The organism is Pelorhabdus sp. sgz311002 (assembly GCF_056134285.1).
Genome location: NZ_JBWBCL010000005.1, coordinates 1 through 113,822 on the forward strand (window position 1 = coordinate 1; position 113,822 = coordinate 113,822).

The 113,822-nt window shown below is 44.0% G+C and carries 126 protein-coding genes, 1 tRNA gene, 1 rRNA gene and 1 other RNA gene (1 of these 129 running past the window's edge); 125 read left to right on the top strand and 4 right to left on the bottom strand.

What is annotated here, in order from left to right; genetic code table 11:
• The first annotated feature begins 7 nt into the window (after positions 1-7).
• From rrf to AC0NJP_RS09425, 36 genes are all read left to right on the top strand, one after another.
• Positions 8-124: ribosomal RNA gene (rrf, locus tag AC0NJP_RS09250) — 5S ribosomal RNA — on the top strand.
• Between the two features lie 3 nt (positions 125-127).
• Positions 128-203: transfer RNA gene (locus AC0NJP_RS09255), tRNA-Asn, on the top strand.
• A 195-nt stretch (positions 204-398) separates the two neighbouring features.
• Positions 399-647 carry a (2Fe-2S) ferredoxin domain-containing protein gene (locus AC0NJP_RS09260; RefSeq protein ID WP_474040453.1) on the top strand — a complete coding sequence of 83 codons (249 nt, stop codon included), beginning with the start codon at positions 399-401 and terminating at the stop codon, positions 645-647.
• A complete protein-coding gene (locus AC0NJP_RS09265; RefSeq protein WP_474699628.1) occupies positions 644-2,341 on the top strand; it encodes a [Fe-Fe] hydrogenase large subunit C-terminal domain-containing protein in 1,698 nt (565 codons plus the stop codon). The genes AC0NJP_RS09260 and AC0NJP_RS09265 overlap by 4 nt, the downstream gene beginning before the upstream one ends.
• On the top strand, positions 2,341-3,504 hold the full coding sequence (locus tag AC0NJP_RS09270) for a SpoIIE family protein phosphatase (RefSeq protein ID WP_474699629.1): 1,164 nt from the start codon (positions 2,341-2,343) through the stop codon (positions 3,502-3,504). The genes AC0NJP_RS09265 and AC0NJP_RS09270 overlap by 1 nt, the downstream gene beginning before the upstream one ends.
• Before the next feature lie 30 nt (positions 3,505-3,534).
• Positions 3,535-3,792 carry an NADH-quinone oxidoreductase subunit NuoE family protein gene (locus AC0NJP_RS09275; protein ID WP_474699630.1) on the top strand — a complete coding sequence of 86 codons (258 nt, stop codon included), beginning with the start codon at positions 3,535-3,537 and terminating at the stop codon, positions 3,790-3,792.
• A 13-nt stretch (positions 3,793-3,805) separates the two neighbouring features.
• Positions 3,806-5,302: a 4Fe-4S dicluster domain-containing protein gene (locus tag AC0NJP_RS09280; RefSeq protein WP_474699631.1), complete on the top strand. Its 1,497-nt coding sequence runs from the start codon at positions 3,806-3,808 to the stop codon at positions 5,300-5,302.
• Between the two features lie 219 nt (positions 5,303-5,521).
• Complete coding sequence (locus AC0NJP_RS09285; protein ID WP_474699632.1) at positions 5,522-6,262, top strand: YebC/PmpR family DNA-binding transcriptional regulator; 741 nt, start codon at positions 5,522-5,524, stop codon at positions 6,260-6,262.
• A gap of 87 nt (positions 6,263-6,349) precedes the next feature.
• Entirely contained in the window at positions 6,350-6,922 is a 573-nt protein-coding gene (locus AC0NJP_RS09290) for a BofC C-terminal domain-containing protein (protein ID WP_474040447.1), read from the top strand.
• 106 nt (positions 6,923-7,028) lie between these two features.
• Positions 7,029-7,526 (top strand): crossover junction endodeoxyribonuclease RuvC, encoded by a 498-nt coding sequence (ruvC, locus tag AC0NJP_RS09295; RefSeq protein WP_474040446.1) that lies wholly within the window; start codon positions 7,029-7,031, stop codon positions 7,524-7,526.
• The gene (gene ruvA, locus AC0NJP_RS09300; protein ID WP_474699633.1) at positions 7,523-8,119 is read left to right on the top strand and encodes a Holliday junction branch migration protein RuvA; all 597 of its coding nucleotides are present in this window, start codon (positions 7,523-7,525) and stop codon (positions 8,117-8,119) included. Before ruvC ends, ruvA begins: the two co-directional genes overlap by 4 nt.
• A 2-nt stretch (positions 8,120-8,121) precedes the next feature.
• Positions 8,122-9,144, top strand: a complete 1,023-nt coding sequence (ruvB, locus tag AC0NJP_RS09305; RefSeq protein WP_474699634.1) for a Holliday junction branch migration DNA helicase RuvB — start codon at positions 8,122-8,124, stop codon at positions 9,142-9,144.
• 13 nt (positions 9,145-9,157) lie between these two features.
• Positions 9,158-9,721 (top strand): epoxyqueuosine reductase QueH, encoded by a 564-nt coding sequence (locus AC0NJP_RS09310; protein ID WP_474699635.1) that lies wholly within the window; start codon positions 9,158-9,160, stop codon positions 9,719-9,721.
• Positions 9,718-9,948 (top strand): DUF2905 domain-containing protein, encoded by a 231-nt coding sequence (locus AC0NJP_RS09315; protein ID WP_474699636.1) that lies wholly within the window; start codon positions 9,718-9,720, stop codon positions 9,946-9,948. Before AC0NJP_RS09310 ends, AC0NJP_RS09315 begins: the two co-directional genes overlap by 4 nt.
• A 10-nt stretch (positions 9,949-9,958) precedes the next feature.
• The gene (locus tag AC0NJP_RS09320; RefSeq protein ID WP_474699637.1) at positions 9,959-11,323 is read left to right on the top strand and encodes a SpoIID/LytB domain-containing protein; all 1,365 of its coding nucleotides are present in this window, start codon (positions 9,959-9,961) and stop codon (positions 11,321-11,323) included.
• Positions 11,324-11,337: 14 nt separating this feature from the next.
• Entirely contained in the window at positions 11,338-12,357 is a 1,020-nt protein-coding gene (gene queA / locus AC0NJP_RS09325; RefSeq protein ID WP_474040440.1) for a tRNA preQ1(34) S-adenosylmethionine ribosyltransferase-isomerase QueA, read from the top strand.
• Between the two features lie 18 nt (positions 12,358-12,375).
• Positions 12,376-13,488, top strand: a complete 1,113-nt coding sequence (tgt, locus tag AC0NJP_RS09330; protein WP_474040439.1) for a tRNA guanosine(34) transglycosylase Tgt — start codon at positions 12,376-12,378, stop codon at positions 13,486-13,488.
• A 62-nt stretch (positions 13,489-13,550) separates the two neighbouring features.
• Positions 13,551-13,844: a preprotein translocase subunit YajC gene (gene yajC / locus AC0NJP_RS09335; RefSeq protein ID WP_474040438.1), complete on the top strand. Its 294-nt coding sequence runs from the start codon at positions 13,551-13,553 to the stop codon at positions 13,842-13,844.
• On the top strand, positions 13,841-14,410 hold the full coding sequence (locus AC0NJP_RS09340; RefSeq protein ID WP_474699638.1) for a 5-formyltetrahydrofolate cyclo-ligase: 570 nt from the start codon (positions 13,841-13,843) through the stop codon (positions 14,408-14,410). Before yajC ends, AC0NJP_RS09340 begins: the two co-directional genes overlap by 4 nt.
• 97 nt (positions 14,411-14,507) lie before the next feature.
• Entirely contained in the window at positions 14,508-15,212 is a 705-nt protein-coding gene (locus tag AC0NJP_RS09345; protein WP_474699639.1) for a PP2C family protein-serine/threonine phosphatase, read from the top strand.
• A 22-nt stretch (positions 15,213-15,234) separates the two neighbouring features.
• Positions 15,235-15,585, top strand: coding sequence for a hypothetical protein (locus tag AC0NJP_RS09350; protein WP_474699640.1), 351 nt, complete (start codon positions 15,235-15,237; stop codon positions 15,583-15,585).
• A gap of 101 nt (positions 15,586-15,686) precedes the next feature.
• Positions 15,687-16,874 (top strand): protein translocase subunit SecD, encoded by a 1,188-nt coding sequence (secD, locus tag AC0NJP_RS09355; protein WP_474040434.1) that lies wholly within the window; start codon positions 15,687-15,689, stop codon positions 16,872-16,874.
• Positions 16,875-16,885: 11 nt separating this feature from the next.
• Positions 16,886-17,791: a protein translocase subunit SecF gene (gene secF / locus AC0NJP_RS09360; protein WP_474699641.1), complete on the top strand. Its 906-nt coding sequence runs from the start codon at positions 16,886-16,888 to the stop codon at positions 17,789-17,791.
• A 173-nt stretch (positions 17,792-17,964) separates the two neighbouring features.
• Positions 17,965-20,148: a bifunctional diguanylate cyclase/phosphodiesterase gene (locus tag AC0NJP_RS09365; protein WP_474699642.1), complete on the top strand. Its 2,184-nt coding sequence runs from the start codon at positions 17,965-17,967 to the stop codon at positions 20,146-20,148.
• A 150-nt stretch (positions 20,149-20,298) separates the two neighbouring features.
• On the top strand, positions 20,299-23,901 hold the full coding sequence (gene recJ / locus AC0NJP_RS09370; protein WP_474699643.1) for a single-stranded-DNA-specific exonuclease RecJ: 3,603 nt from the start codon (positions 20,299-20,301) through the stop codon (positions 23,899-23,901).
• A complete protein-coding gene (locus AC0NJP_RS09375) occupies positions 23,891-24,403 on the top strand; it encodes an adenine phosphoribosyltransferase (protein ID WP_474040430.1) in 513 nt (170 codons plus the stop codon). The genes recJ and AC0NJP_RS09375 overlap by 11 nt, the downstream gene beginning before the upstream one ends.
• A 23-nt stretch (positions 24,404-24,426) precedes the next feature.
• Positions 24,427-26,634, top strand: coding sequence for a RelA/SpoT family protein (locus AC0NJP_RS09380; RefSeq protein ID WP_474040429.1), 2,208 nt, complete (start codon positions 24,427-24,429; stop codon positions 26,632-26,634).
• Positions 26,631-27,080, top strand: coding sequence for a D-aminoacyl-tRNA deacylase (gene dtd, locus AC0NJP_RS09385; RefSeq protein WP_474699644.1), 450 nt, complete (start codon positions 26,631-26,633; stop codon positions 27,078-27,080). The genes AC0NJP_RS09380 and dtd overlap by 4 nt, the downstream gene beginning before the upstream one ends.
• Positions 27,081-27,085: 5 nt before the next feature.
• Positions 27,086-27,715, top strand: a complete 630-nt coding sequence (locus tag AC0NJP_RS09390; RefSeq protein WP_474040427.1) for an MBL fold metallo-hydrolase — start codon at positions 27,086-27,088, stop codon at positions 27,713-27,715.
• A 12-nt stretch (positions 27,716-27,727) separates the two neighbouring features.
• Positions 27,728-28,759, top strand: coding sequence for an AI-2E family transporter (locus AC0NJP_RS09395; RefSeq protein WP_474699645.1), 1,032 nt, complete (start codon positions 27,728-27,730; stop codon positions 28,757-28,759).
• A 4-nt stretch (positions 28,760-28,763) separates the two neighbouring features.
• Positions 28,764-29,204, top strand: a complete 441-nt coding sequence (locus tag AC0NJP_RS09400; RefSeq protein WP_474040425.1) for a Fur family transcriptional regulator — start codon at positions 28,764-28,766, stop codon at positions 29,202-29,204.
• Positions 29,201-30,715, top strand: a complete 1,515-nt coding sequence (hemZ, locus tag AC0NJP_RS09405; protein ID WP_474699646.1) for a coproporphyrinogen dehydrogenase HemZ — start codon at positions 29,201-29,203, stop codon at positions 30,713-30,715. Before AC0NJP_RS09400 ends, hemZ begins: the two co-directional genes overlap by 4 nt.
• Positions 30,709-31,974, top strand: coding sequence for a histidine--tRNA ligase (gene hisS, locus AC0NJP_RS09410; RefSeq protein ID WP_474699647.1), 1,266 nt, complete (start codon positions 30,709-30,711; stop codon positions 31,972-31,974). Before hemZ ends, hisS begins: the two co-directional genes overlap by 7 nt.
• Positions 31,975-31,976: 2 nt before the next feature.
• Positions 31,977-33,779 carry an aspartate--tRNA ligase gene (gene aspS, locus AC0NJP_RS09415; RefSeq protein ID WP_474699648.1) on the top strand — a complete coding sequence of 601 codons (1,803 nt, stop codon included), beginning with the start codon at positions 31,977-31,979 and terminating at the stop codon, positions 33,777-33,779.
• A 66-nt stretch (positions 33,780-33,845) separates the two neighbouring features.
• A non-coding RNA gene (gene ssrS, locus AC0NJP_RS09420) (6S RNA) lies at positions 33,846-34,022 on the top strand.
• A 156-nt stretch (positions 34,023-34,178) separates the two neighbouring features.
• Positions 34,179-36,161, top strand: a complete 1,983-nt coding sequence (locus AC0NJP_RS09425) for a methyl-accepting chemotaxis protein (protein WP_474699649.1) — start codon at positions 34,179-34,181, stop codon at positions 36,159-36,161.
• 114 nt (positions 36,162-36,275) lie between these two features.
• Here the strand turns inward: AC0NJP_RS09425 and AC0NJP_RS09430 are convergent, their stop codons facing one another.
• Positions 36,276-37,100 carry a nitroreductase family protein gene (locus AC0NJP_RS09430; RefSeq protein ID WP_474699650.1) on the bottom strand — a complete coding sequence of 275 codons (825 nt, stop codon included), beginning with the start codon at positions 37,098-37,100 and terminating at the stop codon, positions 36,276-36,278.
• Positions 37,101-37,308: 208 nt separating this feature from the next.
• Here AC0NJP_RS09430 and AC0NJP_RS09435 point away from each other — a divergent pair, with 208 nt between their 5' ends.
• From AC0NJP_RS09435 to AC0NJP_RS09770, 68 genes are all read left to right on the top strand, one after another.
• Positions 37,309-38,088 (top strand): ABC transporter permease, encoded by a 780-nt coding sequence (locus AC0NJP_RS09435; RefSeq protein ID WP_474040417.1) that lies wholly within the window; start codon positions 37,309-37,311, stop codon positions 38,086-38,088.
• The gene (locus AC0NJP_RS09440) at positions 38,075-38,809 is read left to right on the top strand and encodes an ABC transporter ATP-binding protein (RefSeq protein WP_474699651.1); all 735 of its coding nucleotides are present in this window, start codon (positions 38,075-38,077) and stop codon (positions 38,807-38,809) included. The genes AC0NJP_RS09435 and AC0NJP_RS09440 overlap by 14 nt, the downstream gene beginning before the upstream one ends.
• 40 nt (positions 38,810-38,849) lie before the next feature.
• A complete protein-coding gene (locus AC0NJP_RS09445) occupies positions 38,850-39,815 on the top strand; it encodes an NrtA/SsuA/CpmA family ABC transporter substrate-binding protein (protein WP_474699652.1) in 966 nt (321 codons plus the stop codon).
• 34 nt (positions 39,816-39,849) lie between these two features.
• Entirely contained in the window at positions 39,850-41,169 is a 1,320-nt protein-coding gene (locus AC0NJP_RS09450; protein WP_474699653.1) for a replication-associated recombination protein A, read from the top strand.
• Between the two features lie 95 nt (positions 41,170-41,264).
• Positions 41,265-41,711 carry an RrF2 family transcriptional regulator gene (locus tag AC0NJP_RS09455; RefSeq protein WP_474040412.1) on the top strand — a complete coding sequence of 149 codons (447 nt, stop codon included), beginning with the start codon at positions 41,265-41,267 and terminating at the stop codon, positions 41,709-41,711.
• Positions 41,708-42,913 (top strand): cysteine desulfurase NifS, encoded by a 1,206-nt coding sequence (nifS, locus tag AC0NJP_RS09460; RefSeq protein WP_474699654.1) that lies wholly within the window; start codon positions 41,708-41,710, stop codon positions 42,911-42,913. Before AC0NJP_RS09455 ends, nifS begins: the two co-directional genes overlap by 4 nt.
• A gap of 18 nt (positions 42,914-42,931) precedes the next feature.
• Entirely contained in the window at positions 42,932-43,303 is a 372-nt protein-coding gene (gene nifU, locus AC0NJP_RS09465; protein WP_474040410.1) for a Fe-S cluster assembly scaffold protein NifU, read from the top strand.
• Positions 43,304-43,311: 8 nt separating this feature from the next.
• Complete coding sequence (gene mnmA / locus AC0NJP_RS09470) at positions 43,312-44,409, top strand: tRNA 2-thiouridine(34) synthase MnmA (protein ID WP_474699655.1); 1,098 nt, start codon at positions 43,312-43,314, stop codon at positions 44,407-44,409.
• A 90-nt stretch (positions 44,410-44,499) separates the two neighbouring features.
• Positions 44,500-44,664, top strand: a complete 165-nt coding sequence (locus tag AC0NJP_RS09475; protein WP_474040408.1) for a hypothetical protein — start codon at positions 44,500-44,502, stop codon at positions 44,662-44,664.
• 11 nt (positions 44,665-44,675) lie between these two features.
• Positions 44,676-44,867, top strand: coding sequence for a hypothetical protein (locus AC0NJP_RS09480; RefSeq protein WP_474040407.1), 192 nt, complete (start codon positions 44,676-44,678; stop codon positions 44,865-44,867).
• Between the two features lie 63 nt (positions 44,868-44,930).
• Positions 44,931-45,905 (top strand): AI-2E family transporter, encoded by a 975-nt coding sequence (locus AC0NJP_RS09485; RefSeq protein WP_474040406.1) that lies wholly within the window; start codon positions 44,931-44,933, stop codon positions 45,903-45,905.
• 100 nt (positions 45,906-46,005) lie between these two features.
• Positions 46,006-48,624: an alanine--tRNA ligase gene (gene alaS / locus AC0NJP_RS09490; RefSeq protein WP_474699656.1), complete on the top strand. Its 2,619-nt coding sequence runs from the start codon at positions 46,006-46,008 to the stop codon at positions 48,622-48,624.
• A gap of 138 nt (positions 48,625-48,762) precedes the next feature.
• On the top strand, positions 48,763-49,020 hold the full coding sequence (locus tag AC0NJP_RS09495) for an IreB family regulatory phosphoprotein (protein ID WP_474040404.1): 258 nt from the start codon (positions 48,763-48,765) through the stop codon (positions 49,018-49,020).
• Positions 49,021-49,046: 26 nt separating this feature from the next.
• Positions 49,047-49,463, top strand: a complete 417-nt coding sequence (ruvX, locus tag AC0NJP_RS09500) for a Holliday junction resolvase RuvX (protein WP_474040403.1) — start codon at positions 49,047-49,049, stop codon at positions 49,461-49,463.
• A 69-nt stretch (positions 49,464-49,532) separates the two neighbouring features.
• Positions 49,533-49,865 carry a DUF1292 domain-containing protein gene (locus tag AC0NJP_RS09505; protein ID WP_474040402.1) on the top strand — a complete coding sequence of 111 codons (333 nt, stop codon included), beginning with the start codon at positions 49,533-49,535 and terminating at the stop codon, positions 49,863-49,865.
• A gap of 111 nt (positions 49,866-49,976) precedes the next feature.
• Entirely contained in the window at positions 49,977-51,065 is a 1,089-nt protein-coding gene (gene mltG / locus AC0NJP_RS09510; RefSeq protein ID WP_474699657.1) for an endolytic transglycosylase MltG, read from the top strand.
• The gene (locus tag AC0NJP_RS09515) at positions 51,062-51,706 is read left to right on the top strand and encodes an O-methyltransferase (protein ID WP_474699658.1); all 645 of its coding nucleotides are present in this window, start codon (positions 51,062-51,064) and stop codon (positions 51,704-51,706) included. Before mltG ends, AC0NJP_RS09515 begins: the two co-directional genes overlap by 4 nt.
• Complete coding sequence (locus AC0NJP_RS09520) at positions 51,699-52,928, top strand: peptidase U32 family protein (protein WP_474699659.1); 1,230 nt, start codon at positions 51,699-51,701, stop codon at positions 52,926-52,928. Before AC0NJP_RS09515 ends, AC0NJP_RS09520 begins: the two co-directional genes overlap by 8 nt.
• Positions 52,921-53,121 (top strand): DUF4911 domain-containing protein, encoded by a 201-nt coding sequence (locus tag AC0NJP_RS09525; RefSeq protein WP_474699660.1) that lies wholly within the window; start codon positions 52,921-52,923, stop codon positions 53,119-53,121. Before AC0NJP_RS09520 ends, AC0NJP_RS09525 begins: the two co-directional genes overlap by 8 nt.
• Positions 53,122-53,162: 41 nt before the next feature.
• On the top strand, positions 53,163-54,788 hold the full coding sequence (locus AC0NJP_RS09530; protein ID WP_474699661.1) for a peptidoglycan D,D-transpeptidase FtsI family protein: 1,626 nt from the start codon (positions 53,163-53,165) through the stop codon (positions 54,786-54,788).
• A gap of 96 nt (positions 54,789-54,884) precedes the next feature.
• Complete coding sequence (locus tag AC0NJP_RS09535; protein WP_474699662.1) at positions 54,885-55,955, top strand: M24 family metallopeptidase; 1,071 nt, start codon at positions 54,885-54,887, stop codon at positions 55,953-55,955.
• Between the two features lie 10 nt (positions 55,956-55,965).
• Positions 55,966-56,520, top strand: coding sequence for an elongation factor P (gene efp / locus AC0NJP_RS09540; RefSeq protein ID WP_474040395.1), 555 nt, complete (start codon positions 55,966-55,968; stop codon positions 56,518-56,520).
• A gap of 93 nt (positions 56,521-56,613) precedes the next feature.
• Positions 56,614-56,916: a CD1247 N-terminal domain-containing protein gene (locus AC0NJP_RS09545; protein WP_474040394.1), complete on the top strand. Its 303-nt coding sequence runs from the start codon at positions 56,614-56,616 to the stop codon at positions 56,914-56,916.
• Between the two features lie 164 nt (positions 56,917-57,080).
• Positions 57,081-58,064: a stage III sporulation protein AA gene (gene spoIIIAA / locus AC0NJP_RS09550; RefSeq protein ID WP_474699663.1), complete on the top strand. Its 984-nt coding sequence runs from the start codon at positions 57,081-57,083 to the stop codon at positions 58,062-58,064.
• A 12-nt stretch (positions 58,065-58,076) separates the two neighbouring features.
• Positions 58,077-58,598: a hypothetical protein gene (locus AC0NJP_RS09555; protein ID WP_474699664.1), complete on the top strand. Its 522-nt coding sequence runs from the start codon at positions 58,077-58,079 to the stop codon at positions 58,596-58,598.
• 12 nt (positions 58,599-58,610) lie between these two features.
• Positions 58,611-58,808, top strand: coding sequence for a stage III sporulation protein AC (gene spoIIIAC / locus AC0NJP_RS09560; protein ID WP_474040391.1), 198 nt, complete (start codon positions 58,611-58,613; stop codon positions 58,806-58,808).
• An 11-nt stretch (positions 58,809-58,819) separates the two neighbouring features.
• Positions 58,820-59,206, top strand: coding sequence for a stage III sporulation protein AD (gene spoIIIAD, locus AC0NJP_RS09565; protein WP_474699665.1), 387 nt, complete (start codon positions 58,820-58,822; stop codon positions 59,204-59,206).
• A 6-nt stretch (positions 59,207-59,212) separates the two neighbouring features.
• Positions 59,213-60,385, top strand: coding sequence for a stage III sporulation protein AE (gene spoIIIAE, locus AC0NJP_RS09570; protein ID WP_474699666.1), 1,173 nt, complete (start codon positions 59,213-59,215; stop codon positions 60,383-60,385).
• Positions 60,386-60,397: 12 nt separating this feature from the next.
• The gene (gene spoIIIAF, locus AC0NJP_RS09575; RefSeq protein WP_474699667.1) at positions 60,398-60,952 is read left to right on the top strand and encodes a stage III sporulation protein AF; all 555 of its coding nucleotides are present in this window, start codon (positions 60,398-60,400) and stop codon (positions 60,950-60,952) included.
• Positions 60,953-60,976: 24 nt separating this feature from the next.
• Positions 60,977-61,567 (top strand): hypothetical protein, encoded by a 591-nt coding sequence (locus AC0NJP_RS09580; RefSeq protein WP_474699668.1) that lies wholly within the window; start codon positions 60,977-60,979, stop codon positions 61,565-61,567.
• 9 nt (positions 61,568-61,576) lie between these two features.
• Positions 61,577-62,101: a SpoIIIAH-like family protein gene (locus AC0NJP_RS09585; protein WP_474699669.1), complete on the top strand. Its 525-nt coding sequence runs from the start codon at positions 61,577-61,579 to the stop codon at positions 62,099-62,101.
• A 174-nt stretch (positions 62,102-62,275) separates the two neighbouring features.
• Positions 62,276-62,674 carry an Asp23/Gls24 family envelope stress response protein gene (locus AC0NJP_RS09590; RefSeq protein WP_474040385.1) on the top strand — a complete coding sequence of 133 codons (399 nt, stop codon included), beginning with the start codon at positions 62,276-62,278 and terminating at the stop codon, positions 62,672-62,674.
• A gap of 15 nt (positions 62,675-62,689) precedes the next feature.
• The gene (gene amaP / locus AC0NJP_RS09595; RefSeq protein WP_474040384.1) at positions 62,690-63,232 is read left to right on the top strand and encodes an alkaline shock response membrane anchor protein AmaP; all 543 of its coding nucleotides are present in this window, start codon (positions 62,690-62,692) and stop codon (positions 63,230-63,232) included.
• 11 nt (positions 63,233-63,243) lie between these two features.
• The gene (locus AC0NJP_RS09600) at positions 63,244-63,471 is read left to right on the top strand and encodes a DUF2273 domain-containing protein (protein ID WP_474040383.1); all 228 of its coding nucleotides are present in this window, start codon (positions 63,244-63,246) and stop codon (positions 63,469-63,471) included.
• A gap of 15 nt (positions 63,472-63,486) precedes the next feature.
• Positions 63,487-63,897 (top strand): transcription antitermination factor NusB, encoded by a 411-nt coding sequence (gene nusB, locus AC0NJP_RS09605; protein WP_474699670.1) that lies wholly within the window; start codon positions 63,487-63,489, stop codon positions 63,895-63,897.
• Complete coding sequence (locus tag AC0NJP_RS09610) at positions 63,894-64,856, top strand: Kae1-like domain-containing protein (protein ID WP_474040381.1); 963 nt, start codon at positions 63,894-63,896, stop codon at positions 64,854-64,856. The genes nusB and AC0NJP_RS09610 overlap by 4 nt, the downstream gene beginning before the upstream one ends.
• 43 nt (positions 64,857-64,899) lie before the next feature.
• Positions 64,900-65,031 (top strand): hypothetical protein, encoded by a 132-nt coding sequence (locus AC0NJP_RS09615; RefSeq protein ID WP_474040380.1) that lies wholly within the window; start codon positions 64,900-64,902, stop codon positions 65,029-65,031.
• 152 nt (positions 65,032-65,183) lie between these two features.
• Positions 65,184-66,401, top strand: a complete 1,218-nt coding sequence (gene xseA, locus AC0NJP_RS09620) for an exodeoxyribonuclease VII large subunit (protein ID WP_474699671.1) — start codon at positions 65,184-65,186, stop codon at positions 66,399-66,401.
• Entirely contained in the window at positions 66,388-66,651 is a 264-nt protein-coding gene (xseB, locus tag AC0NJP_RS09625; protein ID WP_474040378.1) for an exodeoxyribonuclease VII small subunit, read from the top strand. The genes xseA and xseB overlap by 14 nt, the downstream gene beginning before the upstream one ends.
• The gene (locus AC0NJP_RS09630; protein ID WP_474699762.1) at positions 66,651-67,529 is read left to right on the top strand and encodes a polyprenyl synthetase family protein; all 879 of its coding nucleotides are present in this window, start codon (positions 66,651-66,653) and stop codon (positions 67,527-67,529) included. Before xseB ends, AC0NJP_RS09630 begins: the two co-directional genes overlap by 1 nt.
• A gap of 13 nt (positions 67,530-67,542) precedes the next feature.
• Positions 67,543-68,001 (top strand): divergent PAP2 family protein, encoded by a 459-nt coding sequence (locus tag AC0NJP_RS09635; RefSeq protein ID WP_474040377.1) that lies wholly within the window; start codon positions 67,543-67,545, stop codon positions 67,999-68,001.
• Between the two features lie 41 nt (positions 68,002-68,042).
• The gene (gene dxs / locus AC0NJP_RS09640) at positions 68,043-69,929 is read left to right on the top strand and encodes a 1-deoxy-D-xylulose-5-phosphate synthase (RefSeq protein ID WP_474699672.1); all 1,887 of its coding nucleotides are present in this window, start codon (positions 68,043-68,045) and stop codon (positions 69,927-69,929) included.
• Positions 69,929-70,768, top strand: coding sequence for a TlyA family RNA methyltransferase (locus tag AC0NJP_RS09645; protein WP_474699673.1), 840 nt, complete (start codon positions 69,929-69,931; stop codon positions 70,766-70,768). Before dxs ends, AC0NJP_RS09645 begins: the two co-directional genes overlap by 1 nt.
• Complete coding sequence (locus AC0NJP_RS09650; RefSeq protein WP_474040374.1) at positions 70,762-71,622, top strand: NAD(+)/NADH kinase; 861 nt, start codon at positions 70,762-70,764, stop codon at positions 71,620-71,622. The genes AC0NJP_RS09645 and AC0NJP_RS09650 overlap by 7 nt, the downstream gene beginning before the upstream one ends.
• The gene (gene mnmM, locus AC0NJP_RS09655; protein ID WP_474699674.1) at positions 71,612-72,205 is read left to right on the top strand and encodes a tRNA 5-(aminomethyl)-2-thiouridylate-methyltransferase MnmM; all 594 of its coding nucleotides are present in this window, start codon (positions 71,612-71,614) and stop codon (positions 72,203-72,205) included. The genes AC0NJP_RS09650 and mnmM overlap by 11 nt, the downstream gene beginning before the upstream one ends.
• Positions 72,177-72,632: an arginine repressor gene (gene argR / locus AC0NJP_RS09660; protein WP_474040372.1), complete on the top strand. Its 456-nt coding sequence runs from the start codon at positions 72,177-72,179 to the stop codon at positions 72,630-72,632. The genes mnmM and argR overlap by 29 nt, the downstream gene beginning before the upstream one ends.
• 37 nt (positions 72,633-72,669) lie before the next feature.
• Entirely contained in the window at positions 72,670-74,385 is a 1,716-nt protein-coding gene (gene recN / locus AC0NJP_RS09665; RefSeq protein WP_474699675.1) for a DNA repair protein RecN, read from the top strand.
• Positions 74,386-74,490: 105 nt separating this feature from the next.
• On the top strand, positions 74,491-75,987 hold the full coding sequence (spoIVB, locus tag AC0NJP_RS09670; protein ID WP_474699676.1) for a SpoIVB peptidase: 1,497 nt from the start codon (positions 74,491-74,493) through the stop codon (positions 75,985-75,987).
• 19 nt (positions 75,988-76,006) lie between these two features.
• Complete coding sequence (gene spo0A / locus AC0NJP_RS09675) at positions 76,007-76,777, top strand: sporulation transcription factor Spo0A (protein ID WP_474040369.1); 771 nt, start codon at positions 76,007-76,009, stop codon at positions 76,775-76,777.
• An 87-nt stretch (positions 76,778-76,864) separates the two neighbouring features.
• Positions 76,865-77,398 carry an NUDIX domain-containing protein gene (locus AC0NJP_RS09680; protein WP_474699677.1) on the top strand — a complete coding sequence of 178 codons (534 nt, stop codon included), beginning with the start codon at positions 76,865-76,867 and terminating at the stop codon, positions 77,396-77,398.
• Entirely contained in the window at positions 77,395-78,597 is a 1,203-nt protein-coding gene (locus AC0NJP_RS09685) for an endonuclease Q family protein (protein WP_474699678.1), read from the top strand. The genes AC0NJP_RS09680 and AC0NJP_RS09685 overlap by 4 nt, the downstream gene beginning before the upstream one ends.
• Positions 78,598-78,667: 70 nt before the next feature.
• Entirely contained in the window at positions 78,668-79,312 is a 645-nt protein-coding gene (spoIIM, locus tag AC0NJP_RS09690) for a stage II sporulation protein M (RefSeq protein ID WP_474040366.1), read from the top strand.
• A gap of 111 nt (positions 79,313-79,423) precedes the next feature.
• Complete coding sequence (locus AC0NJP_RS09695) at positions 79,424-79,621, top strand: hypothetical protein (protein WP_474040365.1); 198 nt, start codon at positions 79,424-79,426, stop codon at positions 79,619-79,621.
• Positions 79,622-79,741: 120 nt separating this feature from the next.
• Positions 79,742-80,632 carry a site-specific tyrosine recombinase XerD gene (gene xerD, locus AC0NJP_RS09700; protein WP_474040364.1) on the top strand — a complete coding sequence of 297 codons (891 nt, stop codon included), beginning with the start codon at positions 79,742-79,744 and terminating at the stop codon, positions 80,630-80,632.
• An 18-nt stretch (positions 80,633-80,650) separates the two neighbouring features.
• Positions 80,651-81,838 (top strand): phosphopentomutase, encoded by a 1,188-nt coding sequence (locus tag AC0NJP_RS09705; protein ID WP_474699679.1) that lies wholly within the window; start codon positions 80,651-80,653, stop codon positions 81,836-81,838.
• Complete coding sequence (locus AC0NJP_RS09710; protein ID WP_474699680.1) at positions 81,835-83,166, top strand: thymidine phosphorylase; 1,332 nt, start codon at positions 81,835-81,837, stop codon at positions 83,164-83,166. Before AC0NJP_RS09705 ends, AC0NJP_RS09710 begins: the two co-directional genes overlap by 4 nt.
• Positions 83,167-83,267: 101 nt before the next feature.
• On the top strand, positions 83,268-84,431 hold the full coding sequence (locus tag AC0NJP_RS09715) for a D-alanyl-D-alanine carboxypeptidase family protein (RefSeq protein WP_474040361.1): 1,164 nt from the start codon (positions 83,268-83,270) through the stop codon (positions 84,429-84,431).
• 109 nt (positions 84,432-84,540) lie between these two features.
• Positions 84,541-84,876, top strand: coding sequence for an STAS domain-containing protein (locus AC0NJP_RS09720; RefSeq protein ID WP_474040360.1), 336 nt, complete (start codon positions 84,541-84,543; stop codon positions 84,874-84,876).
• A gap of 18 nt (positions 84,877-84,894) precedes the next feature.
• On the top strand, positions 84,895-85,326 hold the full coding sequence (spoIIAB, locus tag AC0NJP_RS09725; RefSeq protein ID WP_474040359.1) for an anti-sigma F factor: 432 nt from the start codon (positions 84,895-84,897) through the stop codon (positions 85,324-85,326).
• Positions 85,327-85,337: 11 nt separating this feature from the next.
• Positions 85,338-86,066 (top strand): SigB/SigF/SigG family RNA polymerase sigma factor, encoded by a 729-nt coding sequence (locus AC0NJP_RS09730; RefSeq protein WP_474040358.1) that lies wholly within the window; start codon positions 85,338-85,340, stop codon positions 86,064-86,066.
• Between the two features lie 55 nt (positions 86,067-86,121).
• Positions 86,122-86,511, top strand: a complete 390-nt coding sequence (locus tag AC0NJP_RS09735) for a dodecin family protein (protein WP_474040357.1) — start codon at positions 86,122-86,124, stop codon at positions 86,509-86,511.
• A 120-nt stretch (positions 86,512-86,631) separates the two neighbouring features.
• Complete coding sequence (spoVAC, locus tag AC0NJP_RS09740; protein WP_474699681.1) at positions 86,632-87,081, top strand: stage V sporulation protein AC; 450 nt, start codon at positions 86,632-86,634, stop codon at positions 87,079-87,081.
• 4 nt (positions 87,082-87,085) lie between these two features.
• The gene (gene spoVAD, locus AC0NJP_RS09745) at positions 87,086-88,099 is read left to right on the top strand and encodes a stage V sporulation protein AD (protein ID WP_474699682.1); all 1,014 of its coding nucleotides are present in this window, start codon (positions 87,086-87,088) and stop codon (positions 88,097-88,099) included.
• 11 nt (positions 88,100-88,110) lie between these two features.
• Positions 88,111-88,464 carry a stage V sporulation protein AE gene (gene spoVAE, locus AC0NJP_RS09750; protein ID WP_474040354.1) on the top strand — a complete coding sequence of 118 codons (354 nt, stop codon included), beginning with the start codon at positions 88,111-88,113 and terminating at the stop codon, positions 88,462-88,464.
• Positions 88,465-88,469: 5 nt separating this feature from the next.
• Positions 88,470-88,862: a hypothetical protein gene (locus tag AC0NJP_RS09755; protein ID WP_474040353.1), complete on the top strand. Its 393-nt coding sequence runs from the start codon at positions 88,470-88,472 to the stop codon at positions 88,860-88,862.
• 24 nt (positions 88,863-88,886) lie between these two features.
• Complete coding sequence (locus AC0NJP_RS09760) at positions 88,887-89,297, top strand: hypothetical protein (RefSeq protein WP_474699683.1); 411 nt, start codon at positions 88,887-88,889, stop codon at positions 89,295-89,297.
• Positions 89,298-89,882 (top strand): stage V sporulation protein AE, encoded by a 585-nt coding sequence (locus AC0NJP_RS09765; protein ID WP_474040351.1) that lies wholly within the window; start codon positions 89,298-89,300, stop codon positions 89,880-89,882. It begins immediately after the preceding gene.
• Positions 89,863-91,404, top strand: coding sequence for a spore germination protein (locus AC0NJP_RS09770; RefSeq protein ID WP_474040350.1), 1,542 nt, complete (start codon positions 89,863-89,865; stop codon positions 91,402-91,404). The genes AC0NJP_RS09765 and AC0NJP_RS09770 overlap by 20 nt, the downstream gene beginning before the upstream one ends.
• Positions 91,405-91,464: 60 nt before the next feature.
• On the opposite strand, the gene AC0NJP_RS09775 is transcribed toward AC0NJP_RS09770, so the two are convergent.
• A complete protein-coding gene (locus AC0NJP_RS09775; protein WP_474699684.1) occupies positions 91,465-92,208 on the bottom strand; it encodes a hypothetical protein in 744 nt (247 codons plus the stop codon).
• 76 nt (positions 92,209-92,284) lie between these two features.
• Positions 92,285-92,974 carry a zinc dependent phospholipase C family protein gene (locus AC0NJP_RS09780; protein ID WP_474699685.1) on the bottom strand — a complete coding sequence of 230 codons (690 nt, stop codon included), beginning with the start codon at positions 92,972-92,974 and terminating at the stop codon, positions 92,285-92,287.
• Positions 92,975-93,171: 197 nt separating this feature from the next.
• On the opposite strand from AC0NJP_RS09780, the gene AC0NJP_RS09785 reads away from it, so the two are divergent.
• The 6 genes from AC0NJP_RS09785 to ytfJ all read left to right on the top strand — a co-directional run bounded on the left by AC0NJP_RS09785 (position 93,172) and on the right by ytfJ (position 97,233).
• Entirely contained in the window at positions 93,172-93,789 is a 618-nt protein-coding gene (locus AC0NJP_RS09785) for a site-2 protease family protein (protein ID WP_474040347.1), read from the top strand.
• Between the two features lie 15 nt (positions 93,790-93,804).
• A complete protein-coding gene (gene trpS / locus AC0NJP_RS09790; RefSeq protein WP_474699686.1) occupies positions 93,805-94,794 on the top strand; it encodes a tryptophan--tRNA ligase in 990 nt (329 codons plus the stop codon).
• A 4-nt stretch (positions 94,795-94,798) separates the two neighbouring features.
• On the top strand, positions 94,799-95,503 hold the full coding sequence (locus AC0NJP_RS09795; RefSeq protein WP_474040345.1) for a segregation and condensation protein A: 705 nt from the start codon (positions 94,799-94,801) through the stop codon (positions 95,501-95,503).
• Between the two features lie 10 nt (positions 95,504-95,513).
• On the top strand, positions 95,514-96,038 hold the full coding sequence (gene scpB, locus AC0NJP_RS09800; RefSeq protein ID WP_474699687.1) for an SMC-Scp complex subunit ScpB: 525 nt from the start codon (positions 95,514-95,516) through the stop codon (positions 96,036-96,038).
• Between the two features lie 121 nt (positions 96,039-96,159).
• Positions 96,160-96,786, top strand: a complete 627-nt coding sequence (locus AC0NJP_RS09805) for a DUF2953 domain-containing protein (RefSeq protein WP_474699688.1) — start codon at positions 96,160-96,162, stop codon at positions 96,784-96,786.
• Positions 96,787-97,233, top strand: a complete 447-nt coding sequence (gene ytfJ, locus AC0NJP_RS09810) for a GerW family sporulation protein (protein ID WP_474040342.1) — start codon at positions 96,787-96,789, stop codon at positions 97,231-97,233.
• A 39-nt stretch (positions 97,234-97,272) separates the two neighbouring features.
• On the opposite strand, the gene AC0NJP_RS09815 is transcribed toward ytfJ, so the two are convergent.
• Positions 97,273-97,464, bottom strand: a complete 192-nt coding sequence (locus tag AC0NJP_RS09815; RefSeq protein WP_474040341.1) for a rubrerythrin family protein — start codon at positions 97,462-97,464, stop codon at positions 97,273-97,275.
• 137 nt (positions 97,465-97,601) lie between these two features.
• Between AC0NJP_RS09815 and AC0NJP_RS09820 the strand changes: the two genes are divergently transcribed.
• The 15 genes from AC0NJP_RS09820 to spoIIP all read left to right on the top strand — a co-directional run.
• Complete coding sequence (locus AC0NJP_RS09820; RefSeq protein WP_474040340.1) at positions 97,602-98,747, top strand: D-alanyl-D-alanine carboxypeptidase family protein; 1,146 nt, start codon at positions 97,602-97,604, stop codon at positions 98,745-98,747.
• 72 nt (positions 98,748-98,819) lie between these two features.
• Positions 98,820-99,419, top strand: coding sequence for a nucleoside recognition domain-containing protein (locus AC0NJP_RS09825; RefSeq protein WP_474040339.1), 600 nt, complete (start codon positions 98,820-98,822; stop codon positions 99,417-99,419).
• Positions 99,412-99,945 carry a spore maturation protein gene (locus tag AC0NJP_RS09830; RefSeq protein WP_474699689.1) on the top strand — a complete coding sequence of 178 codons (534 nt, stop codon included), beginning with the start codon at positions 99,412-99,414 and terminating at the stop codon, positions 99,943-99,945. The genes AC0NJP_RS09825 and AC0NJP_RS09830 overlap by 8 nt, the downstream gene beginning before the upstream one ends.
• A gap of 116 nt (positions 99,946-100,061) precedes the next feature.
• The gene (locus AC0NJP_RS09835; RefSeq protein ID WP_474699690.1) at positions 100,062-101,342 is read left to right on the top strand and encodes an FAD-dependent oxidoreductase; all 1,281 of its coding nucleotides are present in this window, start codon (positions 100,062-100,064) and stop codon (positions 101,340-101,342) included.
• An 11-nt stretch (positions 101,343-101,353) separates the two neighbouring features.
• The gene (locus AC0NJP_RS09840) at positions 101,354-102,331 is read left to right on the top strand and encodes a hypothetical protein (RefSeq protein WP_474699691.1); all 978 of its coding nucleotides are present in this window, start codon (positions 101,354-101,356) and stop codon (positions 102,329-102,331) included.
• Positions 102,332-102,339: 8 nt separating this feature from the next.
• A complete protein-coding gene (locus AC0NJP_RS09845) occupies positions 102,340-103,068 on the top strand; it encodes a pseudouridine synthase (protein ID WP_474699692.1) in 729 nt (242 codons plus the stop codon).
• Between the two features lie 46 nt (positions 103,069-103,114).
• Positions 103,115-104,365 (top strand): BaiN/RdsA family NAD(P)/FAD-dependent oxidoreductase, encoded by a 1,251-nt coding sequence (locus tag AC0NJP_RS09850; protein ID WP_474699693.1) that lies wholly within the window; start codon positions 103,115-103,117, stop codon positions 104,363-104,365.
• Between the two features lie 366 nt (positions 104,366-104,731).
• A complete protein-coding gene (gene aroA, locus AC0NJP_RS09855; RefSeq protein WP_474699694.1) occupies positions 104,732-106,027 on the top strand; it encodes a 3-phosphoshikimate 1-carboxyvinyltransferase in 1,296 nt (431 codons plus the stop codon).
• Positions 106,028-106,066: 39 nt separating this feature from the next.
• Entirely contained in the window at positions 106,067-106,750 is a 684-nt protein-coding gene (gene cmk / locus AC0NJP_RS09860) for a (d)CMP kinase (protein WP_474699695.1), read from the top strand.
• Positions 106,751-106,752: 2 nt separating this feature from the next.
• Entirely contained in the window at positions 106,753-107,358 is a 606-nt protein-coding gene (locus tag AC0NJP_RS09865) for a lysophospholipid acyltransferase family protein (RefSeq protein ID WP_474699696.1), read from the top strand.
• A gap of 187 nt (positions 107,359-107,545) precedes the next feature.
• The gene (locus tag AC0NJP_RS09870) at positions 107,546-109,387 is read left to right on the top strand and encodes a carbon starvation CstA family protein (protein WP_474699697.1); all 1,842 of its coding nucleotides are present in this window, start codon (positions 107,546-107,548) and stop codon (positions 109,385-109,387) included.
• A gap of 119 nt (positions 109,388-109,506) precedes the next feature.
• Positions 109,507-111,492, top strand: a complete 1,986-nt coding sequence (locus AC0NJP_RS09875) for a bifunctional 4-hydroxy-3-methylbut-2-enyl diphosphate reductase/30S ribosomal protein S1 (RefSeq protein ID WP_474699698.1) — start codon at positions 109,507-109,509, stop codon at positions 111,490-111,492.
• Positions 111,493-112,554: a type 2 isopentenyl-diphosphate Delta-isomerase gene (fni, locus tag AC0NJP_RS09880; protein WP_474699699.1), complete on the top strand. Its 1,062-nt coding sequence runs from the start codon at positions 111,493-111,495 to the stop codon at positions 112,552-112,554. It abuts the gene before it with no gap.
• A 93-nt stretch (positions 112,555-112,647) separates the two neighbouring features.
• Positions 112,648-113,382, top strand: coding sequence for a DUF1614 domain-containing protein (locus AC0NJP_RS09885; RefSeq protein WP_474040327.1), 735 nt, complete (start codon positions 112,648-112,650; stop codon positions 113,380-113,382).
• A protein-coding gene (gene spoIIP, locus AC0NJP_RS09890) for a stage II sporulation protein P (RefSeq protein WP_474699700.1) crosses the window boundary here: on the top strand, positions 113,375-113,822 show its start. It continues 689 nt past the right edge of the window; 448 of the gene's 1,137 nt are visible here — the first part of the coding sequence; it begins with the start codon at positions 113,375-113,377; its stop codon lies beyond the right edge, outside the window. The genes AC0NJP_RS09885 and spoIIP overlap by 8 nt, the downstream gene beginning before the upstream one ends.

Genomic DNA, 113,822 nt, shown 5'->3' on the forward strand with positions numbered 1-113,822 from the left:
GACAAAATTCAGTGACGATAGCTATGGGGTTCCACCTGTTCCCATCCCGAACACAGAAGTTAAGCCCATATACGTCGAAAGTACTTGGCTGGCGACGGCCTGGGAGGATAGATAGTTGCTGATTTATTCCTTGATAGCTCAGTTGGTAGAGCAATCGGCTGTTAACCGATCGGTCGTAGGTTCGAGTCCTACTCAAGGAGCCAAATTTCCAAGATCAACTGTGATACGCAGTTGATCTTTTTTTGTAAAATAAGTCTTACTTTTGTCCTTAAATACAAGACCTAAAATGCTAGGCTGACTTCTTAGAAATACTTGTTGCTTAAATTTTTCTTTTTATGTACAATAGGTATGAAAAGAAGCAAAGAGTGAAATTATTCACGTTTGCTGGAGGGAGTATTATGGTTCGAGTCGAGATTTGTATTGGCAGTGCCTGCCATTTAAGGGGAGCCAATAAAGTGCTGCAAGCCTTAAAGAACTTGATGGAGAAACATGGTATTGCACATGAAGTAGATGTGAGAGGACACTTTTGCGAAGGACGTTGTACGGAAGGCGTTATACTAAAGATTAACGGAGAATTAATTACTAATGTGAGACCTGATAAGGTACAGCAATTGTTTCATGAGAAGATTCTCGGAGGTGCAAAATGACTCTGATAACAACAGAGCAGGTCAATTGTCAGGATTGCCATCGGTGTGTTCGTTCTTGCCCGGTTAAAGCGATTGGAATTGAAAAGAGTCATGCAAAAGTTTGGGATGAACGATGTATTTCCTGTGGACGCTGTGTTGTAGAATGTCCACAACAAGCTAAACAGGTAGAAAATCAGGTTGATGCTATAAAAAAAGCGTTGCACAACGGTGAGTATATGGTTCTCTCCTTAGCACCTTCTTTTGTGGCTGCATTTCCTGAATACTCATTGGAACAGTTGCTCTTGCGCCTTCATGCTCTAGGGTTTAGTGTGATTGAGGAAGCTTCTATTGGGGCCGAAATTGTATCAAACCACTATAGTAAACTATTAGAAAAGGCTACAAAACCGGTTATTTCAGCTTGTTGTCCGGTGATTGTGAATATGATTACCCATTATCATCCTTCACTAGTAGACTGTCTGGCTCCAGTTGTTTCCCCTATGGTTGCCCATGGGCTGCTTTTACAACAAAAATATGGACCTAAGGCACAGATTGTCTTTGCAGGTCCCTGTATTGCTAAATTGGAGGAACAAAAGGAGAGTAAGGCCATTCACTATGCTCTTACGTTTGTGCAACTGAAAGAATGGCTTTCAGAAGTAAAAGCAGGTGCTTTATTTTCTGATAAACCAGTCGAGTTGAATGGGCTTGCTTACGAAAAGGCGCGTTATTTTCCTTTATCAGGCGGTATTTTAAAATCTTTCCTTACTCACGATGAAATGGATTTAGAAATCCTCTCGATAGATGGAGTGCAGCAGTGTAGTGAAGCTTTTAAAGCGATGGAGGCAGGCGAAATTGCGCCGCGCTTTGTCGAAGCTCTTGCCTGTCGCGGCGGTTGTATTAATGGTCCTGCCAGTGGTACTACTCTTAGTCTTGCTGCGCGAAAAGCAAGGGTAGTTGAATATGCGAAAAAAGGATCTAGGCAGCATATTATTTATGAAGAACAGCTCTATGATTTTACAAGAAAGCATAAAGCAAGGCCGATTATCCAGAAAATGCCCGATTCTTATGAGATCAAGAAAATTTTGCAGCAAACAGGTAAATATTCGCGACGTGATGAAAAAAACTGTGGCGCTTGTGGCTATAATTCCTGTCGTGATAAAGCGATTGCTGTGTATCAAGGAATGGCTGAAGTGGAAATGTGCGTGCCCTATATGCGAGCTAAGGCCGAGTCTTTCGCCAATATTATTGTAGACAATTCACTTCATGGCATTTTAGTCATGAATGAGAACTGTGTTTTACAACAATGGAATCCTGCGGCGGAAGAATTATTTGGCACCTTGATCCCCCTAGCCGTTGGGTTGAACCTTGCCACTGTGATGGATTGTAGTGCTTTCCAGGAAGCTTGGCATACGGCAAATAAGATCATGGCAAGACGGATTGAGTACGCTCATTTGGCTCTTGTAACGGAACAGATGATTCTACCTGTACCCAAACATGGTCTAATTATTGCTATCATCAGCGATGTTTCCGTAGCGGAACGAAAACAGCAAGAATTGGCTGATTTACGAGAAGATACAGTACAAAAAGCAAGTGAGATTATTAAAAAACAGATGCATGTCGCCCAAGAAATTGCCGGACTGTTGGGCGAAACCACAGCAGAAACCAAGGGAGCTTTACTGGAGTTGATCGATGTGTTAAAAGCGAAGGGGGAAAGGTAATGCAGTCCCTTTATGCTGAAGTCGCTGTTCATCAGTTAGCGAAAGAAGGCGAAGAACTTTGCGGCGACCGCGTGGAGATTGTACGGACGCCAGACTCGACGATTATCGTTTTATCGGATGGATTGGGAAGTGGGGTCAAGGCTAATATTTTGGCAACGATGACCACAAAAATTGCTGCTTCCTTGTTAAAGCGGGGCATTGCGTTAGATGAAGTTGTCGATACCATAACGGAAACTTTACCTGTTTGTAAAGTCCGAAAAATTGCTTATTCTACGCTGCATATTATTGAGATTCACGCCAGCGGTGAGACGACGGTTATTGAATTTGACTCGCCACCGACTTTTTTGGTTCGCGGGCGCCATGTCTTACCTTTTCCTACTAAAGAAAGAAGCGTCGGGAATAAAACGATTAAGATAGGCCAGATGCTTTTGACGGAGACTGATGCACTTTTAGTCGTTAGCGATGGTGTTATCCATGCTGGTATTGGGGGACTATTAAGTCTTGGCTGGGGCTGGCAGGGCGTTTGCGACTATGTAAAAGAGCGATTGCAGGAAGATACAGTAGGCGAAGCGGAGCAGTTAACGGCAGAAAGAATCAGTCAATTTGTTATTGATGCCTGCGATGGTTACTATTTAGGTAAACCTGGCGATGATACGACTGTAGTTACAGCTAAATTGCGCTTTCCTAGAGAGCTTGTTTTATTCACAGGACCGCCTGCCAGAGAAAAGGATGATGAAAAGACGGTGCAACGTTTTTTACGCCTGCCTGGCAAAAAAGTGATTTCTGGCGGGACAACGGCAAATATTTTTAGCCGCATTACTTGTCGTCCACTTTCTGTTGATCTTAATTACTATGATTCGGAAGTGCCACCAATTTGTTATATTTCAGATATTGATCTTGTGACAGAAGGTGTGTTAACCTTAAACAGGGTTGTAGAAAAGTTGGCAACAGGTCGTCGTCAGCGGGGAAAAGACGGAGCGACTTTACTTGCCAACCTGCTTTGGGAAGCTGATACAATTACGATTTTAGCAGGAAAAGCAGTAAATCCAGCCCACCAGAACCCGAACTTTCCCGGACATATTCATATCAAGAGTCAAGTTGTAGAAAAGTTAATTGAACAATTAAAAGCAATGGGAAAGCATGTGGTTGTGGAATGGTTGTAAAAGTATTTAATAAGGTAGGAGATGACAAGTATGGCCGATAATAATAAAGTATTGATAGAGATTTGTCTCGGGACTTCTTGCCACCTGTTAGGTGCCGAAGATGTATTAGATGCAGTAAAACGATTGCCCCCAGAAAAACAGGAAAAGATTCAATTGGAAGCTGTAACCTGCTTAAAGAATTGTGGCAAAGGGCCAAATGTAAAAGTCAATGGAATGCTTTTATCTGATGTTACGCCAGAAAAACTTCTTGGTGTAATTGAAGAACATATAAATAAATTAGGGGTCTAAGAGGAGGAGCAGAATGGCTCAAGTAACTGAAGTTGGAAAGATTAGAAGAAAGGTTTTTGCAGAAATTGCAAAATTGACCTATGAAGGAACTCTTTCCGAAAAGGTAGATGAAATTGTTCAAACTGTAGTAACCGAAGATGGTCCGCGCTATCGTTGCTGTGTTCATAAAGAACGGGCTGTGTTGGCTGATCGTATAAAAATAGCTTTAAGTCAGCCTCAAAATGTGGATTTACATGAAGCGGCAAAGCACGCTTTGGCCGGTGAAATGGCTGATCTGCCGATTGTGAATGTTATGCCAGAAGCTTGTGATGGCTGCCCCATAGATAAATTTATTGTTACTGACGCTTGTCGCAATTGCGTAGCTCATAACTGCATTAACAGCTGTCCTAAAAATGCGATTATGGTTGTGCAAAATAGAGCATACATTGACAAAACGAAGTGTGTTGAATGTGGTATGTGCAAACGCTCTTGCCAATATGGTGCGATTATTGAAATCAGTCGTCCTTGTGAACGCGCTTGCGATATTAAGGCGATTAAAGCAGGACACGATCGGAAAGCGGTGATTGATTCCGAAAAATGTGTTAGTTGTGGCGCTTGTAAAATAGCTTGTCCTTTTGGCGCTATTTCGGATCGTTCGATGATTGTTCAAGTCATTGAAAAAATGAAAACGCATAAGGTTGTAGCTATGCTTGCACCCGCTTTTATCGGCCAATTTGGTCCGAAAGTGCGGACTGGGCAAGTCATTGAAGCAATGAAGCAACTCGGCTTTGCTGAAGTTTATGAAGCATCCTTCGGCGCGGATATTGTAGCAATTGAAGAAACGAAAGAGTTTCTTGCTGTGAAAGATGAACAACCATTCCTAACGACATCCTGCTGCCCCGCTTTTGCTGGAATGGTCAAAAAACATATGCCTGATATTGCGAGCAATGTTTCGACAACAGTATCGCCAATGGTTGCGACTGGTCGGGTGATTAAACATGCTGAACCTGATACCATGGTCGTCTTTGTGGGCCCTTGTATTGCGAAAAAGGGCGAGGGACTTGCAAACAGCGAATATATTGATTTTGTTCTGACCTTTGAAGAAGCTGCGGCTATGATGGTTGGTAAAGGCATTAATGTAGCGGAAATGACTGATAGCGAGTACGTGTCGATGGCGTCGCGCGATGGCAATGTTTTTGCTCGGGCTGGCGGAGTTATGCAGGCTGTATTAGGAACTGTCGGTGAACTCGCGCCGGAAACGGAAGTAAAAGGACAGCGCAGTGAAGGTTTAGGCGAGTGCAAAATGACGCTCTTAAAAATGAAAACTGGCAAGCTAGAAGCGAATTTCTTTGAAGGAATGGCTTGTTTAGGCGGTTGCGTCGGCGGACCAGGAACTTTAGCAGATCTTCGCGTAACGACGAAGTTAGTTGATAATTATGCGGCTACATCACCTTTAAAGGTTTCACCGGAAAATCAAAAAGCCGTTGATGAAATTGAAAAATCAATCAGTTTCCACCATCACCACGAGTAACTGCTCATTCTAGTAACTTTGCGGGGAGATTTGTCTATCAGGCAAGTCTCCCTTTTCTTTTAAGGGTAAATTGACAAAGCGGCGGGAAAACCTGTATACTATTTCTTAGACGTTCGAAAATGTGAACCGAGATAAATAAAGTGTAAGTAAATGATCAGGCGGCTTTAGATAGCACGTTTAAAGTTGCCTGCTTAACCATGTCTGAGAGGAGATTTATGCATGTCAGGACATTCTAAATGGGCTAATATTAAACACAAAAAGGGAAGAATGGATGCTCTTCGCGGCAAAATCACGACGAAGATTAGTCGGGAGATTACCGTAGCAGTACGTATGGGTGGAGCTGATCCTACCGGAAATATGCGTTTAAAACTTGTACTGCAAAAGGCGAAAGCAAATAATATTCCGAAAGAAAATATTCAAAGAGCCATCCAAAAAGGGCAAGGCGGTTTAGATGGCGCCAATTATGAAGAAATCGTATATGAAGGCTATGGCCCTGGCGGCGTAGCTGTTATGATTGAGATTGTAACTGATAATCGGAACCGTACAGCGGCTGATATTCGTCACATTTTTTCCAAGAATGGCGGGAATCTAGGCGAAGGCGGCTGTGTCGCCTGGATGTTTAAGCAAAAAGGACTATTTGTAATTGATGCAGCTGGAAAAAGTGAAGAAGATTTAATGATGCTGGTACTTGACGCTGGTGCGGAAGATATAAAAACAGAAGACGAATCATTTGAAATTATTACAACACCAGAAGATTTTGAAGCCGTTCAAAAGGTTTTGGAAGAGAATCAAATTGAATGTGAAGCAGCGGAAATCGCTATGATTCCAGAAACGACAGTGGATTTGCCGGAAGACGACGCAACGAAAATGATGCGGTTGCTTGAAGTTCTGGAAGAACATGATGATGTGCAAAATGTATATTCAAACTTTAATATGCCTGATGATGAGGATGAAGAATAAAGTTTTGCCAGATTTTTTCAGTCTATGTATAAAACAGTAAAAATATGGTTATGACTAAGGCAACGCAAAACAGAAGGAGTGTTTTTGATGTTGCCTTTTTTTCAGTCTCCTAAGCGAAGGTTCTATTTAGGCTTGAGTCTGCTTATTTTTAGTTTTATACTGGCTTTTTCTTTATATATATTTCCCTTATGGCAAAGAGAACAGCAAGATCTTTTCTTTTTGCAGACTGTAAAGCAAGACGGTAAGATCAAGGTTACGGAGAATACGGAGATTACTCAGACCATTCATTATACAAAATGCGGCGATGAGGAAGTATTTCGTACAACGCCGACAGAAAATCTATTGGGAATGAATTATGAGCAAATTGCGAAGATGTATCCGAATTGGACTATTGAGCAATTTGACAGTGATAAAATTATGCTGAGCCTAACGGTAGATAGTTACTGCCGAGAACATGCCAACAATATGTTTATTGGCTTAAATGGGGAGTATGTCGCTGTTTTTTATGGAAAACCCGGCGATAAAGCGATTGTAAAAGAAACGACAAAGATTGCTGCAAGCTCTCTTATGCCGCAAGATGTTGCAGAACTGCAGCAAGGCATTGTTGTACAGACGCGGGAAGAATTGATGCGAACATTAGAAGGGCTTCAATCGCGCTGAGTCAATCGGCAGAAACGGGTTATGGCAACCCGTTTTTTTCTTTTTGGAGGAGCTGTTAGCGGCTTTGTCGAATATATTTTCGCAGGAAAGGGGCGAATGGTAAGAAATGATTACACTTGGCATTGACCCCGGGACCGCTATTTGCGGCTATGGGATTATCGAAATGGTTGGAAATCGCTATAAGGCGATTGCTTATGGCGCAATCCAGACAAGCCCCAAACTAGAACAAGCAGAGCGATTGAAGATTATTTATCATGATTTACAGGAAATTATCCAGACCTACCAGCCTGAGTGTATGGGCGTGGAAATGCTCTTTTTTAATAAAAACGTGACAACGGCCATTACCGTAGGTCAGGCACGGGGCGTTGTTTTGTTAAGTGCGGCACAGCAGAATCTTTCTATTTGCGAATATACGCCGTTGCAAGTAAAACAATCTGTAGTAGGTTATGGCAAAGCGACGAAAGAACAAGTTATTTATATGACGCAAAAATTATTGAATCTGCCGAAAAAGCCACATCCTGATGATGTGGCCGATGCTTTGGCTATTGCGATTTGCACGGCTAATTGTCAAAGCAGCCGCGGCGTATGGGAGAAGCTGTTATGATCGGGTATTTGAAGGGACAGATTTCACATTTATTTACGGACTATTGTTTTATCGATGTGCAAGGGGTAGGGTATCGAGTTTTTATTCCCTTATCAACAAGGCAGAAGCTGTCGGTAGGACTTACTGCTACGCTTTTCACTTCGTTGCAAGTCAGGGAAGATGCTATGTTGCTCTACGGCTTTTTTACACAACCTGAGTATGATTTGTTTCTTCACTTGACGTCTGTTTCTGGTATTGGTCCCAAAGTGGCGCTTAGTGTTTTATCGGTGATGAAACCAGAGGAAGTTCAAGCTGCCATTAGCCAGAAAAATATAGCTTTGCTTACTAAAATTCCCGGAATCGGTAAAAAGACGGCAGAGCGGCTGATCCTAGAATTGAAAGATAAATTAGGCGCTTTAGAAACGGATGAAGAATTATTAGCTGCTGGCGATGAATTGACCGATCGTGATGCCTACAGCGAAGCGTTGGCAGCGTTGGCCGTTCTTGGTTATAGTCATAGTGAAAGTATGGCTGCCTTGAAAAAAATCGCGCCGAAAGGCCTTCCTGTAGGGGAAATGATTAAAGAAGCATTGAAGGAACTTTCCAGGAGGTAACTATGGAAGAACGTATGCTAGGCGGCGGTGAGCAGGAAACTGATAAATGGCAATACAGTTTACGACCGCGTCGCTTGCAGGAATATATTGGACAAGAACAAGTAAAGCAGAATTTAGAAATCTTCATACAGGCAGCGAAAACACGGCAGGAAGCGCTTGACCATGTATTGCTTTACGGTCCGCCGGGGCTTGGTAAAACGACACTGGCCAATATTATAGCTAATGAAATGGACGTCAGCGTGAGAGTAACTTCTGGACCAGCTATTGAACGGCCTGGCGATCTTGCGGCGATTCTAACAAATCTCAGTGAAAACGACGTGTTATTCATTGATGAGATTCATCGTCTTTCCCACTCGGTCGAAGAAATACTCTATTCTGCTATGGAAGATTTTGCCCTTGATATTATTATTGGTAAAGGTCCTAGCGCTCGGTCCATTCGTTTGGATTTACCGCCCTTTACCCTGGTAGGAGCTACGACAAGAGCGGGTGCTCTAGCTTCACCGCTTCGTGACCGTTTCGGCGTAGTGTGCCGCCTTGAATACTATAAGGAAGCAGAACTGACTTATATTGTGGAAAGAGCTTCAGAGGTCCTGGGAATTGGTATAGACAAACAAGGCGCCGTAGAAATTGCCCGACGTTCGCGCGGCACGCCGCGTGTTGCCAATCGACTGTTAAAGCGGGTAAGAGATTTTGCTCAAGTCACTGCTGATGGTGTGATTACCGTGGAAGTTGCTGACTTGGCGTTGCAGCGCTTGGAAGTCGATTCATTAGGTCTTGACAAAACGGACCGGAAAATGCTGCTCACGATTATTGAAAAATTTGGCGGCGGACCTGTAGGCCTTGACACGTTAGCTGCCTCGATTAGTGAAGAGACCGAAACGATCGAAGATGTTTACGAACCTTATTTGATGCAAATCGGGTTTTTAAATCGTACGCCGCGCGGGCGAATTGTGACAGGCGCTGCTTATGAGCATCTGAAGATAGCGAGACCCGCGGAAGCTGCTAAGAAGATTAATTTATGGTAAGAGGTGACTGAGTTTGAAAGTTCTGCTTCATATTTGCTGCGGTCCTTGCTCGATTTATCCGATACATTTTTTACGAGAGCTTGATGAGTTTATTACCGATCAGGCCGATGTAACAGGCTATTTTTATAATCCCAACATACATCCCTATAAAGAATTCAAACGGCGGCTTACCACAGCTCGCGAATATTTGCAGAAAATTAAGCTGAATTTTATCGTTGACGATACCTATGATTTGCCCTTGTTTTTGACAGGGGCTCTTACGGCTGAGCCGAGTCGCTGCCATTTCTGCTATGAAATGCGTCTTAGAAAAGCAGCACAAGTCGCCAAGGAAAAAGGGTTTGACGCCTTTACGACCTCGCTTTTAGTGAGCCCATTTCAAAAGCACGAGTTAATTAAAGAAATCGGTGAAAGAATTGCCGAAGAAGAAGGCCTTTTATTTCACTATATTGATTTTCGGCCCGGGTGGGATCAAGGTGTTGCTGAGAGTCTGGAGCTAGACCTTTATCGTCAGCCTTACTGCGGCTGCATTTTTAGTGAACAGGAGCGTTATCAGAAAAAGAAGAAGGTGAAAGCATGAGCGGCGCCGATTTTTCTTCCATTGGCAAGATGCTGATGGTGGCGGGGGTTATCATGCTGGTAGTTGGCGCTATTCTTACTTTTGGCGGAAAATTTCTGCCGCTGGGGCGTCTGCCTGGCGATATACTGATTCAAAAGGAAAATTCGAGTTTCTTTTTTCCCATTACTACATCAATTGTGCTAAGTATAGTATTGACGGTAATTTTAAATTTGCTGTCAAAAAGGTGAGGATGGTTCGATGAAGCAATATATTTTCTGTCTCGTCACGTTTGTTTTGCTTTTAGGCTGGATCTGTCCTCAGCAGGCTGTTGCAGCAAAAGGTACGGAAGAAAGTGAAATACCTGCAATTCGCGTGGGAATTTGGTCAAATCAACCTAACTTATTAGTCAATACAGATACGGATTTTAACATTATTGATGCCGATACGGCCCAGCGATTAGGACGTTACGGCTCTGGAGACCGAGTTGCTATTGGGATCAAGGACGGGGTAATTACTCTAAATGGAGTCAAGGTCAAGGCAACTAGTTTGGCAATTACTGTCGATGAAGACGCCACGAAACATCCGATCGAAGTGAATCGTAAAAAATATCGCGGAACAATGGAGTTTCATCGAACCCATAATAAATCTGGTTTGACGGCAGTGAATACCTTGTCAGTGGAAGAATATCTTTACGGTGTTGTTCCCAAAGAAATTTCACCGGAATGGAATCGCGAGGTTTTAAAAGCCCAAGCTGTTGCCGCAAGAACGTATGCCATGGCTAATATGCATAAGTTTGCCAGTGATGGCTATGATGTTTGTCCGACAACAGAATGTCAAGTCTATGCCGGTTTAAACAGTGAAGCCGTTCAGACGAATCAAGCCGTTGATGAAACAGCCGGTCTTGTTCTTACGTATCAAGGAAACCCAATTTCGGCTGTTTTTCATTCGAGTTCCGGCGGACGTACGGAAGATAGTGAAGCCGTGTGGGGAACTGTTACGCCTTACTTAAAGAGTGTCATCGATTATGATCAGAAATCGCCGAATTATTCTTGGGAAAAGCGGTTTACGGCAGCACAAGTCGATACAGCCTTGAAACGGGGCGGTTGTCAAATTGGTCATATTCAAGCTTTTGAGTTGTCAATTTTGAAAGAGAAAGCGAAGAGTCCAGTTGGAGAAACCGCTGTTGATAGAGGTATATCAGGACGGTTGAAAGATTTACGATTGATCGGTTCAGCTGGTTCATTAGAGCTTAGCGGCAATAAGTTTCGTTCGCTGTTAAATTTGCCAAGCACGCTGTTTGATATTCAGATCATGGTAGCGAGTCCTGAAAAACTGGAATTTGATATTTCCGGCGATTATGGTTCGGCAACGAAAGAAGTTCCGGCGAAATTACCGATGTTTCCGCAACGAAAAAATCCTGGCGATGGCGAGAATATTCGTCGGCTGTTGAATGATCCGAAAGAAGTGATTGTAATTCGCGGCTACGGCTATGGTCATGGCCTTGGCTTATCACAATGGGGGGCTAAAGCTATGGCCGATAAAGCCCCTGTAAGCGATTCTTTTTATTTTCGTCAAATCCTCAAGCATTACTATCAAGGGGTAGAGATTACTAAGTTTTATTAAAAGGAGACTTTTTCGTGCAGTTATCAGATTTTGATTATGATTTGCCGCTTGAATTGATTGCGCAGCATCCTGTGGAGCCGCGTGATGCATCGCGGCTTTTGGTATTAGACCGAGCGAAGCGCTCGTTAGAGCATAGTCAGTTTGCTGCTTTGCCGCAATATTTTAAATCAGGCGATGTTTTAGTATTTAATGATACGAAAGTTATGCCGGCAAGACTTATGGGGACTAAAGAAGCTACTGGCGCGCATATTGAAGTATTGCTGTTAAAGCGGTGTAGCGGTGATGAATGGGAAGTTCTAGTGAAACCTGGCAAAAAGGCAAAGCCTGGCACGAAGATTGTTTTTAGCGATGAGCTTTGCTGCGAAGTGCTTGAAACCACCGATTTTGGCGGACGTATCGTTCGGTTTGAATATCAAGGAATTTTTGAAGAAATTCTTGATCGCTTAGGGGAAATGCCTCTTCCTCCTTATATTACGGAACGGCTGTCTGATAAAAACAGATATCAAACCGTGTATGCCAAGCAGGAAGGTTCGGCTGCGGCGCCGACAGCGGGGCTTCATTTTACGCCCGCTTTGCTCCAACAGCTCCAACAGCAGGGCGTGGAATGTCTTTTTGTGACCCTCCATGTAGGGTTAGGGACATTTCGACCTGTTAATGTAACCGAAGTAACAGAACATAAAATGCATAGTGAATATTACTCAATTACTGAAGAGACTGCTGCTAAGCTGAACCAAGCGAAAGCAGCAGGACGGCGCGTGTTTGCTGTAGGTACAACAGCTGTTCGCACCTTAGAAACAGCAGCTAAAGATAAAAGGATTACAGCAGGATCTGGCTGGACTGATATTTTTATTTATCCTGGTTATGAATATCAAATGATTGACGGTCTGATTACGAATTTTCATTTGCCAAAATCCACGTTGCTGATGCTTGTGAGTGCCTTAGCAGACCGGGATTTTATTATCGCAGCTTACAAGGAAGCTGTAAAAGAGCGGTATCGTTTTTTTAGCTTTGGCGATGCTATGCTGATTCTTTAAAAAGAGAGGAACAATGAAATGCCAGCAGTAACTTATGAGTTAATTAAAGAGTGCTCGAAGACCGGCGCTAGAGCGGGGAAAATTCATACGCCCCACGGAACTTTTGATACACCAATTTTTATGCCTGTCGGTACGCAGGCTACGGTAAAAAGCATGTCGCCGGAAGAACTGAAGGATATGGGCGCAGGGATTATTTTAAGCAACACCTATCATTTGTTTTTGCGTCCTGGTCACGACCTTGTTGCTGAGGCCGGCGGACTGCATAAGTTCATGAATTGGGATCGCGGTATTTTAACTGACAGTGGCGGTTTCCAGGTATTTAGTTTAGGCGCTTTACGTAAAATTACGGAAGAGGGCGTTCAATTTCGTTCGCATATAGATGGTTCCAAGCGTTTTTTGTCGCCAGAGGTAGCGACCGAAGTTCAGCAAGCCTTAGGTTCTGATATTATTATGGCTTTTGATGAATGTGTGCCTTATCCGGCGGATTTTGCTTATGCAAAAGCTTCCACTGAACGAACAACTCGCTGGGCGAAACGCTGTAAAGAAGCGCTCCACCGCGAGGATCAGTCTTTGTTTGGTATTGTTCAAGGCGGTATGTATAAGGAGCTACGTAAACAAAGCGCCGAAGAATTAGTTGAACTTGATTTTCCCGGCTACGCTCTCGGTGGTCTCAGTGTAGGCGAACCAAAAAGTATGATGTATGAATTGCTTGAATATACAACGCCCTTTTTACCGAAGCATAAACCTCGCTATCTTATGGGCGTGGGAACGCCGGATTGTTTAGTAGAAGGCGTTATGTACGGAATTGATATGTTTGATTGCGTATTTCCAACTCGCGTCGCGCGAAATGGTACGGCTATGACTTGGACAGGGCGACTTGTTGTAAAAAATGCGGAATATGCCCGCGACTTCCGCCCAATTGATGAACATTGCGGCTGTTATGCCTGCCGTAACTTCTCTCGTGCGTATATTCGCCATTTGTTAAAGACTGATGAGATTTTTGGGCTTCGCCTTACTACGACGCATAATCTTTATTTTTTAATTGACTTTATGCGGCAAATGCGTCAGGCAATTATTGAAGACCGTTTTGTTGCCTTTCGCGATCACTTTTGGCAGATTTATCAAGCCTAATAGAGGAGATTTTAAGACTTTGTGGAACCTTATTAAAGGACTTGATACGAAGAATAGGGGAGGTGGAACTTTTGTCAGAAGAAATTCAACAGATGGTGCTGCAATTTTGGCCCATTGTGCTGATGGTTGTTATTTTTTATTTTCTACTCTATCGTCCACAGCAGAAAGAACAAAAGAAGCGTGCTGAAATGCTTGATTCGTTGAAAAAAGGCGATCGCATTATTACCAGTGGCGGTTTATATGGCACGATTACCGGTTTTACTGATAAGAAAATTACAATTAAGATTGCTGAAAGAGTAGAAGTAGATATTACCCGTGCTGCCGTTGCTGGTATGCAAACAGACGAGAAAAAATGATGCTGGATAAATGTACGCTTCGTAAAAATTTATTGCAAATACGCAGAAATATTTCACCAGAGCAACGCATTTCTGTCAGTCAATCGATTCAACAGACTCTTTTGGAGTGGCCTGTTTTTCAGCAAGCTTCCGTTATTATGGCTTATATGGCCATGAAAGACGAGGTTTTGCTGAAAGGTGTGATTGACGCCGCATGGCAGCAAGGCAAATGTGTAGCTGTTCCGAAAATGACGGCAGAACCTGGTGTAATGGAAGCAATTTCTATCCAGATGGATACAAAGTGGCAAAGCGCCGCTTTTCATATAGCCGAACCAGTGTCCGGCCGTTTGCTTGATCCGAAAGCAATTGATTTAATTTTGCTCTCTGGTGTAGCTTTTGACCGTAAGGGAAATAGACTGGGAATGGGCGGCGGTTATTATGACCGGTTTTTAAAACGCGCTGTCAAAGCGGTGACTGTAGCTGTAACTTTCGACAGTCAGCTCGTTGCGACAATTCCGGTAGAATCATACGACCATTCCGTCGACTATATTGCAACTGAGACAGGACTTTTTTCTTGTAAACTTTAATGGACGGTGAAAGGCAAAATGTAGTATATACTATATTTTGCCTTTGTCTATCTGCGCAAAGTGAAACAGGAAATGAGCCGATGAGGAGAGATTAGGCGTGGAAGTAAGGATTGGCGTTGCCAGAACCAATAAATATGCCAATAGCGAATGTGGCGACAGTGTCGAGACAGTAGAGCGGCCCCGCGGCGGCATTAGTGTGATTTTGGCTGATGGACAAGGAAGTGGCAAACCAGCTAAGATTACAAGTAGTTTAGTCGTGAATAAGGCGTCGTCACTCATAGCTGATGGTGCGCGCGATGGTGCTGTGGCCCGGTCTGTTCATGATTTTCTTTATGCAGTAAAAGATGGCAAGGTTTCGTCTACTTTAACGATTCTGTCAGCTGACTTAGAGAGTCAAACGGTTGTTTTTTGCCGCAACTCTAACTGTCCTGTTTTAGTTAAGGCCGACTATGGTATTGACGTGTATGATCAAGATATTCCTTCGATCGGCGTCCATAAACGGATGAAGCCGTTAGTGCATGAAATGCCCTTGTCTGTGGGAATGATTTTACTATCTTATAGTGACGGAATTCAGGCAGCTGGACGCAAGCGGGGAAAAACTTTTGATATTGGCTATATTTTGCGTTTGTTAGAGGATTGTGGCGCGCAAGATGTGGATTTTATTGCGCAAAATATTTTAGAGTATGCCTTGGATCTAGATGATTACCGACCTGGTGATGACATGACTGTAGCAGTTCTTGGCTTGTCAGATGAGGAATCAGGTCATTTGATTCGAAGAATGAATATTGTCTACCCTTATTAACAACTATAGAGGAGTGAAAGCTATGCGAATTGCCGTGACAGGTGTGTGTGCTTCCGGTAAAACCACGCTAGTAAATTCCCTGAGAAATCATGCGGTAGAAGCTTATAATATTGCCCAGGAACATTCTAATATACAAACTTTGTGGCAAAAGAAAAATCCCGATATTTTGGTTATGCTTGATGCTACGCTTCCTTCTATTCGCCGTCGCCGCAAAGTTGCTTGGGGACAGGAACGACTCATTGTACAAAAGCAGCGTTTGGCCCACGCACGACAGCATGTTGATTTATTTATCCAGACCGATGCGTTAACGAAAGAAGGTGTGGCCAAGTTAGTGCTTATTTTCTTACAACACTTTAAACGAATGAAGGCCTAAAAATTTCCAATGGTTGACAGGTACAGGACGGGAAAGATATAATTAATTTTATGCGATAACAGAATAGATTGGGGGAAACTTACTTGCGGTGGGGTCATTTTATGAAATTTTCAATTGCGTCTCTCGCTATTGTACTTGTGTTTGCCTTCTTTATTAAGCCTTTGGCTTTTTCGATTAAACAAGGCCTTGATTTACAGGGCGGGACGCATGTAGTTCTGGAGGCAGAGGACACACCAGAGGCGCAGGTTAATGAAGATGCCATGCAGCGTGTGGTAAAAATCATTGAGCGTCGTATTAATGAATTAGGTCTTACCGAACCGATTATTCAACGACAGGGAGAACGGCGCGTCATAGTAGAACTTCCTGGCGTTAAAGATCCGGAAAAAGCCATTGAACTTTTAGGCAAGACGGCTTTGATGGAGTTTCAAGATGAAAGCGGTACGACTGTGTTGACAGGAAAAGATTTAAAAGACGCTAAGGCTGAAATTGATCAGCAAAAGCGAAATCTTGTCGCTATTGAGTTTACTGATGAAGGAACAAAAGCCTTTGGTGACTTGACGGCAAAAAATGTGGGTAAGCATATTTCTATTTTATTAGATAAACAAGTGCTAACAAGCCCTGTTGTCAATGAACCGATTCCTGGCGGCAAGGCAATTATTACTGGTAACAGATCCATTGAAGAAGCGCAAAACCTGGCAATTTTGCTTCGTTCTGGTTCATTGCCTGTAAAAATGGATATTATGGAAGTACGGACAGTCGGTCCGACTTTAGGGCAGGATTCCAAAGATAAAAGTATTATTGCATTTGGGATTGGTATCGCTGCTATCGTTTTATTTATGATTCTTTTCTATCGTTTATCAGGTGTTGTAGCCAACATTGCCTTAATGATGTATGTCATTTTGCTGCTGTTTGGTCTGAAAATGCTCAATGCAACATTGACTTTGCCAGGTATTGCTGGTGTTATTCTGTCAATCGGCATGGCTGTTGATGCCAATGTATTGATTTTTGAACGTTTTAAAGAAGAAATCCGCGAAGGAAAAACACTAAGAACGGCCATGGATCTTGGGTTTCATCACGCCTTTGCGACGATTCTGGATTCTCACATGACGACACTTGTCTCCGCGATTGTGCTCTTTTTCTTTGGCACAGGAACTGTTAAAGGTTTTGCTGTTACCTTAGGGCTTGGCATTATTTTAAGCCTCTTTACAGCCGTTACGGCTTCACAGTTCTTACTGCGCTGGCTCATGAATGCCAATTTGATTAAAAATAGCAAAGTCTTTGGGGCGTAAGGGGTGAGAAGATGAAATTCAACATCATTGCAAAACGGTATTGGTGGTTTGCCTTATCGGCAATCATTATGATTCCAGGTATTATTTCCATGGCTTTGCAGGGCTTTAACCTAGGAATTGATTTTACTGGCGGAACTTTAATTGATGTGCGTTTTGCCAAAGCGGTGACCGTACAGGAAGTGCGCGATGCTTTGCAGGACTATCAACTGCAGCATAGTACGATTCAGCTTTCCTCTTCCGAGCAGGTAGAAGCGGCGCCGAATGTAATGATTCGTACGCATGTGCTTACTGATGAAGAGCGGCGCGATGTGCTCGCTGGCCTAGGCGAAAAAATCGGGCCCTATGAACTATTGCGTAGTGAAAAAGTAGGGGCAACGATTGGAGCGGAACTGATTCAACAGGCAATTTTAGCTTTGGTGATTGCTTCTGTGCTCATTATTGCCTATATTGCCTATCGGTTTGAATTTAAGTTTGCTGTATCAGCCGTTGCGGCCATGCTTCACGATATTTTGATTGTTTTAGGTGTTTTTTCTTTACTGCATAAAGAAGTCGATGCGTCTTTTGTCGCAGCGATTCTTACGATAGTTGGTTATTCGATTAATGATACGATTGTTATTTTTGACCGGATTCGGGAAAATTTGAAGACGCATCGTAAAAGTGAAAGTTTTCAAGATCTCGTCAATCGCAGTATCTGGCAATGTATGACTCGGTCTATTTACACTGTCGTAACAGTTCTTTTTGCTACTGCAGCTCTGTTTCTCTTCGGTGGCGAAAGTACCAAGAATTTTTCGTTGGCTCTGTTGATCGGCTTCTTAAGCGGTGCCTATTCATCGATCTTTAATGCTAGTCCGATCTGGGTTACCTGGAAAGAATATGCTGATAAAAAACGTTTAGCGGCCCGACAGGCTAAATCATAAATTTACAACGATTTTGCCTAAAACACTCTCTGACAATACAGCAGAGAGTGTTTTTTAATCCATTTGTCCTATTTTTGCCGAAAAAAATAAATTCTTTATTTTGTGGCAGGATTTAGAAAGTTTTTCGACAATATGTATTAGGAGGCAATTGCAGTAGAGGTGACAGAATAAAAATGGATAGGATGTTTTGTATAAAGCAGGCAGAGTGTTGTAGTCAGCCGCCTAGTATTTCGAATGAATTGAAGGCAAAGGCGTTGTTATATGCAAATCCTGATTTAATTATTCGTATAGATATAAAAGGCGTACTTTTAGAAATTATCGAGCCGAAAGGCTGGATCCCTTTTGATATAAAAAAATTAAGACAAAGTCGATCGATTCAAGAGTTTATGCCGCAGGAAACGGCTGAGGAAATTCTCACAGCAGCTCACAAGGCGATTTACAGTAACCAAATTGAGACTTTTGAATATGATATTTTAGTCGGGGATGCCCAAAGAAGTCGTGAGTGTCGTGTGGTACGGCTAAACGATGCAGAAGTTATGATTATTATCCGCGATATTACTGAACGGAAAAATATGGAGTCCATTTTACGGCATATTGTTGAGGGTGTTTCGCATGCCACAGGCATGGAGTTTTTTACTTCTTTAGCGAAATATATTGCAAGTTATTTTCATGTACAGGCTGTACTCGTAGGAGAATATGAAGTAGCAACAAAAAATCTACGAGTTTTGGCGCAAGTGCAAGAAGATGAGTTATTTTCTGAAAATTGCTGCTTTAGTATAATGGACTGTGTTCTTGGCGATGTTGTCAAAGGGCGCGATATACTTATAAAAGAGATTAACTCTGAGGAATATCCTTTAGATCCCTATTTGCGGCAGTTATCTGGCGGTTGTTTTGTCGGTATACCGCTCTGTGATTCTTGCCAGCAGGTCATTGGCATGATTGCTATTTTTGATTATAAACCGCTGGAGCATCCAGATTTTGTGGCTAATTTGATTAAAATATTTGCGCTTAGGGCAGCTTCTGAATTGGAACGTCTTAAGACGGAGAAAAGTAATCAGGCGAAGTGGTTGCTTGATGAGTTAACTCAGCTTCCAAATAAGCGAGCGTTATTAACGGATATGGCGGGTTTACTCGTATCACCTAGTGCTCAAGATGGCATTACGTCTTGCTTATTTATAAATCTGGATCGATTTCGCCTGATTAACGATGTGCTCGGCCATGAAAAGGGTGATGCGTTAATTCAAGTTCTAGCTTGTCGCTTATCCCATTTAACAGATCGTCACGGCGGCTTGATAGCACGTTTTGGCAGTGATGAATTTGTCTTTATTTTAACTGGGAAATCTAGTCGGGCGGAGATTGAAGATTATGCGGTGCGGTTATTGCAAGTTATTCGTGAGCCTATTCTAATGGATGGGGAAGAATATAGCGTAAGCGGTAGCGTCGGAATCAGTATTTACCCGCAAGATGGTGAAACAAGTCAGCAACTCTTGCAAAATGCCGATGTAGCTATGCATTTAGCGAAAAACAGCGGTCGCAATACTTATCAATTTTATCATGATACGCTCCATCAGGTTGTTTCGCATAAGCTTGGTTTAGAAAATCGGCTACGTCAGGCTTTACAGGAAAATCAGTTTATGCTTCAATATCAGCCGCAGTTCTCGATTGATACAGGAAAGATTGTCGGTATGGAAGCTTTGGTGCGTTGGCAAAGTCCTGATTATGGTCTAATTTCACCAGCGGAGTTTATTCCCTTAGCGGAAGAAACGGGCTTGATTGTACCTTTAGGCAAATGGATTCTCTATGAAGCCTGCCGCCAGAATCGAATATGGCAAGATGCCGGTTATGATAAACTGCCTGTAGCTGTGAATATTTCACCAATTCAATTTCGTGATCCCAATTTTATTAACACAGTAAGAGATACTTTATTTCTTACGGGGCTTGAAGGCCGCTGGTTGGAAATTGAATTTACGGAAGGCCTGACAATGGATAAAAGTGAGCTCGTCTTATCTCATATGAATGCGCTTCATAACATGGGCGTGGCCATGTCGATTGATGATTTTGGCACAGGCTACTCTTCGCTAAGCTATCTAAAATCTTTCCCAATTCAATCCTTAAAGATTGACCGGAGTTTTGTGGAAGGTATGACGTTAGATCAAAGTGACGCAGCCATTATTAACGCAATTATTGCTATGGGAAAAAGCTTAAATCTGTCGCTAGTTGCAGAAGGGATTGAGACAGAAGAACAGCTTGATCTGCTTAGAGGACAGCAGTGTCAAAAGGCGCAGGGTTTTTTATTTAGCAAACCCTTATCACCGCGAGACTTTGAAAAATTTATTTTGCAAGGACTTTCCCAATAAGCAAAACTTTACTTGTTAGACGCCGGAGTTTTTCTCCGGCGTCTTTTTTAAAAGATTTTTTTTGTTAAAAGGATTCTATCGGTCTATTCGAGAATTATATTCATTTAGGCAAATTTTCATTTGAATATAGGAATAAGTGAAGGTTGTTTTATGGTAAAAGGGAAAAAAGTTTGGTGCTTAACTAGGGCTGACGACGCTCTTTGCGATCGTTTAGCGAACGAATTTAATATTACAAAAACAGTCAGCCGCCTGCTTGTCAGCCGCGGTTATCAGAGTGCTGATGAGATCAGGCGGTTTTTATTTGATAATGAGGCGCAGCTCTTTGATCCTTATCTGTTAAATGATATGGAAAAAGTCGTGATGCGTCTTTCTCATGCAAAGCAAATGAATGAGCCTGTTTGTATTTATGGTGACTACGATGTTGACGGAATTACGGCTGCATCGTTGCTGGTAAAAGTGCTGCGTCAAAGCGGCCTAACGGCAGAAGTCTATATTCCTGACAGAAAAAGCGAAGGCTATGGTTTGCATAGTGAGGCCTTGCAACGAATTTATGAACAAGGCTATCGTCTGCTCATTACGGTTGATTGCGGCATTAGCGCACACCAGGAAGTGGCTGCTACTCCTGCTGATTTTGATATTGTGATTACAGATCACCATGAGCCTAGTGAAACATTGCCACCTGCGTTTGCGATACTAAATCCCAAACGACGTGATTCAACGTATCCAGAGAAGATTCTTTCGGGCGTTGGTGTGGTTTTTAAGCTTTGTCAGGCTTTGTGGCCGCGTCTGCTGCCGGAGAGAGAACCTAGTGAACTGTTTCGATATTGCGACTTAGTAGCTCTAGGAACGGTGGCTGACATTGTACCGCTCACTGGCGAGAATCGGATTTTAGTAAAACGGGGACTGCAGCAGATTCGTGAAGCGCCTTCTTTAGGGATACAGGCTCTTTTGGCAGTTAGCCAAACAAAAGGTGATATTGATGCAGGAACGATCGGATTCCGTCTAGCACCTCGCTTGAATGCTGGCGGACGAATGGCTCATGCCGCCCAAGGCGTTGTTTTGCTGACAAGTGAAATCGAAGCTGAGACGACGAAAATTGCCGCCGAGTTAGATGCGGAAAATCGTTATCGACAAGCAGTGGAAAAGGAAATTTTGATTGAGGCTGAAGCAATTATTGCGCAATGGGATATAGAACAGGAAAAAGTTCTTGTTGTTGCTGGTGAAGGCTGGCACCCTGGCGTGATTGGCATCGTAGCTTCTCGCCTCGTAGAGCGCTACTGGCGCCCTGTTATTGTGGTTTCTTTGCAGGACGGCATTGGTAAAGGATCTTGCCGTAGTATTCCGTCCTTCAATATGTATGAGGCACTCCAGTCTCTGTCATCAGGGACCTTGATTCAGTTTGGCGGCCATCATCAAGCGGCTGGTCTTACTGTTTTGGCTGAACAAATTTCGACGTTACGAACAGAACTGCAAGACTATGCCAGTAAAACCTTAACACCGAAAGACTATGAGCCAATTTTGACACTGGATGTTGCCGTGGAACTAGCTCATATAGATGAAGCCTTTTTAGGACAATTAGCCTTACTAGCGCCTTATGGCGAAGGGAATAGACAGCCGCGCTTTCTTTGCAGGAATGTTAAAATAGAAGAGATTCGCGCAATGGGGAAAGCAAAAGACCATCTTCGTTTGGTTATTTCCCAGGAAAAAGTTTTTAAAACAGTCATCGCTTTTGGTTGTGGCGAGTGGGCCTCGATGCTTTCTTTAGGAGAAACGGTTGATTTAGCTTTTTACCCTGAATATAATGAGTTTAATGGCAAAATTTCGATTCAATTGAAAGCTTATGATATAAAAAGTGCGCCTAAGGATGAATTAGCGGCGTTATACTGCTGTGATCAAGGGGCGGACAAAGGCTGGTCTGGTTGTATCGATGCTGATTTTTTCTATACCAAAATAGTTGGCGTTACCTTTGAAAACCGGCAAGAGCGAATTCACTCGCTGCAGGAAGGCGAGGCGCTTGTTCTACTCAGAGAACCGACGAATCCGTATGATGCGAATGCCATTCAAGTACAAACGGAGCAAAAAGAGGTTCTAGGCTATTTGAATGCCGCTTTGGCCGCTGTTCTCGCTCCGTTCATGTCAGCCATTTCGTATGAGGCACAGGTAGCTTCCATAAGTGGCAAAGATCAAAAAAATTGGGGAGTAAATATAGCGGTTTGGTCGAAACGATCAGGACAGTCGCTTCCAGCTTTAACGAAGCTTAAGCCCCAAGACATCGATGAAAGTATTAGGCAGTTGCTGTTAGGTGAACGTCACTATCGTCCTAGTCAGCAGCAAACACTTGATTTATTAAAGCAGGGACGTAGTTGTTTGACTATTATGGGGACAGGCCGAGGAAAATCGGCTATTTTTCAATCTTTTGCCGCTCAAATAGCGATGCGCCATAATCAGATGACAATTGTCTTGTATCCCTTGCGAGCATTAGTGAATGATCAGTTTCTTTTAACACAGGCCAAATTCAGTCAACTCGGGCTTACTGTATGTCGCGGAACTGGCGCTCTAGCCGCTCAAGAAAAAGCCGAACTGCTTAAGGCTTTGGACGATGGTCTCGTAGATGTTTTGTTAGCAACACCGGAGTTTGTGGCGGCTCATTTGACCTTATTGCAAAAACAAAAAGATAGAATTGCTTTTTTGGTTATTGATGAATGTCATCATATGGTGCTAAGCGGGAAAAAAATGCGTCCTGTTTATCAACGCATTGCCGAGTTACGCAATCGCTTAGGTAAGCCGCTAACGCTTGCAGTTACAGCTACGGCTGACGATACTGTCGCTAAAACAGTTTCGCAAGAGCTAGAACTTGAGGCTCAGGTGATTGATCCGGCGGTGCGGGAAAATTTACATCTTTTAGATAGAAGAAGTTTCAGTGATAAACTATCCTATAGCAAAGCCATTGTGGGGACTGGTGAAAAAACTTTAATTTATGTGAATAGCCGCAGTCAAGCGCTTAATTTAGCGAATGATCTTAGACGCGCTTTTCCTTTACTCGAAGATCAAATTGGCTATTATCATGGCGGTATATCGCTCTTGTGGCGCAATAAAGTGGAAGAATGGTTTCGTGGCGAGAAACTGACTACTGTTGTTGCGACAAGCGCTTTCGGCGAAGGAATTGATATTCCCGATATTCGTCATGTTATTTTATACCATGCGCCGTTTCATCTTACTGCATTTAATCAACAATGCGGCCGAGGCGGTCGCGACGGTAAGCTAGCTGAAATTCATTTGCTGTTTGGTGATAAAGATATTTCTTTGAATCGCCTATTATTGGAAGCTGAGGCGCCAAGCCGCAATATGGTTGCTTGGGTATATCAGGCATTGCGCCGTTTAGCCGATGAGAAAGGCGCTTTAAGTTCTTTAAATCAGGAAATTGCCGAGTATATCGAACATTTCTTTGGTCATAAAATAAACGATAATGCTGTCGGCGGCTCGATTAGGATTCTTGAGGAGCTTAGCTTACTGCAGCGTGAAAAAAAAGGCCGGACGCGGCTTCTTACTTTGGCGCCGACGCCTGCTAACAAGCTTGATATTGGCCAATCGCCTTATTATAGTGAAGGGTTACGGGAAAAAGAACTCTTTGAACAATTTGCTGCCTATATTATGACTGAGCCGATCGAAACACTGTTAGGACGCATCAATCAGCCAATTTATCCAACTGATTATAAAAATGATAATAAAGGGGTTTTCGTGAATGAATTTTAAAGAAACAATCCGTGTAATTGAAAATTTTCCCGAGCCAGGAATTAGTTTTAAAGATATTACAACACTACTGCAAAAAGGGCCGGCTTTTCATGACGCCATTGCGACAATTGCCGAGCATTTTGCTAGTGAACAGATTGATCTTGTCGTTGGTCCGGAAGCCAGAGGCTTTGTGATTGGAGCGCCTGTAGCTTATGCCTTGAAGGCTGGATTTATACCAGTTCGTAAACCAGGTAAGCTGCCAGCACCGACTTTGAAATTTTCTTATGATCTTGAATATGGCAAAGATTGCTTGGAAATTCATCAAGATGCTGTACAAAAAGGTCAGAGAGTGATTATTATAGACGATCTTTTGGCGACAGGCGGTACAACCTTAGCTACAATTGATTTGATTGAGAAACTAGGTGGCATTGTCGTTGGAATTGGTTACTTAATTGAACTGCAAGAGCTTAAAGGACGAGAAAAATTAGGTAATTATCCAATATTTACTTTGATTCAATACTAATAAGCGAAGGGGGGCGCTGAGCCATGGGTGGAGATAAGAACACTCAAATTGACGAACTGTTAAAACAAATTTTAGCGAATCAGCCGGACTCACAAAAGCCCCTGATTGAAAAAGCCTTTCATGTGGCAGTGACAGCTCATACGGGGCAGAAGCGGGCTTCTGGCGAAGAATATATTATTCACCCCCTTGGCGTTGCTAAAATACTAGCGGAATTGCAAATTGATGCGGTTACAATCAGTGCCTCTTTGCTGCATGACGTAGTAGAAGATACAGCCATCACCTTAGCGGAAATTGAAAAGGATTTTGGCCGTGAAGTGGCTTTTCTTGTTGATGGTGTTACGAAGCTAAGCCGGATGGAGTATAAATCAAAAGAAGAGCAGCAACTTGAAAACTATCGCAAGATGTTTTTAGCCATGGCAAAAGATATACGGGTCGTGCTGATTAAGCTGGCTGACCGGCTTCATAATATGAGAACATTGAAACATGTGCCGCCAGAAAAACAGCAGCGAATTGCCAGTGAGACTATGGAGATTTTTGCTCCCTTGGCTCATCGACTAGGCATGTCGAATGTGAAATGGGAATTGGAAGATTTAGCTTTTCGTTATTTGGAAGAAGAAAAGTATTATGAGCTTGTCGAGAAAGTTAAGCAAAAACGGCAGGAACGGGAAGCTTTTATCAACGAAGCCGTTGAAATTTTAAAACAACGTCTTGACTCAGTGGGAATAAAAGGCGAGATTCAAGGAAGGCCAAAACATTTTTACAGTATCTATAAAAAAATGCAAAAAAGTCATAAAGATTTAAGCGAAATCTATGATTTGTCGGCTATCCGTATTCTCGTTGATACAGTAAAAGATTGTTATGGTGCACTGGGGATGGTGCACACGCTTTGGAAGCCGCTGCCTAATCGCTTTAAAGATTATATTGCTATGCCGAAAAGCAATATGTATCAGTCGCTTCATACAACCGTTATTGGCGTTAAAGGACAGCCGCTGGAAATTCAAATTCGTACCGCCGAAATGCATCGCACCTCGGAATATGGTATTGCGGCTCATTGGCGTTATAAAGAAGGCGGTAAAAATGGCAGCAAGGATTTCGATCAGAAACTGTCCTGGTTGCGTCAGCTTTTAGAGTGGCAGCAAGAAATTCGCGATCCCCGTGAATTTGTGGAAACCTTGAAACTAGATGTTTTTGCTGATGAGGTTTTTGTCTTTACGCCTAAAGGTGATGTGGTTGATTTGCCAGCTGGATCTGTTCCGATTGATTTTGCTTATCGAATTCACACGGATGTAGGACATCGCTGTACTGGAGCGCGCGTAAATGGCAAAATTGTTCCGCTGGAATATACGTTAAGCAATGGGGATATCGTAGAGATCATTACGACGAAGCAGGGAAATGGTCCTAGCCGCGATTGGCTCAATATTGTCGGCGCTTCGGAAACGCGTAATAAAATTCGTCAGTGGTTTAAAAAAGAAAAACGCGAAGAGAATGTTGCTAAAGGTCGCGAGTTATTAGAAAAAGAAATTAAAAAATTAGGTTATGATGTGAAGGTTCTTGGCAAGAATGAACGAATTTTTGAAGTTGCCAAGAAAATGAATCTGGGAAGTGAAGATGAACTCTTAGCATCCTTGGGATATGGCGGTCATACGGTTCATGCGATTATGACCAAGCTTGTAGAAATTTATAAAAAAGAGCAAAAACAGTCCAGTCCGCCTGATATGAAACAAATGCTTGCTGAGCTCAAGCCAAAACGGCCGAAGAACAAAAGCAGTCATGGTGTGCTGGTTAAAGGCGAGTCTGGTCTTTTAGTAAGATTGGCTCGTTGCTGCAACCCTGTGCCTGGTGATGCAATAGTTGGTTTTATTACTCGCGGTCGCGGTGTTTCGGTTCATCGCGCCGACTGTATCAATATTTTGCATAATCGGGAAGAATATGAAAGAGTTATTGAAGTAGACTGGGATGTAAGCGGCGACCAAGTATATCCTGTGACGGTTGAGGTGACCGGATCGGATCGTCCCGGGTTGTTATCAGATATTATTATTCTATCAGCCGAAAATAAACTAAATATTAGTACCGTCAATGCCAGAGTACAAAATAATAAAGTGGCTGTAATTACTTTATCCTTTAATTTGAAAAATGTAAGTCAACTAGAATTAATTATGACAAAAATTCGTCGGGTGAAAGATGTTTATTCGGTGCATCGGCCTACCCAGGGGGCGGGAGGAAGCGCATGAGAGCGGTTGTACAACTTGTTGATCAAGCAAAAGTGGATGTAGCAGGCGAAACGGTTGGCCAAATTGCGCAAGGGTTGCTATTGTTTTTGGGCGTTACGGCTGACGATACGCCGGAAGATGCGCTTTATTTAACAGAAAAAGTATTGAATCTGCGTATTTTTCCTGACGAAGCAGGCAAGATGAATTTATCACTCCTGGATATAAGCGGTGAGCTCCTAGTCGTATCGCAGTTTACGCTTTACGGTGACTGTCGTAAAGGACGACGTCCTAGTTTTGATAAGGCGGCGCCGCCGCTCTTGGCGAATGAACTTTATGAGCATTTTATTTCTCTGTGCCGTGAACGAGGCGTAGTTGTTGCTACTGGCGTGTTTCAAGCTGAAATGCAGGTGAGTTTGCTCAATCATGGACCAGTTACGCTACTTCTGGATAGTAAAAAAACATTTTAAGAGAGGTGCTGGCGTTGAAAATTGTTAAATTAGAAGTAGGAAATCTTGGAACGAATTGTTTTATTGTCTATGATGAAACATCGCGGTTAGCGGCAGTCGTTGATCCCGGCGGTAGCGCTGATGAAATCTTACGGTTCATTGCACGTGAATCACTGCAGGTAGAAAAGATTCTTTTGACTCATGGTCATGCCGATCATATTATGGCTGTCGACAAAGTGAAAGCAGCTACAGGTGCGAAGCTTTATGTTCATGAAGCCGATGCTCCCATGCTTGCTAGTGCTTCGTTGAATTTATCTGGCTTTATGGGGCAAGGTTTCACTGTGAGTGAACCTGATTTTTTCTTGCGAGATGGTGAAACGGTTTCGGTTGGATCTATTGTATTTCAGGTACTGCATACTCCTGGTCATACGCCAGGCGGTGTTTGTTTTGTGGCTGAGGAAATTGCCATTTGCGGTGATACGCTGTTTGCGGAATCAATTGGCCGAACTGATTTTCCTGGCGGTTCCTATAAGCAGTTGATTGAAAGCATTAAAACGAAACTACTTTGTTTGCCGGATCAGTATAAAGTATTGCCTGGCCATGGGCCTGATACGACAATTGGCTGGGAGCGAGAAAGAAATCCATTTATTCAATAGGGAGGCCTTCGCATGTCTGTATCAAGGCTAGACCTAGTCCGCAGTTTATTTTTATTCGTTTTGCTTTATGTGTTTTATGAAGCGTCAGACGTACTGTGGCCGCTGTTGCTTGCCTTTGTATTTTCGTTTATTTTGAATCCCTTAGTAAATTTTCTTTGCCATAAAGTCTTCTTCGAGCGGTTTCTCTTGCCGCGGGCGGTGGCGGTAGTTATCGTTATGATTGCTGCTTTTACGCTGGTAGGCGGCATCATGTCTGTCATTTTCCTACCGTTCATTGATGAATTCAATAAGTTTATGGTGAATTTACCGACTATTGTTGATAAATTTCATATTCTATCGCTGGCGATTGGCGAAAAGGCTAACACGATTGAACTTCCTAGCAATATTCGTTCCATTTTGGATCAAGGTATGTCTAGTGTAACATCCTTTTCCATTGATTTTGTAAAACGGATGGCTATGGCCTTTTTTAGCGTGGCATCACGGGCAATTGCTCTCGTTGTAACACCTGTTCTCATTTATTATTTTTTAAAAGATGGTCAGAAAATGAAAGAGGATTTCATTCAATTTTTTTCTTTGAGCCATCAAGTGAAGACGCGAGCAATTTTAGAAGAAATGGCTCTCACTATGAGCGCTTATTTACGGGGGCAGCTGTTGATTAGTCTCATTATGGGGTTGATGGTTTTTTGTGGGCTTTTTTTTCTAAAAGTTGATTATCCCATGGTGATTGCTTTGCTGGCTTTTCTTACGGAGACGGTTCCCATTATCGGACCGATTCTCGGAGCGATACCAGCTTTAGCGCTTGCTTATCTAACAGCGCCAGAACTAGCCGCCAAAGTTTTAGTGTTTTATATTATCGTCCATCAAATTGATAACCATATTATTGTGCCAAATATTATGGGTCATACGATTGCGCTGCATCCGGTAATTGTGATTATGAGCGTGATTATTGGCGGGCAAATGTTTGGAATTGTAGGAATGATGCTGGCTGTTCCTGTGGCCGCATTGCTTCGCGTATTTATTAAGCATTTACATATTGTGGGGTGAGGCCATGACAATGACAATGGCAGAAATCAAACAAAAATTATATGACAATCACAGCAAGTTAACACCGCAGCGCAAGATTATTCTACAGGCTTTTCTTGACCATCCTGAAGAACATTTAAGCGCCGAAGATGTGCATCAAATTGTGAAGCCTCAGGCAGCTGAACTGGGGGTTGCCACAGTTTATCGTACTTTAGAACTTCTTAGTGAGATTAAGGTATTAAAGAAAATGGAGTTTGGCGATGGGCGCAATCGTTATGAAATTCAAAAAGATGATGAGCCCCATCATCATCATCATTTGATCTGTCTTTCTTGCGGTAAAGTAAAAGAATTTGAAGATGATCTGCTGGAATCACTGGAAACAGCGATTGCGAGAAAAAGCAATTTTACGATTGTGGATCATCAATTGAAATTTTACGGCTATTGTCAGGAGTGTACTAAAAAGTGACAACTTATTTTCTGTCCGATTCTTCGCCGGGTGCTCAGGCAACGCAAGAGGTTATGGCGCTTTTCGGCTTCTACCCGGTTGAAGAAAGTGCAGCTGATCTAATCATTTCGCATCAAATCAAAGACGGAGTGATACCGGAAATTACTACAGTTCTTATTGGCTATAAAAACGGCGAGCGGCGGCAAGAATCTTGTCAGGAATCCGGCGAGATCGTAGGAAGCCGTAAGGGAGTAGAGCGAGCGATTCGTCTTTGTGTGTATCGTCTGCTTACCAACTGGACAGGGCAAGATCCTTCTCCTTGGGGAATCTTGCGTGGCGTTCGGCCGACTAAAATTGTTCGTTTGCTTGCTAGTGCCGGTCATAATTTTGCTGAAATTCAAGCTATATTAGAACAACGTTTTCACGTACACAGCAGCGAAGCTGCTCTAGTTACAGAAATTGCTTTTCGGCAGCAGCCAATTCTTCAGGAAAATAATTCTCGTAAAATAAGCCTATACCTAGGAATTCCGTTCTGCCCGTCGCGTTGTTTTTATTGTTCTTTTCCTGGCAGCGTTCTGCCAGAATCGGCAAAAGTGAAAACTTTCCTGCAAGCGCTTCAGGCCGATATGGATGATGCAGCAGAAGTGATTGAGCGGTATCAATTAGAAGTAGATACGATTTACCTCGGCGGCGGTACGCCGACGAGCCTTGCTGCAAGTGATTTAGGCGCTTTGCTTACGAGAATTTCTGATCGCTTCATGCAAAAAGACACGCGAGAATTTACGGTAGAAGCAGGACGTCCTGATTCACTTGATGCAGCGAAAATTGCCGCCATCGCTTGTACTAAGGTCACTCGTGTCAGTGTGAATCCGCAGACTATGCAGGAAAAAACTTTAAAACGGATTGGACGAAATCATACAGTTCAGGCTATAATAGACATATTCATGAAATTTCGTCAGACAAGCTGTCTGATCAATATGGATCTGATTGCCGGCTTGCCAGGTGAATCGGTTGCTGATATGGAAAATACGCTGGAACAGATCATGGCGCTTGCTCCGGATAATCTCACTGTACACACGTTAGCAGTGAAGAAGGGCGCATTGCTCAAAGAGCGCCTAGACGCAGATGAGCAGGCGGTGCGGTCAGCTTTGCCTGATGACACTGTAGTAAAAGCGCAAGTGGCAAAAGCCGCACAAACCGCGGCAAAGCTGGGCATGGTTCCTTATTATCTATATAGGCAGAAATATATGGCGGCGCAGCTTCATAACGTGGGCTATGCGAAAGAAAACGCCTTTTGTCGTTATAATATACAAATGATGGAGCAGCAGCAAACCATTATTGGAATTGGACCAGGCGCGGCGACGAAGGCGGTGGAAAGGGAAACTTTTCGCCTGAATAGTTTTTATCATCCCAAAGATGTGAGAACTTATGAGCAGTCTTTGCCTATGTATTTGACAAAGCGGCGGCAGCTGTTAGACGATTTATATGAGGGCAGGCTATTCGCTGGATCAAAGGGGGAACCATCATGTTGACAACAAGGCCGCGAGGCACCAATGACATTTTGCCAGGCACCAGTGCCAATTGGCAGTATGTAGAAGAAATAGCTAGAGCGATCTGTCATAGTTTTGGCTATAAGGAGCTGCGTACGCCGATTTTTGAACATACGGAGCTCTTTTTGCGGGGCATAGGTGAGACCACGGATGTTGTTTCGAAAGAAATGTATACTTTTATTGACAGAGGCGATAGAAGCATTACGCTGCGACCGGAAAATACGGCGGCGGCTGTGCGTTCTTATTTAGAAAACAAACTTTATGCGGAAACCGTACCAAGTAAACTTTTTTATATTGGTCCCATGTTTCGTTATGATCGACCGCAGGCCGGACGACTGCGGCAGTTTCATCAGTTTGGTATTGAGGCAATTGGCGCGGCAGGTCCGCTCGTTGATGCTGAAATTATTGCCTTGGCGGTACAATTTTTCCGTAGGCTAGGACTTGACGATCTGTCTTTGTATATTAATTCTGTAGGTTGCCCTGAGTGTCGTCCGCGTTACAAAGAAAAGCTGCAGGAATTTTTACGGGATAAAGTAGCTGATTTGTGTGAAGATTGCCAAAGTCGATTCGAACGCAATCCCTTGCGAATTTTAGATTGCAAAAACGCCAAATGCGTTGCGCTGTCGCAGGGAGCGCCAGAAGTGGCTGACTGTCTTTGCGACAGCTGCCATGATCACTTTGAGGGTTTAAAAGCGTTCTTAGATAGTGCTGGTATTGCTTATACTTTAAATCCGCGTTTAGTGCGGGGGCTTGATTATTATACGAAGACGGCGTTTGAAATTCAGTATGCTCCGCTTGGCGCACAGAGCGCAGTTTGCGGCGGCGGTCGTTATGACGGTCTCGTGGCAGAATGCGGCGGCGAATCGACGCCGAGTATTGGCTTAGCAATCGGTTTGGAACGTGTGCTGTTAGCTTTAGAAAAGCAGCAGCTTTTGCCAGGACAAACTGAAAAAGTGGATGTCTATGTCGTTGCTTTAGGGACGGCGGCACAGCAAAGCGCTTTTAAATTGGCCTTAGAATTGCGTGCTGCCGGTCTTTCTGTAGAAATTGATACGATGAATCGCAGTATGAAGGCGCAAATGAAGCAGGCTAATAAATTTGCTGCTTCCTATGTTGTAATTCTTGGTGAGGATGAATTAAAATCAGGCCAAGCTGTGCTTCGTAATATGCAGTCAAGCGAGCAAAAGCAAATTGCAATAAATGAAGCTTGTCAATTGATTCAAGCTGAGATGGAGGAATAAAAATGGATACATTACAGGGTTTAAAACGCAGTCATGCCTGTACGCAGGTCACGAAAGCCGATGAAGGCAAAGAAGTCGTATTATGCGGCTGGGTGTCGCGTCGTCGCGACCATGGCGGCTTGATTTTTGTAGATTTACGTGATCGTTCCGGCATTGTTCAGGTCGTTTTTTCGCCGGATCATAACCAAGAAGCTTTTACGAAAGCAGAAACGGTTCGTAATGAATATGTTCTTGCTGTGCGTGGCGTAGTTCGTTTGCGTGACGATGCTACAGTCAATACAAATTTGGCGACAGGTGCAGTCGAAGTGTATGGCGAGGAACTGCGTATTTTGAATGCTGCAGCTACACCGCCTTTTTATATTCAAGATCAAATCGATGTCGATGAAAATCTTCGTCTCAAATATCGCTATCTTGATTTGCGTCGTCCGGAAATGCAAAAAAATCTCATGCTCCGTCACCGTGTGACGAAAAGCATGCGCGATTTTTTTGATGCGAAAGATTTTGTGGAAATTGAAACTCCGATGCTGGCTAAAAGTACGCCTGAAGGCGCTCGTGATTATCTTGTGCCAAGTCGTGTTAATCCAGGAAAATTCTATGCGTTGCCACAGTCCCCTCAGACTTTCAAGCAACTTTTAATGGTTGCTGGTATGGAACGGTATTTTCAGATTGTCCGTTGTTTCCGCGACGAAGATCTTCGTGCCGACAGACAGCCTGAATTTACGCAGCTTGATATTGAAATGTCCTTTATTGATCGTGATGAAATTTTGGCAATTATGGAGGAAATGGTTGCAAAACTCTTTAAAGAAGCGATTGGCGCTGATGTTGCCTATCCTTTCGTTCGCCTAACTTATGAAGAGGCTATGAACCGTTATGGCAGCGATAAGCCTGATACACGCTTCGGCATGGAGCTTGTCGATCTGTCCGAAACGATCAAGGGATCTAATTTCAAGGTTTTTGAAAATATTTTGGCTGATGGTGGCCAAGTGAAGGCGATTACCGTAAAAGGGCATGCCGCAATCCCGCGTCGTGAACTCGACGGTCTCGTAGACTATGTAGCAATTTATGGCGCCAAGGGACTTGCTTGGATGTGCTGTAATGAAGACGGTATTAAATCGCCGATTGCTAAGTTCTTCTCAGAAGAGATGCTTGCGGCCATTCAACAAACCGCTCAAGCTGAAACTGGCGATTTGATTCTTTTTGTAGCAGATAAACCGGCTGTTGTTGCGGCCGCTCTAGGCCAATTGCGTCTGGAAATGGCTCGCCGGCTTGACCTGATTGATTCGAATAAACTCAATTTCCTTTGGGTTGTTGATTTCCCGATGTTTGAATATGATGAAGAAGAAAAACGTTATGTAGCGATGCATCATCCATTCACTTCGCCACGGGATGAAGATATTCAATATTTGACGACAGATCCTAGTAAAGTGAAAGCAAAAGCTTATGATATGGTTTTAAATGGCACGGAAATCGGCGGCGGCAGTATTCGTATTTATAACCGCGATTTACAAGAAAAAACCTTTGAAGCGATCGGCTTTACCAAAGAAGCTGCCTATGATAAATTCGGCTTCCTCCTTGATGCTTTCGAATATGGCACACCGCCCCATGGTGGTATTGCTTTTGGTTTGGATCGTCTTGTTATGATTATGGCCAAACGCGCTTCCATTCGAGATGTCATTGCTTTCCCCAAAACGCAAAGTGCCATTGATCCAATGACACAAGCGCCGTCAGAAGTTGCTGAAAAACAATTAAAAGAGCTTTCCATTCGTACGAGCGTACTGAAAAAGAAAGCTACGCCGCAGGAATAAACTTCCACGGCGGTAAGCTTGCAATTTGCTGTAGATTCTGATAATATTAAGACAATATAACAACAAAGTTTCCTGCTGTGTGCGTTTGTTGCTGGTGTTTTGAGCCAACACAGTTACATTGGGAATTGCGCTCTTGCTGCAGCGTAGATGCCTTGCTTGCAAGGACCTATCAACCAGAAAGGCCTTTACCCACCTGCCTAGGGCAGGTTCAAAACATTGGTTATACGGCACAGCGGGGTAAAAAGCAACCTCTTTATGGTGATTTATCACCACAAAGAGGTTGCTTTTATTTGTCTTCGATTGACGTTATGTGGAAATTCATGTAAACTTAAGGTGAGTAATTAGAAAATTTGTATTTTACTGAATAGACCTAGCGATGGAGAAAAGAGGTAGAAGCGAATGTTGAAAATGAATAGTATTAAGGCTAAGCTTTCTCTAGTCATGTTGCTCATTATGATTGTCTCTCTTTGTACTTTAGGTGGAATTAATTATTGGAATGCCCGTAAGATCGTGATTGAAGACGCCGAAAGTAATTTACAGACCTTGGCTCTGAATTATTCGGACAAGCTGGGATTTTGGGTGGAAAAACGTAAAGCTGAGATGACGATGCTGGCGCATAGTCCGATCCTTGTGGCTGGCAATAAAGAAGAAATTATTCGTTATATGCAAAGTGAAAGCAAGCGCAATCCTGCCTACTCCCGGTTTCTAGTAGCCGATCTAAATGGGAATACTTATTATAGCAATGGGGCTGTGGCCAATATTGGCGATCGGGATTATTTTAAACAGTCAAAGGCAGGAAAGACCGTAATTTCTGATCCTGTTGTTTCGAAAGTAGATAGTAAACTAGTGGCTGTTGTTAGTACTCCCATTATGCAAAATGGCACTGTTGTGGCTGTACTTGGCGGCACGTTGGCAATGGATGAAGTTTCAGCGATTATTACGGCAATTAAAGTAGGCGATTCTGGCTATGCTTATTTAAAGCAAAATGACGGATTAACCATAGCCCATCCTGATCCAAATGTTGTATTGAAAAATAATCCGTTGACAGAGGCTGGCACTGATCCATCCTTAAAAGCCATGACCGAAAAAATGGTGCGTGGAGAAACCGGGCTTGATCAATATGTTTATAAAGGCGAGAAAAAATATGTTGCTTATGCGCCTGTACCAGAAACGACCTGGAGTTTAGCTGTGAATGCTCCTGTCAGTGAGGTTACGGGAAAAGTTATTTCGCTCATGTGGACATCGCTGTTTATTGTTCTGCTTTGTTTAGTTATAGTAGCTGTTTTAGTTCATTTATTTGCTAAAAAAGTGGCAGCGCCGATTGAAGCTTTAACTGGTTTTGCCCAATCCATTGCGCAAGGCGATTTGACAAAGAGCGATTTAGCCGTGCAGTCTGATGATGAAATTGGTCGGCTTGGTCTTTCTTTTCAGGCTATGGCGCAGAATCTGCGGCATTTGATCAAGCAGGTCAGTGGATCGGCCGAGCAAGTATCGCTTTCGGCGCAAGATTTAACTACGAGCTCAGAGCAGTCGGCCGCAGCCGTAAATCAAGTAGCAACGTCGATTTCCGATGTTGCACAAGGGGCGCAGCATCAGCTTATGGCAGTGGCTAAAGCAATGAATGCGGTTGAAAAAATGTCTGGTGGTATTGATGTTATCGCAAGTGATGCGGGAAATGTAGCCGAGGAAGCGTTGCGTACGGCTTCTATGGCTAAAGAAGGCAGCTCTTCTGCCGAAAAGGCTATCATGCAGATGAACAAGATTGAACAGATTGTAGCAGCGCTGGCGGAGGTCATTGATAAGCTGGGCAATAATTCGAAAGTCATTGGTCAAATTGTTGATACGATTTCCGGGATAGCTGGACAAACGAATTTACTAGCGCTAAATGCCGCCATTGAAGCGGCTCGAGCTGGTGACCAAGGCCGCGGTTTTGCTGTGGTTGCTGAAGAAGTTAGAAAACTGGCTGAGCAGTCGCAAGAATCGGCGAAACAAATTGCCGATCTGATCGGCGAAATTCAGCTTGATACAGATAAAGCTGTTGCCGCTATGCAGCAAGGAAGCGGCGAGGTTCGGTTAGGTGCTGATTTAGTTGGCGCCAGCGGATCTGTATTTCAAAATATTGCTGAACAGATTGACCAATCGGCGAAACAGGCAGCTTCTATTTCGGAAACAATACAAGCTATGGCCAGCGGTAGCCGTGAGATTGTCGCTTCCGTGAAAGAAATTGATGAACTTAGTAAGCTGGCTTCAGGCCGCGCTCAAACTGTTTCAGCGGCTACGGAGGAACAATCGGCGTTTATGGAAGAAATTGCTGCCGCCAGTCAAAAATTAGTGACCATGTCAGGCGATCTAGAAGAAGCGGTTCGGAAATTCCGAGTTTAAAAGATCTTAACAAGCAAAAATCCCTGGACATTTGGTCCGGGGATTTTTTTGTAGGGGATGGGCTAGTGTTTTTAGCGAGAATGCTTTGTGTAGCCATTTTCCTTTATGCAATTACTATTCTTGCCAAAAGGTTACATCAAGGGGATTACGGTCCACAAGCCGTTTATAACTATATTGCGGATAGCCCGCCATAATGGCGCCTGTAACAATTACGCCTGCAGGCAGGTGCAAGAGTGAGAGCAGAGGGGGGTATTCGGCGCTAGCGCAGGCTTCGAAAAAGCCGGCCCAACAACTGCCCAAGCCAAGCGTTGGCGCATAAAGTTCGGCATAGGCGAGTGAGAAGTGCGTGTTGTCACGACCACGAGCTGCATGAACTTTTTTAGCCATTGCAACAATTAGACAAGGGGCATTGCGCAAAATGACATCTTGTTTTGTAGTGCGATACGTTTTTACGGTTCCTTTAAAGTAAGATGCCCAGGCTGTATTTGCCGCAATTTCCTCTTCCATCCAGGTGATAACTGCTTCTGTGATTTGTGTTAGAACTTCTTTTTTATCAATGACAAGATAGGAAACGCCTTGCGCATTACTACCTGTTGGCGCTAAGCGGGCGGCATCAAGCAGTTCTAATAGTTGGCTTCTATCAACTTTTTTTTCTTGGTAACAGCGGATTGAGCGGCGGCTGCGTAAAAATTGCTTGGCAGTGGCTGCTGCTACGCTATGCGATTTCTCAATAAACGGCTGTTTTTCTAGTGGTGCATGACGGTGGTCTAACGCGCTAGTTGGGCAGACGGCGCTGCAGTGCCCGCAGGCGATGCACCGCCTGCTCACGGCGTGAGGGCCGTCTTCTTTCGTAATGGCAATAACCGACGTGGGACAGACAGCAGCGCAGGCGCCGCAACGAATACACTTTTCCTGATCAATCGTAAACAATTTTAACATGATAAAATCCTTTCTTTGCAATACGTCTATAAAGAATGAAATGAGTAATTGCGTTTAAGTGATTTTTAAATTATATTATTTGATTTTATCAAGGTCAATTTATTTTTGTCAACAGAGGCTTTGCTCAACACTTGACAAAAAAGGTGAGAATTTATACCCTAATAGGTGAGAATGATTCTAAATTAGCCATAAAAGGGGAATCTTAGTTATGGGAGGAAATTCACATTTTTTACGCGGCGCTTCTTTGCCTCTCAGCCTCTTCTTATTGTGGCTTGTTGGTGATCAGCTGGCTTGGTGGCCCCTGTATGTTGTTCCCTCGCCTCAGGCTGTAGGCTCTGCTTTTTTTTCTTTGTGGGCGAGCGGCGATCTAATGAAGCATATTACGGTTAGTTTTTTTCGGGTTTTTGCTGGTTTTATGTTGGCTTTTACGGGAGCTATTTCTTTAGCTGTCTTACTGGCTTTGAAACCAATCTGGCGTTCTTATACGACGGCTTTGCTCGAATTTATTCGCCATGTCCCGCCACTGGCGGCGCTGCCTATGTTAATTTTGTGGTTTGGTATTGGCGAAATGCCGAAAATTCTTATTGTGATCCTGGCTACCTTTTTTCCAATTTTTTTAAATACGCTACAAGGCTTTTTACAATGTGATCCTAAGCTGCAAGAAGTGGGGAGAACCTATCAATTCAATGAGTGGGAGTGCTTTTACCATATTACTTTGCCAGCGGCTTTGCCAGCGATTTTACTAGGAATGCAGTTAGGACTGGGGTATAGCTGGCGCGCTTTAATCGGGGCGGAACTCATTGCGGCCTCGTCGGGAATCGGCTATTTAATTTTGGATGCAGAACAACTGGCTAGACCGGACATTGTCGTGATCGGCATTGTGACAATCGGCTTGATTGGGTCACTCATTGACTGGATTTTCTTTTATATAACAAGAAAGCTGATACCCTGGGCGCAAGGAGGCGAAAGCGACTATGGCCGACGTTAGGGCGCAAAATTTAACGAAAAGGTATTGTCTGGGTGAAACTGATTTTTGGGCCTTGCAGGAGGTGTCTTTTTTTCTGCCTGATCACAGCTTTACTGTAATTGTTGGCGAGAGTGGTTGTGGTAAAACCACCTTGCTTCGCTTGCTAGGTGGCTTGGAGGCAGCCACAGCAGGCACGATTCAATTATCAGGACAGGTGGCGGAAGTCAGCCAGGAAAAAGTCGGTCTTGTTTTTCAAGAACCTCGTCTTATGCCTTGGCTTACAGTACGGCAAAATATGGCGTTTCCTTTGGTAAAACGCTTAGAAAAAAATTTAATTACAGCAAGAGTGAATCATTATTTGCAAAAACTAGGACTAGAACGTTTTGCTGAGTCGCTGCCACGGCAGCTTTCCGGCGGCATGGCGCAGCGCGTGGCCCTTGGCCGAACACTATGCTATGATCCTGATATTATTTTACTAGATGAACCCTTTGGGGCTTTGGACTATTTTACGAGGCAACGGCTGCAGCAGGATATGGTAGAACTTTTTTTAGAACAGCCGAAAACTATTGTATTTGTAACACACGATGTAGCCGAAGCCGTTACATTAGGCCAGAAAATCCTTGTTATGGCCCAAGGAAAGATCAAAGCGGAGATCGCTGTTTCTTTGCCCTATCAGCGCGATCCGCGGGCGATGGCCTTTTTTGCGAAACAAAATGAAGTATTAGAAGCCTTGCAAGGCTAAATAATTACGCTATGTATTTTCTATTACAGGGGGAGTTATTATGAAACGAAATAAGTTATTTTTGGCTGTAAGCGTCTGCTTACTTTCTTTTTCTTTATTGCTTGGCGGCTGCGCCAGTAAACAGCCTCAAGCAGCAAAACCGGAAGCAATTCACATTACCTACGTTAAAGCGCCGTTGAATGTTCCATCCATTGTGGAAAAGAAACTAGGTTTGTTTGAAAAGGAGTTTGGTAAAGATTCAATTAAAGTGGATTTTCCTGAAATTACGGTAGGACCAAAACAAATTGAGGCACTGGCGGCTGGCTCAGTTGATTTTGCCCATTGTCTTGGCGGTACAACGGCTTTGATGGCCGCGGCTAATGGCGTCGATTTAAAAATCATTGGTATTTATAGCCGAGCGCCTAAAGCGTTCGTAATCCTTGTAAAAGATCCTTCGATCCAAACGATCGCCGATTTAAAAGGGAAAAAGGTAGCTGGACCGAAGGGGACGGTGTTGCATCAGCTGCTGTTGACTGCTTTAGCGAAGGAAAATCTTACCGCTCAAGATGTTTCTTTTGTACCGCTTGATATTCCTGGCAGTGTGGCGGCTTTACTTGGCGGCAATGTCGATGTGGCGCTGGCAGCAGGACCTGATGTATTAAAAGCGCAGCAAGCGGGAGCGAGAATCCTGACCAATGGCGACGGACTAGTAGAAGCAACGATTGTTACGGCGGTACGCGGCGAGTTTTTACGGCAGCATCCTGATCTGGTGAAACGGTTTATGCAGGTTCATAAAGAAAGTCTGGCCTACTTGAAAAGCTCTGAAGACAAAGCGCTCCAGCTAACCGCTGAGGAAACGGGCCTGTCGCTTACAGCAGTACAGCAGATGTATCCTTGGTATGATTTTGATCCATCCGTTAAAGCTTCCGACATAACGGAGCTGGAAAAAACGCAGGATTTTTTAATGAAAAATGGGATGATGACGAAGAAGGTAAATCTTGCTGATTTGATTGTCAGCGTAGAATAACCAAGGAGTAAACGGAAAGGCAGGGGGATTGTCGATGGATTTATTTGAGGCAAGCCACAGCGCCAGTTTAACGGCACCTTTGGCCGAGCGAATGCGGCCGCGGGATTTTGCCGAGTTTTTTGGGCAAGGCGATATCATTGGTCAAGGCAAGTTTTTGCGGCGGATGATTGAAAATGACAAAATGACATCGTTGATTTTATTCGGACCGCCAGGAACAGGCAAGACAACACTAGCTCGTCTGATTGCAAAAAAAACCGAAGCTTATTTTGAAAGCATGAATGCCGTTGCCTCTGGTGTTGCCGATTTAAGAAAGCTTGTGGAGCAAGCGAAAGATCGGCAAAAATACTATGGACAGGCAACCGTGTTGTTCATTGATGAAATTCATCGTTTTAATAAAAGTCAGCAAGATGCTTTGCTCCCCTATGTGGAGAACGGTACGGTTACACTGATTGGCGCGACAACCGAAAATCCTTACTTTGAAATTAATTCGCCCTTGTTATCGCGTACCCGCATCGTTAGACTTCAGTCGTTAGGTCAAGCGGATATTATACAGATTTTAAAAGCGGCGCTACATGACAGCGAGCGGGGGATTGGCGCTTTAGCGCTCCAGTCTGATGAAGCAACGCTAGCGGCTTTAGCTGATTTTGCCGCAGGTGACGCTAGAGTTGCCCTAAATCTATTAGAACAGGCGTCAATGCTGCTAGAAGATAGCGCACAAAATACGATTACGTTAGATGTACTTGCTGCTGCCGCTGGCGTCCCCATGCAGCGCTATGATAAGAAAGGCGATTATCACTATGATGTAATTTCGGCCTTCATAAAAAGCATTCGCGGCAGCGATGTTGATGCGGCCCTGCATTATCTTGCCAGGATGCTTGAAAGCGGCGAAGATGTAAAGTTTATTGCTAGGCGGATTGTCATTGCTGCATCAGAAGATGTTGGTAACGCCGACCCGCAAGCCTTAATTTTAGCCATGTCCTGTGCCAGTGCCGTACAGTTTGTCGGTTTGCCTGAAGCCAGAATTATCTTATCACAGGCTGTCTGTTATTTAGCGACAGCGCCAAAAAGTAACGCCGCCTATGTGGCTATTGACCAAGCTTTGGCTGATGTAAGAAAGGAGCGTAATTTAGCTGTGCCGCTTCATTTACGTGACAGCCATTACAGCGGTGCGAAAAAAATGGGTCATGGTATTGATTACCAGTATCCCCATAATGATCCGTCAGGTTTTGTGGCGCAGCAGTATCTGCCGGACAAGCTGAAAGACCAGGTATATTATCGTCCCAGCGCACACGGCTATGAAGGAAGGCTGAAAGACAGCGTCTGGTATAAAATGATTGCAAAAGATCCAAAATAGCGGGGGAATAAACCTTTTGACAGTCTGGGGCAGATTTGCTATATTATAATCAAGAATTCCTATAGGTTTACTAGGAATTCGCGGGAGAGATAAAAATGAAGATATCAACAAAAGGTAGATATGGTGTGACTGCTATGGTTGATCTAGCACTTCATTATGGCGATGGACCACAGGCTTTGAAAATGGTAGCACAGCGCCAAGGAATTTCAGAAAATTATCTGGAGCAGCTTATTAGTGTTTTACGAAAGAGCGGCTATGTAAAAAGCATTCGGGGTGCTCAAGGCGGCTATGTATTAACAAAAAGCCCGGAAGAGGTTTCTGTTGGCGATATTATTCGCTTAATGGAAGGACCGATAGCACCAGTTGATTGTTTAATTTCTGACGATGGCTCCGGACAAAATGATTATTGCGAAAAGGCCGGTAATTGCGTAACTCAGGGCGTATGGGCCAAGGTAAGAGACAGTATTACGAATGTCCTTGACTCTATTAGCCTAGCCGACTTATGTCGCGATGAAAAACTTGAGGAGATGAAAAGTCGATGAAACGTATTTATTTTGATCATTCGGCAACAACGCCGGTAGATCCTGATGTAGCGAAACTGGCTTTCGAATATATGACGAAGGACTTTGGTAACCCCTCTAGCGTCCATTGGTTTGGTCGGGAAGCGAAAAAAGCGGTGGAAACAGGACGGGAACAGGTAGCCGCTTTGCTGAATGCTGAGCCGAATGAAATCTTTTTCACCAGCGGTGGTACGGAAAGCGATAATTTGGCATTGAAAGGTGTTGCTTTTGCCAATAAAAATAAAGGCAACCATATTATAACAACGCAGATTGAACATCATGCCATTTTGCATACGTGTGAGTATTTAGAAAAACACGGTTTTACCGTGACCTATCTGCCTGTCGACGAAAATGCCATGGTTCGGTTGGACGATTTAAAGGCGGCCATTACGGATCAGACGATACTCATTAGTATCATGTTTGCCAATAATGAGGTTGGCACGATTCAGCCTATTGCGGAAATAGGTCAAATTGCTAAAGAAAAAGGAATTTATTTTCATACGGATGCCGTGCAAGCTACAGGCAGCGTCCCGATTGATGTAAAAGCCTTAAATATTGATCTTTTAAGTTTGTCAGGTCATAAACTTTATGGACCGAAAGGAATCGGTGCTCTCTATATTCGCCGTGGTGTGAAGATTCAATCGGTTCAACATGGTGGCGCTCACGAACGAAACATGCGAGCTGGTACGGAAAATGTGCCAGGCATAGCTGGTCTTGGCCTTGCCGCTGAAGTTGCCAATCGTCACATGGCGGAAAAACAAGATTACTTGATACAGCTTAGAACAAGACTGATCGACGGCGTTATGGCTGCGATTCCTCATGTAAAGCTTAACGGACATCCGACGCAACGTCTTCCAGGCAATGTGAATTTGAGCTTTGCTTATATCGAAGGTGAATCGTTGCTGCTGAATCTCGACTTAAAGGGAATTGCTGCTTCCAGCGGTTCGGCCTGCACGTCAGGTTCGTTAGATCCTTCTCATGTGCTGTTGGCGATGGGGCTTAATCACGAAACGGCTCATGGTTCTTTACGAATCAGTCTTGGTCGTGAAAATACCATGGAAGATATTGAATATGCATTGGAAGTATTACCGCCCATATTAGAGAGACTGCGTAGCATGTCGCCGCTCTACGAAAAATCTTCGCAACAAGCTGCGAATCCTTGTGCGGCTTGTCATAAACAATAGGAAGCAGAGGGCTTAAATATGTATACAGATAAAGTGATGGATCATTTTACGAATCCCCGCAATGTTGGCGAAATACCGGAAGCAGACGGCATTGGTGAAGTGGGCAATGCCAAATGTGGCGATATTATGCGGATTTATCTCAAAGTAGAAGATGATATTATTCAAGATGTGAAGTTTAAAACCTTTGGCTGTGGTGCGGCTATTGCGACAAGCAGTATGGTGACTGAAATGGTGAAAGGCAAGACGCTTGATGAGGCGCTTAAAATTTCTAATGATGCTGTAGCTGCTGCGCTTGATGGACTGCCGCCAGCAAAGATGCACTGTTCGAATTTGGCTGCTGATGCACTTCATGAAGCCATTAAAGATTATATTGAGAAAAAAGGAAAGTGATATCAGCCATGGCCCAAAAACCACGTGTGGTTGTAGCCATGAGCGGAGGGGTGGACAGTTCACTAACTGCCGCCCTTCTTTTGCAACAAGGCTATGACGTAATTGGGATGACAATGCAGATTTGGGAAAACGACGAACGGGAGGATAATCCTGACAGCCGCGGTTGTTGTTCTTTGACAGCTGTGGGCGACGCTCGCCGCGTAGCTGATAAGCTCGGTATTCCTTACTATGTCGTAAATTTCCGCGAGATGTTTCAAAAAACCGTTGTGGATTATTTTATTCGTGAATATGGCGATGGCAAAACGCCCAACCCTTGTATTGCCTGCAATCGTTACGTAAAATTCGAAGGACTTTTACATAAAGCGCAAGAAGTGGGAGCTGAGTATTTAGCAACAGGTCATTATGCTCGGATCGCTTTCGATCAAGGACGGAATCGTTATGTATTGCAGAAAGGGATTGATACAAGCAAAGATCAGTCTTATGCGCTATATCACTTAAATCAGCACACACTAGCGCATTTTTTAATGCCCCTTGGCGAATATACGAAAGTGCAAACGCGAGAAATGGCACGAGAAATTGGTCTTGCTGTAGCTGATAAGCCTGACAGTCAAGAAATTTGTTTTGTGCCTGATGACGACTACAAACGCTTTCTAGAAGATCGGGCTCCAGGTTTACTTAAGCCAGGTAATTTTGTAAATCTACAAGGTGAAATTATTGGACGTCACCAAGGATTGCCGCTTTATACGGTAGGACAGCGCAAAGGACTAGGTATTGCTGCGGGTCGTCCCTTGTACGTAGTGGCGCTCGACTATGAACGCAATGAAGTAATCTTAGGAGAAAATCAAGATGTTTTTGCTAGCGCTTTTGTAGCGCATGATTTAAACTGGATTACTTTAGATCGGTTGGAAGTGCCTTTTTCTGCGCAAGTTAAAATTCGCTATGGGGCGAAAGAAAGCACGGCATTCATTGAACCCTTGGGCGAGGATAAAGTTCTTGTTACCTTTAAAGAACCACAGCGCGCGATTACGCCTGGTCAGTCAGCTGTTTTTTACGAACAAGACACCGTGATTGGCGGCGGTATTATTGAAAAAGTAAAAAAAAGATGAAAGATAGCTAAATAAAAGGGGCATAATAACGGTACCGACTGCAAAGAACGGTACCGTTATTTTATTGCAGGTCGGCGGAGGTTGATGCAAGTGGAACGTTGTCCGGCCTGCGGCAAAAAGGCTATTGGCAAGGTGGGCGTAGATCAGTACTATTGTTGGGAATGTTGTGTAGAATTTGTCTTTCAAGACGACCATTATGAAATTTTCACCATTGATGACGATGGCGCATTAGTTGCGCAAACGACAGAAGGGTAGGGGGATTTTATATGCGTAACAATTTTTGGCAGGGGTTGCTGCTAGGCGGTTTGGCCGCTACCGTTCTTGCCGCGTTGACAAGTCCGTGGCAGGAGCACCATAGAAAGCCGCTTGTTGAACGAGGCGTAGAGGCTGTGAAAGGAACAGCCAATGAGCTGGCTCGCAAAGCTGTCAGAACAAGACGTCGTATTATGCGACCGTAGCTAGGAGGGATTCATCTGCTTACAAGACGAATCTTGCGTTGGTGTGCAGCAGGCGGTGCGATTTTGGCTGTCTGCTTTTTTTTATGGCTGCTGCGGGCGGCGCTTTATCCTTTTGTTGGGGCCTTGTTTATTGCCTATTTTTTAGAACCCCTGATTCGCTATGGAGAAAGGAAAGGCTGTTCGCGACTTACTGCTTTAATCATCGTATATTTTTTGCTTTTTTTCGGCGGATTTTTTTTTATTCGCCTGATTTTACCACTTTTGTTTCGCGAAACAAGAGCTTTTTTCGAGCAATTGCCATCGATGCTGCAACAAGGGCAAAATTTTCTTGTTTCCCTTGACAATCAGTATGATATGGTGCAAATTCCTTGGGCGATGCGAGAAGAAATCGATAGCTATATTGAACAGCTAGGCAATGAAATCAGGGGAAGTCTGGCCGCTGTTATTGCTTTGTTTATTGCATTTTTTCGCCATAGCTTAGATATTATTATTAGTCCGGTGCTAGCTTTTTATTTTTTATATGATTGGCCCAAGTTTAAGCGACAAGGTTTCATTCTTATTCCCCAAGATAAGCATCCTTTATTGCGCTCCCTGGTGAAAGATGTGCAGCAGGTCATCAAGGGCATTATCTGTGGACAAATTATCATCGCAGTACTTGTAGGTGTTTTAGTTACCATTGGACTTACTTTGCTAGAACTCCCCTTTGCTTTGCTTTGCGGCGTTATAGCGGGGTTTCTTGACGTCATTCCCTATTTCGGCGCTCTACTAGGCGCTGTACCTGCTGTAACGCTGGCTTTACTTTACTCCACTTCATTAGCATTTAAAGTAGCTTTGCTGTTTCTGCTCATTCATCAAATTGAGGGCAGCATCATCGGCCCCAAAATATTGGGCGATTCTATGGGATTTCATCCGTTAGTCGTAATATTTCTGCTGCTAGCTGGCGGTGAACTATATGGTGTCGTCGGCATGCTTTTTGCCGTACCCGTTGCGGCGCTGCTTCGGGTCTTTCTAATTCATGGATTCCAGGTTTTTCGCTAGGTTGAAGGCTCTAGAAGCAAGCGAAACCCCGCCCCTAAAGATTGACATAGAAAGCTAAATTATGTATAATTCCATAAGATGAGATAGGAGAAAGTAGAGGTTGATGATAGTGACGGGGAACGAGCTTCGCAGGAAGTTTCTAGATTTTTTTAAGAGCAAAGAACATTTAATTTTAAATAGTTATCCCTTAATTCCGGAAAATGATCCGACTTTACTTTTAATTGGTGCGGGAATGGCTCCCTTTAAACCTTTTTTTACTGGAAAAATGAAGCCCCCTCATCCACGTATTTCTACCTGCCAAAAATGTGTTCGTACTGGCGATATTGAAAATGTTGGACGTACGGCTAGACATCAGACATTTTTTGAAATGCTTGGCAATTTTTCTTTTGGCGATTATTTCAAAAAAGAAGCAGTTGCTTGGGCGTGGGAGTTTTTGACGAAAGAGCTTGGATTGCCTGCTGATAAACTATGGGTAACTATCCATACGGAAGACGACGAAGCTTTTGAAATTTGGACAAAAGATATTTCTTTTCCAGCGGAACGGATTGTTCGCATGGAAGATAATTTTTGGGAAATTGGGCCAGGACCTTGTGGTCCCTGTTCAGAAATTTATATTGATTTAGGTGAGGAACGCGGTTGCGGCAGCGATACTTGCGCTGTAGGTTGCGATTGTGATCGCTACCTGGAAATTTGGAATCTCGTATTTACTCAGTATGATCGTGATGAAGCAGGCAATTATACGCCACTGGCGAAAAAGAATATCGATACTGGCGCTGGCTTAGAACGGATTGCTTCTGTATTGCAAAATAAGCCAAGCAACTTTGAAACAGATTTGCTGTTTCCCATTATTGACCATGTTATGAAAATTAGTACCGTTAAATATGGCGAAAGTGCTGCTCACGACGTATCTTTGAAGGTTATTGCTGATCATGCTCGCAGTATGACGATTATGGTTGCTGACGGGATCATGCCTTCCAATGAGGGACGCGGTTATGTACTTCGTCGCATTTTGCGCCGTGCTGTGCGTCATGCCCGCCTGCTCGGTATTCATGAGCCATTTTTGGCGAAAAGCGTAGATGTAGTAATGGAAATCTTTAAAGAAGCTTTCCCTGATTTGAAAGAGAAAGAACAATATATTAAACGGATTATTGAACTGGAAGAAAAACGGTTTGATGAAACGTTGCAGCAAGGTACGGAATTACTCAATCGCGAAATTGCCGAACGGAAAGAACAGGGTAAAACAGTTCTTGACGGCGCTACGGCGTTCAAACTGTATGACACCTTTGGCTTCCCTTGGGAGTTAACGGAAGAAATATTAGCGGAAGAAGGTTTCACGCTTGATAAAGCCGCTTTTGACGCTGCCATGAAAGAACAGCGGGAGCGGGCTAGAGCGGCTCGCCAGGAATCGGAAGAAAAAGTAGTGATTCCAGATTTGTCTGGCTTAGTCAGTGCAGCGTTGGTGCAAGACGAAGCCGCTAAAACGAGTGATATTGTATTGCTCTTTAAAGATGGTAAGGTCGTCGATCGCGTCCACGACGGCGAAGATGTAGCGGTTATTTTAGCGGTTACGCCTTTTTACGCCGAAGGCGGCGGACAAGTCGGCGATACAGGATTCCTTACGGTTCCTACAGGTCGTATTGCTGTGACAAATACGAAAAAATTACCTGACGGTACAGTGTATCATCTGGGTCATGTTGTGGAAGGAACGATTGAAAAGGGTCAGGTAGCTGAGCTGAATGTCGATCAAGGAAAACATAGCGCCTGTGCGCGGAACCATACGGCAACGCATTTGCTGCAGGCAGCTTTGCGGTCTGTCTTGGGTTCTCATGTCAATCAGTCCGGTTCGTTCGTTTCAGCCGATCGGCTGCGCTTTGACTTTTCCCACTTTTCACCAGTAACGCCCGAAGAAATTACAGCGATTGAAATGCAGGTTAATGAAGCGATTTTGACTGACTATGCTGTAACGAAAGCGGAAATGCCCATAGAAGAAGCGAAAAAGCTTGGCGCTACGGCACTGTTTGGTGAAAAATATGGCGATCAGGTTCGCGTGGTTACTGTTGAACCGATTAGTCGGGAGCTGTGCGGCGGCAGTCATGTCGATCATACTGCACAAATTGGTCTTTTTAGAATTTTATCGGAAGCTGGTATTGGTTCCGGTTTGCGGCGGATTGAAGCGATTACCGGCCAAGCGGCCCTTGATTTTGTAAATCAAGAGCGCAAAGCACTAACGGAAGCTGCCCAGGCGCTTAAGACACGGCCAGAAGAAGTCAATAATAAGTTACATCAACTGCTTTCTCATGTAAAAGAACTTGAGGCGGAACTGAATGCTGCTCAGAAAAAGTTGGCTGGTTCGGTCGTAGAAGATTTGATGGCTGAGCTGCAACGGCAAGGGGAAGCGGAAATTGTTGTTCACTCTGTAGTCGCTAAAGATATGGACGAGCTTCGTTCTATGGCTGATTTAGTGAAAGATCGTATCAAAGCAGGTGTTGTTGTTCTTGGCGCTGTTAATGGTGAGAAAGTGAATTTTGTTGCCATGACGAAAGGTGCAATAAAAGGACTTCATGCAGGCAATATTGTTAAAGAAGCGGCTAAAATTGCTGGCGGCGGCGGCGGCGGCCGCCCTGATATGGCGCAGGCTGGTGGCAAACTTCCCGAGAAAATCGCGGAAGCGTTGGCAAAAGCGAACGCGGTTATTATTGACCAGCTTGCTAAAGCGTAAATCGAAGAGGAGCAGAATCAGTATCTGCTCCTTTTTTTTATTTCGCTAGACTTTTCGAAGAAATAACAGGAAAACCTTTCCTATTTAGCGAATAAGATAAGAGAATCAGAGAATACTAGCTTGTGAGGAGGCTGCTCTATGAATAAAGTATCAGATCAGACGATGATGTTTCAGGTAGAAGCAGAAGAGAAAAATGCGGCCGCTGTCATTATTACGACCGTATATCAAGCCTTAAAGGAAAAAGGCTATAATCCGATTAATCAACTTGTCGGCTATCTGATCTCCGGCGATCCCACTTATATTACTAGCTATAATAATGCTCGCGGCTTAATTCGCCAGTTGGAGCGGGACGAACTTTTAGAAGAATTGGTAAGAGCCTACCTGAAGGAAGAATAAAGATAGGCCAAAGAGTAGGAGAAAGTATGAAGAAATTAGGACTTGATGTAGGCGATCGTACGATTGGCGTAGCCGTAAGTGACGGCTTAGCTCTAACGGCGCAAGGCGTCGAAGTAATTCGCCGCAAATCCTTGGAAATTGACTTGAAGCGGTTGGCCGAACTTGTAGCTGAGTATGAAGTTGACACCTTTGTAGTAGGGTGGCCGAAAAATATGAATGGCACGGAAGGGCCGCGTTGTCAATTTGTTGAAGAATTTAACAAGGAATTAACAAAGCATTTTCCGCTCCAAAAAGTAGTCTTATGGGACGAACGCCTTTCGACAGTAGCTGCCACAAAATCCTTGATTGCCGCTGATGTCAGCCGAGCCAAACGGAAAAAAGTCATTGATAAAATGGCTGCTGTTTTTATTTTGCAAGGTTATTTAGACAGTTTGGGAAGGTAGTTTCTGCCTTGACAGGGTGTTTTTTCTAAGATAAAATTACATTACATTTGAATGAAAGAGGTGATCCTCGTGGCTGATTTTGAAAAAGAAGACATGGAAGATCTAGAAGAAGAATTAGTAGTTGTTATGACAGATGAAGAAGGCAACGAATTCTATTATCGTGAAGATATGATTATTCCTGTAGGAGAAAAACGGTATGCTATATTAGTACCGATTGAAATTGAAGAAGATTGCGGTTGCGGTGAAGATGGTTGCGACTGCGCTGAAGCCGATGTGTTTATTGCCAGAATTGATATAGATGAAACAGGCGAAGAAGTTTATGTGGATCCAACGGATGAAGAATTTGAAGAAGTCCGTGCCGCTTACGAACAGTTAGTAGAAGATGAGGACGACGCCGAATAATCTACAGAATAAGTTAAGGAGCCGTAAGGCTCCTTTTTTCTGTTGAAATATAGGAATCTGTGCTATAATAAGAAAGCTAAAATCGCTTTTTGGTTAATACGAGGTGATGTAATGAACCCCTTTGATAAGCAGAAACTCAACAAATATAAGCTGCGGTTAGACGAGTATAAAAAACAAGCTAATCCTTATTTGGCGCAAAGTTCCTATTTACAGAAAAAATGGGTGATTCCCTTTCTCGTAGGAATCTTTTTACTAGGCGTCGTTTTTTATGGCTTTACGGCTTCACAGGTGACAGCCAATCAAAAAGATGAAGTTACAGTGCAGGTAACAGATGGCATGACTGCTGATAAAATCGGACAAATTCTTGAACAAAAGGGCTTATTTCCAAGTGCGACCGTGTTTCGTGTTTATGCGAAAATTTATGGTTTAGAAAATTCCCTGCAAGCTGGCGATTATGTTTTTACAAAAGATATGTCTATAGGTAAAATTGTGTCGATGTTGTCTAAAGGTGATACAGCTTACCAGAAGTTGACCATACCGGAAGGCTATACTGTGGAGCAAATCGCGCAGTTGCTTGATAAAAACAAGATTGCCGACGGCAATGTGTTTAAAAAGCTAGCGAAAGAGTATATTCCCTTTCCTTTTGTCGCACCATCGCCGGTTGCGGCTTATAAGGCGGAAGGCTATTTGTTTCCTGATACGTATCGGTTGCCCCGTAAAGTGACGGAAAAGCAACTCTTGGAAATGCTAGCAGGCCAGTTTGGTCAACAATTTACGCCAGAAATGCAAGCAAGGGCGAAGGATATGGGTCTTTCGATTCGCGATGTAGTGATATTAGCTTCTTTAGTAGAAAAAGAAGCGGCGAAAGAAGCCGATCGGCCAGTGATTGCCGGCGTCTTTTTAAATCGTCTAAAACAGAGTATGCCACTACAGTCTTGTGCCACGATTCAATATATTTTAGGCTATCCTAAAGCGGAGCTTTCTGTACAAGATACGGAAATTCCTTCGCCTTATAATACCTATCTGCACCAAGGACTGCCGCCAGGACCGATTGCCAATCCCGGGATTGCTTCGATTCAGGCCGTGCTTCATCCTGCAGCTACGGACTATTTATACTTTGTCGCTGACCGAGACGGATTTCACCATTTCAGCCGGACCTATGAAGAGCATTTAGCAATGATTGCTAAGGTGCAGCCATGAAACATTCTCATTTATTAACGGAACTGGAGGCCTATGCGGCGCTGCAGCATGTGCCGATTATTCAACAGGCCGGAAGTCAAGTTTTGTTGGATGCAGTACGCCAAAAAAAACCGCTGCGAGTTTTGGAGATTGGTACGGCCATTGGGTATTCCACTTTGTTGATTGCCCAAGAAATGGCGGCAGGCGGTACGATTACTACGATTGATATTGATGCAGATAGACAAGCGAAGGCTAGAGATGTGATCGGACAAGCTAACCTTGCTGTTACTGTTGAATTTGTATACGGTGATGCTCTGCCACTGATAGAAAAACTTACAGGACCCTTTGACTTTGTGTTTATTGATGCGGCAAAAGGCCATTATGTCCATTATCTGCAGGCGTTGCTGACAGGCAAGTTGGCAGCAGATGCACTTATTGTCGCCGACAATGTGTTGTTTCGCGGCTATGTAATGGGACAGGAAGCGCCGCCGCGACGCTTTCGCACGATTGTAAAGCGGTTGAAAGCCTATCTAGAGCTTGTTTCGAATCCGGAACTGTTTACCACGGAGATTTTTCCTGATGGCGACGGGTTAGCTGTTTCTCGATTTTTGGGAAGCGGAACAGGCATTGGTAGTGAGAGAAAAGGAGATATACATGAATAAACCGGAACTTCTAGCTCCTGTAGGGAGCTTTGAAAAATTAGTTATGGCTTTAGCTTACGGCGCTGATGCTGTTTATTTTGGCGGCAAGTCTTTCGGCCTGAGAGCTTTTAGCGGCAATTTTACGGAAGATGAAATGAAAGAGGCAGTAGCCTATACCCATAAACTAGGTAAAAAAGCTTATGTGACAGTCAATATTTTTCCTCATAATGATGATTTAGACGATTTGCCAGACTATATTCGCTTTTTAGCCTCGATTCAAGTTGATGCTGTTCTTGTAGCTGATTTAGGCGTGTATCGAATTGTACGCGATACAGCGCCTGATTTGCCCATTCATGTCAGTACGCAAGCCAATAATACGAATTGGTCTTCGGTGAAAATGTGGGAAGAACTGGGCGTCTCTCGTGTTGTTTTGGCGCGAGAACTTTCTTTGCAAGAGATTCGTGATATTCGCGCTAAGGTGCAAGTAGAACTAGAAACTTTTGTTCATGGCGCTATGTGTATTTCCTATTCGGGACGCTGTCTGTTAAGTAATTATTTTTCTGGTCGTGATTCAAACCGGGGCGCCTGTGTGCAGTCTTGTCGCTGGAAATATGCTCTTATGGAAGAAAAACGTCCTGGCGAATACTACCCGGTTATGGAAGATGAACGGGGAACTTATATTTTCAACTCAAAAGATTTATGTTTGTTAGAGTTTTTGCCAGACTTGCTGCAAGCTGATATTTCTAGTTTGAAGATTGAGGGCCGCATGAAAAGCGTTCACTATGTGGCGACTGTGATTAAAGTATATCGTGAGGCGATTGACAGTTACTTTGAAAATCCAGCGGCCTTTGTAATTCGACCGCAGTGGCTGGAAGAATTGCAGAAGGTTTCCCATCGGGAATATACAACTGGTTTTTATTTTAACAAAACAAGTGAACAGGACCAAATTTACGGTACGAGCAGCTATAGCCAGACCCATGATTTTATCGGACTTGTAAAAAGTTACGATCCAGTCACGAAACTAGCTGTAGTCGAGCAGCGTAACAATATGAAGGTTGGCGAAGAAATTGAAATTGCCCAGCCTGTTGGTCCAGCCTTTACGCAGACAATTACTGCGATGTATGATGATACGGGAGCGGAAATTTTAGTAGCGCCTCATCCACAGCAGATTATCACGATGCCGATGAGTCAGCCTGTTAGTCCTCTGGCCATGCTACGGCGGCAGGTGAAGCAAGATGTTTGAAATTATTTTTGCCCAAGTCGATAAACATGATATTAATTATGTGAATCGGCTTCTTGAGGGGTATGAAAACCTTGGCGTACTGACTACCGTTGACAATCAGACTGGTCTTGTTATGATTCGAGTTACGCCTGATACGTATCAGACCGTAATGGATATTTTACTGACAATGCCTGTGGCGATTCAAATTGTATAAATGAGTTGAGAAAATTGCCATACTATCACTGAGGTGACAGTATGGCAATTATTGCAAAACGGCTGAGAAAAATTACTATTTTACTCGGTATCCTAGTCGGTCTACTCATGCTTCGGCTAGGCTATCTGCAACTTTATGAAGGGAAAAGCTTGGCTCTAGCTGGGCTTCATGGGCGCGTACAGGAAATTTCAGCAGAGACAAAGCGCGGGGATTTTTTCGATCGACATCATGAAAAATTAACGAATAGTACTGTTGCTTATGAACTATTTCTGTTTCCGGCGGAAATGCCAGATCAACAAACGATTCGGGAGAAGTTGACCGGTATTATACCAGAACAAGCGCTTGCCGTGATTCTTCGGTTAGCCTTAGCTAAGCAGCCACAGCGATCTCATATTTTTGTCAGTGAAGCAACTAGCCAGTTTTTAAATAAAGAGTGCCCTATCCCTGGTCTTATTGCCGTGAGAGTACCGCTTCGTTACGAATCGAACCAGCCTGCCGCCCATGTGATTGGCTATGTGGATCAAACAAATCATGGGATTACCGGCTTAGAAGCTCGTTATGATTTGCTGCTCACAAGCTCTGAGGAACGTTATGTAGCGGCAATGCTTGATGGTGAAGAAAATTTGATTCCTGGTCTTGGCTACAAAGAGGTAAACGGCGGGGAAGCAAAGGCGTCAGAAATAGTTCTTACGCTAGATAAAAATTTGCAGCGAAAGCTAGAAGTTTTGGCTGATCAGCGAATGAAGCGAGGAGCGCTGATTGTCATGGAAGCAAAGACAGGGGGAATTTTAGCGCTTGTTTCGCGACCCAATTTTTCGCCCGCCCAAGTAGCGCGTTCGTTTCAAGAGCCCTATTCGCCACTGGTAAACAGAGCGATTACAGCTTATCAGCCGGGATCTGTATTTAAACTTGTCGTAGCGGCGGCCGCTTTAGATTTAGGTATCGTTACACCAGAAACGGTCTTTTATGATGCTGGGTATATTGATGTTGATAAGCTGCGATTTTTTGGTTGGGACTATAAACAAGGGCCGCGCGGTAAAATATCATTTCAAGACGCTTTGGCTTTTTCAAGCAATCCTGTTTTCATTGAAGTCGGACAAAAAATAGGCGCAACAAAATTGCTAGCTTATGCTGACAAATTAGGTTTTGGTCATAAAACGAGTTTGTCCTTGCCTGATGAAGATGCAGGGCATTTACCGCCAGTCGATCAGGTTTTTCCCGGCGATCTTGCCAATTTGTCGATTGGGCAGGGGAGTTGTGAGGTAACACCGCTGCAGTTGGCGTCGCTTGTTGGTACGATTGTCAATGATGGAGTGTTGGTAGAGCCAAAGCTGGTTGCGGAAAGATCTGCTGACAGCAGCAAACAGCTGCTTCAGGTGCTTACCGCAAGGCAACTGCGTGAGATGATGGCGGCTGTTACTTCCTACGGTACTGGCCAGGAAGCTGCTATTTCTGGTTATGGCGCCGCTGGAAAAACTGGTTCGGCCGAAACAGGGCGCGCCGATTCAGGCGGTAAGGGCATCAATCATGCATGGTTTGCCGGTTATACCCCTCGCGACAATCCGCAATATGTCATTGTAGTTTTCGTCGAAGAGGGACATTCGGGTGGCGAAGTGGCCGCGCCTTTATTTGGTGCAGTGGCTCGTGAAGTTATGCAGCAGAAGTGACAAGAATATTCTGGCCAAATAGAGCGATCTATGCTAAAATATAAAGGCTAATATACTCGATTGCCTCGTAAAAAGGCCCTAAGGAGATGGCAGCCCATGCAAGGGCGATTGCAAAAATGTCGGTATTTATTGCAAAAAATTTCAGCGCAAGCTGTAATTGTAACAAAAGGGAAAAATCGTCAATATCTTAGCGGATTTACCGGATCCTCTGGTGTCTTGCTCATTACGAATACCGAACAAGTGCTATTTACTGATTTTCGCTATGTCGAGCAAGCCAAAGCCCAAGCGTCTGATTTTACGGTGATACGTCATGGAACGGATTTGTTTAGTGATATAGCCGTATGGCTGCAGGACCATCCATTGGAAGTTATTGCCTATGAAGCAGATCAGCTCACAGTAGATACTTATGAAAAACTGCAGAAAACTTTGCAGGGCAAAACTTTGCTGGCGACAAAGCTTGATGAACTCCGGCAAATCAAAGATGATGAGGAATTAGCTTACATAGACAAGGCAGTTCAAATTGCCGATCAGGCTTTTAACCAGTTGCTTACCTTGCTTCGTCCTGGTATGACCGAGCTTGAGGCGGCAGCGCAGCTTGAATATGCTATGAGAAAACTAGGTTCTGAAAAAACTTCTTTTGATACAATTGTTGCCTCAGGCGAGCGTGGTGCTTTACCGCATGGACAAGCGTCGCTAAAAATGCTTTCGCCAGGAGAACTCATTACCTTTGATTTCGGCGCGGTCTATAAAGGATACTGCTCTGATATGACTCGTACGGTTGCTTTAGGCAAAGCCAGTGAGAAACAGCGCGCCGTTTACGATACAGTACTGAAAGCTCAGCTGGCTGCTTTGCAAGAGATTCAGGCAGGCAGGGTATGTTCTGAAGTTGATAAGGTTGCGCGGGATGTAATTGCTGCTGCTGGCTATGGCGATTATTTCGGTCATGGTTTAGGACATTCTGTTGGTCTTGCCATTCATGAGGAGCCACGTCTATCGCCTACTTGTCAGGACGTTTTAGCTGAACAGATGACGATGACAGTGGAGCCTGGTATTTATATCCCTGGATTTGGTGGTGTAAGAATAGAGGATTTAGTGGTTGTGTCTGCTTCTGGTTGTCGCATCCTGACTCAAAGCACCAAAGAACTTATAGAATTAAAGTGTAATTAGGAGGGTATTCATGATTTCGTCAAACGATTTTCGCACTGGAACAACAATTGAAATCGATAATGCTGTTTGGCAGGTTGTTGATTTCCAGCATGTAAAACCAGGTAAAGGGGCCGCTTTTGTGCGGGCTAAATTGAAAAATGTAAAAACAGGCGCCGTAGTAGAACGGACATTTAATGCTGGTGAAAAATTGCCGAAAGCTCATGTAGAACGTCGCGATATGCAGTATCTTTATGAGAGCGATGGCTATGTAATGATGGATAATGAAACATTTGATCAAGTTACGCTTACTGAAGAGCAACTTGGCGATGGCAAGAACTTCTTAAAAGAAAATATGAATATTGGCGTAAACTTTTTCCAAGGCAATGTAATCGGTGTAGATCTGCCTAACGCCGTAGAACTAGAAGTTGTTGAAACAGACCCTGGTATTCGTGGCGATACGGCTACAGGCGGCAACAAACCAGCAAAACTGGAAACTGGCTATGTCGTAAAAGTTCCTTTGTTTATTAACATCGGCGATGTACTACGTGTTGATACGCGTACCGGTGATTATATTGAACGGGCTTAAATAAAACAAAAAACCTCCTTTGTTCATGTTTTTTGCTTCTTTGGGGATACTACCTCTTAGACGTCTTACATGGAGTAAAAGGAGGTTTTTTATTTGTCATCAGCTGTTAAAGAAAAAGTCGCCTATTTGCAGGGATTGAAGAAGGGCTTAAATGTAAATGACGCTTCGGCGGAAGGAAAGCTGCTCATTCATGTGATTGATGCGCTTGATACATTTGCGGGAGAAATTGAGGGATTGTCTCTGTCGCAAGAAGAACTGGGAGAGTATGTTGAAACGATCGACGATGATCTCAGTGATTTAGAAGAAGAAGTTTATGTAGATACCTTAGATGATGATTATATGGAAGTAGAATGTCCTGAGTATCATGATCATGATATAAGTCATCCTGGTTTATAATTTTATGAGTCAATTTTTCCTTATGTGAATAAAGATTCCTTTGTAAAAACTGCTGCAAAAAGAGTTTTTCTAACTTAGAAAAATTCTTTTTGCAGCAGTTTTATTTTGCTATCATAAATAACTAGTCTTGTTTATATCTATGTAAAGAGAAGGAGGACAGGATCATGGAAGAAATGCGTTGGCAGACGATTTGGTCTTTTCTCGTACCGCGAATCCGTTCTGCCTGTGAGCTACTTGATCAAACGTTTCTTTTCTTGTTAACAGAAATTCGGCTGCGCGTTGGTTGGGCGCCGCTGTTAGTAACTAGTAAAGACGATGAGTGGCTGCGTGACAGCAGTGGCAACGTGCTGGAGCCGCTTTTAGCCGAAGAAATTCAGCAGATGCTTTATGTAATGAGCCAACATTCGCTCTATGCTTTTTCGGAACAATTAAAAGAAGGTTTTATTACGATTCACGGCGGCCATCGGATTGGCCTAGCCGGACAAGTTGTCGTAAGAGAAAAGACGATAGCCGCACTTACCGCTATCAGTTCACTAAACATTCGTCTTTGTCGGGAAGTCCTTGGCTGCGCTGATGCGGTTATGCCCTATTTGTTTTGCCCGGATCATTTTCTCTGTAACACTCTCATTATATCACCGCCGCGTTGTGGTAAAACAACGCTATTGCGTGACATTGCCAGACAGCTTAGTTGCGGTTTACCAGAGCTTTCACAGCAGGGGAGACAAGTCGGGCTTGTTGACGAACGATCAGAAATTGCCGCCTGTCGCGACGGAATTCCGACGGTAGATCTTGGTCCTCGGTTAGATGTTCTTGACGCTTGCCCCAAAGCGCAGGGGATGCTTATGCTGATTCGTTCGATGGCGCCTGATGTAATCATTACGGATGAACTTGGTCGGGCGGAAGACGCTCAGGCGATAGCAGAGGCAATTCATGCCGGTGTAGCTTTGATTGCTAGCGTTCATGGTCGCACGGTTGATGAGGTTCGGCAGCGGCCTTATATTGGAAGACTAATTGAAGAACGATATTTTTCTCGGTATATTTTGCTAGGAAATACGCCTACTCCAGGCACTATTTTACAAATTGTGGAGGCCGAGACGGGCCAAGCGCTTTATCCGATGCGTAAAAGCAGTTTTAGTGATTGTTCATAGGGAGATGAGTTTATGGTATTAAAAGTCGCAGGCTGTTTGTTGATTTTATTAGCAGGGACTTTGCAAGGGTTTTACTATGCCCAGCGGTTTCAAAAGCGCGTTGTTGAGCTACAAGATTTAATTTTGGCGCTTACTTCGCTGGCTTCTTATATTGAGCATCTAGCCATGCCCTTGACATCCGCACTGAAATTTAGTGTGGAAGGTCTTCATGGCGCCGTTTATGACCTGTTTGTATTTACGGCCGGACAAATGAAAACAAAACCAGATCTTTCTTGGCAGCAAGCTTTGGCTGCTGCTTGGGAGCAGAGCCGAAACCAGCTTTCATTGGCAGAGCCGGAACGGCATATTTTATTTGCGTTGGCGGCCAATTTGCCTGTATTAAACCCGAATGGCTATAGCGCCTTATTTCAAACGACGCAGGAACAGCTACGAGAAATTGAAAAGCAGGCTCTGGTGGAAAGGGAAAAAAATGTGAAACTTTTTCGGTATTTAGGATTTTGCGGCAGTTTAACTGTAGTCATTTTACTTTTATAGGAGGGACGGTTTATGGGACTCGAAATGCTGTTTAAAATTGCTGGCGTAGGAATTTTAGTATCTGTATTTCATACCGCGCTTAAGCAGGCTGGGAAAGAAGATATGGCTCATTTATGCACTTTGGCCGGATTTGCGCTCGTTTTACTCTGGGTTGTTCAATTGCTTGGTAAATTATTTTTTACGGTACAAGATGTTTTTAAGCTCATGTAGGGGGAAGCCTCATGGATATTGTGCAGATTGTAGCCATCGGATTTATTGCAACGCTGCTCAGCCTGCTAATCAAAGGCGATAGACCGGAATTTGCCCTGCAACTTAGTTTGGCCCTGACAGCACTGATTTTTTTATTTGTGCTTGGTAAACTGAGCGTCATTCTAAATGTATTTCAGGATTTAGCTCATCGCGCCAATTTAGATCCCTTATATCTTGGACTCATTTTAAAAATTATTGGAATTGCTTATATTACAGAATTTGGCGCGCAGATATGCCGTGACGCCAATGAGGGCGCTATTGCGGGGAAAATTGAATTTGCTGGCAAAGTTCTCGTTATGGTTATGGCCGTCCCAGTTTTGGCTTTAGTGTTAGATACTGTTACGAAGCTGTTACCTTGAGGTGAAATGATGAAACGTGTCATAAGCATTTTGCTCTTTTTAGGATTTTTTCTTTTGCCAGGCGTAGGAGCAGCACAGAGTGAAAAAGATGCTGAATCATTGACAGCGCCTTTATTTGAAACTTTATCACTAGATACAGTCAATCAATTTGTCCGAGAAATGAACGGGGATTTTCAGGGGAAAGTTCCGGAATTGACAGCCGCGTCGGTTATGGAGTTTTCTTTGAAGGGGTTTGCTGGCGGATCTTTTGATTTCGGTCGATTTATCATGGAAAAACTGACAGTAGAAGGAAAAAAAAATCTGCTACTACTAGGGAAAATACTTGTTCTCGCTGTATTTTGCGCTCTCTTACAAAATATCGAAAATTCTTTTGAGCGGTCAGGAATTAGCCTTCTTTGCCAAAGCCTTTGTTTTGCTTTCTTAAGTGTAATGGCGCTTCATATTTTTTACGAGGTCGTGCTGGCAGCTGGTCAGACCGTAGATCGTATGGTGGGATTTATGGAAGCGTTGCTGCCTGTCTTGCTTTCGCTGCTTACTGCCGTAGGCGCTTTTACATCAGCAGCACTTTTTACGCCCCTCATGCTCTTTATTGTAAATGCTACGAGTTCAGTGGTAAAAGATGTCGTACTGCCGCTATTAATCTTTTCTACTGTACTGGAATGCGTCAATTATCTAGCGGGAAAATATCGACTGGTACAATTGGCTTCGTTACTAAAACAGGGAGCTTTAGTTATTCTTGGCTTACTGCTTATTGTGTTTATTGGTTTTGTTACGGTACAGGGAGCCGCTGGCGGCGTGGCTGATAGCGTGAGTCTCAGAACCGCTAAATTTGCCGCAGGAACTTTTATTCCGGTAGTGGGTAAGATGTTTGCTGACACAGTAGAGGTTGTAATGAGCGCGTCTTTGTTGCTAAAAAACGGGGTCGGGATTTTTGGCCTTTTCGTTATTTTCCTGCTATGTCTGTTACCCTTGTTAAAGCTTCTCTCTTTAATCATTACAATTAAGTTGGCAGGCGCCTTAGTAGAGCCGCTAGGCGATGCAAAACTGGCAGCCTGTTTGCAAGGAATCGGGAATAATTTATTACTGATTTTTGGCGCAGTCCTTGCGGTGACGTTAATGTTTTTTTTGGTCATTACCATGTTGATTGGTGTGGGAAATTTAGCCCTTTTGTGGCATTAGGAGCGACATTTTATGATAACTGCAGCAAGCGCTTGGCTGAAAACTATTGTTTGTATCTTGCTTTTTTCCGCTTTTTTGGAATTGTTACTGCCAAGTAGTCAAATGCGCCGCTTTACCCAGGTTGTTGTCGGGCTGTTCATTATGCTGGCACTGTTGCAACCTGTCCTTACCTTTTTTGATCCTAAAATGCTGCCAACGTTAGAACAAAAGCTAAGTGAATCTTACGAGAGCTCGCGTAGTGGTGCTAAGAGTGGCAACAATAACAGCCAAACGTTTAACGACGACAAGATCGCCAAACAAATTCGGGCAGCGTTGCTGTTACTTGATGGTGTGGGTGATGTTCAGGTAACCGTGACGCTTGCCACGGACAAAGACGGAGCTTCCCTCACTAAGTTGGGCGGTGTGCATGTGCGAGTCATCAGTTCTTATAAGCAAGGAATCGAGCCTGTTGTGATTCCCGCAGTAAATCCGGCGCGAAAAGAAATTTCGCCGGAACTGAAAGAAAAGATGGTCGCGATGATTTCTCAGCTTTATCAGGTTGCCCCAGAAAAAATTATTGTAGAATAAACAAATCAAAAAGGAGGGATCTTGGTGCAACAGCAATTATCGGAAGTTTTTGCTAGGGCGGGATTAAAAAAAGCGATTCTCTACCTGCAACATAACAGCAAGATTTTTATTTTGGCTTTAGCTGGGTTTATGCTGATTGGCGTAAGTAGTTTTTGGGAGAATCCCGTCAAAACAGATGTCACTACGAAAGATATGAAATTACCATCTGTAGTGGAAAAAACGCAAGAGGAAGTTTTAGAAGCAAAGTTGGCCAATCTTTTATCACAGGTGAAAGGCGCTGGTTCGGTAACGGTACAGGTCACGCTAGCAGCTGGCGCTAGTACGGAGTTTGCCAAAAATGCAACGACCGAGAGCCGCACAATCCAGGAAAAAGATCCATCAGGGGGCGTGCGCACCACAACGGAAAATAAGAAAAACGAACAAGTTCTGCTAGCTAAAGAAAATGGGATTGATAAACCTGTGATTGTAAATGAAACGAAACCGGTAGTGAAAGGTGTTCTAGTGATTGCCGAAGGCGCGGGCGATTCTAGTGTGAAGGCTAACTTGACGAAAGCCGTGGAAACAGGGCTCGGAATTGCAGCTTATCGGGTTACTGTATTACCCCAGAGAAGGTGAGGGAAAAGTATGGTTATGACAATAGGCCGTAAAAAAACTTTTCTAGTATTCGTTTGTTTCGTGATGCTAGGCGCCGCTTTTTGGGGCGTTAAGGTATATCGAGAAGATAGCAGCAAGCAAGCAGAAATGCAGCTAAATGCGCTTCCTGTCAGTCAAAATCATAGTGAGGCGTTGCAAATAGCGGCAAGTCCTGATTTTTTTGTGGAATATCGCCTGGAACGAGAAAAAGTGCGCAGTGAAAAAGCCGAGGTCCTTAGAGAGATTATCCGCAATTCACCAACAGAAGAAGCGCGCAGTCATGCACAAGATTCTGTGCTTCGTTTAATGCAGGATAAGCAGAAAGAATTGGAAATGGAAAATCTCATTAAATCAAAAGGCTTTTATGATGCACTTGTTTTTATTCGCGAAGAATCGGTTAGCGCGGTAGTGAAGAGCGCTAGTCTGTCGCGAGACGATGTATTGCAAATTGCTGATATTATTCATCGCGTAGCCAACGTGAAAGCAGAGGAGATTACAATTAGTGCAAAACCGTAAGAGAAGCTCTCATGTAAAAAGAGGAATACTAGAAATAAAAGAGAATTTTTTTAGAGGGAAAGAAATAGTAAAATGATAATGTCTCTGGTATAATATGATAGTTAGTAACCGACCTTATAGGTAAGAATAAAAGCGAAATAGAGAGTGGTTTGCTTATATTGGAGGGGTTTCTTCTTGGAAGAAAGCAAAAAGGATGGAACAGCGCGGGGCGATGTAGGATCGATTCGTATTGCTGATGAAGTCGTCGGTATTGTAGCTGGTATGGCTGCTACGGAAGTTGCCGGAGTAGCTGGCATGAGTGGCGGACTTGTAGGCGGGATTGCTGAAATGCTCGGAAAGAAGAATTTATCTAAGGGCGTTAAAGTAGAAGTCGGCGAGAAAGAAGCGGCTGTTGATCTCTATGTGATAGTGGAGTATGGCGCGAGAATTCCTGATGTAGCGTTAAAAGTGCAAGAAAATGTAAAACGGGCCATTGAATCCATGACCGGTCTTGATGTAGTGGAAGTTAATATTCACGTGCAGGGCGTCGGCTTTAGCTCCGATATAAAAGAGGAAGATATTCGCGTTCGCTAAAGGAAAGGGGTCGCTATGGGAATTGTCGATCGGATCATTATTACTCTTTATACACTATTATTGGCTTTCTTAGCTGCTGCGGTTGTGTTATTGGCCGTGGATCTTCTTCCTGTTGAGATTGTGTGGACAAGCATTCATTATATACATGGAAGGTGGGAAGCAGGGCTTATTGGCGTCCTGCTGCTTTTAGTGAGTTTAAGACTATTTCTGGCTGGGCTTCGTTCCAGTAAAAAATATCATGAAACCATTGTTCATCACGGTGAGCGCGGCGATATTTTAATTACGCTTGATGCTGTAGAAAACCTTGTGGAAAAAACGGCCCGTCATACGCGCGGCGTACGGTCTGTTAAGGTAAAAGTGCGGAAAAATGCTGAAGTCCTGCAAGTTACCGTGAAAGCAGTGATTAGTCCTGAAAGCCATGTGCCTACTGTGGGCGCAGAAATGCAAAAACGTATTGACGACTATATTAAAAACACAGTAGGTGTGGAGCTATCCCATGTAGAGGTTTTGGTTGAAAATATTTCGAATGATTTTAAAGCCAGACAGCGTGTGGAATAGGAGGGCAATTGATGAATCGTGAATTGATTGAGGCAATTTGGGAGCACCATAGCGGAAAAATTGTCGGGGCTTTGAGCGGTTTTCTCATTGCTACTTTTATTTTGTTTTTTGGATTTTTCCATACTTTGTTTGTGCTTTTTTGTATTGGAATTGGTTATTTTATTGGTAAACGAATTGATGAGAAGGAAGATATTATGGATATCTTGGAACGCTTTTTGCCGCCAGGGTATCATCGTTAAGGAAAGAGGTTGATTATGAGTCGTAGAATAGCAAGAGAATTGGCGTTACAAGCTTTATTCCATTTGGATTTTAATAAAAGCACGGTAGATGCTGCCTTAGATAGTGTTTGTGAAGAACGAGAAGAGCTTTCAAAAAGCGCCCGTGATTATGCGAAGCTGTTGCTGATCGGAACGAGTGAGCGGCAGGCTGAGATTGATCAAATTATTACCGCCATTTCTAAAGAATGGAAAGTAGAGCGTATGGCGGGAATTGACCGGAATATTGTTAGGATGGCAATTTATGAACTGCAGTTTGCGAAAGAAAAGCTTTCGGCTGGCGTAATTATTAATGAAGCAATCGAATTGGCAAAATGTTACGGAACGGATCAATCAGGACGTTTTGTCAATGGAATTCTTGGATCGCTCGTAAAAGAACAACAGTCATGAGACTCTTTTTGGGCCTTGATACAAGCTGTTATACTACGTCAGCAGCTGTATTTAATGAGGCCGGGCGTTTTCTTGGCGCTAGTCGCAAGCTGCTTACGGTCCCCGCAGGGAAACGCGGGTTGTCTCAGTCAGAAATGGTCTTTCAGCATACGAGAAATTTACCGGTGGTGTTAAAGTCCGCGTTACAATCGCTGTCAGAAACAGATTGGGCGGCTGTGGCCGCTTCGATTGCGCCTCGTCCTGTAGCGGATTCTTATATGCCGGCTTTTTTAGTTGGCAAGGGGATGGGGGAAGCGATTGCTTTAAGTCACGAAGTTCCTTTTTATGGGCTAAGTCATCAGGAAAATCACATTTATGCCGGGCTTGTTTCAGCCGAAGGCTTGACGGAGAGAGCCTTTTTAGCAGTACACGCATCAGGTGGCACAACAGACATTCTCAAAGTTGTGCGCCCAACTAAGGCTTCGATGAGTATAGAACAATTAAACTCAACTCTAGATATTTCGGCAGGACAGTTTATTGACCGAATCGGCGTAAAGCTAGGACTTGCTTTTCCGGCTGGACCGCATCTGGAAGCATTGGCTAAAACCAGTGAGCTTTCGGGGGGGCAAGAGAATTTACCTATTGTTTGTCGACCGAACGGTGTCAGTTTTGCCGGACCGGAAACGGCTTTGACCAAATGGATTCAGGCGGGACGAAATTCTTCTGATATAGCTGCAGCAGCTCAGTGGATTGTTGCTAGGACGCTAGGCAGAATGATTGAACGAGAAGCGCTAGCGACAGGTCTGCAAGATGTGTTACTCGTAGGCGGTGTTATGTCCAATCAGTTTATTCGTTCTTACATAGAAGGCTTTTTGATGAAGCGGCGACTTTCACTTAGACTGTTTTTTGCAAAACCGGAGTTTAGCTCTGATCACGCTTTGGGAGCTGCTTTCTTTGCCTCGCTTAGACACTCTTTATAATACTTTGGCATAAGCTAGAGTAAAAAGAGTGGAGGGCTTGGCTATGCTCTTACACATCCTTTTTGGCGCTGCTATCGGTATGTTAATCGGCCATTTAATTCCGCCAGGCTACTTTTTTTGGTTTCTCGTTGGTGCTGCGGCTGGCTTTTTCGTACAACGTTATTGGCGCCGATAAATCAGATTCATTGCTTTTGCTCTTTTGGAGCAAAAGTTTTTTTATGGATTTCTTTTGACTAGCTTTAGGGAAACGTTTACAATAGGGTAGAAAAGCAGACTATAATAGTCTTTTATAGATGATTCCAGGAGTTTTTAAAGCGAGGTTCTGTTATGAGTGTTTTATCAGTTACGGAAGCAACGCGTTATATGAAACAGCTATTTGAGTCAGACAAGCTGCTTAGCGCTTTATGGGTGCAGGGAGAAATCTCGAACTTTAAGCAACATACATCGGGCCATTGCTACTTTACTTTGAAGGATTCTCAGGCAACGCTTCGTTCTGTTATGTTTCGGGGGCGTGCTCAATTTTTAAAGTTCCGACCCAAAGATGGAATGAAAGTCATCGCTTGCGGCCGTATTTCCTTATATGAACGGGATGGGCAGTATCAGCTTTATGTGGATCAACTTGTGCCGGAAGGGATTGGCGAGCTGAGCTTAGCTTATGAACAGCTTAAGGAGAAGTTAGAACAGGAAGGGCTTTTTCGTCCGGAGATAAAGCAAAAATTACCCTTTTTACCTAAGGCTGTTGGTATTATTACGTCGAAAACGGGTGCGGCGCTGCGCGATATTATTTCGGTAAGTAAGCGTCGTTATCCGGCGGTGTCTTTAGTTCTTTATCCTGTAGCTGTACAGGGGACTGAGGCTGCCGGACAGATTGCCACTGCTCTTGCCAGGATGAATGACTATGGTAAGGTCGATGTGATCATCGTAGGGCGCGGCGGCGGTTCCCTAGAAGAGCTGTGGGCTTTTAATGAAGAGATTGTTGTTAGGGCAATTAGCGAATCGAAAATACCGGTTATTTCTGCTGTTGGCCATCAGACTGATTATACGCTCGCTGATTTTGCTGCGGACTGCCGGGCTGCTACGCCTTCCCAAGCCGCAGAACTCGCTGTGCCTGATGTCAATGATTTGCTCAGACACTTGCGTTCTCAGCAGGAACGACTGGCCGTGGCTGTACGTGGCCGTATTTCTTTCGGCCGTCTCCGCTTGGAGGCTGCCGCAAATGCTCGGATCATGCGTCATCCTTATGATTTGATTGTGCCATATCAACAACTTCTTGATACGTATCGACAGAATTTGCTGAGCTCGGCTGGGAAAAAACAGGAAGAAAGTAGGCTGCGATTTGTTCATTTAGCCGAGAAGCTGGCGTTACTAAATCCGCTGTCGGTGTTAGGGCGCGGCTATAGTATTTTGCGTCGCGCTGACGGTACTGTGATCAGACGGTCTGATCAGGTTCATGCTGATGAAACGATTCAGGCAGCGCTGTTTTCGGGAACTCTAGAGCTTAAGGTATTATCTGCAAAGGGGGAGACGCCAAGTGAGTCGAAATAGCAAGGTGTTGCCGAAGGATGAGACGATACACTTTGAAGCAGCAATGGAACAACTCGAGAAAATTGTGAAGGAATTAGAACAAGGCGAGTTACCCTTAGAAGAGTCTTTAGCGGCTTTTGCTGAGGGAATGAATTTATCGGAGATTTGTTTGGCAAAACTAAATCAAGCAGAGAAAACGCTTGATAAAATTCTTTCTAGCCGCGACGGTGTAGTAAAGGAAAAACAGTTGTCCCTGTTGGAGGATGAATGATGCTAAAAGATTATTTGAAAGAGCAAGCGCAGTTTATTGATCAAGAGTTGCAAAGTGTTGTACCGGCGCTTTCGGCAGCGGATGCAAAATTATCGGAAGCGATGCGTTATAGTCTTCACGCTGGTGGCAAGCGGCTGCGGCCGATTTTACTTATGGCAGCAGCGGAAGCCGTGGGGGGCGACGGAAGGGCTTTTGCCAAGGTCGCCTGTGGGCTAGAAATGATTCATACTTATTCTCTCATTCACGATGACCTGCCAGTCATGGATAATGATGATTATCGGCGCGGCAAGCTTACGAATCATAAAGTGTTTGGCGATGCCATTGCTTTACTGGCTGGCGATGCGCTACTAACGGAAGCCTTTGCTGTTATTTTATCGCAGCCTAAAGCAGATCCTGCTGTATTATGCCAGGTAGCCAGAGAAATCGCGCAAGCGGCTGGTCCGGCGGGGATGGTAGGCGGTCAAGTGGTTGATCTTTTATCAGAAAATAAACAAATTGATAGTGAAACTTTAAAATATATGCATAGACAGAAAACAGGAGCTCTGTTTCGGGCGGCAGTCCGTAGTGGCGCACTGTTGGCTGGAGCGAGTACAGAGCAGTTAGCGTCGTTGACCGATTATGCCGCTCATTTCGGTTTGGCTTTCCAAATTACTGATGACATTTTAGATGTTGTCGGTACGACCGAAAAAATCGGTAAGCCTGTAGGCAGTGATGAACGGAATCATAAATCAACGTATGTAACGCTATATACGCTTGAAGGCGCTAGAAAAATGGCGCAAGGCTGTGTCATAGCGGCAGACCAGGCGCTTGCTTCCTTTGGATCTAAAGCACAGAATCTTTCGCAGCTTGTCCAGTATTTAGTTGCGCGCGAAAGTTAAGGAGGGGTAGAGTGTGGGCGAATTTATGGCCTTAATCGGTCTGAATGTAACCTTGATGACAGCGCTGACTTCTTGGTTTGTGGCGCAAGTACTCAAAACCATTACTTTTGCCTGGAAAGATAAAGAGTTTAATGCACGACGTATGGTTGGCGCTGGTGGAATGCCCAGTTCCCATACATCACTTGTTGTTTCACTGGCGGCAGCTGTCGGGTTTCATGACGGTTGGGAGTCGCCGCTATTTGCAGTTACGGTCGTATTAGCTTCCATTGTTATGTATGATGCAGCTGGCGTACGGCGGGCTGCGGGGAAACAAGCTAAAGTAATTAATGAACTTGTCAGAGAAATGAAGGTTGAGCATACGATTCGGGAAAATCGCTTAAAAGAGCTGCTCGGCCATACACCGCTTGAAGTTTTTGCCGGAGCTTTACTTGGTTTTGGTATTGCCTACGGATTTCACAAACTCTATTTATAAGCTGACTGAGGTTAGCTGCTGATTGAAAGAGGGGAAAAAGGTTGAACCGAATTTTAGAGACGATCAACCAGCCACAGGATATAAAAAAATTATCTTTCGCTGAAATTGAACTGCTCGCGAAGGAAATTCGTACATTGCTTGTCACGACGATTGCCGAGACGGGCGGCCATTTGGCGCCCAATTTAGGGGTTGTCGAGCTGACTTTAGCGCTTCATAAAGTATATAATAGTCCCGACGATAAAATTGTCTGGGATGTGGGGCATCAGAGCTATGTCCATAAAATTCTCACAGGGCGAAAGGAAGCCTTTACAACACTAAGGACTTACGGCGGTATGAGCGGGTTTCCTAAGCGTTCTGAAAGCAATCACGATATTTACGGAACGGGTCATTCCAGTACGTCTATATCAGCTGCGCTGGGAATTGCTTTGGCCCGCGATTTAAAAGCAGAGAAAAACTCTGTAGTTGCTGTGATTGGCGATGGTTCGCTTACGGGCGGTATGGCCTATGAGGCGATTAATAATGCCGGAAATTCCAAAACGTCACTTACTGTAATCCTAAATGATAATGAAATGTCTATAGCCAAAAATGTCGGAGCTATGTCAGACTATCTTACGGGGCTTCGCTCGATGCCGGCCTATGCTAAAGTGAAGCATGATGTAGAATCGCTTTTGCGGGCAATCCCGTCGATTGGTGATAAGGTGGCTAACACGGTGGAACGGGTGAAAGACAGTGTAAAATATCTTGTCGTTCCTGGCATGTGGTTTGAAGAACTGGGCTTTACCTATATGGGACCGATTGACGGTCATAATTTTCACTCACTTGTGGAGACTTTCCAGCAAAGTAAAAAGATTAAAGGACCTGTGCTGATTCATGTACTGACACAAAAAGGCAAAGGCTATTTGCCAGCCGAAACGAGCCCTGACAAATTTCATGGCGTAGGGCCTTTTTCTGTTGCTACAGGCGAAATACAATCAAAGCCAGGGCCGAAAAGCTATACAAGTGTTTTCGGCGATACGCTAATAGAACTAGCGGAAAAAGATCCATCTATTGTGGCGATTACTGCAGCTATGCCGGAAGGAACGGGACTTCGAAAATTCAGCAGTCGTTTTCCTAAGCGGTTTTTCGATGTGGGAATTGCTGAACAACATGCATTGACGCTAGCTGGCGGTATGGCTACAGAAGGCTTGAAGCCTGTTGTGGCGCTTTATTCGACTTTTTTACAGCGCGGTTACGATCAAGTACTGCACGATCTTTGTTTGCAGAATCTGCCTGTTGTTTTGGCGATTGATCGCGCTGGCCTTGTCGGCGAAGATGGTCCGACTCACCATGGCACGTTTGATCTGTCCTTTTTGCGCCATATGCCCAATATAACGATCATGGCGCCAAAAGATGAGAATGAGCTACGGCATATGTTAAAGACCGCTTTTGAACTCAAGGGGCCTGTAGCGATCCGTTATCCTCGCGGCGCTGGTGTTGGCGCTGCCATGACCGAAGAAGTGCATAGTCTGGAAACAGCCTGTGCGGAAGAATTAAAAATAGGGACACAGGTGGCTTTTTTAACGGTAGGAACGATGGTTAAGCCTTGTCTAGAAGCGGCTGAAATCTTGGCAAAGCAGGAGATTAGCGCTTCTGTGGTGAATATGCGGTTTATTAAACCTCTTGATTATAAAGCAATTCGAAAAGCGGCGCGTGAAGTCGGCTTGATTGTTACTGTTGAAGAAAATGTTTTGTCAGGTGGCTTTGGATCAGCTGTTCTCGAGTATATCAACGAAGAGCAGTTCCAATGGACCAAGGTTTTGCGAATTGGCCTGCCTGATCAGTTCATTGAGCATGGAGCTCGCAGTATCTTGTTGGCAAAATACGGTCTCGACAGTGAGAGCATTGCGGCTACGGTACGAGCTTATTTGGGAAAACAGGGTGTGAAGTAATGGCAAAAGAACGTCTTGATCAATTGTTAGTCAAAAAAGGTCTTGTGGCAAGCCGCGAACGGGCTCGCAGCGCGATCATGGCTGGAAAGGTTTTCGTCGCTGGACAGAAAATTGATAAGGCCGGAACGTTAATAGCGCCGGAAGCGGCGATTGAATTAAAAGGGCATGATATTCCTTTTGTGAGCCGCGGCGGCTTAAAGTTAGCTAAGGCAGTCCAGTTTTTCTCGCTGTCGTTGGCGGGCAAAACGATGATTGATATTGGCGCTTCGACGGGCGGCTTTACGGATTGTGCATTGCAGCAAGGCGCTCGCAAGGTTTTCGCCATTGATGTAGGCTATGGTCAGCTAGCTTGGTCGCTACGAACTGACGAACGCGTGGTTAATATGGAACGGACGAATATCCGTCATGTAACGCCAGACCAGATTGGCGAATCAATTGATTTCATTTCCATTGATGTTGCTTTTATTTCACTTGATAAAGTGCTGCCTGTAGCTAAGGAGCTGCTTAGCGAAGGCGGTGAACTTGTCGCGCTAATTAAGCCTCAATTTGAAGCAGGCCGGGAGAAAGTGGGCAAGAAAGGCGTTGTGCGTGATCCGCTTGTTCATATGGAAGTAATTGCAAAAATTATCGATTTGGCAGATCATCTAGAATTTATAATTGCTGGACTTACTTTTTCGCCCATTAAGGGACCTGAAGGCAATATTGAATATCTGCTTTATCTAAAAAAACAGACAGATAAGTCAGTTGACGAAATGGTTTTCGATCAGAGTCGTATTGAAGGTCTTGTGGCGGAGGCTCATGGAAATCTTACGGAACGAACGGAGGAGGCGCCTTGCTGACACTTGGTTTATTTCCTAATATAAAAAAGGCGCAGGCTGAAGCAGTTGCCGCAAGGATTGCTGCGTATCTGAAGGAACGATCGATTCGTGTTGTTGTTCCAGCTGAAGCTGGGGAAATTATGGATTTTCCTACCCTAAACTGCAGCCCCGTCGGTTTAAAGGACGTTGACATTGTTCTCACCTTAGGCGGCGACGGAACGTTCATGAATGTTGCTAGAACGATTGCGCCGCAAAAAATACCTGTTTGTGGTGTGAATTTAGGAAAACTTGGTTTTTTAACCGAAGTAGAACTCAATGAAGTAGAAGCGGCTTTGGAGTCTTTACTATCAGGGCAATATCGCGTCGAAGAGCGACTGATGCTGCAAGCTGCGGTAGAAAATAAGTCAGGCTGCAGCCAAGCGATCGCCTTAAATGATATTGTTGTAACGAAAAGCGGCTATTCGCGGATCATTCGCTTGAACTTGTTTGTAAATGATGTCTATACGGCTACTTATCCGGCGGATGGATTGATTATTTCTACGCCAACAGGAGCGACAGCCTATTCACTTTCCGCTGGCGGACCTTTTGTGGAGCCAAATTTAAATATTATGGTCATTACGCCGATTTGCTCTCATACGTTGTATTCCCGCTCATTAATTGTGTCAGGTGACGATGTGATTCGAATTTCTCTGGAAGAAACAAGCGCTGATGTTGTACTTAGCGCCGATGGACAGAATTTGTTTCCGCTAGAGGGAAATTCGCAGGTAGTGATCCGTCGGGCTGATGATCAAGCGCGCTTTATTCGCTTTCATGACAAGAGTTATTTTGATATTTTACGAAACAAGTTATGTCGAGGCGATAGTTGTGATTCGTAATGCCGTGATGTTTGTTCAGCACATATTAAAGGAAAGAGTAGCAGCAGCTACCTGCCTCGTTGATGCGACCTGCGGCAACGGTTGGGATACCTTGTATTTAGCGCAGCATTCGCCTGATACAGCTAAAATTTATGCCTTTGATATTCAAACGCAAGCAGTTAGTGCTACGAAGGAACGACTGATAGCAGCAGGTCTTGATCATAAGGTTACTATTTTACTGGATAGCCATGAAAGAATTGACCAGTATGTAGAGTCTATTGATATCGCTTTGTTTAATCTTGGCTATTTGCCGAAAGGCGGTCATGAACTTACTACCAAGGCAGCAACTACGTTACAGGCAGTAGAAAGAATTTTACCGTTGCTGCAGCCTGGCGGAATGATTGCACTTGTAGCGTATCCCGGCCATGAAGAAGGCCAAAATGAAGCAATAGCGCTAAAAGAATTTTTAAGTTCTTTGCCGCAGACAGATTATTATACCGGTATTTGGCAGATGCTGAATCAGATTCATCAACCGCCATTACTATATTTAGTTGAAAAAACAAGGAGTGAACGTTGTGAAAGGGTTGCGACACGCGAAGATTAAAGATATCGTTGACCGTCACATCATTGAAACGCAGGAGGACCTGGCGGAAGCCCTAAAACGTGATGGGATTGAAGTCACCCAGGCTACTGTGTCTCGCGACATCAAAGAATTAATGCTTATTAAAGTGCCTACAGGCGACGGCCATTATCGCTACGCCTTTCCGGCTGAACAGAATACTCCTTTTTCCCAGTCTCGCATGGCTAGGGTGTTTCAAGATTCTATTACATCCATTGATTTTAGCGAAAACATTATTGTGCTGCGGACTATGCCTGGAACGGCTCAATCTGTCGCCTACAATATCGACTATGTTCGCTGGCCGGAAGTCCTAGGGACTGTAGCTGGCGATGATACGATTTTTGTCATTGTAAAGCCCAAAGATGCTGTCGAAAAGGTAATCGCGAAATTTGAAGCCTTTCGTCGGGGTTAGAAGTTGCAGCACCTTGCTTAGGTAAGGGAGGAGAACCATGCTAAAGTCCTTAAGTGTAACGAACTTTGCTTTGATTGAACAGGCGGTTATTGAGTTTTCTGCCGGTCTGAATGTGTTGACAGGCGAAACTGGCGCTGGAAAATCGATTTTGATCGATGCTTTTAATATTGTTCTCGGAGCGCGTGCGTCTACCGAATTTATTCGCTATGGTACTGATTTTTTTCGTGTAGAAGCTTTATTTTTTATGGATCAATCTTTGCCAGAATTAGAAAATTTATTACAAGAACAAGGCCTTGACTGGAATGAAGGCACTTTGATTCTGACTCGGCGGCTTAATCAGGCAGGAAAAAATGTAATTACTTTGAATAATTCTCACATTACGCTTCAACTTCTGAAAAAAATTGGCGCTATTCTTGTTGATATGCATGGTCAACATGAAAATCAGGCGTTATTAAAGCCGGAAAAATATATTGAAATTCTTGATGAATCGAGTAAGAAAATTCGTCAAGCCTTGCCGTTATATCAAGAAATCTATCAGGCATGGCAGGCAAAAAAGAAGGAAATCGCTGCAATTAAGATGCAGTCGAGGCAAAGAGAGCAGCGCTTTGATATGCTTTCTTGGCAGCTTAAAGAAATTCAGGGCGCTAAGCTTGTTGGCGGCGAGGAAGAAACGCTAGAAAAAGAAATTTCTCGGTTAGCCAATATGGAGAAGATTTCACAAGCGGCTGTTAGCGCTTACTCGTTGTTGCAGCAAGATCAAGCGAAACGGCCAGCTTTGACCCCAGCCCTGACGGAGCTGAAAAAGCACCTGGAATTTTTAAGCCGTTACGATGAAGCCTTCCAAGAGAAAAGTGCTGCCATTGCCGACATGGTTTATCAGTTAGAAGAAGTTGCTTTTAAGTTGCGCGATTACCAGGAGTCCTTTGAATTTAGCCCCAAGCGCCTTGATGAATTACAAAGCCGCATGGATTTACTTTATAAGCTGAAGAAGAAGTATGGCGCTACAGTAGACGAAGTTATAGCCTATGGCGAAAAGATTGCATCAGAGTTAGATTATATGGAAAACTTTGATGAACATATCGAAAAACTCGCTAAAGAGTTGCAAAACCTAGAGGGAAAATTAGCGCAGCAGGCTGATGGTTTACAGCAGCTACGTTTGGTCGCCGCGACAGAGCTTAGCGAAAATATAACGGAGCATTTACAGAGTTTGAGTATGCCTGACGGACTTTTTTTAGCGGAAGTTACCGAAATGGCTGATTTTACACCTACAGGTAAAAATGAAGTTGTATTTCTCTTTTCCGCCAATCGCGGCGAAATACCGATGCCGCTCTTTAAAGTAGCTTCAGGCGGCGAACTTTCGCGGCTGGCTTTAGCCATTAAGACGGTTTCTGCGCGACGCGATAAAGTGCCGACGATGGTTTTTGATGAAGTGGACAGTGGGATTGGCGGTCAGACCGGACAAGCTGTAGCGGAAAAAATTGCGCAGATTGCTACCTATAAACAGGTGCTATGTATTACTCATTTGCCGCAAATTGCCGCTGTAGCGGATGAACAGTTATTTATTGAAAAAAATGTAGAACAAGACAGGACGGTTACATCGATTCGGTTGCTTGATGAACCATCTAGAATATTAGAATTAAGTCGTATGCTGGTTGGGACGGAGCTTACCGAATCAGCCATGGATAATGCTAGTCAAATGCTGCAGCGAGCAAAACGAAAAAAGGAAAATTTACTTGCTAAAACGCAACCATAATGGTTTGCGTTTTTTTTATGGCAATACCCTCCGGAATATTCTCAATCTTTTTCGGGCATGTTTTAAACATGACCTTTTAAAAGATTTTGTGAGGGAGGGGGGCCATTGTCGAAAAATTCCTATCGGGTGTTTATGGCTTGCTTGTGTATTTTTTTTATTTGTCTTGTCTGCGTTTCATCACCTTTTCAAACTCTCTATAAATTGCCGCAAGATATTCATATTCTACAAGGGGAAGAGACTTCTTTTACCGTTTTTTTTCCTTTGTCTGTTGTTGTCGCCCCACAGGAAAATCGCGAACAGAGTATTATTGTAAAAGATAATATGAATACTACGTCTGATAGTTGGTCTCATCCTGTGCGCCTAAAAACTGTTTCGCTAGGTACGACGACAATCCAGTTTAATTTATTTGGCTTGATTCCAGTGCGCACCGTGCATGTCGATGTACTGCCTACCTTAAAATTGGTGCCTGGCGGGCATTCTATCGGTGTTGTGCTTCATTCACAGGGCGTGATTGTAGTCGGCTATTCGCCCATTTTAGGCGAGGAAGAAAAAGCTTTAAATCCGGCGCGAGAAGCAGGCTTGTTAGTTGGTGACGTAGTGTTAGCTGTCAATGGAACGCCGATTGAAAGTGATACACAGTTATCTGAAATGATTGATCGCGCTGGCAAAGAAAAAATTTTACTCGATTTACTGGTTAAACGCGGCGAAACAAAGTTGTCTCTGGCCATGCGACCGCTGTTTTGTTCGGAAACGCAACGCTATCGTCTCGGGCTATTTGTGCGCGACAGTGCGGCCGGCGTCGGTACTTTGACTTATTATGACCCAGAGTCTAAAATATATGGCGCTTTAGGCCATGTAATTACCGATAGTGATACAAATCAGGCGATTGATTGTGAGCAGGGGAAAATTGTTTCTGCCGTAGTTTCAGGAATTCAGCAAGGAAAAAGGGGACAGCCAGGCGAAAAAATCGGCGTTTTTCTGGAAGAAAATAAATTGCTTGGCGATATTCAAAAGAATACTAATTTTGGTATTAGCGGTGAATTGGCCGAACCACTAGACAATGATCTGTATACGGAAGCTTTACCTGTAGCATCAATGAATCAGGTTCAAACAGGGCCTGCTGAAATTTTAACTGTTGTTGACGGACAAACTATTGAAAGATTTTCTATTGAAATCCAAAAAGTGAATTTGCAGGAAGTTCCTGAGGGAAAAGGTCTGGTGATTCAAATTACCGATCCGCGGCTTTTGGCAAAGACCGGTGGGATAGTACAGGGAATGAGCGGTAGCCCCATTATTCAGCAAGGCAAGCTAGTTGGTGCTGTAACTCATGTGTTTGTCCATGACCCAACGAAGGGATATGGATGCTTTATTGACTGGATGCTTATGGAAAGTGGGATCTTGCCGAAGCAAAAAGAGAGAGCAGTGAGTCAACTCTTTACAAGAGTTTCTCACTGCTCTCTTTTCTATCGACCTATTTTAGTGTACAATGAGAGCAAAAGATCAAATAATGTCCCTAATATATCATTTTCTAGTAAATGTGTATTTTTTTTCCAATTTAGGAAGGGAATTGCTTTCGCTTGTCGAATCGATCTTATAGATTAATATTCAGGGAGGCTGTACCATGATCAAAGAATCCATCAAAGTAGCGATTGCCGATGATAATCGGGAGTTTGCCGGTATTATGGAAGAATTTTTGCAGAATCAGGCGGATATTGAATTGGTAGGCGTAGCCTACAATGGTGAAGAAATTTTAAAGGTAATTGATGAACAGAGTCCTGATGTGGTTATTCTTGATATTATTATGCCTCATCTTGACGGAATTGGTGTATTAGAACAATTAAATTCCCGCGGGGGAAAACGACCTAAAATTATTATGCTGACAGCTTTTGGCCAGGAAGGGATTACCCAGCGTGTTGTTGAACTTGGCGCTGACTATTATGTACTCAAGCCGTTTAATATGGACGTACTCGTCAGCCGTATTCGCCAGCTAGCGACAACGTTGACTTCGCAGCGTCCAGTGGTAGCTCAGGCCATTAAAGCTCGACCGATTGATGTGGAAGTAACGAACATTATTCGTGAAATTGGAATTCCTGCTCACATTAAAGGCTATCAGTATCTACGTGATGCTATTATGATGATCATTAATGAAATGGAGTTGCTTGGCGCTGTGACCAAGGTGCTCTATCCGATGATTGCCGAAAAGTATTCGACAACGCCGTCGCGTGTAGAAAGAGCGATTCGTCATGCCATCGAAGTAGCATGGAGCCGCGGTAATATTGATATGATTAACCGCTTGTTTGGCTATACCGTAAAATTGGAAAAAGGCAAGCCAACCAATTCTGAATTTATGGCGATGATTGCTGACAAACTAAGAATGGAAATGCGAGCTTAAAAGTAAACTTATAAAGCTACATAAAAGAGTCGAAAAAAGCCGTGAATGTTCACGGCTTTTTCTGCGATTTACTATGAGGTGATTAGGATGGAATTAAAAGAAACAATGCTTTTGAGTGAACAGGTTTTTTCTGGATCGATTATTACGGTTTGTCAGGATCAGATCGAATTACCAAATGGACGTAAGACAAAACGCGACGTAGTGCTTCATCCTGGCGCCGCGGCGATTGTGCCAGTTACGAAAGCAGGAAAGCTGGTACTAGTGCGTCAGTACCGCTATCCAGTAAAGACTGTATTATTAGAAATTCCAGCAGGTAAGTTAGATCAAGGGGAAAGCCCGGAAGTTTGTGCGCGGCGAGAATTGGAAGAAGAAACAGGTTTTCAAGCGGGAACTTTAACAAAGTTGACAGCGATCTATACAGCACCGGGTTTTTCCAATGAAATCATTCATATTTATTTAGCTCAGGAATTGATGAAGACCAAGCAGCAGCTTGACAGTGATGAATTTTTAAATGTAGAGGAATATTCGCGCGAACAAGTACAGGCAATGATTCGTTCCGGCGAAATTTGTGATGCAAAAAGCATTACAGGAATTATGCTAGCGGAAAGCTTATTGCGATGAGACAGTTTCAGGCTGATTTTCATATCCATGTTGGGATGAGTGAAAGCGGACGCTGGATTAAGATTCCAACGTCCGCGAAATTGACTGTTCGCAATATTTTAGAGGAAGCAGCGTACAAGGGAATTGATTTTCTCGGTATTATTGATGCCCTGTCGCCGCTGGTTCAGTCAGATTTAGCCTGTCTGGAAGCGGAAGGGCTGCTAACGCCTTTAGCGGCAGGCGGGTATATCTATCAAGGGAAAAAAAATCCCGTTTATCTGATTCTTGGAGCTGAAGTAGAAACGACAGAAGTCGGCGGCGGTGTCTGTCATACGCTGTTATATTTACCAGATCGTATGGCTATTGCGGCGCTGACGAAGCATTTAAGCGCTTTTATAAAAAATGTGAATATGAGCTCGCAAAATGCTCATATGACCCTTGGACAGCTAGTGGATCTTGCGTCAGAGCATGAGGCAATCATTGTTCCTGCTCATATTTTCACGCCCTTTAAGAGCTTGTATGGGGCGACAGCAAGCCGAATGGAAAAGATCCTTACAGATACACAGCGTAGTAAAATTGCTGGTGCTGAAATCGGGTTGAGTGCTGATAGCCTGTTGGCTGATTGTATTGGCGAGTTAGCTGATTTTACACTGTTAAGTAATTCTGATGCCCATTCACTTGACCGGATTGGTCGGGAAAGTAATACGATTTTGTTAGCTGAGCCTAGTTTTTCGGAATATAAAAAATTATTACTCCGTCACGATGGCCGCAGAATTTTAAAAAATTACGGCTTGGATCCAAGACTTGGTAAATATCACAAGACACATTGTTTAGACTGTGGTAATCATGAAACGTTTATAAGTCTTGCAGCAAACAAGTTTGCCTGTGGGCGTTGCCAAAGCCTGAAAGTGGTGCGAGGCGTTTTTGATCGGATTCAGCAAATCGCTGATTACAGTAAGCCGCGTCATCCTGATCATCGACCTCCTTATCATTATCAACTTCCGCTTAACTTTTTGCCAGGAATCGGCGCTAAGACAGCGAAAAAGCTGCGAGATTCTTTTGTTTCAGAATTTTATATCTTACATGAAGCTTCCTATGAAGAACTGAGCTCAGTAGTAAAAGACAAAGTAGCAACGATCATTTTAGGGGCCAGGGAAGGTTCGTTGGCGATTAATGCTGGCGGCGGTGGATTTTATGGTAAGGTTATTAGTGATTCTTAAAAGAAAAGTCTAAGAGCTCCTTCTTTTGCATACACTGAAACGAGTGATAGCAAAAGAGGTGGGGCGGGACATGCTCAAAAGCTTGCAATACAGCATTCGGATGTTTTTACGAAACCATATAGTAGCCTTTTTCTTTATGGTTTTATTTTTTTCTGTGGGGATTGTCGTAGGCGCTCTTGCGGTAAAAGTATTGCCTGATGAACAGAAAATCGAACTAGCCGGTTATTTGCACCTCTTTTTTTCCGGGCTATCGCAAGGCACAGAAGTGAATAAGCTGGAGCTTTTTGGCAGTGCCCTATGGAATCAAAGTAAAGTCGTCTTATTTATGTGGATTCTGGGCTTTACCATAGTGGGAATCCCTTTTGTGATTTTTCTTGTATTTACGCGAGGGTTTATTATTGGTTTTACTGTGGGCTTTTTAGTGAATGAGTATGTAATGCGCGGCCTGCTGTTTGCTTTTGCCGCTGTCATTCCCCATAGCATTTTTTCGGTTCCTGCTGTACTAGTGGCAGGCGTAGCTGCGGCAAGCTTTTCCTGGATGCTTTTGAAGCGGCGCGGTAAAGGCAAACGCGGTATTGTGGCGGAAGCGGTCAGTTACAGCTTTATTTGTTTTGTCATGCTGTGCTTGATGATAACAGCAGCCGCGGTAGAAGTTTATATTTCACCTGTATTTATGAAACTTGCTGCTGGCTTTTTAGTCGGTCATACACCTTAAGGGGCTATCGCTGCTCGAAGCGAGGGTCCCTTTTTCGCGCATAAAGGTAAGTAGCAGTGAATAGATATATAACAGGCATTATGTAAAAATTGCCGGAAAAGAGGAACAGACATGAGAAAGTTAAGCAAAATTTCTTGCTTGGTCTTGATACTTTTTCTTGGTTTCGTGCTGGCTTTTTTGCTGTTTACTTTTTGGCACAGCCGTGTTCCCAGCAGCACGATACCGGATCGGCCCATTCAGGAAAAGCCCTTGCGTGTTCATGCCTTGTCCGCAGTTTTTGCCGATAGTTTACAAAAGAGCGAAAAATAATTCTTTATCCGACAGGAAAAGAAAGGAATCCCTTATTGCGGCGTGGAATAAACAACCAATAATGAAGCCTGAAACAGGCGTCAAGCGGTAGGCTAAATACGGGCAGAAAAAAGGGTGATCATGATGGATAGTTATGTTAATTCGTTCATTAACTACCTTGCCGTTGAGCGAGGCCTGGCTCCTAATACCTTAGAATCCTATGGACGAGACTTACGGCAATTTCAAAGCTATTTACAGTCTAGTGACATGGATATGGTGAAAGACTCTGATCGGACAATTATCATGGGTTATTTGCAAAGCCTACAAGGAAAGGGGCGGGCTGTTTCCACTATCTCACGTAATTTAGCTGCCATAAAATCATTTTATCAATATCTGCTTAGAGAACATTATGTGGAAAAAGATCCTGCCGCAACGTTAGAAGCACCGAAACTAGAGAAAAAACTACCGAAAATTCTAACGATCAAAGAAGTGGAAGAGCTGCTTCGACAGCCCAATTCTTTTTTGCCAGCAGGAATGCGCGATAAGGCTATGCTAGAACTGCTCTACGCAACAGGTATTCGTGTTTCTGAACTTATCTCTTTAAATATATCTGATGTGAATTTGGACATGGGCTATATTAAATGTTTTGGCACCGGCGCGAAAGAAAGAATTGTTCCGCTGGGATCCATTGCTGCGAAGGCGGTTCAGGAGTATATCCAAAAAGGAAGACTCAAGCTTGTTCGCAGCTATGAAGAACCTGCCTTGTTTGTAAATCACCATGGCAAACGGTTAACTCGCCAGGGTTTTTGGAAGATTATAAAAAAATATGCGCAAGAGGCTCATATCTTAAAAGATATTACGCCTCATACACTACGACATTCTTTTGCGACTCATTTATTGGAAAATGGTGCCGATCTGCGTAGTGTGCAGGAAATGCTTGGTCACGCCGATATTTCGACAACGCAGATTTATACGCATGTTACGAAAAATCATTTAAAAGAAGTTTACGATAAGACGCATCCAAGGGCATAGACTAAAGGGGGGGCTTTCATGAAATTTGAACGAATCATTACAATTGTTCTTGATAGTGTTGGAATCGGAGCAGCGCCCGATGCGGCTCGTTTTGGCGACCAAGAAGCACATACGTTAGGTCATATAGCTCGCTCAACTGGCGGGCTAATTTTACCGACATTAGAACGTTTCGGGCTTGGTTGTATTGCGGCATTAGAAGGCGTAGCTCCTGAACAAGAGCCCTTAGCCAGTTATGGAAAAATGCAGGAGATCTCGCGTGGGAAAGATACAACAAGCGGACATTGGGAACTCATGGGATGCCCCGTACAAAAAGAATTTCCCGTGTATCCTGATGGCTTCCCGGCAGAGATGATTGCTGCTATTGAAGCACTTATTGGTCGGAAAATTCTTGGGAATAAAGCGGCTTCAGGTACGGAAATTATTGCCGAACTTGGGGAAGCGCATATGAAAACAGGGTTTCCCATAATTTATACATCTGCCGATAGCGTGTTGCAAATCGCTGCTCATGAGTCGGTGATTCCCCTTGAGGAGCTTTACGAATTTTGCCACAAAATTCGAACTGAAATTTGTGTAGGTAAGAACGAGGTTGGGCGGATTATTGCCAGGCCCTTTATCGGTTCGCCTGGCCAGTTTGTACGTACGCCAAATCGTCACGATTATAGTGTAGAGCCTGTGGGGAAAACGGTTTTGGATTTGTTGCAGGAGCAAAATATTCCCGTAATTGGCGTAGGCAAGATCGGCGATATTTTTGCGCACCGGGGGATTAGCCAGTCTTATCCGACAAAGTCAAATTCACATGGCATGGAAGAGCTAGGGCGATTAGTGCGTGAAACAGCCGGACCTTGCTATATTATGGCAAATCTCGTTGACTTTGACAGCCAATACGGTCATCGGCGCGATCCCGCTGGCTATAAAGCAGCTTTGGCCCAATTTGATCAGGAATTAGCCGTATTTTTGCCGCTTCTTAAAACGGACGATTTGCTGCTGATTACGGCGGATCATGGTTGTGATCCTACGGCGCCGGGATCAGATCATACTCGTGAATACGTGCCAATCTTGGCCTATAGCCCAACGCTTACAGGTCTTTCTCTGGGAATTCGTACCTCCTTTGCTGATGTAGGGCAGACGATTGCTGAAAACTTTTCGCTGAGAACGTCTGTACCAGGTGTCAGTTTTTTATCGCTCTTAGGGAGTAAAAAGTCATGAATTTTGTCGAGAAGATTTTACAAACTCGTAATGGCGATCCCCTAACAGGGGCAGATATTGAAGCAATGATTCAGCTGTTTACAGCCGGGAAGATTCCTGATTATCAGCTGTCGGCTTGGCTTATGGCGGTATTTTTTCGCGGTCTTTCCCGCGAGGAAACATCAGCTTTAACCTTAGCCATGGCTCGGTCCGGCCAAATGCTCGATTTAAGTTTGGTGCCAGGCATCAAGGTTGATAAACATAGTACTGGCGGTGTAGCCGATACTGTTACGCTTATTTTGGCGCCGCTTGTTGCTGCCGCTGGCGTTCCTGTAGCAAAAATGAGTGGCAGAGGCTTAGGCTTTACTGGTGGTACAATTGATAAACTAGAAGCGATTCCTGGTTTTTCGACCGCGTTAAGCGAAGCTGACTTTGTAGCTCAGCTGCATAAAATTGGGATTGCGCTTACGAGTCAAAGCTCTAGTATTGCTCCGGCTGACGGAAAAATCTACGCTCTACGCGATGTAACTGGGACAATAGAAAGCATTCCGTTGATCGCTTCTTCCGTTATGAGTAAGAAAATTGCTTCCGGCGCTGATCGCATCTTGCTTGATGTAAAAGTGGGACAAGGTGCGTTTATGAAAGATCTTGCCGCTGCTAGAGAACTTGCTGAAACGATGGTAGAGATTGGCGAGCGATTAGGTAAAAAGACAATTGCTTTATTAACTGATATGAACCAGCCGCTAGGTACGGCTATTGGCAACGGGCTGGAAGTGGCGGAGGCCATTGAAATTCTGCAAGGCGGCGGGTCGCGACGGCTGCGGGAGACGGTTTTGATTTTAGGCAGTTATATGCTGCTTCTTGCTGAAAAAGCTGAAAATCTGCAAGCTGCGCAAGAAAAACTTAGTGAATTGCTGGTATCGGGAGCGGCACTAGCTAAATTTGAAGAATGGATTATGGCGCAAGGGGGCCATAAACAGATTCTGCTAGAACCACATAAACTTTATGATACGCCCTATACATTTACGGTGCTGGCTAAAGAAGCTGGATTTGTCCAAACAATGGCGGCGGAAAAACTGGGAAAAATTGCAATGCGTTTAGGCGCTGGCAGGGCCTATAAAGGTCAAACAATTGACTTAGCTGTGGGCATTCGTTTGTTGGTACAGGTCGGCGATTTGGTTGAGCCTGGTCAAAAAATCGCTTGTTTATACACACAATCTGAAACGGCGGCGTTACAAGCCGCTGATGAGGTTAAAGACGCGATTGTGATTGAACCAATTCCGCAGAAACCGCAGCCGCTTTTGCTTGGCTTAGTGGACGAAACAGGATTTCATCCAATCGCTTTATAAAAAAATCGCTGGTTATTTTACCAGCGATTTTTTTGTGTATCTCCTGACTTTATGGACAACCTAAAGCATAAAGCGTGGTTTAAAGAAAGGAGCTTATACAGATGGTCAAGCGCAGAAGTTTTATTGTTTTTGCTGTTTTTTTGCTGCTTTTTTCCGGACTTTTTCCTGTTGCCAAGGCTGCTACAGCAAAGGATATACCGCTTTCGCTTACAGCGCAATCAGCTGTTTTAATGGATGCTGACGGAACTATTTTATTTGAAAAAGATGCTCATAAGCCCTTGCCTCCAGCCAGTGTGACCAAAACGATGACACTGCTTCTTGCTGTTGAAGCCGTCGACCAAGGGAAAATTCAACTTACCGACCAAGTGACAGCAAGTTCCCATGCTGTTCGCCAAGGGGGATCACAAATTTGGCTCGAGCAAGGCGAAAAAATGTCTGTTTATGAACTGCTTACGGCGGTTGCTGTTGTTAGCGCCAATGACGCTGCTGTTGCGTTAATGGAGCATATTTATGGCAGCGAAGAAGCGGCGATTGCTGCCATGAACGAACGGGCTGCTGCATTGGGACTTGCGAATACCCATTTTAATAGTGTCAATGGTTTGCCTGTAGCGAATCATTATATGAGTGCTTACGATACAGCATTGATTGTTAAGGAAGCAGTAAAATATCCTTTATATCTCCAAGTATCAGGGATCAAAGAGTACTGGCTTCGCGGCGGAAAAAACTGGCTTGTAAATACAAATAAGCTGTTGTGGTGGTATGATGGGGCCGATGGTTTAAAAACAGGCTGGACGGAAGAAGCGAAATATTGTTTTGCTGGTACAGCCAAACGTCAAAATTTACGATTGATTGCCGTTGTTTTTGCGGCGCCGGAACCGCGCTCCCATTTAAAAGAAAGTATGAAATTGCTTGACTATGGCTTTTCTAATTACATTACCTTACCTGTTGTTGCTAAAGGGGCTGTTTTAGAGAAGGTCAAGGTCGGTAAAGGGGTAGAACATGAGCTGTCTTTGGTAGCTGCCGAAGATTTAAATTTGCTGCTTTTAAAAGGACAAAGCAAGGTAATTCAAAAACAAATGAAGCTTACCGAGCCTTTGGTAGCGCCTATTGTCCAAGGGCAAAAATTAGGTGAACTTACTGTAATGAGGGAAGGAAAAGAAGCGGGAACTGTCGATTTAGTTGCGGCAAAGAGTATTGAAAAGGCGGGATTTATCCAAATACTGCAAGAGACATTTACACATTTTTTTGCGATTGCCAGTGAATGATTACAGCGGGAATTTGCCCGCTTTTTTTATTTGGACAAAAATCGCAGCAGGAAAATTTTTCCTTTTAGCGAAGTGTAGAGGAAATGTGAATGGAAAGCAGGAGGATGCCATGAATGTAGCCGTAGAAATGTGTTCTGGTAAAATCGTAGTTCGATTGGAAGGCGAGCTTGATTTGTTAACAGTCAAGGATTTTCGCGATGCTGTTGATAGTTTTCTCAATAGTCGTAAAGGCAGTCAACTTATTTTAAATCTTTCGGGCCTTACCTTTATTGACAGTTCTGGTATTGGCGCCCTATTGGGACGTTATAAAAAAGCACAGCTTTTAGGTGGCTGTGTTGCTGTAACAAACGTACAGCCTCAGGTACGTCGCATTTTAGAGTGCTCTGGTTTGGTTCAACTTTTTTTAAATTATGAGACGGAAGAAGCGGCCTTACAAGAGCTGTAAGAAGAGGGAGGGCAAGTGATGGCTGTTAAAAATAAAATTATCATGAAGCTTATGAGTAATGAAGAAAACGTAGCTATTTCCCGTGTCGCTGCTGCGGCTTTTGCCGCACAGACAGATATTACGCTTGGGGAACTTGAAGATATTAAAGTCGCTATATCTGAGGCTGTTTCCAATGCTATGATTCACGGTTATGAGGGCGGTGAAGGGATTATTGAGTTTACAATGAGCCTATTAGAAGGAAATCTCGAATTTGTCATTGCCGATTTTGGTGTTGGCATAGAAAATATTGCCTTGGCCAGGCAGCCTGCTTATTCAACCGATCCGGAACGAATGGGGCTTGGCTTTGTGTTTATGGAATCGTTTATGGATGAATTAGTTGTTCAATCTAAGTTAGGTGAAGGAACGACTGTCACCATGATCAAACGCTGCGATGCGAATCGCGTTCATTAGGTGGGGAGACTGTGCTGACAGATGATGTATTTAAAGCTTGTCTGGTTCAGGCCCAGGCTGGCGATGAAAGAGCCAAAGAAATATTAGTAAAGGAAAATTTAAACTTAGTGCATAGTATTGTGCGGCGTTTTCTTGGTCGGGGATTTGAAGAAGAGGATCTCTTTCAAATCGGCTCAATTGGATTGCTTAAGGCCATAGAGCGCTTTGATCTTACCTATGAGACGAAATTTTCTACCTATGCAGTCCCCTTGATTTTAGGTGAGATTCGTCGCTTTATTCGTGATGACCATCCCATAAAAGTAAGCCGTTCGGTCAAGGAACTTTCTTACCAAATTCGGTTAGAGCAGGAAAACTGGCAAAAACGAACTGGCAGAGAGCCTTCTCTTTTGGAACTGGCGGAAGTGATGAATTTGGCAGCTCCTGAAGTAGCAGCTGCTCTTACAGCAGTACAGCCGCCGGTTTCTTTGTTCGATCCCATCTTTTCTGCTGATGAAACGCAGCCGGTTTTATTAGAGCGGCTTAAAGGCGTGGAAGAAGAGAAGAATCTGATTGAACGATTAAATTTACAGCAAATGCTGGAACGATTGTCAGAAAAGGAACGGCAGATTATTAAATTGCGCTTTTTTGATGATCTTACGCAGGCAGATGTTGCCTCGCTGTTGCAATTATCGCAGGTACAGGTTTCACGCTTAGAAAAAAAGGCGCTTATATTTCTGCGGCAGCTTGCGGCAAACCGTTAAAATTTTATAAAAAAAGTAAAAGGGCCCATACTAAGAAAAAAGCGAGGTGATTTTTTTGCCTGACAAGCGGTTTCATTGGATCCTTGGCGGCGTAATTGTTTTTTTTACGGCTACGCTTCTCACGTATTATTTGTTTTCGGAAAATTATACAAAACGTTCTCCCGTCCGGGCCAAGCAGGTTTTAGCGGATAAAATAACAGGAATCGTGCAAAATAATGATATTCTAACAGATAAGGGAGGTAAGCCTATGGTTGTAAAAGTCATTGAACTAGTCGGTTCTTCACCGCATAACTGGACAGAAGCCGTCAATAGCGCCGTAGCAGAGGCAGATCAAACAATTGATGAAATTACTGGCGTAGAGGCAACTAATTTTACAGCTTCCATTGCTGGCGGGAAAATAGCCGAATATAAAGCAGATGTGCGGATTGCTTTTAAAGTAAAATAAATAAAAAAACAGACGAAGGAAACTAAGTATTGATGTGACCTTCGTCTGTTTTTTTATTTGCTTTTGCTTAGTGCATGTTTTTATTTTGCAGTGGTCACAATAACACAAGAGGTGGATGGAATGAATCAAGCGCAGCAACAAGATTATCAAGCGCGAGTAAAAGAAAAAAGTCCTAAGCCGCCGCTTCTAAAAAATTGTCTCTGGGCCTTTGGCGTGGGGGGAATGATTTGTCTTTTGGGGCAGTTCATTCAAGGACAGTTTATCAATTCGGTTGGGCTAGCCAAACAAGACGCGGCAACAGCAACTTCGATTCTCCTTGTCTTTCTAGGAACCTTTTTTACGGGGCTGGGCGTTTATGATGAACTGGGCAAGCGGGCTGGCGCTGGTTCCGTTGTTCCGATTACGGGATTTGCTAACTCGGTGGCTGCTCCAGCCTTAGAGTTTAAGCGCGAAGGCTATGTTCTTGGCGTCGGAGCGAAGATTTTTGTGGTGGCAGGTCCAGTCATTCTTTATGGTACGGTAACGGCTTTTCTAGTAGGAGTGGCGCATCTTTGGTTGAAAGGAGGCTAGGGTTTTGTCAAAGAAAGCCGGAAAGCAAACCGTTATCTTTTCTTTACCGCCAAGTCTTTTGGCAACAGCTATTATTGGCGGTCCCATGGAAGCAGCAGGAAATCTTTCTGTTTATTTTGACCGGGTGTTAGAAGATAACCTATTAGACTATGACAGTTTTGAACAGTGTGAAGCTGCGATGTTGGAATGGGTTGTACAGAAAGCGGCAAAAAAAGGAGCTCAGACACTTGATTCGATCGATTATATTCTAGCAGGCGATCTTTTGAATCAGTTAATGTCCGCTCATTTTGCGAATCGAACGCTGCAACGGCCCTTTATTGGTATTTATGGCGCCTGTTCCAGTATGGTCTTAACACTCGCTGTTGGCGCAATGTTACTTGACGGCCAATTTGCTGATCAAGTAATTGCAGCCGTGTCAAGCCATCATGATGCCGCCGAACGACAATATCGTTTTCCCACGGAACTTGGCGTACAGCGTCCGCCAGTGGCGCAATGGACTGTAACTGGTGCTGGCGCGGTTCTTTTGGCTGCAAAAGCGGCTGAAAAGCGGCCTAACATTAAGGCGGCGACAATCGGCAAGATTATTGATGCTGGCGTACAAGATCCTAATGCTATGGGCGCAGCCATGGCGCCTGCTGCCGTAGATACTATGTTGCAGCATTTTCGGGATCTGAATCTTACGCCAAGTCACTATGATCATATTTTTACGGGGGATCTCGGCAAAATCGGTAAAGCCTTGGTGATTGATATGATGGCAGAAGCTGGTTATGACGTGAAAGGTCGTTATGAAGACTGCGGCTGCCTCATCTATACGGAGGAGCAGGATACTCATTCTGGCGCCAGCGGCTGTGCTAGTTCAGCGATTGTTTTCGGGGGGCCCATTTATCAAGAACTGGCAGCAGGACGGTTCAAGAAAGTACTTATTGTGGGAACTGGTAGTTTGCACAGTCCTACGTCGTATCAGCAAAAAGAAACGATTCCCTGCATAGCTCATGCGATAGCTGTAGCAGGAATATAAGGAGGAAGCGAATGCAGAGCTATTTAGCAGCGTTTATTGTGGGTGGCTGTATTTGTGTAATTGGTCAATTGCTTATGGATTTGACTCCGTTAACTCCCGCTCATATTTTAGTACTTTTTGTCAGTCTCGGCGCAGTGGTTAGTGGCCTCGGTTTGTATCAGCCGCTCGTTGACTGGGCCGGCGCTGGCGCTACAGTGCCCTTGACTGGCTTTGGACATGCACTTACTGTTGGTGTTATTCAGGATATTGATAAAAATGGAGTTTTGGGACTCTTTACCGGAGCCTTTCGCGCCGCCGCCGGCGGACTTATGGCAGCGCTGTTCTTTGGATTTCTTGTATCTCTTGTGTTTAATCCTAAGGGGTAGGCTTTATGTATGTAATCGATGTGATTGGCTTTATCGTATCTATCGGGGTCATCGGCCTACGATATCCTCATTATGTCATTTTAGCGTCCCTTATTAATCAGGTAGGTCAAATTATAGCATCACTATTTTGCCATTTGGGAATACAAGGAGTTTTTGCCGCAGGACTTTTTAGTCAGATTGATGTGAATGGACCGCTGCCAAAGCTATTATTTGTAGCTGCAAGTGGAATTTTCAGCAATTATGCCGCAGGAAAGGTAGTTCGTGGTTTTGAGTTTGAGCCTTCGGCCCATTTATGGCAATCTTTTGCCAAACTGCGATTTCCTTTTGCCGTGATCAATATGCGGTTTGCTTTTCTGATGTTTTGCATGCAAGTGTTTTATTTTATAAAAAACCTCTAAGGGCAAGGAAAGGTTGGGGAAAAGTTGGCCAGGAAACTTACGAGACCTCTGTATACAGGCGGCGAAAACAGTAAAGAAACAACCATTATGGAAAAATTGCAGGAAATGGCGCAAGATATACTGGATTTGCAAAAAGCCGTTTCCGATAACAGTAAGGAAGGGAATAGCAGTAATAACACCGATAGCAGTAATAATACCGCGCAGTCAAGCCTGGGTGACAACTCAGGGCAAAATGTAATGCAAAGCCGTCAGCAAAATCAAGCTATTTCTTCTAATCAACAAGACTTTTCGCAAAAGCTGCAAGAGCTTTCCAACTTGCGTTATGAGCTATCGCAGGAGTTGGAAAATGGGCTCCAGAGTTTACAGCAAGTGATGGAACAAAGTCAAACTCTTGTAGCCGAAATGGAGCAGCTATTGCAGCAGAAAAATCAGTAAATGCAAAAAATCCGTGTAATATTAGTGACTGACGGCGATCAGGCGGCCCAACAGGTTGTTGAAAGCGTGGCTTATTCACTAGGTCTTCGATGTATCAGCGCTTCCGGCGGCAATCCCACACCAATTAGCGGCCCTGAAATTGTTGCTTTACTACAAGAGGTTCCTTATGATCCTGTTCTAGTTTTGTTTGATGATAAAGGGCATAAGGATTTGGGCTGCGGTGAACAAGCTTTAAAATATGTGGCGCTTCATCCGGCCATCGAAGTACTAGGCGCGTTAGCAGTAGCGTCTAACGCTGGCGGAACTGGTGTGCTGACTGACTTTTGTATTACGAGACGAGGAAAAATCATAAGCGGTCCTGTTAATAAATTTGGCAAGCCGACTGTGGCGCCGTTAGGGCTGCCGCTAGTATTTGGCGACACGGTTGATGTATTGAATGAATTAAAAATTCCTCTGATTGTCGGTATTGGCGATATTGGCAAAATGGATTATGCCGATCATGTCTGTCAAGGCGCTCCGATTACCAAGAAAGCGATATTAGCCATATTAAAGGGTGTGAGCAGTTATGAGCGAGACCATTCATAAAAAACTCGACGAAAATATCAAAAACATGAAAGCGCTGCTAGGAACCGACGAAAGTTTTGATATCGTTTTTCGCGAGTATCATGTTGGATCGCGACGATCAGCTTCTTTTTCGATTAATGGAATGACCAATGATGTACTGTTAACGAATGTTTTCCAAGATATGATGACCTTAAAGCAGCAAGAACTGACGATCAACACCTTAGAAAAAGTATTCTATTCGCGAGCGACTCATTCGCAAGTGAAGAAAACCAAAGACTGGAATGAAGCGGTAATCAGTATTCTATCAGGTGAACTGATTTTCTTTATTGATGGTGAAACAGAGGCTTTGATTTTTGATGCGCGCGCCTATCCGGCTCGGTCGCCAGCTGAGTCTAATATTGAAAAGGTCACTAGAGGATCTCGCGATTCTTTTGTTGAGACGCTACCTTTTAATACAGCGCTCATTCGTCGCCGTTTGCGTGATCCTAATCTGCGCTTTACGATTGTAAAGGTGGGGAAACGGTCGCAGTGTGATGTGGCGATTGCCTATATTAAAGATATTACCAATCCTGAACTTGTTGATACAGTCAAAGAGCGTCTCCAGAATATCGTCGTCGATGGCGTCCCTATGGCGGAAAAAGCCATAGAAGAATATATTGGCGGTCATAGCCCCTGGAACATACTTCCCTCGGTACGTTATACGGAACGGCCTGATGTAGCGGCTGTCCATTTGCTAGAAGGCCATATTTGCCTGATTGTTGATACATCGCCTAATATTATGATTTTGCCAACTACCTTCTGGCATCATGTGCAGCATGTGGAAGAATATCATCAAAATGTATTAATCGGTTCGTATCTTCGTCTCATTCGCTTGTTTGGAATCGCCTTGTCCTTATTACTGCCGCCCATTTGGCTCGCCCTAGTCCTTGATAAGCAAATTCTGCCGGAAGCACTTATGTTTTTAGGGCCTCGTGATCCCGGTATTATTCCGCTGGGAATTCAGTTTATTTTAGCGGAAATTGGTGTTGAGCTTGTGCGCATGGCAACGGTTCATGTTCCATCAGCCCAATCGACTGCTTTGGGGTTTATCGGTGCTTTTATGCTGGGCGATTTTGCTACTAAAGTCGGCTTATTTGGCAATGAAGTCATTTTTTATACGGCCGTTGCGGCTGTAGGCGCTTTTGCCACGCCCAGTGTGGAGCTTGCCATGGCGATTCGTCTACTGCGCATACTATTAATTGCTTCGGTACTTTTCTTTAAGCTTACAGGACTTTTCGCCTTGCTTTGTCTCATTTTTCTCTTTATGGTACGCACCAAATCTTTTGGCGTTCCTTATTTATGGCCGGCTTTACCCTTTCAGTTTTCCGCTTTGAAAAGTGTAATTTTGCGACTACCTTTACCGCAAAAGGTTTTACGACCTGCTGTTTTAAAGCCGCAGCGGAGTAGCCGGGAGGAAAAGATGGCCCTAAACAAGAACAAAGAGCAAGACGATTTGAAGGATAAAGAAGACGATTTAAAGGCAAAAAATGATAAGGAAAAATAAAACCGACTCTTTTCCTCGTTTTTCGAGGAGCGAGGGTCGGTTTTCCATGAACTTATTTTATTATTTGTTTTTGTAAAAGTCCCGGATATTAGCAAGACTTTCATTTAGATTTTTTAACAAGCTTTCTGCCTGTCCTTGGTTTTCACCGCCGACAGCATCACGCAATCCTTTAATTGTGCTGTGGGTTTGCGTAACCTTTCCCAGAATTCCCATCATTTCCAAAGAGGGCTTATTTTGCTCCCAGGTTTGTTCTAGTTCCTGAGCTTTAGCCGCTGCTTTTGACCAATCTTTATCAGCTACATAGTAATTTACACTGCGAGCGGCATTGCCAATTTGCAGCAAATCAGCTAAGGGAGAGAATTTATAAGATTTTGCCGCATCGCTTAAGGCGCTAAAAAACTCGTTTAATGCTTCATAGGCGGTCAAGCTATTTTGTGCTGTAATCGCTTGATTTAGTTTTTCCAGAGCTTCATCGGCTTCAACTACTCCTTTTTTGGCACCAATGGCAAGTTTCGTATTTTCCCAGGTTTGACGCAGATTGGCTACATCTAAAGCGGCTGCCGACCAGTTCTTTTGTTTGATTTTTTCAAATAAAATACCACCTGTTGGCTCTAAATCGTAAAAAATTTGCGGCGGTTTTTCAAAACGCTGCCAAAAAGGTGGATTGGTTTTTGTTGTTTCGCCAGAACCTGTTGGCCCTATTTCCGGCTTTTTTTGGGCTTGACCTAGATCACAACCTGCGGTAAGAAGCACCGCAATGAGTGTACTGACAACCAAACTATTTACTAAATGGCGTTGGTTCATGCATATCGACCTGCTTTCTCGTTACTAGACTTATGTCTAGCCTGTTCGAATTAAGTGGTCTTTATGCGTGAAGGATCTATCTGGCATCTAAGTGATAAAACCAGTTAAAGAGTCCGGCTGTAGTATATTGCGCTTGGGGCAAAAGCATTTTTGTTACCTGTTGATAGACGGGAGTAGAACCTTCTTTCATCAGGTCAAAAGCGGCAAAGGAGGCCGATGCATTAGTGAAAAAAAGGGAGAATGGTTTTCTAAAATAAGGGGTTAGCGGCGCTAGTGGTGCAAAGTAGTCGCGGTAATGTTGTTGCGCCCAAGCTTCATACTCTTTATGACCGTCAAAGAGCAAACACGAGGTATGATGGGGAACGCAGACATCCTGGAGCAAGTGCGCGGCTGCACCAAGATAAAAACAACTTTTTGACCATTTTTTTTGCTTGCTATAAAGACGTGACTTATTCAAGTAAAAGGCAAAATCATAGGCAGCATTGGCAAAGCCGAAAAGCCCTTGCTTCGTTTGCGGATGGAAAAAATGATTAATATTGCGATAGCCTGAATCGGCCCAGGTAACGCCTTCTTGCAAGGCTGAGAGATACGTAAGTAGAAACCGACTTTCTGATTCGAAGCCTGCTTTTTGTAGGAGTTCAAGGGCCGCCTCATTGATAAATTCATGGGTTGGACAAACTACTTTGGAAGAAAGCGGTCTGGCTAGTAATATAAATAATTTGGCTCCATAGGCGAGAGGGGATTGACGTTGGATCGCTTTAGCCATGGATGCATCTCCTTTAAGGGGATTTGATTGATTTTATTATAAAATTTTTCTGAGGCGGCAATGCGAAGTTCTCTTAAAAATTTGATTAAGGATTTGTAAAGAAGGCTTGCTGCAGTGAGAGTGTTTCAGTTCGGACAGTTCTGTGTTAAAATAAGTAAAGAAACTTTCTTGTTTCAGAAAATTAAGGAGGAAAGTGCGTGTTCGGTTTCGATAGCTATATGATTTTTCGCATTCCGGCGCTACTAATTGCGCTGACGTTTCATGAATATGCCCATGCGCGTGTAGCTGCTTCTTTTGGCGATCCTACGCCGCGGGCTTTAGGCAGACTGACGCTGAATCCAGTGGCACATCTTGATCCGATTGGGCTGCTTATGCTGTGGCTGTTTCAATTCGGTTGGGCTAAACCGGTTCCAGTCAATCCTAATAATTTTTATAATCGCCGGCGGGGCATGTTTTGGGTTGCTTTGGCGGGGCCCTTGTCAAATGTGCTTATAGCCTTTACTGTAGCTGTCCTCAAAGTAGTATTTTTGCAGCTCAATCTGTTATCATTTGAATTGCAGATGGTTCTTGATTTTACCTATACTTATAACCTGATGTTTGCAGTGTTTAACTTAATGCCGTTGCCGCCGCTAGATGGTTCTAAGGTGCTCAGCAGCTTATGGCCGCAAATGGGCTATTGGTTTGAACGAATCGAGCCTTATGCTACTTTTGTATTGATGGGGCTCATGTTTACAGGCGTATTTAGCATGATTATCTACCCGGCAGTTCGAGCGCTTTCCTTTATTATTAAAAGCGTGATTTTAATTTTCGTATAACTAGGAGTGAGTCTAATGAGTCAAAGTCGTATTTTCAGCGGTATGCAGCCTTCCGGAAAATTTCATCTGGGAAATTATTTAGGAGCTTTGGAAAACTGGGTGAAGCTGCAGGAGCAGTATGAATGCTATTTTTCGATTGTTGACTGGCATGCCTTAACGTCTTCTTATGAAGATACTAGCAAATTGCCAGGATACATTCATGATATGGCTCTTGATTGGTTGAGTGCTGGTTTAGATCCGGAAAAAAACGTGATTTTTGTTCAGTCCCATGTAAAAGAACATGCCGAGCTTCATCTCTTATTATCGATGATGACGCCGTTATCTTGGCTGGAACGTGTACCAACCTATAAGGATAAAATTCAGCAGACAAGCCTTGCAGGCAAAGACCTCAGTACTTATGGGTTCCTTGGTTACCCTGAACTTATGACAGCTGATATCATTTTATACAAAGCCGATACAGTTCCTGTGGGTGAAGATCAACTACCTCATTTGGAGTTGACCCGTGAAATTGTACGTCGTTTCAACTATATGTATCAACCTATTTTCCCCGAACCGCAGGCTGCTCTTACGAAGGCATCGATTCTGCCTGGGATTGATGGACGGAAAATGAGTAAATCCTATGGCAATGACATTAGTTTTTCCGCTTCTCCAGATGAACTACGTTCGAGAGTGCAGCTTATGGTGACAGATCCGCAGCGGGTAAAACGGACTGATCCCGGTCGCCCTGAAGTATGTACAGTCTTTAAATTTCATCAGTTTTTCTCCAAAGAAGAAGTCGGTCAAATTGAATCACAGTGCCGCAATGCCGAAATTGGCTGTGTAAACTGTAAGAAGAACTTAGCCGAACATTTAGTCGCTGGCTTAGCTGACATTCATGCGAGAAGACAAGCTTTAGAGGCTTCACCCAACAAAGTGAAGGAAATTCTGCAATATGGCGCCGAACGGGCTAGAAAAGTGGCGGCAGCTACCATGGAAGAAGTTCGAGCAGCGATGCATTTAGGCTGAACCCATGGAATATAATCTTCGCCTCGATGCCTTTGAGGGGCCGCTTGACTTACTTATGCATCTGATTGAGAAAAATCAGATTGATATTTATGATATTCCCATTGCGCAGGTTACAGAACAATATCTAGCTTATATTGCCAGTTGGACTGAATTTGATATGGAAATTGCCAGTGAATTTCTGGTTATGGCGGCTACTTTGCTGCAGATTAAATCGCGCATGCTGCTGCCGAAACCGCCCAAGGTAGAACTAGATGTAGAGGAAGAAGATCCGCGGGCGGAACTTGTTAACCGATTAGTAGAGTATCGTCAGTTTAAAGAAGTAGCAGCAAAAATGGGCGAACTTTATAAAGAGCGGGCGCTTTGCTTTACGCGGGAACCTGCCGAATTTGCTAGAATTTATCAGCCCCTTTGCGGTCTGGAAGTGAATGAATTAATTAAAGCTTTTTTGGCTGTATGGGAAAGCACAGTGCCCGAAATTACTCTGGTCGATCATGAAGAAGTCAGTGTACAAAGTAAAATGGCTGATATTCTTCAATTGTTAACACGCGGTAAAGGACGTCTCGAATTTAAAGCGACTTTTATTCGCTCTGGCAGTCGGCAAGAGCTTGTAGCATCTTTTCTGGCTATTCTAGAACTTTTGCGCTTGAAGCGAATTTACATTGAGCAACAAGGCCTGTTTGGGCCGATTTATCTCACGGCAAGGGAGTAGAGGGAGAGTCGTGTTTTACGAGAACTTAAAAGGGCCGATTGAAGCGTTATTGTTTGCTAGCGGCGAACCGCTTTCGGCAAGTAAGTTAGCGCAGATATTGTCGATTGACGAGCTCAATGTACGCGAACTCATTGATCGGCTGCAATTTGATCTTGCTGCTAGTCATAGAGGATTGGCGATTGTTGAGGTCGCTGGCGGATTTCAGTTTTGTACTAAGCCAGAATTTGCCGCCTATATTGAACAATTAGGGCAGGTTCAAGACGCAAAGCTGTCCGCTGCCGCGCTCGAAACACTAGCTATTATTGCGTTTCGTCAACCTGTTACGAGACAGGAAGTTGAGCAGGTACGCGGGGTAAAAGCGGAGCGGATTATTTCTCAGCTAGTTGAGCGAGGTCTAATCAGAGAACTTGGCCGTAAAGACGCGATTGGTCGGCCCATTTTATATGGTACAACAGAGGGCTTTTTGCAGTCTTTTGGATTGCGTAGTTTGAAGGAGTTACCAGATCTTACGGAATTTATTAGCGAAAATACTTGATATAAAAGAAGGCTGTCTCTGCTTAAGAGGCAGTCTTTTTTATTGCGATTTTCAGTTTAAATGGCTAGTCTAGTATAAAACTTTTTTTTTCGGGTATGGTAAACAAAAAGGGGGAGAAAGAATGACGCTTTTTCTAGCCCTTATGCTAATAATTCTGCTCTGCTTTGTTGTATGGAATCTGAAACTTTATGTGTCGATTACTTATCGCGATCAAGGTCAGACGCAAAGCTTAACAATTACTGTGGCTACTTGGAAAAATATATTCCATTATGCGTTCACCGTTCCGCTTAAGGTGGTTCTAAAAGAAGGCCGAGTTTGGGTTGTTGCGAATGAACCGAAAGAAAAGCACCGGTTTGCCGCTTGGATCAGACGTTATTTGCTGCATCCGCGTGAATTGCTTCGATTCGTGCATCTACTAGAAAATATAGTAGATGATTATAAAAATTTAGTTTTGCTTTTATTGCGACGCGGCAAGTGCGAAAAATTGTTTTGGAAGACTCATGTGGGACGAAAAGATGCGGCCGAGACTGGTTTAGTAAGCGGACTATTGTGGACAATGAAATATTCTTTTATTGCCTATCTATTACGCTATATGCCTTTTAGACATAAGCCCTTGGTGCAGGTAGAACCTCACTTTCAGGAAGAGCGTTTTTCGATGGAACTGGAATGTATATTTTCCCTGCCATTAGGCAATCTTATGAACGTTCTGCTTACTCGTTTTACAAAACGTTCTAAGGAGGTAGGATAAATGGGCGATAATCCAATTGAAGGGCTTTTGAAAACAGCGATGGAAAGTATTAAAGAAATGGTCGATGTAAATACTATTGTGGGCGATGCTGTTGAAACACCAGATGGAACGGTTATTATTCCTATATCGCGTGTCGCTTTTGGTTTTGCTGCAGGTGGCGGCAACGGTTTGCCTGCCGGTGAAACCGAAAGAATAGGGGAAAATTTATCGTTCGGCGGTGGCAGCGGCGCTGGCGTCAGTGTGAAACCTGTAGGATTTCTCGTGTGTTCTCCTGTAAGCGGTATTCGCTTTCTACAGGTAGACGGTCATTTAATTTATGACAGAGTGGTCGATCTTGTGCCGCAGGTTTTTGATAAAATTCAAGAACTTTTACAGGCAAAAGGGTGTCGAACCCATAAAATATCGCCGCAATCTCAACCAAACGATCAGGAAACAGAAGATGAGTAAAAAAACTGTCGCGCCAAAAAATTGGCAGCGACAGTTTTTTTACTGTGACAACTTATCAAGTTCATCTTTAATAGTGGCAGCGGCATAGCCTTCTTGTTCAGCAAACTCTCGATAGAGCGCGGCTACTTTTTCGTTATTAATGGTTTCGGCAAAGCTTTGATAGTCTCTTACTAGCTCTTGTTTTTGTGTCAGCGTAGTGCGAAGCGCCGTACGAACGTCAATTGTTTCCATTGTTTCACCTCCTCGTTTATTCTTTCCGATAGATTCCCTGATCATGTATGGTAAGAAGTATTTTGACGTTTGCAAGAAAAGTGGCTATAATAAATAGGTATTTTACTCTCAATTGTCTCTAGAAAGGATTTTTACTCATGCGACTGATCGCACTGCTATGTACTGTGTTTTGTTTGGTTGTAGCAATGCCCACACCTCTTTATGCAGCTGCTGAGCCTGTAATTACAGCGAAGTCGGCTATTGTGATTGAAGCGTCTACCGGAAAAGTTTTATATGAAAAAAATGCTGATGAACGGCGCTATCCTGCCAGTACAACAAAAGTCATGACACTGATTACGGCGTTAGAAGCAGGCAAGATGGATGACATTGTTACGACGAGCGCCAATGCCGCTCAAACGGAAGGTTCTTCTTTATCGCTTACGGTAGGCGAGCAGCTTTCTATGTTGAATATGCTTTATGGTATGATGATGATTTCTGGCAATGATGCGACCGTCGCCGTAGCGGAACATATTTCCGGGTCTGTAGGAGCCTTTGCTCATCTGATGACGGAAAAGGCGCAGAAAATCGGCGCAACCCATACTCATTTTACCAATACCAGCGGTCTGCCTGATCCCAATCATTATACAACGGTAGCTGATATGGCGAAAATTACAGCTTATGGTTATCGCCTTCCTTTGTTTGAAGACATTGTATCAACTAAGGTCAAACAGCTGCCTTGGCAAGGAAAACCTTATAATCGTGAACTTTTCAATGAAAATCGCATGTTGTGGTTGTATGATGGCGCTAATGGCGTTAAGACAGGCTATACGGATGCAGCCGGTCGTTGTCTCATATCCGGTGCGAAACGAGATGGCGTACAGCTTATTGTCGTTGTTTTTGACAGCGAACGCATGTGGGATGATTCTATTGCCTTGCTAAATTATGCTTTTTTAAAAGTCCAGGCTGAGCCTTTGCTGAAACAAGGCGATATTGTAAAGACCGTTAAAGTCGAAGCAGGTAAAGAAGAGAATGCTGTAGCGCTTTATGCTAGCAAGGATTTGTTTATGGCCGTATCACAGGGAGATCAAAAAGAATTTAAGACGCAGATTGATGCCCCTGATACGATTACAGCCCCTGTCGTTAAAGATCAAAAGATCGGTGAAGTCAGGCTGCTATATAAGGGGAAAGTGATTGATTCGGCTGATCTTTTAGCCCAAGATACTGTTGAAAAAAAATCGCTCTTTAAGACGATGTGGAGTTCTGTTTGGGGCGTATTCATGTTTTTAATTCGCAACTTTGCCTAACCTGTTTTGGTTAGGCTTTTTTGTTCTAGCTTTTCCCTTTCCCCGCATAAAATCATAGGGGGGAGGGCTGTCATGATTAATATAATTTGGTTTTTTTTAATTATTATAGGAATTCTTTACGCCGCGGCAACGGGACGTATCGAGACAATTACTAACAGTGCAATCAGCGGAGCCGAATCTGCGGTTGTACTTGCTTTTAAATTGATTGGCGTCATGTCATTATGGCTGGGAATTATGAAAATTGCGGAACGAGCTGGTGTAGTTAAAGCCCTTTCGCGCTTTATGCATCCCTTGATTTGCTGGTTATTGCCAGGCGTGCCTAAGTCGCATCCGGCTATTGGCGCTGTGGTGATGATGTTGAGCGCTAATATGTTGGGGCTTGGCAATGCCGTGACGCCGCTTGGGATTAAAGCCATGGAAGAATTGCAACGGTTAAACCCGCAAAAAGATCGAGCTTCTGCCGATATGTGCACTCTTGTAGCGCTTTGTACGACTGGTTTCACTTTAGTGCCAGCTACGATTATTGCGTTGCGTTTTGCAGCAGGGTCGCTGTATCCGGCTAATATTACAGGAGTTACACTGATCGTAAGTCTTGCGGCTACGGTTAGCGTGTTGATTCTTGATCGCATTATGCGACTATTGACACAGCGGCGGAGGCATTTTCATGAATGATTTTCTTACGATTTTTGCCGCTTGGCTGATCCCGTTGTTGCTATTGTTTATTCCGTTAATCGGCTTGATTCGCGGTGTGAAAGTGTATGAAGCCTTCGTAGAAGGCGCGTCGGAAGGCTTTTCTACGGTTCTTAGGATTATGCCTTACTTAGTAGCCATGATGGTGGCTATTGCTATTTTTCGCGATTCCGGTGCGCTGGCAGCTTTGGCTGCTTGCGTAGCCCCTTGGTGTAGTTTGTGGGGAATACCTGAAGAAATTCTCCCCTTAGCTCTGCTAAGGCCGCTTTCTGGCAGTGGTGCTTTAGGTATGACTGCTGAGCTGATTCATAGGCTTGGACCCGACTCTTTTGTTGGCTGTTTAGCCTCTGTGATCATTGGCAGTACTGATACAACTTTTTATGTTTTAACCGTTTATTTTGGCGCTGTTGGTGTGAAAAATCCGCGTTACTCCTTGTTCGTCGGTTTATGTGGTGACGTAATCGGCCTAGTGGCCTCGCTCTACGTTTGTCAAAAATTTTTTTTGTGAAATCGTTTGGAAAACCGCTGTCAGGCGGTTTTTTTGTTTTGGCTCTTTTGTTGTGTCAGACTTACTCACCGTGAATAGACTGTAGTGTGTTTAAAGTGATGATAGGAGGGGACTTAATGATTCATGTCATCATTGTCGGCGGCGGCTGGTCTGGCTGTGCCGCCGCGCTTGCGGCGGCCAAGGCGGGCGCGACTGTCTCTTTATACGAAAAAAGCGATATGTTGCTAGGAACAGGGCTTGTGGGTGGGATTTTTCGCAATAATGGACGATTTACGGCAGCGGAAGAAGCGATTGCTATGGGCGGCGGTGATTTGTTTTTGGCTATGGATGCGAATGCTAGACATAAAAATATTGCATTTCCCGGCCATAATCATGCTTCGCTCTATGATGTAGCGTTGATGGAGCCAAAAATCAAAGCACTTCTTACCGACTACGGCGTAGGGCTTTATTTGCAAACACGGATTGTCGATGTCACGAAATATGGGAAAAAGATCACGTCTCTCTTTACTCAGACGGGAGAGGAACTGAAGGGTGATGTGTTTGTTGATGCCACTGGCTCCGCCGGGCCGATGGGAAACTGTATGAAATATGGCAATGGCTGCGCTATGTGTATTCTTCGCTGTCCGGCTTTTGGACCGCGGGTCAGTATTACTGGTTTGTGCGGAATCAAGGAGATGGCTTCGGTGAAAGAAGATGGAACAGTTGGCGCTATGAGTGGTTCTTGTAAGCTCAATAAAGAATCGCTTAGCAAAGAATTGCAGGGCCAATTGAATGAGACAGGCGTTGCTTTAATTCCTTTACCGCTCAAGTTTAATAAGAAAAATGTTCTGGGGAAAAAAGCCTGCTCTCAGTATGCTCTGCCGGAATTTGGCGACAACCTTATCTTACTTGATACCGGCCATGCAAAACTGATGACGTCTTATTTTCCCCTAGAAGAGCTTCGACAGCTTCCAGGGTTAGAAAAAGCCCGCTTTGAAGACCCCTATGCCGGCGGCAAAGGCAACTCTATGCGCTATTTGGGAATTGCGCCGAATGATCTTACCCTCCAGGTAGAGGGAATGGAAAATCTGTTTTGTTGCGGCGAAAAATGCGGCGCTCTCGTCGGTCATACGGAAGCAATTATTACAGGGCTTCTTGCTGGTCATAATGCGGTGCGGTACGCCCTTGATATGAATTACCTATTACTTAGCCGTGACACAGCCAGCGGTGATTTTATCGCTTTTATTCACGAACAAGCGACAAGCCCAGATGCTCTGGGTAAACGTTATACTTTTTCCGGCTCCGTCTATTTTGATCGAATGAAAGCAAGCGGGCTTTATTCGGCGGACTCGACAGTGATTCAAGCGCGAGCGGTGCAAACTGGAATGGCTGGCGTATATAGTCAATGCTTAGTATAGGAGGGACAAATATGCGAAAACGCCTTCAATGTATTGACGTAAATACAAAATATTGTCCCTGTCTGTTAGCAGAGACAAATCAGTGTATCCTATGCAGTCAATTGCAAGGCAAGGATTTTTGCAGCTGTGACTGGCCGGGAATTTGCATTTTTAATTTAAAAGAATGGCAAAAACCGCTCACGGCAATGCCGGACTTTTGGCGTCGCGAAGAGGAAGTCACCATGACGGCCAGTGAAGCAATTGGCATAAATACGTATAAACTTTCTTTTGCGCTATCGGCAGATTTCGCCGCAGAGTTAAGTCGGTTGGGAGCATTTTTATTTTTTCGTCTGGCCAAGGATCCGCTTTACTTTCAGTTTCCCGTAGCAGTCTATAAAATCATGGGATCACAAATTGAAGTGATTGTGGAAATCATCGGACCGAAGACACGGCGGCTTTGGGAAAATCGCAATGATTCCATTTTAGTGCGAGGACCTTATTTTAACGGACTTTTAGGTCAACCATGGATTGATAAGATCTCTTGTGGTACAATACTACTAATAGTTGGAGGAATTGGTCAGGCACCGGCTTTAGCGATTGCTCAAAAATTGAGAAATGGGCAAAATGAGGTGAAGGCTTTTTTAGCTCCCGGCCAAGTAGGTACTTTGTTTTGTGTAGAAGATCTAGCAGCTTTAGGGGTGACAGTGTATCCCCTGGATTCGCTCAGACAAACAGGATTTGCCAAAATCAGGGAATGGTTTATTACAGAGAAAGAACTGCCTGATGTGATTGTCAGTGCCGGTCCTGATGTACAACATCAGGCGATTATCAAAATACTTGACGAAACGCATGTGAACCTTCCGCTTGTCGTTACAAACAACGCAGTAATGTGTTGCGGCGAAGGTGTATGCGGTAGTTGTCAAAAAAAGACAAAAACAGATGAAACAGTAAGGCTTTGCAAAGTCCAAACGGATTTTGACGTTTTAGCCGAGGTATTAAAAGAAGAATAGGAGTATTTATGGCAGAGAGATTGCAGAAAGTAATTAGTCAATCAGGGATTGCTTCTCGTCGAGAAGCGGAAAAATTGATTGTTGAAGGAAAAGTAGCAGTAAACCACAAGATTGTGACAGAGTTAGGAACAAAAGTCGAAGAAAAAGACCTGATCAAAGTGGATGGAAAGGTGATTCAACGGCAAAAGCTAGTCTACGCTTTACTGAATAAGCCTAAAGGCGTTGTTACCACGTTAAAAGACCCCGAAGGTCGTCAGGCCGTGGCGGATTTTGTGAAAGATCTCGGACAGAGAGTACATCCTGTAGGCCGGCTTGATTATAATACCGAAGGATTATTATTGCTTACGAATGATGGTGAGTTGACGCAAGCGCTGACTCATCCGAAGCATCATGTACCGAAAGTCTATGAAGCAAAAGTGCTGGGACTGCCTGAAGATGATAAGCTCGATAAATTGCGCCGCGGCATCAAACTTGATGATGGTATGACGCAACCTGCGAAAGTAGTTCTTTTGGAACGGGATTTAGAAAAAAATCAGACTGCACTTGAAGTCACTTTATTTGAGGGACGCAACAGACAAGTTCGCCGGATGTTTGAGGCCATTGGCCATCCTGTCAGAAATTTAAAACGCACAAAAATGGCTTTTTTAACACTGGCTGGATTGAAACGAGGCAGCTATCGGCTGCTTACTGTGGCAGAAGTAAGACAACTTAAGAAATTAGTAGAAGAAAAAAGTTAAGCAGGGCGGGCTGAAATAAGCCCGCTCTTTTCAGGAGGAATTGGTTTTGAAGAAAATTATCGTTATTGGCGGCGGCGCTGCTGGACTCATGGCAGCCATAAGCGCCGCAGATCAGGGTGGAGAAGTGGTTTTAGTAGAAAAAATGGCATCTCTGGGCAGAAAGCTCGCTATTACTGGTAAGGGACGCTGCAATATAACAAATGATTGTGATATTAAAACGATGATTTCGCATATTCCCGGCAATGGTTCTTTTCTGTATGGCGCTTTTCATACTTTCTTTCAGGAAGATATTATTGCTTGGCTCAATGCGCAGGGGGTGGCCACAAAGGTCGAACGAGGCGGACGCGTTTTTCCTGTTTCCGATGAGGCCAAAGATGTAGTGGCGGCTTTCTCTTTAGGGCTATTAGAACGCAAAGTGAAAGTATTTTATAATCAAAGTGCTAAGGCGATTTTGACAGAAAATGGCGTTGTTACTGCCGTAGAAACAGACAAGGGACTTCTTAAGGCCGATGCTGTGATTTTAGCGACGGGCGGCGCTTCTTATCCGGGGACAGGTTCTAGCGGCGACGGGTATGCCATGGCCAAAAAGCTAGGCCATACGCTTGTGCCGCTTAGGCCATCGCTTGTGCCGCTCGAAGTGGAGGAAGATTGGATTGGCGACCTTCAAGGATTATCGCTGCGCAATGTAAAAGCTTCGCTGATTGTGAAAGAGCAAAAGGTGGGGGAAGAATTCGGGGAAATGTTGTTTGCTCACTATGGCTTGACGGGACCGATTATCTTGTCCTTGAGTCGCTTGCTTACGGCTTGGCTTGATGAAAGGCAGCAAGTTACTGAGGAAGTGGCAATTGAAATTAATTTAAAACCGGCCTTGTCGGAAGAAGTACTAGACAAACGACTTCAGCGGGATTTTGAGAAATTTTCTCGTCGTCAGTTGAAAAATAGTTTATCAGAATTGCTGCCTGCGAAGATGATTCCTGTCGTGATTGATTTAGCCCATTTAGATCCGGAAAAATTTGTTCATCAAGTGACGAAAGCAGAACGGCAGAGACTGCAGCACCAACTGCAGCACTTAAGTTTTTTTATTCGTGGGACAAGGCCGTTGCGTGAAGCGATTGTTACGGCAGGCGGCGTTGCCACTAAGGAAATTAATCCTAAGACCATGGAATCTAAAATCGTACAAGGACTCTTTCTGGCAGGCGAAGTGATTGATATCGATGGCTATACTGGCGGCTATAACCTACAGGCTGCTTTTTCAACCGGTTTTGTAGCTGGGAGAAGTGCGGCTCAAATAGAATAAACGACGATTAAAATAAGGGGAAAGGGCTATACTAGGTTCCAAAAGGAGAAATGTCTTATTTCGGCTAAGCGGATCAAACGTTTTGAACGGTTTTTATGCAGTGTTGCTTTACTATGCTTAATTGTACTGACCCTTGTACAGGGGCTTATGCTGCAAGATGGTATTCGTGTTAAACTATCGCTATTAGATCAGTTAGAGGGAACATCGCTTGTAACTACCGACAAAAGTACTTTTCCCGCAAAATAGAGGATTTTTCCGCTATATAAGGAATTCTTTTATAATTAGCCCTTAATTTCCGGCGGCTTTTATATGTCGCAACTTTGTAATGCGGCTTAGACTTATTGGAGGAAGGCAGAGGAGGAAAAAATGGAAGAATATCATGTGCAAAAGGTCAAGCGCCTGAGAGGAACCATTGAAGTTCCTGGAGACAAATCGGTTTCGCATCGGGCCATTATGTTGGCAAGTTTATCGGATACACCAGTTGTCGTAAAAAACTTTTTGTTTTCCAAAGATTGCTTATCGACAATTGATTGTTTCCGTTCGTTAGGTATTGTCATCTCCTATTCGGAAGCTTCAGGCTGTGTATGGGTTTCCGGCAAAGGGATTCATGGTCTGAAAGAGCCGGAAAATATTCTTGATGCAGGTAATTCTGGCACGACAATGCGACTGATGAGCGGGATCTTGTCAGGACAGGACTTCTTTAGTGTAATCACTGGCGATGATTCACTGCGTCAACGTCCCATGGCTCGCATCATTGATCCTTTAAAGCAAATGGGTGCGCAACTTTATAGCCGTAATAAAAACCGCAAGGCTCCGATTGCAGTTTTACCAGCAGGTAAATTACAAGGGCAAAACTTTATGAATCATATTGCGAGCGCTCAGATTAAATCAGCGCAGCTTTTGGCGGGTCTTTTTGCTGAAGGTCCTACTAGTGTGACTGAGCCGTATATTTCGCGAAATCATACGGAACTTATGTTTGAAAACTTCGGGGTTGATGTCAATGTGACTGATACTACTGTTACGATTACGCCGCCGGAAAAGCTTACGGCGCCAGCTGAGGTGATTGTTCCTGGCGATATTAGCTCCGCCGCCTATTGGCTCGTTGCGGCGACTGTCGCCCCAGACAGTGAAGTGACATTGAAAAATGTGGGAATTAATCCGACCCGTACAGGGATTATTGATGCTCTTACGATGATGGGAGCTAATATAGAAATTCAAAATCGGCGTTATTTTGGGCGGGAAGAAGTCGGCGATCTTGTCGTGCGTTCGGCAGCGCTTCACGGTGTTACCATTTCCCATGAAATGATTCCGCGTCTTATTGATGAAATCCCAGTTTTAGCTGTGGCAGCACTCTTTGCCAAAGGTATGACCCGAATTGAAGGCGCTAGTGAATTAAAGGTCAAAGAGACCGACCGATTGTCAGGCATCGCTGGTGAACTGACGAAGCTTGGCGCTAAATTTGTTGTGACGGAAGATGGCCTAATTATTAACGGGCCTCAGACTTTGAGTCACTCCATCTGCCATTCTCGCTTTGATCACCGTTTGGCAATGGCTACGGCCATTGCGGGACTGCTCGGGCAAGGCGCAGAAATCGCTGAAGCGGAATGCGTAGAAATTTCCTATCCTACTTTCTTTAAGCATTTAGAACAGATTTCTTCTTGATGGCAAATGGGGTTTTTGAATAAAGGAGCTTATACAATCATGAAACGACTTACTGTAGCGATTGACGGACCAGCCGGTGCAGGCAAAAGTACAGTTGCCAAAGTATTGGCTAGTCGCCTAAATTATACATATGTTGATACAGGCGCCATGTACCGAGCAATTGCCTGGCAGGCGTTGGAGCAGGGTATTGATAAAAATGATATAGCTGTCGCGGCGAAACTGACAGAGTTAGCTGAGCAAACGACGGTAACTTTGCGTCCATCTGGTGACGGACTTGAAATATTCGTGGGTGAAATAGATATTACAGCGGCCATCCGAACGCCGCAGGTAACTTCTTTTGTAGCGGAAGTGGCGAAAGTCGCTGGTGTTAGAGCGGCGCTGCTCAGCCAGCAGCGGCGAATGGCCGCAAGCGGCGGCGTCGTTATGGATGGCCGCGATATCGGTACGAAAGTCTTTCCCGAAGCCGAGGTGAAAGTGTTTTTAACAGCTTCGGTAGAAACACGGGCTAAACGCCGTCATGCTGAACTTGCGGCGAAAGGTTATGAAGTGGAACTAGCACAATTAGCGGCCGAAATTGCGGCGCGAGATAAGTTAGACAGCGAGCGAGCTTGTGCGCCCTTAGTTCAAGCGGAAGATGCTGTTTATCTAGATACATCGGAACTAACAATTGATCAAGCCGTTCAATTTATTTTCCAGTTGTGTGAAGCGAAGGGACAGGTCTGATTATGCTTTATGGATTGCTTCGTCTCTTATTTAATCCGCTGTTTAAAGGGCTGTTTCGGTTAAAAGTAACTGGTAGAAAGCATCTGCCCCAGCAAGGCGGCTATATATTGGCTGCCAATCATATGAGTAACTGGGATCCGCCGGTGCTTGGTACGGCTATGCCTGTAAGACTTCACTTTATGGCTAAACTAGAACTCTTTCAAATTCCGTTATTTGGCGCGGCGATTCGGTCACTAGGCGCTTTTCCGGTAAAACGGGGCGTAGCAGATCGCACAGCTCTTCGCACGGCCATTGATTTACTCAAGGAAGGAAAGATTGTGGGCATTTTTCCGGAAGGAACACGTAGCAAAACTGGCGAGTTGCAAAAACCGGCCGCAGGATTAGAAATGATTGCCGCCAAAGCGGAGGTTCCCGTAGTTCCTGCTGCGATTTATGGTACAAATCGCCTGTTTAAAAACTTGTTTCGCCTGCCGCAATTAGAAGTTCATTTTGGCGCTCCTATTTATCCTCCGAAAAAAGGCGATCGCAAAGAGGATGTGCCGTTAAGTGAACAAGTTATGGCTTCCATACAAAAAATGCTTGATGAACGCGCCGGAAAGGCGTCGTGAAGAAACAACGCGTTAGTATATGCTGGCGCGTTGTTTTTTTTATTTGTTTGGCCTAGTCGCTTATTGAAAGTCTAGCTTGAAAAGTCTGTAAATTTGCGTTATTATGAATATGGGTAATAAAATTAAAATACTTAACAAAGGAGGATTAAGAGACGGTTTAAAATCACTAAACAGCGAGGTGTAGATAATGAATTCCATCATGTTGTTGATTGTTGCAGTTTGTGCCTTTCTGCTAGCTTATCGGTATTATTCCGCTTTTATTTCCGCGAAAGTTCTGATGCTCAATGATCAGAATGTAACACCGGCGTATCGCTGCAATGACGGGAAAGAATTTATTCCAACAAATAAATGGGTTCTTTTTGGACAGCATTTTGCTGCCATTGCTGGTGCAGGGCCGCTCATTGGACCTGTGCTTGCGGCACAATATGGCTGGGGTCCTGGCTTTATGTGGATTCTCTTAGGTTCCATTTTTGCTGGCGGTGTACATGATTTCATTACCTTATTTGCTTCTACACGTCACAATGGACAGTCACTAGCTGTTATTGCTCACAGAGAAACTGGTCCGATTACTGGTGCGGCCACGACGGCTGCGGTATTCTTTATTTTGATTGTTGCCATGGCTGGTCTGGCAATCGTTGTTGTCAATGCCCTGTTCAAAAATCCTTGGGGCGTCTATACGATTTTTATGACCATTCCGATTTCTTTTATTATTGGACTTTTTATATTTAAATTGACTCCTGGAGCCTTAAAATATGCTTCTTTTGCTGGTTTCGTTATGGTAATGGCCGCAGTTATTACTGGTAACTGGGTTGCCACTAGCTCTATTGCTGACTATTTCACCTTTACGAAAGATCAGCTTTCGGTGATTCTTCCGACTTATGGTTTTCTTGCCGCTGTGTTGCCTGTGTGGATGTTACTCGCACCGCGTGGTTATTTGAGTTCTTATTTGAAAATTGGTACAGTTGTTGCTTTGGCTGTAGGGATTGTCATCGTACAACCTACTGTGCAGATGGGAATGACGACACGCTTTATTGAAGGCGGCGGTCCGATTATTCCTGGTCCTTGGTGGCCCTATGTATTTATTACAATTGCCTGTGGCGCTATTTCGGGGTTCCATTCCATGATTAGTACTGGGACTACCTCGAAAATGCTCGAACAGGAATCTCAGGCACGGCCGATTGCTTATGGCGGGATGCTTACCGAAGGGTTTGTTGCCGTAATGGCGCTCATTTCGGCAGTTGTTTTAGCTCCTGGCGATTATTTCGCCATTAATACGCCAGCCGCTGTGTTCGCTAAGCTGAATATTCCGATGGTAGAACTGGATAAATTATCACAGCTTGTCGGTATGGATGTAGCCCATCGTCCTGGTGGCGCTGTATCGCTGGCTGTTGGCATGGCTCATGTTTTCTCCAGCATCGGCGGTATGCAGCATCTAATGAATTATTGGTATCAGTTTGCCATTATGTTTGAAGCTTTGTTTATCTTGACTACGATTGATGCTGGTACACGGGTAAGTCGTTATATTCTGCAGGATGTGCTGGGCGATCATGGTCTGCCGAAGTTTAAAGACAATAACTGGTGGCCAGGTATTGTGCTTACGAGTGCTTTTGTTAGCTTTTGCTGGGGCTATCTTCTCTACAGTGGTGAAGTTGCTACAATTTGGCCACTCTTTGGTGTAGCCAATCAGCTGTTGTCTGTTGTTGCTTTAGCAATTGGCACGACGATCATCTTGAAAATTGCCACGAAGAAATCCTATGCGCTAGTTACGGGAGCGCCGCTCGCTTTTCTGGCAGTTACGGTTATTTGGGCTGGTATCCTCAATGTAAAGATGTTCTTTGCAAAAGGTGATACGTCAGGAATCGTTAACGGAACAGTCAGTGTGATTTTGCTCGTGCTTGTTGCTATTACCTTAGTAGATTCCATCCGCAAATGGATGGAATTGCTTAAGACGGATAAACCAGTTGGTATGAACACGGAAATTCATCCTGTCTGTGAATATGGTACGACGAAACCCAATGTTCCAAGCTGAGAAATTAGCAAAATAAAAGGGAGCCGGTAGGCTCTCTTTTTGTTTTATTCAGGAGAAAAGATTGAAAGATTTTATCAAATAGATTTATAATAAGAACATATAACTTTTAGGGAGGAATTATGAAAATCAAATTAGCGGAACACTGTGGTTTCTGCTACGGCGTAAAACGTGCTGTGGAAGTAGCAGAGACAGCAGCGCGGGAAAAGGGAAGCGTGTTTACATTAGGTCCGATTATTCATAATCCCCAAATGGTGGACAAGCTAAAAAAGCAAGGTGCGTTAGTTGCCGACACTTTGCAGGACGTAACAGCGAAAACCGTCGTGATTCGTTCTCACGGCGTAGGCCCGGCTGTTTATGATAAAGCAGCTCAGTTAGGGCTTGAAGTCGTTGACGCAACCTGCCCGCATGTGAAAAAGGCCCAGCAAGAAGCTGCCGCTTTACAAGCGGACGGTTATGAAGTTGTAATTATTGGTGAAAAAAATCATCCAGAAGTTAAAAGTATTTGGGAGTGGACTGGGAAACAGGCGCAAATTCTTGAGACAGAAGCAGAAGCAAACGCCTATGAACCAACCCAGAAACTCGGAATTGTCAGCCAAACCACTTTCTCTGGGGAAAAGTTTGAGAAACTTCGGGCAATTTTGGCGCAAAAATGTCCTGACCTTGTAGTGCGGCGTACGATTTGTACGGCAACAGACCAACGGCAAGCAGCGGCGGTCGCTGTTGCGACGCAGGTAGAGCTTGTTTTGGTCGTTGGCGGTAAAAATAGTGCGAATACATCGCGTCTAGCTGAGCTTTGTCGTCAATGCGGGACTACAACGTATCATATTGAAACAGCCGCTGAGCTTGAAGCGCAGTGGTTCACAGGAATTCATACCATCGGTGTTACAGCAGGAGCGTCAACGCCTGATTGGATTATAGAGGAGGTTATTAACAAGGTGGAAGAGATGGAGAAAATGGAACAGATGGAGCAAATGATGCAGGATGAAAGCGTAAAACTTTCTGTTGGCATGATTATAGAAGGTAAAGTTGTCAGTGTATTAAAAGACGAAGTATTTGTTGATATTGGTTATAAGTCAGAAGGCATGGTGCGGCGGGCCGACTTGGCTTTTCCGGCACCAGAAAATGCTGCTGATGTAGTGAAAAATGGCGATTTGATTTCGGTAAGTGTCGTAGCGTTAGATCGAGATGATACGCCTGTCTTATTATCGAAAGTGTTAGCTGATAAAGAAGATGCCTGGAAACGGCTTGCTTTGGCTAGAGACAAAGCGGAAGCCATTGACGTGAAAATCACGGAAGTTGTGAAAGGCGGCCTTGTGGGCGCATTTTCCGGTGTTCGCGTGTTTATTCCTGCCTCACAAGTTAGCCTCCAATATGTGGAAGATCTAAATAGTTATGTTGGCGATATTGTTGCCGCTAGACCGATTGAAGTAGACGAAGAAAAAAATAAAGCCGTACTCTCCCGGCGCGTCATTTTGCAAGAAGAACGGCGCCGCAAAGAAGACGAAGTTTATAATAAACTTACCGTTGGGACTACTGTGGACGGTACGATTAGCCGAATTGCCAACTTTGGGGCTTTTGTTGATTTAGGCGGCGTTGACGGACTGATTCATATTTCCGATTTATCGTGGGAAAGAGTTGCTTCGCCTGATGAAGTCGTTGCCGTCGGTGATGCTGTTTCCGTTATGGTTATGAAAGTGGACAAAGACCATAAACGAATTTCGCTAAGTCTTAAGGAAGTGCAGGAAGATCCTTGGTTTAATAAGGTTGCTGAACTTGTACCAGGAAAAATTATTGAAGGTACTGTAACGAAATTAACAGCGTTCGGCGCCTTTGTGGCAATTGGTGATGGCTTGGAAGGCCTTGTACATTTGTCCGAAATGGCAGAGCAGCGTGTTGCCAAAGCCGAAGATGTAGTAAGTAAAGGGCAAAATGTGAAAGTAAAAGTGTTGGCTGTTGAGGAAGGCAAGAAGAAAATTGCCCTCAGTCTAAAAGCAGCGCAAGAAGATTTGGAACGTAAAGAATTCCAGGGTTATTTAGGCAATCAAGACAGTCTTCATGTGACTTTAGGCGATAAGTTTAAAGATTTACTTAAAGGGTTAAAATAAATGTCGCGGCAGTCTCGAAAATTGGATCATATTAAATACGCCTTAGCGCTAGATGACGGTCCTGCTATTACGGGCTTTCAAGATATTCAACTGATTCATAATGCTTTGCCGGAGCTTGCTTTTCATGAAGTGGATCTTTCCGTTCAATTTATGGGGATTTCCTTAGTGCATCCTGTTATTATAAATGCGATTACCGGCGGCAATGATGATGTTGCTGCTGTCAATGCGGCGCTTGCCGCGTTGGCGGCTAAGACCAAGAGCGCCATGGCGGTAGGTTCCCAGTTCGCCGCAGTCGCGAAAGGGCAAGGGTATCACTCCTATGAAGTTATTCGTCAACAGAATCCAGACGGGATCGTTTTTGCTAATTTAGGAGCGCATGCTTCTTGGCAAGAGGCGCAAGCTGCTGTTGATATGATAGGAGCGAATGCCTTACAGATTCATCTCAATGCAGCGCAGGAAATGATTATGCCGGAAGGGGATCGTTCCTTTAAAGGTTATTTAGATAATATTGCAACGATTGCTAGTCATCTTTCTGTTCCTGTTGTCGTGAAAGAAGTAGGCAATGGCATTGCGCGTGAGCAGGCTGAAGCATTATGTGAGGCTGGGATACAGGCCATTGACGTGGGCGGCGCTGGCGGTACAAACTTTGTAGCGATTGAAGCAAGTCGCAAACCACAGGAAAATCGCTTTTCCCAGGATTGGCTCTATTGGGGGATTCCTACGGCGCTCAGCGCTCTCGAAGTCAAATCTGCTTTGAAAAATTCGGTAGATCTTATGATTTCTGGCGGGGTACGAACGCCCATAGAAGCGGCAAAAGCTTTGGCGATTGGGGCAAAAGCTGTGGGGATAGCGGCGCCGTGGCTGCGCTTCTTATCGCAACAGAATGAGGCGGAAGCCATTGCTTATTTAGACGATTTCTTACTGGAATTGAAGAAATTTATGTTGCTTTGCGGTGCCGATAATCCATTGCAACTAGCAAAGCGACCGTTTGTAATTACTGGCTTTACCCGCGAGTGGCTCACAGCGCGGCAAATTGATATTACCTCTTATGCACTTCGCTAAGCATGGCTTCGGCCATGCTTTTTTGTATATTTTTTGCAGGCGGGGAAAAACTATAAAGGAAAAATTATAGAAAAAGGTGAGAGGTGGAATTCAATGGGGATGCCGCTCGGAATGGTTTTGCTTATCATTATGGCTGTATTAATTTATTTTGGTCTGGCTCAACGGCTATTAGACAGAATGCGGCTTACAGATAAGCAGGCGATGCTGTTTATTGCTGCAATGATCATCGGAAGTTTTATGGATATTACGATTTTGCGTTCGCCTGTAGAAGTTACGGTCAATATCGGCGGGGCCGTACTTCCCTTACTCTTGTCGATTTGGCTCATTGTAAAGGCTGACCAAACGGCAGAAAGAGTTCGGGCGATTGTAAGCGCCCTGCTCGTAGCTGCAGCCGTTATGCTTGGTTCTAAGTATTTGCCTGACGAGCCAGAAAGCATGTTTTTAGATCCTAAGCTGATTTACGGAATTGCTGCCGGGCTCATTGCTTATATTGCAGGCCGTTCACGGCGCAGTGCCTTTATTGGCGGTGTTCTGGGCATCGTATTAAGTGATATCTGGCATATGGTTACGCTGCTTCGCACGCAAACAGCTGGAACGACAGCCATTGGCGGCGCTGGCGCCCTTGATGTCACTGTCATCGCGGGACTTGTTGGTATTATGATTGCCGAGCTTGTTGGCGAGACAAGAGAAAAATTGCAGGGCGGCCATGTTGCTGGGCCGATTCATAATGAAGGCCTCTATGAATTTAGTAAAGAGTTAACGGAAAAGGGGAAAAAGAAAAAAAACGAACCACAGCGCTTTCCCGAAGGCGGTGGACCGAATGAATAGATGGCTTCTGACGATTATTATTCTATTACTGCAACTGCTGCCGCTGCGGGTTTACGCCGCCGAAAATTACTATCAAATCATTGATGAAGGCGGTCAAGTTGTTTACGAGACCGGATGGAAAGTCCGCAAGGGCGATCAGGTTTTGACGGCTGACAATAAACGTTATGAAATTGTTTCAATAACGGGTGATAGGGCCCAAGGAAAGTATTTGGGAACGACAGATTTGCCGCAGCAGGAAAAAACTTTTAGCAGCTGGCTGCCGCAGTGGTTCAATTTTTCTGTTGCGACAGCTGAAGATAAAGGGAAAATTGCGATTTACCATACCCATACGGACGAATCCTACGTTCCTTCTGATGGCACGGACAGCATTCGCGGCGGCGGCGGAATTTTTCAAGTCGGCGATTCGTTTGCAAAGGCGTTAGAAGCGCAGGGAATGACCG

Coding starts and splice junctions, on each gene's coding strand:
- AC0NJP_RS09260 (WP_474040453.1), top strand. CDS start 399: ATGGTTCGAGTCGAGATTTGTATTGGCAGTGCCTGCCATTTAAGGGGA.
- AC0NJP_RS09265 (WP_474699628.1), top strand. CDS start 644: ATGACTCTGATAACAACAGAGCAGGTCAATTGTCAGGATTGCCATCGG.
- AC0NJP_RS09270 (WP_474699629.1), top strand. CDS start 2,341: ATGCAGTCCCTTTATGCTGAAGTCGCTGTTCATCAGTTAGCGAAAGAA.
- AC0NJP_RS09275 (WP_474699630.1), top strand. CDS start 3,535: ATGGCCGATAATAATAAAGTATTGATAGAGATTTGTCTCGGGACTTCT.
- AC0NJP_RS09280 (WP_474699631.1), top strand. CDS start 3,806: ATGGCTCAAGTAACTGAAGTTGGAAAGATTAGAAGAAAGGTTTTTGCA.
- AC0NJP_RS09285 (WP_474699632.1), top strand. CDS start 5,522: ATGTCAGGACATTCTAAATGGGCTAATATTAAACACAAAAAGGGAAGA.
- AC0NJP_RS09290 (WP_474040447.1), top strand. CDS start 6,350: ATGTTGCCTTTTTTTCAGTCTCCTAAGCGAAGGTTCTATTTAGGCTTG.
- ruvC (WP_474040446.1), top strand. CDS start 7,029: ATGATTACACTTGGCATTGACCCCGGGACCGCTATTTGCGGCTATGGG.
- ruvA (WP_474699633.1), top strand. CDS start 7,523: ATGATCGGGTATTTGAAGGGACAGATTTCACATTTATTTACGGACTAT.
- ruvB (WP_474699634.1), top strand. CDS start 8,122: ATGGAAGAACGTATGCTAGGCGGCGGTGAGCAGGAAACTGATAAATGG.
- AC0NJP_RS09315 (WP_474699636.1), top strand. CDS start 9,718: ATGAGCGGCGCCGATTTTTCTTCCATTGGCAAGATGCTGATGGTGGCG.
- AC0NJP_RS09320 (WP_474699637.1), top strand. CDS start 9,959: ATGAAGCAATATATTTTCTGTCTCGTCACGTTTGTTTTGCTTTTAGGC.
- tgt (WP_474040439.1), top strand. CDS start 12,376: ATGCCAGCAGTAACTTATGAGTTAATTAAAGAGTGCTCGAAGACCGGC.
- AC0NJP_RS09340 (WP_474699638.1), top strand. CDS start 13,841: ATGATGCTGGATAAATGTACGCTTCGTAAAAATTTATTGCAAATACGC.
- AC0NJP_RS09350 (WP_474699640.1), top strand. CDS start 15,235: ATGCGAATTGCCGTGACAGGTGTGTGTGCTTCCGGTAAAACCACGCTA.
- secD (WP_474040434.1), top strand. CDS start 15,687: ATGAAATTTTCAATTGCGTCTCTCGCTATTGTACTTGTGTTTGCCTTC.
- secF (WP_474699641.1), top strand. CDS start 16,886: ATGAAATTCAACATCATTGCAAAACGGTATTGGTGGTTTGCCTTATCG.
- AC0NJP_RS09365 (WP_474699642.1), top strand. CDS start 17,965: ATGGATAGGATGTTTTGTATAAAGCAGGCAGAGTGTTGTAGTCAGCCG.
- recJ (WP_474699643.1), top strand. CDS start 20,299: ATGGTAAAAGGGAAAAAAGTTTGGTGCTTAACTAGGGCTGACGACGCT.
- AC0NJP_RS09375 (WP_474040430.1), top strand. CDS start 23,891: ATGAATTTTAAAGAAACAATCCGTGTAATTGAAAATTTTCCCGAGCCA.
- AC0NJP_RS09380 (WP_474040429.1), top strand. CDS start 24,427: ATGGGTGGAGATAAGAACACTCAAATTGACGAACTGTTAAAACAAATT.
- dtd (WP_474699644.1), top strand. CDS start 26,631: ATGAGAGCGGTTGTACAACTTGTTGATCAAGCAAAAGTGGATGTAGCA.
- AC0NJP_RS09395 (WP_474699645.1), top strand. CDS start 27,728: ATGTCTGTATCAAGGCTAGACCTAGTCCGCAGTTTATTTTTATTCGTT.
- AC0NJP_RS09400 (WP_474040425.1), top strand. CDS start 28,764: ATGACAATGACAATGGCAGAAATCAAACAAAAATTATATGACAATCAC.
- hisS (WP_474699647.1), top strand. CDS start 30,709: ATGTTGACAACAAGGCCGCGAGGCACCAATGACATTTTGCCAGGCACC.
- aspS (WP_474699648.1), top strand. CDS start 31,977: ATGGATACATTACAGGGTTTAAAACGCAGTCATGCCTGTACGCAGGTC.
- AC0NJP_RS09425 (WP_474699649.1), top strand. CDS start 34,179: ATGTTGAAAATGAATAGTATTAAGGCTAAGCTTTCTCTAGTCATGTTG.
- AC0NJP_RS09430 (WP_474699650.1), bottom strand. CDS start 37,100: ATGTTAAAATTGTTTACGATTGATCAGGAAAAGTGTATTCGTTGCGGC.
- AC0NJP_RS09435 (WP_474040417.1), top strand. CDS start 37,309: ATGGGAGGAAATTCACATTTTTTACGCGGCGCTTCTTTGCCTCTCAGC.
- AC0NJP_RS09440 (WP_474699651.1), top strand. CDS start 38,075: ATGGCCGACGTTAGGGCGCAAAATTTAACGAAAAGGTATTGTCTGGGT.
- AC0NJP_RS09445 (WP_474699652.1), top strand. CDS start 38,850: ATGAAACGAAATAAGTTATTTTTGGCTGTAAGCGTCTGCTTACTTTCT.
- AC0NJP_RS09450 (WP_474699653.1), top strand. CDS start 39,850: ATGGATTTATTTGAGGCAAGCCACAGCGCCAGTTTAACGGCACCTTTG.
- AC0NJP_RS09455 (WP_474040412.1), top strand. CDS start 41,265: ATGAAGATATCAACAAAAGGTAGATATGGTGTGACTGCTATGGTTGAT.
- nifS (WP_474699654.1), top strand. CDS start 41,708: ATGAAACGTATTTATTTTGATCATTCGGCAACAACGCCGGTAGATCCT.
- nifU (WP_474040410.1), top strand. CDS start 42,932: ATGTATACAGATAAAGTGATGGATCATTTTACGAATCCCCGCAATGTT.
- mnmA (WP_474699655.1), top strand. CDS start 43,312: ATGGCCCAAAAACCACGTGTGGTTGTAGCCATGAGCGGAGGGGTGGAC.
- AC0NJP_RS09480 (WP_474040407.1), top strand. CDS start 44,676: ATGCGTAACAATTTTTGGCAGGGGTTGCTGCTAGGCGGTTTGGCCGCT.
- AC0NJP_RS09495 (WP_474040404.1), top strand. CDS start 48,763: ATGAATAAAGTATCAGATCAGACGATGATGTTTCAGGTAGAAGCAGAA.
- ruvX (WP_474040403.1), top strand. CDS start 49,047: ATGAAGAAATTAGGACTTGATGTAGGCGATCGTACGATTGGCGTAGCC.
- mltG (WP_474699657.1), top strand. CDS start 49,977: ATGAACCCCTTTGATAAGCAGAAACTCAACAAATATAAGCTGCGGTTA.
- AC0NJP_RS09515 (WP_474699658.1), top strand. CDS start 51,062: ATGAAACATTCTCATTTATTAACGGAACTGGAGGCCTATGCGGCGCTG.
- AC0NJP_RS09520 (WP_474699659.1), top strand. CDS start 51,699: ATGAATAAACCGGAACTTCTAGCTCCTGTAGGGAGCTTTGAAAAATTA.
- AC0NJP_RS09525 (WP_474699660.1), top strand. CDS start 52,921: ATGTTTGAAATTATTTTTGCCCAAGTCGATAAACATGATATTAATTAT.
- AC0NJP_RS09530 (WP_474699661.1), top strand. CDS start 53,163: ATGGCAATTATTGCAAAACGGCTGAGAAAAATTACTATTTTACTCGGT.
- AC0NJP_RS09535 (WP_474699662.1), top strand. CDS start 54,885: ATGCAAGGGCGATTGCAAAAATGTCGGTATTTATTGCAAAAAATTTCA.
- efp (WP_474040395.1), top strand. CDS start 55,966: ATGATTTCGTCAAACGATTTTCGCACTGGAACAACAATTGAAATCGAT.
- spoIIIAA (WP_474699663.1), top strand. CDS start 57,081: ATGGAAGAAATGCGTTGGCAGACGATTTGGTCTTTTCTCGTACCGCGA.
- AC0NJP_RS09555 (WP_474699664.1), top strand. CDS start 58,077: ATGGTATTAAAAGTCGCAGGCTGTTTGTTGATTTTATTAGCAGGGACT.
- spoIIIAC (WP_474040391.1), top strand. CDS start 58,611: ATGGGACTCGAAATGCTGTTTAAAATTGCTGGCGTAGGAATTTTAGTA.
- spoIIIAD (WP_474699665.1), top strand. CDS start 58,820: ATGGATATTGTGCAGATTGTAGCCATCGGATTTATTGCAACGCTGCTC.
- spoIIIAE (WP_474699666.1), top strand. CDS start 59,213: ATGATGAAACGTGTCATAAGCATTTTGCTCTTTTTAGGATTTTTTCTT.
- spoIIIAF (WP_474699667.1), top strand. CDS start 60,398: ATGATAACTGCAGCAAGCGCTTGGCTGAAAACTATTGTTTGTATCTTG.
- AC0NJP_RS09585 (WP_474699669.1), top strand. CDS start 61,577: ATGGTTATGACAATAGGCCGTAAAAAAACTTTTCTAGTATTCGTTTGT.
- amaP (WP_474040384.1), top strand. CDS start 62,690: ATGGGAATTGTCGATCGGATCATTATTACTCTTTATACACTATTATTG.
- AC0NJP_RS09600 (WP_474040383.1), top strand. CDS start 63,244: ATGAATCGTGAATTGATTGAGGCAATTTGGGAGCACCATAGCGGAAAA.
- nusB (WP_474699670.1), top strand. CDS start 63,487: ATGAGTCGTAGAATAGCAAGAGAATTGGCGTTACAAGCTTTATTCCAT.
- AC0NJP_RS09610 (WP_474040381.1), top strand. CDS start 63,894: ATGAGACTCTTTTTGGGCCTTGATACAAGCTGTTATACTACGTCAGCA.
- AC0NJP_RS09615 (WP_474040380.1), top strand. CDS start 64,900: ATGCTCTTACACATCCTTTTTGGCGCTGCTATCGGTATGTTAATCGGC.
- xseA (WP_474699671.1), top strand. CDS start 65,184: ATGAGTGTTTTATCAGTTACGGAAGCAACGCGTTATATGAAACAGCTA.
- AC0NJP_RS09630 (WP_474699762.1), top strand. CDS start 66,651: ATGCTAAAAGATTATTTGAAAGAGCAAGCGCAGTTTATTGATCAAGAG.
- AC0NJP_RS09645 (WP_474699673.1), top strand. CDS start 69,929: ATGGCAAAAGAACGTCTTGATCAATTGTTAGTCAAAAAAGGTCTTGTG.
- recN (WP_474699675.1), top strand. CDS start 72,670: ATGCTAAAGTCCTTAAGTGTAACGAACTTTGCTTTGATTGAACAGGCG.
- spo0A (WP_474040369.1), top strand. CDS start 76,007: ATGATCAAAGAATCCATCAAAGTAGCGATTGCCGATGATAATCGGGAG.
- AC0NJP_RS09680 (WP_474699677.1), top strand. CDS start 76,865: ATGGAATTAAAAGAAACAATGCTTTTGAGTGAACAGGTTTTTTCTGGA.
- AC0NJP_RS09685 (WP_474699678.1), top strand. CDS start 77,395: ATGAGACAGTTTCAGGCTGATTTTCATATCCATGTTGGGATGAGTGAA.
- spoIIM (WP_474040366.1), top strand. CDS start 78,668: ATGCTCAAAAGCTTGCAATACAGCATTCGGATGTTTTTACGAAACCAT.
- AC0NJP_RS09695 (WP_474040365.1), top strand. CDS start 79,424: ATGAGAAAGTTAAGCAAAATTTCTTGCTTGGTCTTGATACTTTTTCTT.
- xerD (WP_474040364.1), top strand. CDS start 79,742: ATGATGGATAGTTATGTTAATTCGTTCATTAACTACCTTGCCGTTGAG.
- AC0NJP_RS09705 (WP_474699679.1), top strand. CDS start 80,651: ATGAAATTTGAACGAATCATTACAATTGTTCTTGATAGTGTTGGAATC.
- AC0NJP_RS09710 (WP_474699680.1), top strand. CDS start 81,835: ATGAATTTTGTCGAGAAGATTTTACAAACTCGTAATGGCGATCCCCTA.
- AC0NJP_RS09715 (WP_474040361.1), top strand. CDS start 83,268: ATGGTCAAGCGCAGAAGTTTTATTGTTTTTGCTGTTTTTTTGCTGCTT.
- AC0NJP_RS09720 (WP_474040360.1), top strand. CDS start 84,541: ATGAATGTAGCCGTAGAAATGTGTTCTGGTAAAATCGTAGTTCGATTG.
- spoIIAB (WP_474040359.1), top strand. CDS start 84,895: ATGGCTGTTAAAAATAAAATTATCATGAAGCTTATGAGTAATGAAGAA.
- spoVAC (WP_474699681.1), top strand. CDS start 86,632: ATGAATCAAGCGCAGCAACAAGATTATCAAGCGCGAGTAAAAGAAAAA.
- spoVAE (WP_474040354.1), top strand. CDS start 88,111: ATGCAGAGCTATTTAGCAGCGTTTATTGTGGGTGGCTGTATTTGTGTA.
- AC0NJP_RS09755 (WP_474040353.1), top strand. CDS start 88,470: ATGTATGTAATCGATGTGATTGGCTTTATCGTATCTATCGGGGTCATC.
- AC0NJP_RS09765 (WP_474040351.1), top strand. CDS start 89,298: ATGCAAAAAATCCGTGTAATATTAGTGACTGACGGCGATCAGGCGGCC.
- AC0NJP_RS09770 (WP_474040350.1), top strand. CDS start 89,863: ATGAGCGAGACCATTCATAAAAAACTCGACGAAAATATCAAAAACATG.
- AC0NJP_RS09775 (WP_474699684.1), bottom strand. CDS start 92,208: ATGAACCAACGCCATTTAGTAAATAGTTTGGTTGTCAGTACACTCATT.
- AC0NJP_RS09780 (WP_474699685.1), bottom strand. CDS start 92,974: ATGGCTAAAGCGATCCAACGTCAATCCCCTCTCGCCTATGGAGCCAAA.
- trpS (WP_474699686.1), top strand. CDS start 93,805: ATGAGTCAAAGTCGTATTTTCAGCGGTATGCAGCCTTCCGGAAAATTT.
- AC0NJP_RS09795 (WP_474040345.1), top strand. CDS start 94,799: ATGGAATATAATCTTCGCCTCGATGCCTTTGAGGGGCCGCTTGACTTA.
- AC0NJP_RS09805 (WP_474699688.1), top strand. CDS start 96,160: ATGACGCTTTTTCTAGCCCTTATGCTAATAATTCTGCTCTGCTTTGTT.
- ytfJ (WP_474040342.1), top strand. CDS start 96,787: ATGGGCGATAATCCAATTGAAGGGCTTTTGAAAACAGCGATGGAAAGT.
- AC0NJP_RS09815 (WP_474040341.1), bottom strand. CDS start 97,464: ATGGAAACAATTGACGTTCGTACGGCGCTTCGCACTACGCTGACACAA.
- AC0NJP_RS09820 (WP_474040340.1), top strand. CDS start 97,602: ATGCGACTGATCGCACTGCTATGTACTGTGTTTTGTTTGGTTGTAGCA.
- AC0NJP_RS09825 (WP_474040339.1), top strand. CDS start 98,820: ATGATTAATATAATTTGGTTTTTTTTAATTATTATAGGAATTCTTTAC.
- AC0NJP_RS09830 (WP_474699689.1), top strand. CDS start 99,412: ATGAATGATTTTCTTACGATTTTTGCCGCTTGGCTGATCCCGTTGTTG.
- AC0NJP_RS09835 (WP_474699690.1), top strand. CDS start 100,062: ATGATTCATGTCATCATTGTCGGCGGCGGCTGGTCTGGCTGTGCCGCC.
- AC0NJP_RS09840 (WP_474699691.1), top strand. CDS start 101,354: ATGCGAAAACGCCTTCAATGTATTGACGTAAATACAAAATATTGTCCC.
- AC0NJP_RS09845 (WP_474699692.1), top strand. CDS start 102,340: ATGGCAGAGAGATTGCAGAAAGTAATTAGTCAATCAGGGATTGCTTCT.
- aroA (WP_474699694.1), top strand. CDS start 104,732: ATGGAAGAATATCATGTGCAAAAGGTCAAGCGCCTGAGAGGAACCATT.
- cmk (WP_474699695.1), top strand. CDS start 106,067: ATGAAACGACTTACTGTAGCGATTGACGGACCAGCCGGTGCAGGCAAA.
- AC0NJP_RS09865 (WP_474699696.1), top strand. CDS start 106,753: ATGCTTTATGGATTGCTTCGTCTCTTATTTAATCCGCTGTTTAAAGGG.
- AC0NJP_RS09870 (WP_474699697.1), top strand. CDS start 107,546: ATGAATTCCATCATGTTGTTGATTGTTGCAGTTTGTGCCTTTCTGCTA.
- AC0NJP_RS09875 (WP_474699698.1), top strand. CDS start 109,507: ATGAAAATCAAATTAGCGGAACACTGTGGTTTCTGCTACGGCGTAAAA.
- fni (WP_474699699.1), top strand. CDS start 111,493: ATGTCGCGGCAGTCTCGAAAATTGGATCATATTAAATACGCCTTAGCG.
- AC0NJP_RS09885 (WP_474040327.1), top strand. CDS start 112,648: ATGGGGATGCCGCTCGGAATGGTTTTGCTTATCATTATGGCTGTATTA.